General features: G+C 40.4%; 99 protein-coding genes, 2 tRNA genes and 1 other RNA gene (1 of these 102 only partly in view). 48 read left to right on the forward strand and 54 right to left on the reverse strand.

The window, feature by feature from the left end; all coding sequences use genetic code 11:
- Positions 1-135: 135 nt before the first annotated feature.
- From rho to ABXZ32_RS02280, 4 genes are all read left to right on the forward strand, one after another.
- Positions 136-1,815 carry a transcription termination factor Rho gene (gene rho / locus ABXZ32_RS02265; protein WP_354617061.1) on the forward strand — a complete coding sequence of 560 codons (1,680 nt, stop codon included), beginning with the start codon at positions 136-138 and terminating at the stop codon, positions 1,813-1,815.
- 413 nt (positions 1,816-2,228) lie between these two features.
- Complete coding sequence (proC, locus tag ABXZ32_RS02270) at positions 2,229-3,035, forward strand: pyrroline-5-carboxylate reductase (protein ID WP_354617062.1); 807 nt, start codon at positions 2,229-2,231, stop codon at positions 3,033-3,035.
- Between the two features lie 3 nt (positions 3,036-3,038).
- Positions 3,039-3,809 (forward strand): glutamate 5-kinase, encoded by a 771-nt coding sequence (proB, locus tag ABXZ32_RS02275; protein WP_354617063.1) that lies wholly within the window; start codon positions 3,039-3,041, stop codon positions 3,807-3,809.
- A 15-nt stretch (positions 3,810-3,824) separates the two neighbouring features.
- On the forward strand, positions 3,825-5,024 hold the full coding sequence (locus ABXZ32_RS02280; protein ID WP_354617064.1) for a glutamate-5-semialdehyde dehydrogenase: 1,200 nt from the start codon (positions 3,825-3,827) through the stop codon (positions 5,022-5,024).
- Between the two features lie 71 nt (positions 5,025-5,095).
- Here the strand turns inward: ABXZ32_RS02280 and rpsT are convergent, their stop codons facing one another.
- The 4 genes from rpsT to proS all read right to left on the reverse strand — a co-directional run bounded on the left by rpsT (position 5,096) and on the right by proS (position 7,168).
- Positions 5,096-5,347 carry a 30S ribosomal protein S20 gene (gene rpsT / locus ABXZ32_RS02285; protein ID WP_354617065.1) on the reverse strand — a complete coding sequence of 84 codons (252 nt, stop codon included), beginning with the start codon at positions 5,345-5,347 and terminating at the stop codon, positions 5,096-5,098.
- A 52-nt stretch (positions 5,348-5,399) separates the two neighbouring features.
- Positions 5,400-5,471: transfer RNA gene (locus ABXZ32_RS02290), tRNA-Glu, on the reverse strand.
- Between the two features lie 71 nt (positions 5,472-5,542).
- Positions 5,543-5,614, reverse strand: a tRNA-Glu gene (locus ABXZ32_RS02295).
- Positions 5,615-5,692: 78 nt separating this feature from the next.
- Positions 5,693-7,168 carry a proline--tRNA ligase gene (gene proS, locus ABXZ32_RS02300; RefSeq protein ID WP_354617066.1) on the reverse strand — a complete coding sequence of 492 codons (1,476 nt, stop codon included), beginning with the start codon at positions 7,166-7,168 and terminating at the stop codon, positions 5,693-5,695.
- Between the two features lie 100 nt (positions 7,169-7,268).
- Here proS and ABXZ32_RS02305 point away from each other — a divergent pair, with 100 nt between their 5' ends.
- Positions 7,269-8,606, forward strand: a complete 1,338-nt coding sequence (locus ABXZ32_RS02305; RefSeq protein ID WP_354617067.1) for a hypothetical protein — start codon at positions 7,269-7,271, stop codon at positions 8,604-8,606.
- Positions 8,607-8,640: 34 nt separating this feature from the next.
- Complete coding sequence (locus tag ABXZ32_RS02310; protein ID WP_354617068.1) at positions 8,641-10,149, forward strand: OmpP1/FadL family transporter; 1,509 nt, start codon at positions 8,641-8,643, stop codon at positions 10,147-10,149.
- A gap of 51 nt (positions 10,150-10,200) precedes the next feature.
- Here the strand turns inward: ABXZ32_RS02310 and ABXZ32_RS02315 are convergent, their stop codons facing one another.
- Together ABXZ32_RS02315 and ABXZ32_RS02320 are read right to left on the reverse strand one after the other, a co-directional pair.
- Entirely contained in the window at positions 10,201-11,544 is a 1,344-nt protein-coding gene (locus ABXZ32_RS02315) for a T9SS type B sorting domain-containing protein (RefSeq protein WP_354617069.1), read from the reverse strand.
- A 175-nt stretch (positions 11,545-11,719) separates the two neighbouring features.
- On the reverse strand, positions 11,720-13,522 hold the full coding sequence (locus tag ABXZ32_RS02320; protein ID WP_354617070.1) for a T9SS type B sorting domain-containing protein: 1,803 nt from the start codon (positions 13,520-13,522) through the stop codon (positions 11,720-11,722).
- 135 nt (positions 13,523-13,657) lie between these two features.
- On the opposite strand from ABXZ32_RS02320, the gene folE reads away from it, so the two are divergent.
- The 6 genes from folE (at position 13,658) to ABXZ32_RS02350 (ending at position 19,099) form a co-directional block, all read left to right on the forward strand.
- On the forward strand, positions 13,658-14,338 hold the full coding sequence (folE, locus tag ABXZ32_RS02325; protein ID WP_354617071.1) for a GTP cyclohydrolase I FolE: 681 nt from the start codon (positions 13,658-13,660) through the stop codon (positions 14,336-14,338).
- A 14-nt stretch (positions 14,339-14,352) separates the two neighbouring features.
- Complete coding sequence (gene cysS / locus ABXZ32_RS02330) at positions 14,353-15,834, forward strand: cysteine--tRNA ligase (RefSeq protein ID WP_354617072.1); 1,482 nt, start codon at positions 14,353-14,355, stop codon at positions 15,832-15,834.
- An 81-nt stretch (positions 15,835-15,915) separates the two neighbouring features.
- Positions 15,916-16,152, forward strand: coding sequence for a membrane protein insertion efficiency factor YidD (yidD, locus tag ABXZ32_RS02335; protein WP_354617073.1), 237 nt, complete (start codon positions 15,916-15,918; stop codon positions 16,150-16,152).
- A gap of 89 nt (positions 16,153-16,241) precedes the next feature.
- Positions 16,242-17,207, forward strand: a complete 966-nt coding sequence (lgt, locus tag ABXZ32_RS02340; RefSeq protein WP_354617074.1) for a prolipoprotein diacylglyceryl transferase — start codon at positions 16,242-16,244, stop codon at positions 17,205-17,207.
- Positions 17,208-17,224: 17 nt separating this feature from the next.
- Positions 17,225-17,719 carry a DUF192 domain-containing protein gene (locus ABXZ32_RS02345; RefSeq protein ID WP_354617075.1) on the forward strand — a complete coding sequence of 165 codons (495 nt, stop codon included), beginning with the start codon at positions 17,225-17,227 and terminating at the stop codon, positions 17,717-17,719.
- A gap of 132 nt (positions 17,720-17,851) precedes the next feature.
- Positions 17,852-19,099, forward strand: a complete 1,248-nt coding sequence (locus ABXZ32_RS02350) for an ATP-binding cassette domain-containing protein (RefSeq protein ID WP_354617076.1) — start codon at positions 17,852-17,854, stop codon at positions 19,097-19,099.
- 50 nt (positions 19,100-19,149) lie between these two features.
- Here ABXZ32_RS02350 and secDF read toward each other — a convergent pair whose 3' ends face one another.
- Both secDF and ABXZ32_RS02360 read right to left on the reverse strand, forming a co-directional pair.
- Positions 19,150-22,113, reverse strand: a complete 2,964-nt coding sequence (gene secDF / locus ABXZ32_RS02355; RefSeq protein ID WP_354617077.1) for a protein translocase subunit SecDF — start codon at positions 22,111-22,113, stop codon at positions 19,150-19,152.
- A gap of 147 nt (positions 22,114-22,260) precedes the next feature.
- Complete coding sequence (locus ABXZ32_RS02360) at positions 22,261-23,187, reverse strand: malate dehydrogenase (RefSeq protein WP_354617078.1); 927 nt, start codon at positions 23,185-23,187, stop codon at positions 22,261-22,263.
- Between the two features lie 250 nt (positions 23,188-23,437).
- On the opposite strand from ABXZ32_RS02360, the gene ABXZ32_RS02365 reads away from it, so the two are divergent.
- Positions 23,438-23,812 (forward strand): hypothetical protein, encoded by a 375-nt coding sequence (locus ABXZ32_RS02365; RefSeq protein WP_354617079.1) that lies wholly within the window; start codon positions 23,438-23,440, stop codon positions 23,810-23,812.
- A 407-nt stretch (positions 23,813-24,219) separates the two neighbouring features.
- Here ABXZ32_RS02365 and ABXZ32_RS02370 read toward each other — a convergent pair whose 3' ends face one another.
- The 3 genes from ABXZ32_RS02370 to asnB all read right to left on the reverse strand — a co-directional run bounded on the left by ABXZ32_RS02370 (position 24,220) and on the right by asnB (position 29,338).
- Positions 24,220-25,254: a DUF6588 family protein gene (locus tag ABXZ32_RS02370; protein ID WP_354617080.1), complete on the reverse strand. Its 1,035-nt coding sequence runs from the start codon at positions 25,252-25,254 to the stop codon at positions 24,220-24,222.
- A 144-nt stretch (positions 25,255-25,398) separates the two neighbouring features.
- Positions 25,399-27,354 (reverse strand): DNA topoisomerase (ATP-hydrolyzing) subunit B, encoded by a 1,956-nt coding sequence (gene gyrB / locus ABXZ32_RS02375; protein ID WP_354617081.1) that lies wholly within the window; start codon positions 27,352-27,354, stop codon positions 25,399-25,401.
- Positions 27,355-27,667: 313 nt separating this feature from the next.
- Positions 27,668-29,338 carry an asparagine synthase B gene (gene asnB, locus ABXZ32_RS02380; RefSeq protein ID WP_354617082.1) on the reverse strand — a complete coding sequence of 557 codons (1,671 nt, stop codon included), beginning with the start codon at positions 29,336-29,338 and terminating at the stop codon, positions 27,668-27,670.
- A gap of 240 nt (positions 29,339-29,578) precedes the next feature.
- On the opposite strand from asnB, the gene ABXZ32_RS02385 reads away from it, so the two are divergent.
- Positions 29,579-30,118: a DUF2911 domain-containing protein gene (locus tag ABXZ32_RS02385; RefSeq protein ID WP_354617083.1), complete on the forward strand. Its 540-nt coding sequence runs from the start codon at positions 29,579-29,581 to the stop codon at positions 30,116-30,118.
- 135 nt (positions 30,119-30,253) lie between these two features.
- On the forward strand, positions 30,254-32,500 hold the full coding sequence (locus tag ABXZ32_RS02390) for an FUSC family protein (protein WP_354617084.1): 2,247 nt from the start codon (positions 30,254-30,256) through the stop codon (positions 32,498-32,500).
- Between the two features lie 25 nt (positions 32,501-32,525).
- Here the strand turns inward: ABXZ32_RS02390 and ABXZ32_RS02395 are convergent, their stop codons facing one another.
- The 4 genes from ABXZ32_RS02395 to ABXZ32_RS02410 all read right to left on the reverse strand — a co-directional run bounded on the left by ABXZ32_RS02395 (position 32,526) and on the right by ABXZ32_RS02410 (position 36,156).
- Positions 32,526-34,145, reverse strand: coding sequence for an amidohydrolase (locus ABXZ32_RS02395; RefSeq protein ID WP_354617085.1), 1,620 nt, complete (start codon positions 34,143-34,145; stop codon positions 32,526-32,528).
- A 142-nt stretch (positions 34,146-34,287) separates the two neighbouring features.
- On the reverse strand, positions 34,288-34,503 hold the full coding sequence (locus ABXZ32_RS02400) for an LPXTG cell wall anchor domain-containing protein (protein WP_354617086.1): 216 nt from the start codon (positions 34,501-34,503) through the stop codon (positions 34,288-34,290).
- Positions 34,504-34,527: 24 nt separating this feature from the next.
- Complete coding sequence (locus ABXZ32_RS02405; protein WP_354617087.1) at positions 34,528-34,848, reverse strand: hypothetical protein; 321 nt, start codon at positions 34,846-34,848, stop codon at positions 34,528-34,530.
- A gap of 216 nt (positions 34,849-35,064) precedes the next feature.
- The gene (locus ABXZ32_RS02410) at positions 35,065-36,156 is read right to left on the reverse strand and encodes an OmpA family protein (protein ID WP_354617088.1); all 1,092 of its coding nucleotides are present in this window, start codon (positions 36,154-36,156) and stop codon (positions 35,065-35,067) included.
- 268 nt (positions 36,157-36,424) lie between these two features.
- Here ABXZ32_RS02410 and ABXZ32_RS02415 point away from each other — a divergent pair, with 268 nt between their 5' ends.
- Positions 36,425-37,216, forward strand: a complete 792-nt coding sequence (locus ABXZ32_RS02415) for an NIPSNAP family protein (RefSeq protein WP_354617089.1) — start codon at positions 36,425-36,427, stop codon at positions 37,214-37,216.
- Positions 37,217-37,311: 95 nt separating this feature from the next.
- On the opposite strand, the gene ABXZ32_RS02420 is transcribed toward ABXZ32_RS02415, so the two are convergent.
- A complete protein-coding gene (locus ABXZ32_RS02420; RefSeq protein WP_354617090.1) occupies positions 37,312-39,138 on the reverse strand; it encodes a DUF885 domain-containing protein in 1,827 nt (608 codons plus the stop codon).
- 137 nt (positions 39,139-39,275) lie between these two features.
- Between ABXZ32_RS02420 and ABXZ32_RS02425 the strand changes: the two genes are divergently transcribed.
- Positions 39,276-40,061: a hypothetical protein gene (locus ABXZ32_RS02425; protein ID WP_354617091.1), complete on the forward strand. Its 786-nt coding sequence runs from the start codon at positions 39,276-39,278 to the stop codon at positions 40,059-40,061.
- A gap of 121 nt (positions 40,062-40,182) precedes the next feature.
- Here ABXZ32_RS02425 and ABXZ32_RS02430 read toward each other — a convergent pair whose 3' ends face one another.
- The 3 genes from ABXZ32_RS02430 to ABXZ32_RS02440 all read right to left on the reverse strand — a co-directional run bounded on the left by ABXZ32_RS02430 (position 40,183) and on the right by ABXZ32_RS02440 (position 45,349).
- Positions 40,183-40,374, reverse strand: a complete 192-nt coding sequence (locus ABXZ32_RS02430) for a cold-shock protein (protein ID WP_062055462.1) — start codon at positions 40,372-40,374, stop codon at positions 40,183-40,185.
- 171 nt (positions 40,375-40,545) lie between these two features.
- On the reverse strand, positions 40,546-42,300 hold the full coding sequence (locus ABXZ32_RS02435) for a TonB-dependent receptor (protein WP_354617092.1): 1,755 nt from the start codon (positions 42,298-42,300) through the stop codon (positions 40,546-40,548).
- Positions 42,301-42,325: 25 nt separating this feature from the next.
- On the reverse strand, positions 42,326-45,349 hold the full coding sequence (locus ABXZ32_RS02440; RefSeq protein ID WP_354617093.1) for a tetratricopeptide repeat protein: 3,024 nt from the start codon (positions 45,347-45,349) through the stop codon (positions 42,326-42,328).
- Positions 45,350-45,587: 238 nt separating this feature from the next.
- Here ABXZ32_RS02440 and ABXZ32_RS02445 point away from each other — a divergent pair, with 238 nt between their 5' ends.
- The 3 genes from ABXZ32_RS02445 to ppgK all read left to right on the forward strand — a co-directional run bounded on the left by ABXZ32_RS02445 (position 45,588) and on the right by ppgK (position 47,921).
- Positions 45,588-46,271, forward strand: coding sequence for a cell division ATP-binding protein FtsE (locus ABXZ32_RS02445; RefSeq protein ID WP_354617094.1), 684 nt, complete (start codon positions 45,588-45,590; stop codon positions 46,269-46,271).
- A gap of 32 nt (positions 46,272-46,303) precedes the next feature.
- Entirely contained in the window at positions 46,304-47,122 is an 819-nt protein-coding gene (locus tag ABXZ32_RS02450; RefSeq protein ID WP_354617095.1) for an NUDIX hydrolase, read from the forward strand.
- Between the two features lie 61 nt (positions 47,123-47,183).
- On the forward strand, positions 47,184-47,921 hold the full coding sequence (ppgK, locus tag ABXZ32_RS02455; RefSeq protein ID WP_354617096.1) for a polyphosphate--glucose phosphotransferase: 738 nt from the start codon (positions 47,184-47,186) through the stop codon (positions 47,919-47,921).
- Between the two features lie 69 nt (positions 47,922-47,990).
- Here ppgK and typA read toward each other — a convergent pair whose 3' ends face one another.
- The 3 genes from typA to ABXZ32_RS02470 form a co-directional block, all read right to left on the reverse strand.
- A complete protein-coding gene (gene typA / locus ABXZ32_RS02460) occupies positions 47,991-49,790 on the reverse strand; it encodes a translational GTPase TypA (protein WP_354617097.1) in 1,800 nt (599 codons plus the stop codon).
- Positions 49,791-50,022: 232 nt separating this feature from the next.
- Positions 50,023-50,511 carry a DinB family protein gene (locus ABXZ32_RS02465; RefSeq protein ID WP_354617098.1) on the reverse strand — a complete coding sequence of 163 codons (489 nt, stop codon included), beginning with the start codon at positions 50,509-50,511 and terminating at the stop codon, positions 50,023-50,025.
- Between the two features lie 199 nt (positions 50,512-50,710).
- Positions 50,711-51,277, reverse strand: coding sequence for a hypothetical protein (locus ABXZ32_RS02470; RefSeq protein ID WP_354617099.1), 567 nt, complete (start codon positions 51,275-51,277; stop codon positions 50,711-50,713).
- 85 nt (positions 51,278-51,362) lie between these two features.
- Between ABXZ32_RS02470 and kdsA the strand changes: the two genes are divergently transcribed.
- Complete coding sequence (kdsA, locus tag ABXZ32_RS02475) at positions 51,363-52,181, forward strand: 3-deoxy-8-phosphooctulonate synthase (RefSeq protein WP_354617100.1); 819 nt, start codon at positions 51,363-51,365, stop codon at positions 52,179-52,181.
- Between the two features lie 47 nt (positions 52,182-52,228).
- The gene (locus tag ABXZ32_RS02480) at positions 52,229-54,187 is read left to right on the forward strand and encodes a DUF3857 domain-containing protein (RefSeq protein ID WP_354617101.1); all 1,959 of its coding nucleotides are present in this window, start codon (positions 52,229-52,231) and stop codon (positions 54,185-54,187) included.
- Between the two features lie 3 nt (positions 54,188-54,190).
- Here ABXZ32_RS02480 and ABXZ32_RS02485 read toward each other — a convergent pair whose 3' ends face one another.
- Positions 54,191-55,396 carry an NAD(P)-dependent oxidoreductase gene (locus ABXZ32_RS02485; RefSeq protein ID WP_354617102.1) on the reverse strand — a complete coding sequence of 402 codons (1,206 nt, stop codon included), beginning with the start codon at positions 55,394-55,396 and terminating at the stop codon, positions 54,191-54,193.
- 267 nt (positions 55,397-55,663) lie between these two features.
- Between ABXZ32_RS02485 and ssrA the strand changes: the two genes are divergently transcribed.
- From ssrA to ABXZ32_RS02510, 5 genes are all read left to right on the forward strand, one after another.
- Positions 55,664-56,062, forward strand: a transfer-messenger RNA (tmRNA) gene (gene ssrA / locus ABXZ32_RS02490).
- Between the two features lie 596 nt (positions 56,063-56,658).
- Positions 56,659-56,811 (forward strand): YqaE/Pmp3 family membrane protein, encoded by a 153-nt coding sequence (locus ABXZ32_RS02495; protein WP_354617103.1) that lies wholly within the window; start codon positions 56,659-56,661, stop codon positions 56,809-56,811.
- A 555-nt stretch (positions 56,812-57,366) separates the two neighbouring features.
- Positions 57,367-59,208 carry a tetratricopeptide repeat-containing sensor histidine kinase gene (locus ABXZ32_RS02500; RefSeq protein WP_354617104.1) on the forward strand — a complete coding sequence of 614 codons (1,842 nt, stop codon included), beginning with the start codon at positions 57,367-57,369 and terminating at the stop codon, positions 59,206-59,208.
- 10 nt (positions 59,209-59,218) lie between these two features.
- Positions 59,219-59,884 carry a DNA-binding response regulator gene (locus ABXZ32_RS02505; protein WP_354617105.1) on the forward strand — a complete coding sequence of 222 codons (666 nt, stop codon included), beginning with the start codon at positions 59,219-59,221 and terminating at the stop codon, positions 59,882-59,884.
- 190 nt (positions 59,885-60,074) lie between these two features.
- The gene (locus ABXZ32_RS02510; RefSeq protein WP_354617106.1) at positions 60,075-60,458 is read left to right on the forward strand and encodes a DUF6804 family protein; all 384 of its coding nucleotides are present in this window, start codon (positions 60,075-60,077) and stop codon (positions 60,456-60,458) included.
- Between the two features lie 44 nt (positions 60,459-60,502).
- Here ABXZ32_RS02510 and ABXZ32_RS02515 read toward each other — a convergent pair whose 3' ends face one another.
- From ABXZ32_RS02515 to ABXZ32_RS02525, 3 genes are all read right to left on the reverse strand, one after another.
- On the reverse strand, positions 60,503-62,317 hold the full coding sequence (locus ABXZ32_RS02515) for a sodium:solute symporter family protein (protein WP_354617107.1): 1,815 nt from the start codon (positions 62,315-62,317) through the stop codon (positions 60,503-60,505).
- 121 nt (positions 62,318-62,438) lie between these two features.
- Positions 62,439-64,838 carry a transglycosylase domain-containing protein gene (locus ABXZ32_RS02520; RefSeq protein WP_354617108.1) on the reverse strand — a complete coding sequence of 800 codons (2,400 nt, stop codon included), beginning with the start codon at positions 64,836-64,838 and terminating at the stop codon, positions 62,439-62,441.
- 401 nt (positions 64,839-65,239) lie between these two features.
- Entirely contained in the window at positions 65,240-65,851 is a 612-nt protein-coding gene (locus tag ABXZ32_RS02525) for a CDP-alcohol phosphatidyltransferase family protein (RefSeq protein ID WP_354617109.1), read from the reverse strand.
- Between the two features lie 303 nt (positions 65,852-66,154).
- Between ABXZ32_RS02525 and ABXZ32_RS02530 the strand changes: the two genes are divergently transcribed.
- Positions 66,155-67,000, forward strand: a complete 846-nt coding sequence (locus tag ABXZ32_RS02530) for a universal stress protein (RefSeq protein ID WP_354617110.1) — start codon at positions 66,155-66,157, stop codon at positions 66,998-67,000.
- Between the two features lie 38 nt (positions 67,001-67,038).
- Positions 67,039-68,367 (forward strand): dicarboxylate/amino acid:cation symporter, encoded by a 1,329-nt coding sequence (locus tag ABXZ32_RS02535; protein WP_354617111.1) that lies wholly within the window; start codon positions 67,039-67,041, stop codon positions 68,365-68,367.
- Between the two features lie 3 nt (positions 68,368-68,370).
- Here ABXZ32_RS02535 and ABXZ32_RS02540 read toward each other — a convergent pair whose 3' ends face one another.
- Positions 68,371-69,258 carry an SDR family oxidoreductase gene (locus tag ABXZ32_RS02540; protein WP_354617112.1) on the reverse strand — a complete coding sequence of 296 codons (888 nt, stop codon included), beginning with the start codon at positions 69,256-69,258 and terminating at the stop codon, positions 68,371-68,373.
- Positions 69,259-69,275: 17 nt separating this feature from the next.
- On the reverse strand, positions 69,276-70,295 hold the full coding sequence (locus tag ABXZ32_RS02545; protein ID WP_354617113.1) for a quinone oxidoreductase family protein: 1,020 nt from the start codon (positions 70,293-70,295) through the stop codon (positions 69,276-69,278).
- Between the two features lie 128 nt (positions 70,296-70,423).
- Between ABXZ32_RS02545 and ABXZ32_RS02550 the strand changes: the two genes are divergently transcribed.
- Genes ABXZ32_RS02550 through ABXZ32_RS02560 form a run of 3 tightly spaced genes read left to right on the forward strand, consistent with a single transcriptional unit; the run spans position 70,424 to position 72,937 of the window.
- Positions 70,424-71,599, forward strand: a complete 1,176-nt coding sequence (locus ABXZ32_RS02550) for a polymer-forming cytoskeletal protein (RefSeq protein ID WP_354617114.1) — start codon at positions 70,424-70,426, stop codon at positions 71,597-71,599.
- A gap of 11 nt (positions 71,600-71,610) precedes the next feature.
- On the forward strand, positions 71,611-72,264 hold the full coding sequence (locus tag ABXZ32_RS02555; protein ID WP_354617115.1) for a dienelactone hydrolase family protein: 654 nt from the start codon (positions 71,611-71,613) through the stop codon (positions 72,262-72,264).
- A 4-nt stretch (positions 72,265-72,268) separates the two neighbouring features.
- Positions 72,269-72,937 (forward strand): phosphoribosyltransferase, encoded by a 669-nt coding sequence (locus ABXZ32_RS02560; protein ID WP_354617116.1) that lies wholly within the window; start codon positions 72,269-72,271, stop codon positions 72,935-72,937.
- 19 nt (positions 72,938-72,956) lie between these two features.
- On the opposite strand, the gene ABXZ32_RS02565 is transcribed toward ABXZ32_RS02560, so the two are convergent.
- Positions 72,957-73,160: a dodecin family protein gene (locus ABXZ32_RS02565; protein WP_354617117.1), complete on the reverse strand. Its 204-nt coding sequence runs from the start codon at positions 73,158-73,160 to the stop codon at positions 72,957-72,959.
- Between the two features lie 222 nt (positions 73,161-73,382).
- On the opposite strand from ABXZ32_RS02565, the gene ppsA reads away from it, so the two are divergent.
- The 3 genes from ppsA (at position 73,383) to ABXZ32_RS02580 (ending at position 77,691) form a co-directional block, all read left to right on the forward strand.
- Complete coding sequence (gene ppsA / locus ABXZ32_RS02570) at positions 73,383-75,788, forward strand: phosphoenolpyruvate synthase (protein WP_354617118.1); 2,406 nt, start codon at positions 73,383-73,385, stop codon at positions 75,786-75,788.
- 63 nt (positions 75,789-75,851) lie between these two features.
- Positions 75,852-76,703 (forward strand): OmpA/MotB family protein, encoded by an 852-nt coding sequence (locus ABXZ32_RS02575; protein ID WP_354617119.1) that lies wholly within the window; start codon positions 75,852-75,854, stop codon positions 76,701-76,703.
- 22 nt (positions 76,704-76,725) lie between these two features.
- A complete protein-coding gene (locus tag ABXZ32_RS02580; protein WP_354617120.1) occupies positions 76,726-77,691 on the forward strand; it encodes a 1-phosphofructokinase family hexose kinase in 966 nt (321 codons plus the stop codon).
- A 749-nt stretch (positions 77,692-78,440) separates the two neighbouring features.
- Here the strand turns inward: ABXZ32_RS02580 and ABXZ32_RS02585 are convergent.
- Positions 78,441-78,914, reverse strand: coding sequence for a hypothetical protein (locus tag ABXZ32_RS02585; RefSeq protein WP_354617121.1), 474 nt, complete (start codon positions 78,912-78,914; stop codon positions 78,441-78,443).
- 41 nt (positions 78,915-78,955) lie between these two features.
- Complete coding sequence (locus tag ABXZ32_RS02590) at positions 78,956-79,336, reverse strand: hypothetical protein (RefSeq protein WP_354617122.1); 381 nt, start codon at positions 79,334-79,336, stop codon at positions 78,956-78,958.
- Between the two features lie 381 nt (positions 79,337-79,717).
- Here ABXZ32_RS02590 and ABXZ32_RS02595 point away from each other — a divergent pair, with 381 nt between their 5' ends.
- From ABXZ32_RS02595 to ABXZ32_RS02610, 4 genes are all read left to right on the forward strand, one after another.
- Positions 79,718-82,690, forward strand: a complete 2,973-nt coding sequence (locus ABXZ32_RS02595) for a CheR family methyltransferase (RefSeq protein WP_354617123.1) — start codon at positions 79,718-79,720, stop codon at positions 82,688-82,690.
- Positions 82,683-84,395 carry a sensor histidine kinase gene (locus ABXZ32_RS02600; protein ID WP_354617124.1) on the forward strand — a complete coding sequence of 571 codons (1,713 nt, stop codon included), beginning with the start codon at positions 82,683-82,685 and terminating at the stop codon, positions 84,393-84,395. Before ABXZ32_RS02595 ends, ABXZ32_RS02600 begins: the two co-directional genes overlap by 8 nt.
- Before the next feature lie 228 nt (positions 84,396-84,623).
- Positions 84,624-85,007 (forward strand): response regulator transcription factor, encoded by a 384-nt coding sequence (locus ABXZ32_RS02605; protein ID WP_354617125.1) that lies wholly within the window; start codon positions 84,624-84,626, stop codon positions 85,005-85,007.
- Positions 85,008-85,102: 95 nt separating this feature from the next.
- Positions 85,103-85,918, forward strand: a complete 816-nt coding sequence (locus tag ABXZ32_RS02610; RefSeq protein WP_354617126.1) for an exodeoxyribonuclease III — start codon at positions 85,103-85,105, stop codon at positions 85,916-85,918.
- A 23-nt stretch (positions 85,919-85,941) separates the two neighbouring features.
- On the opposite strand, the gene ABXZ32_RS02615 is transcribed toward ABXZ32_RS02610, so the two are convergent.
- Together ABXZ32_RS02615 and ABXZ32_RS02620 are read right to left on the reverse strand one after the other, a co-directional pair.
- Complete coding sequence (locus ABXZ32_RS02615; RefSeq protein WP_354617127.1) at positions 85,942-86,346, reverse strand: hypothetical protein; 405 nt, start codon at positions 86,344-86,346, stop codon at positions 85,942-85,944.
- 18 nt (positions 86,347-86,364) lie between these two features.
- Positions 86,365-87,141 carry a sigma-70 family RNA polymerase sigma factor gene (locus tag ABXZ32_RS02620; RefSeq protein WP_354617128.1) on the reverse strand — a complete coding sequence of 259 codons (777 nt, stop codon included), beginning with the start codon at positions 87,139-87,141 and terminating at the stop codon, positions 86,365-86,367.
- Between the two features lie 287 nt (positions 87,142-87,428).
- Between ABXZ32_RS02620 and ABXZ32_RS02625 the strand changes: the two genes are divergently transcribed.
- Complete coding sequence (locus ABXZ32_RS02625; protein ID WP_354617129.1) at positions 87,429-88,739, forward strand: erythromycin esterase family protein; 1,311 nt, start codon at positions 87,429-87,431, stop codon at positions 88,737-88,739.
- A 7-nt stretch (positions 88,740-88,746) separates the two neighbouring features.
- Here ABXZ32_RS02625 and ABXZ32_RS02630 read toward each other — a convergent pair whose 3' ends face one another.
- A complete protein-coding gene (locus ABXZ32_RS02630; protein ID WP_354617130.1) occupies positions 88,747-89,247 on the reverse strand; it encodes a hypothetical protein in 501 nt (166 codons plus the stop codon).
- Between the two features lie 190 nt (positions 89,248-89,437).
- On the opposite strand from ABXZ32_RS02630, the gene ABXZ32_RS02635 reads away from it, so the two are divergent.
- Positions 89,438-89,782 carry a YtxH domain-containing protein gene (locus tag ABXZ32_RS02635; protein WP_354617131.1) on the forward strand — a complete coding sequence of 115 codons (345 nt, stop codon included), beginning with the start codon at positions 89,438-89,440 and terminating at the stop codon, positions 89,780-89,782.
- 209 nt (positions 89,783-89,991) lie between these two features.
- On the opposite strand, the gene ABXZ32_RS02640 is transcribed toward ABXZ32_RS02635, so the two are convergent.
- From ABXZ32_RS02640 to ABXZ32_RS02650, 3 genes are all read right to left on the reverse strand, one after another.
- Complete coding sequence (locus ABXZ32_RS02640; protein WP_354617132.1) at positions 89,992-91,062, reverse strand: response regulator; 1,071 nt, start codon at positions 91,060-91,062, stop codon at positions 89,992-89,994.
- Positions 91,034-93,541, reverse strand: a complete 2,508-nt coding sequence (locus ABXZ32_RS02645) for a PAS domain-containing protein (protein ID WP_354617133.1) — start codon at positions 93,539-93,541, stop codon at positions 91,034-91,036. Before ABXZ32_RS02645 ends, ABXZ32_RS02640 begins: the two co-directional genes overlap by 29 nt.
- Before the next feature lie 378 nt (positions 93,542-93,919).
- Positions 93,920-94,387 carry an Hsp20/alpha crystallin family protein gene (locus ABXZ32_RS02650; protein WP_354617134.1) on the reverse strand — a complete coding sequence of 156 codons (468 nt, stop codon included), beginning with the start codon at positions 94,385-94,387 and terminating at the stop codon, positions 93,920-93,922.
- 233 nt (positions 94,388-94,620) lie between these two features.
- Between ABXZ32_RS02650 and ABXZ32_RS02655 the strand changes: the two genes are divergently transcribed.
- The 5 genes from ABXZ32_RS02655 to ABXZ32_RS02675 all read left to right on the forward strand — a co-directional run bounded on the left by ABXZ32_RS02655 (position 94,621) and on the right by ABXZ32_RS02675 (position 99,966).
- Positions 94,621-95,010, forward strand: a complete 390-nt coding sequence (locus ABXZ32_RS02655) for a DUF302 domain-containing protein (protein WP_354617306.1) — start codon at positions 94,621-94,623, stop codon at positions 95,008-95,010.
- A gap of 99 nt (positions 95,011-95,109) precedes the next feature.
- A complete protein-coding gene (locus ABXZ32_RS02660) occupies positions 95,110-95,721 on the forward strand; it encodes a flavin reductase (RefSeq protein ID WP_354617135.1) in 612 nt (203 codons plus the stop codon).
- Positions 95,718-96,878, forward strand: a complete 1,161-nt coding sequence (locus ABXZ32_RS02665; RefSeq protein WP_354617136.1) for a M20 family metallopeptidase — start codon at positions 95,718-95,720, stop codon at positions 96,876-96,878. The genes ABXZ32_RS02660 and ABXZ32_RS02665 overlap by 4 nt, the downstream gene beginning before the upstream one ends.
- Positions 96,879-96,888: 10 nt before the next feature.
- Positions 96,889-98,241, forward strand: a complete 1,353-nt coding sequence (locus ABXZ32_RS02670) for an HPF/RaiA family ribosome-associated protein (protein ID WP_354617137.1) — start codon at positions 96,889-96,891, stop codon at positions 98,239-98,241.
- Between the two features lie 30 nt (positions 98,242-98,271).
- Complete coding sequence (locus ABXZ32_RS02675) at positions 98,272-99,966, forward strand: adenosylcobalamin-dependent ribonucleoside-diphosphate reductase (RefSeq protein ID WP_354617138.1); 1,695 nt, start codon at positions 98,272-98,274, stop codon at positions 99,964-99,966.
- Between the two features lie 58 nt (positions 99,967-100,024).
- Here the strand turns inward: ABXZ32_RS02675 and ABXZ32_RS02680 are convergent, their stop codons facing one another.
- The 13 genes from ABXZ32_RS02680 to ABXZ32_RS02740 form a co-directional block, all read right to left on the reverse strand.
- Entirely contained in the window at positions 100,025-100,699 is a 675-nt protein-coding gene (locus ABXZ32_RS02680; RefSeq protein WP_354617139.1) for an FMN-binding protein, read from the reverse strand.
- Complete coding sequence (locus tag ABXZ32_RS02685) at positions 100,696-101,208, reverse strand: hypothetical protein (protein WP_354617140.1); 513 nt, start codon at positions 101,206-101,208, stop codon at positions 100,696-100,698. The genes ABXZ32_RS02680 and ABXZ32_RS02685 overlap by 4 nt, the downstream gene beginning before the upstream one ends.
- Positions 101,205-101,966 (reverse strand): SDR family NAD(P)-dependent oxidoreductase, encoded by a 762-nt coding sequence (locus ABXZ32_RS02690; protein ID WP_354617141.1) that lies wholly within the window; start codon positions 101,964-101,966, stop codon positions 101,205-101,207. Before ABXZ32_RS02690 ends, ABXZ32_RS02685 begins: the two co-directional genes overlap by 4 nt.
- Before the next feature lie 171 nt (positions 101,967-102,137).
- Positions 102,138-102,590 (reverse strand): DUF2267 domain-containing protein, encoded by a 453-nt coding sequence (locus ABXZ32_RS02695; RefSeq protein ID WP_354617142.1) that lies wholly within the window; start codon positions 102,588-102,590, stop codon positions 102,138-102,140.
- A gap of 235 nt (positions 102,591-102,825) precedes the next feature.
- Positions 102,826-103,554, reverse strand: coding sequence for a hypothetical protein (locus ABXZ32_RS02700; RefSeq protein ID WP_354617143.1), 729 nt, complete (start codon positions 103,552-103,554; stop codon positions 102,826-102,828).
- Positions 103,555-104,037: 483 nt separating this feature from the next.
- Complete coding sequence (locus ABXZ32_RS02705) at positions 104,038-105,048, reverse strand: 2-hydroxyacid dehydrogenase (RefSeq protein WP_354617144.1); 1,011 nt, start codon at positions 105,046-105,048, stop codon at positions 104,038-104,040.
- Positions 105,029-105,685 (reverse strand): hypothetical protein, encoded by a 657-nt coding sequence (locus tag ABXZ32_RS02710; protein WP_354617145.1) that lies wholly within the window; start codon positions 105,683-105,685, stop codon positions 105,029-105,031. The genes ABXZ32_RS02705 and ABXZ32_RS02710 overlap by 20 nt, the downstream gene beginning before the upstream one ends.
- Before the next feature lie 52 nt (positions 105,686-105,737).
- Positions 105,738-106,157, reverse strand: coding sequence for a hypothetical protein (locus tag ABXZ32_RS02715; protein WP_354617146.1), 420 nt, complete (start codon positions 106,155-106,157; stop codon positions 105,738-105,740).
- A 74-nt stretch (positions 106,158-106,231) separates the two neighbouring features.
- Entirely contained in the window at positions 106,232-107,602 is a 1,371-nt protein-coding gene (locus tag ABXZ32_RS02720) for an MBL fold metallo-hydrolase (RefSeq protein ID WP_354617147.1), read from the reverse strand.
- 9 nt (positions 107,603-107,611) lie between these two features.
- The gene (locus ABXZ32_RS02725) at positions 107,612-108,439 is read right to left on the reverse strand and encodes an ATP cone domain-containing protein (protein ID WP_354617148.1); all 828 of its coding nucleotides are present in this window, start codon (positions 108,437-108,439) and stop codon (positions 107,612-107,614) included.
- An 11-nt stretch (positions 108,440-108,450) separates the two neighbouring features.
- On the reverse strand, positions 108,451-109,362 hold the full coding sequence (locus ABXZ32_RS02730) for a mechanosensitive ion channel family protein (RefSeq protein WP_354617149.1): 912 nt from the start codon (positions 109,360-109,362) through the stop codon (positions 108,451-108,453).
- A 35-nt stretch (positions 109,363-109,397) separates the two neighbouring features.
- Entirely contained in the window at positions 109,398-109,805 is a 408-nt protein-coding gene (locus ABXZ32_RS02735) for a hypothetical protein (protein ID WP_354617150.1), read from the reverse strand.
- Positions 109,806-109,811: 6 nt separating this feature from the next.
- The gene (locus ABXZ32_RS02740) at positions 109,812-110,663 is read right to left on the reverse strand and encodes a universal stress protein (RefSeq protein WP_354617151.1); all 852 of its coding nucleotides are present in this window, start codon (positions 110,661-110,663) and stop codon (positions 109,812-109,814) included.
- 165 nt (positions 110,664-110,828) lie between these two features.
- Here ABXZ32_RS02740 and trxA point away from each other — a divergent pair, with 165 nt between their 5' ends.
- Complete coding sequence (gene trxA / locus ABXZ32_RS02745) at positions 110,829-111,131, forward strand: thioredoxin (protein ID WP_354617152.1); 303 nt, start codon at positions 110,829-110,831, stop codon at positions 111,129-111,131.
- A gap of 42 nt (positions 111,132-111,173) precedes the next feature.
- On the opposite strand, the gene ABXZ32_RS02750 is transcribed toward trxA, so the two are convergent.
- The 4 genes from ABXZ32_RS02750 to ABXZ32_RS02765 form a co-directional block, all read right to left on the reverse strand.
- Positions 111,174-112,022, reverse strand: coding sequence for a universal stress protein (locus ABXZ32_RS02750; protein WP_354617153.1), 849 nt, complete (start codon positions 112,020-112,022; stop codon positions 111,174-111,176).
- Between the two features lie 109 nt (positions 112,023-112,131).
- The gene (locus ABXZ32_RS02755; RefSeq protein WP_354617154.1) at positions 112,132-113,184 is read right to left on the reverse strand and encodes a response regulator; all 1,053 of its coding nucleotides are present in this window, start codon (positions 113,182-113,184) and stop codon (positions 112,132-112,134) included.
- Positions 113,185-113,186: 2 nt separating this feature from the next.
- On the reverse strand, positions 113,187-114,419 hold the full coding sequence (locus ABXZ32_RS02760; RefSeq protein WP_354617155.1) for a PAS domain-containing sensor histidine kinase: 1,233 nt from the start codon (positions 114,417-114,419) through the stop codon (positions 113,187-113,189).
- Between the two features lie 85 nt (positions 114,420-114,504).
- Entirely contained in the window at positions 114,505-114,894 is a 390-nt protein-coding gene (locus tag ABXZ32_RS02765; RefSeq protein WP_354617156.1) for a group III truncated hemoglobin, read from the reverse strand.
- A 149-nt stretch (positions 114,895-115,043) separates the two neighbouring features.
- Here ABXZ32_RS02765 and ABXZ32_RS02770 point away from each other — a divergent pair, with 149 nt between their 5' ends.
- A protein-coding gene (locus ABXZ32_RS02770) for an exonuclease domain-containing protein (RefSeq protein WP_354617157.1) crosses the window boundary here: on the forward strand, positions 115,044-115,343 show its 5' portion. It continues 1,089 nt past the right edge of the window; 300 of the gene's 1,389 nt are visible here — the first part of the coding sequence; its start codon is at positions 115,044-115,046; its stop codon lies beyond the right edge, outside the window.

Below are 115,343 nucleotides of genomic sequence, written 5' to 3' on the forward strand. Positions count from 1 at the left end.
ATATTGAAAATAATTTGTAATATTGCTTTGTTATTAGTTATCACACTTACCATCAAGGGGATATCATTATCTAGTAATACCCAAATAACAATACACTTCAAATTTTCAATTCAAGTATAATTTATTCAACACTTAATGTTTGAAATTTCAGATTTAAAATCAAAAAAGCTTCCTGAGCTTCAGGATATAGCTAAGGGTTTAAATGTTTCCAAGTACAAAACCCTAAAAAAACTGGACCTAGTTTATCAAATTCTAGATGTTCAGGCCTCCAATCCAAAGGCTACAGAGACCGTGCTAGCCTCCACTTCCAATAGTGAGGAGCAAATAGATTCCAAACCAAAAAGATCTAGGGTCTTAAAGGAAAAAAGCACAGCGGTAAAAGGAGAACGTAAACCTGATAGGCGCATAAGTACTCCAAAGGATTCCACTGAGACTCCAAAAGAAGATTCCAGCAACATTACAAAACCTGAGGAAACCAGCAAAAGGACCGAAAAAACTGATAGTACACCTACAGAAAGAAGGCCAAGGCCCCGTCCACAGCAAAGTTCCCCAAAAGAAGCGCACGTAAAAAAGGAACATCCTAAAAGTGCCGCGCCTCATAAGAACTTAAATAAAAAGCCTGTTCATCAAAAACAGGATAAGAGCAACAGTAACTTTGATAAGGACCTAAAAAATAGGTACAAAGAACCCGAATATGAATTTGATAGTATCATTGAAAGTGAAGGTGTTCTTGATATCATGCAGGATGGTTATGGCTTTTTGAGGTCTTCTGACTACAACTACCTATCATCACCTGATGACATCTATGTTTCCCAATCCCAAATTAAATTATTTGGATTGAAAACTGGAGATACAGTTCTTGGTAATGTACGTCCGCCTAAAGAGGGAGAAAAATATTTCCCACTGATCAAGGTGAACAAAATAAATGGCTTAGATCCACAAATTGTCAGGGACAGGGTCTCTTTTGAGCATTTGACCCCCTTGTTCCCACAAGAAAAATTTAATCTTGCTGAAAGACAAAGCACCATATCTACACGAATCATTGACTTGTTCTCCCCTATTGGAAAAGGACAAAGAGGAATGATTGTAGCACAGCCCAAAACAGGTAAAACGATGTTATTGAAAGACATCGCCAACGGAATTGCTGCCAACCACCCAGAAGTTTACCAAATCATTTTATTGATCGATGAACGTCCGGAGGAAGTAACCGATATGCAACGTAACGTACGTGGAGAAGTTATTGCTTCTACCTTTGACAAGGAGGCCACGGAACACGTAAGAGTTGCAAACATTGTTTTGGAAAAAGCAAAACGTTTGGTAGAATGTGGCCACGATGTGGTTATCCTATTAGACTCCATCACACGTTTGGCGAGAGCATACAACACAGTTCAGCCAGCCTCTGGTAAGGTATTGAGTGGTGGTGTAGATGCCAATGCCCTGCACAAACCAAAAAGATTCTTTGGAGCTGCCCGTAATATTGAAAATGGCGGATCTTTATCCATCATTGCAACAGCACTTACGGAAACAGGCTCTAAAATGGACGAGGTGATCTTTGAAGAATTCAAAGGAACAGGTAACATGGAACTTCAATTGGATCGAAAAATATCCAACAGAAGAATATTCCCAGCTATCGACCTTACATCATCAAGTACACGTAGAGATGATCTATTATTGGATGAGAACACCATCCAACGTATGTGGATCTTGCGCAAATACCTCGCGGATATGAATCCAGTAGAAGCAATGGAGTTTATTGAGCAACGCATCAAACAGACTAAAAACAATGAGGAATTTTTATTGACCATGAATCAATAATTCCCAACCTAAAATAATTCAAAACTCCAATAACAAATAGCTGTTATTGGAGTTTTTTTTTACACATAATCTCCAACCACTTGCCTCTATTACAAATCGAATTTCGACACTCAAATATTCCCTAACGCACGCAAACCATAGTTTTGTCATTTGTTTTTAAACTAATAATTTGCTATTTTAAGGTAATACTGACACAATTTCACCCTTATATTAGCTAAGAATAGTCATTTTCGAAGAATTTTTGAAATTTTTCTAAACCTATCATCGTACGAATAATGTACGCTAAGCGCTTTGTATAACTATTTCTTATAGTTATTGTATCTACTAAAGCTACACTCTATCATCAAAATGTCAGCCTCGCATGGTAATTGTTCCATTAAGGCTGTAATATTAATAATAACTAAAAAATCTAAATGAAAGTATTAGTCATAGGCGCAGGAAACATGGGTCTAACATACGCGGAAGCTATGTCAAAGTCGAAATTATTGAAAAAAAGAAATTTAATGATTTTGGACAGTTCCCCTGAAAAAATCCTATCCCTTAAGAAAATTTTACATTTCGACGTATTTGAAAATCTAGAAGATTGCCTGCCCAAGGCAGATTTAATCTTCATAGCGGTTAAACCTTATCACAGTGAGGAGTTATTCGCAAAAATAAAAGCATTGGCCAATCCGGGACAAATTGTTATTTCCATTATGGCCGGGGTAACCATTGGCACCATGCAAGAGTCCATGGGAATTCCTAAAGTTGTAAGGGCCATGCCAAATTTACCGGCACAAATAGGCAAAGGGGTTACCTCCTATACTGCTTCTAAGGAAGTCTCAAGAATAGAACTTTTAACCATAGAAAACCTTTTGGATACTACTGGTAAATCAATACATGTAAGTTCAGAAAAATTTATAGATGCCTCAACAGGCATTTCGGGAAGTGGTCCTGCATACGTATTTTACTTTATGCAAAGTATGATGGAGGCCGCATTAAAAATGGGCTTCTCGGCCAATGACAGTAAAGTCTTGGTGAGCAAAACTTTTGAAGGTGCAGTGGACTTGTTCAATCAATCGGATCTATCCCCAAATTCATGGATGGATAGGGTGGCTTCCAAAGGAGGTACCACAAGAGCCGCATTAGATTCTATGGACGACAATAATGTAAAGGAATTAATAAAAGAAGCCGCGTATTCAGCATTTAATAGAGCTGTTGAACTCGGCGAAGAAAAATAAATCATGTACAAACAAAGAGTAGTTATAAAAGTTGGTACAAACGTAATGACCAACAAAGACAACAGAATTGTAAAACCTGTATTGGACCATCTGGTGCAACAGATAGCAGAACTTTACGAGCAGGACATCATGTCCATTTTGGTCTCATCTGGATCTGTAATAGCCGGTATGGAAGTCATGGGAGATAGCAAAATAACGGATAAAGGCACTAGAAGGCAGGTATATTCCGCCATAGGACAACCTAGGATGATGCGTCATTACTATAACATCTTCCAGGACTATGGAATGAAATGTGCCCAAGTCTTGGCCACAAAGCGGGATTTCAACCCAGGGAACCACAGGGAAAATATGATCAACTGTTACGAGGGTCTGCTATCGGAAGGTGTTGTCCCAATTGCTAATGAGGATGATGCAGTGACCTTGACCGATTCGATGTTTTCAGACAATGACGAACTGGCAAGTCTGGTCGCCGAATTAACCAAGGCAGACAAACTGATCATATTGACAGATACAGACGGACTTTTCACGGGTCATCCGGATGATGAAGATACCGAGGTCATAGAAAATGTAACTGTAGACCAAAATGTTGAGAAATACATTAAAACCATCAAAAAAGGTGAAGCTGAAGGTCGAGGCGGAATGGGCTCTAAATTAAATATTGCCAAAATGACCGCCAATAAAAATATCCCAACCTACATTGCCAACGGAAAGAGAAAGAATGTTATTTTGGATATTATTGAAGGCAAGAATGTTGGTACGAAAATTACAGTCTAATTTTAAAAAAATTTAATGAAGCTATTACAAACAGATATAAAAAATAAAGTATTGCAATCCATGATGATCATCTTGGATAATAAAAGGGAGGCAATTATTGCTGCCAATAAAAAGGACCTTGATCTTTTTGACAAAAGTGATAGGGCCATGTACGACAGACTCATTGTTAACGACAAAAAAGTGGATGGGATGATCCAATCCATTAAGGAGGTCATGCAGCAAGAAGATCCTGTGGGAAAAATAAAATCTGAGAGGATCCTGGAGAATGATTTAAAGATTCAGAACAAGACAGCTCCTTTTGGCACCATCATGATCATTTATGAATCTAGGCCAGATGTAACCATAGAAGCAGCTGTATTGGCCTTTAAAGCCAATAATAAAATACTTCTAAAAGGAGGAAAAGAAGCCCTACATAGCAACCAAATACTGGAATCTTGCTGGCACGAGGCATTAAAAGAAAACAACCTGGATACAGATTGGATAAAATTGATGCACATGAACAGGGCGGAAACTCAGGAATTTCTGAAAAATCCATCTGAAAAATTAGATTTAATCGTCCCAAGAGGGGGAGAACGACTTATTGCCTTTGTAAAAGAGCATGCAAAATGTGCCGTACTGATCAGTGGCCGAGGTAATAACTTTTTATATGTAAGCAAGGATGCCAATTGGGATCAAAGCCTAAAGGTTATCCTCAATGCCAAAACTGATAAAATTTCCGCTTGCAACGCCTTGGATAAAATATTGGTGGACACCAATATAGATGGCTATGAAGACAAAGTAAAAGACCTTAAAAAGGTGCTCAATGACAATGGAGTGTCTATTTTGGTGGACGACAAAATTGGAAAGATATTGCCCAATGAGGAAGCCATAGAGGACGAAGCGATCTGGCATCAGGAATTTTTGGCCATGAAATGCTGTCTTGGCGCAGTAGATACTTTGGATGAAGCCATTCAAAAGATAAACAAGTATTCAGGAGGTCATTCCGCTACCATAATGACAACCCAGACCGATGCAGCAATGGAATTTATGGATCAGGTAGATAGTGCTGCCGTGTACCACAATGCTTCCACTAGATTTACAGATGGTGGTCAAATGGGTGTTGGTGCAGAATTGGCTATAAGTACGGACAAATTGCACCACAGAGGTCCGCTAGGATTGGAACAATTGGTCACCAATAAATATTATGTATTTGGTGACGGACAGATCAGAGTTTAAAACTCAATGAGCTCCATCAAAAAAAGCCTCGTAAAACGAGGCTTTTTTTTATATGATAAAACTACAGTAGATTATAAAGTAGCTACTTTCTTCATTAGGTTGCTCTTAAGGTTTGCAGCCTTATTAGCGTGAATAATTTTGCGTTTCGCCAATTTATCGATCATTCCAACAACAGTTGGCAACAATGTTTCAGCAGCTTTCTTATCTTCCTCGCTACGCAATTTTTTAATTGCATTACGGGTAGTTTTGTGCTGGTACCTGTTACGCAAACGCACTGCTTCGTTTCTTCTAATTCTCTTTAATGCTGACTTGTGATTTGCCATTTTATCTTATTGTTATGTTTTTAAAGGGACCTAAGGTCCTAAATCAAATGTGTAGTCCGTAGGGGAATCGAACCCCTGTTACCAGGATGAAAACCTGGCGTCCTAACCCCTAGACGAACGGACCATTATTTTTGGTATCATGAATTGCCTTTTTAACAAAAAACAACTCCCAAAAAATATTTCAAATTAAACTTGTAGTCCGTAGGGGAATCGAACCCCTGTTACCAGGATGAAAACCTGGCGTCCTAACCCCTAGACGAACGGACCATTACATTGCGTAATTGCGGATGCAAAAATACAATTATTTTTTACTATTGCAACACCTACAGAATATTTTTTTAAATTTTAATATGCCTTTGCAAACAATACCCTTTTTGTTGCAGGTTTTCCTGTAACCAGGCAACTTCCAACCTCGTCCTTAGCATCTATTGGAATACAACGTATTGTTGCTTTAGTCTCATCTTTTATTTTTTCTTCTGTTTCTAGGGTTCCGTCCCAAAAGGCAGAAACGAATCCTCCTTTATTTTCCAGCACTTCCTTGAACTCATCATAAGAGTTTACCTCTGTAATATGTGTTTTTCTATGGTCAAGCGCCTTTTGGAATATATTGCGTTGAATATCCTCCATTAAAAATTCAATTTTGGCGACCACGTCATCAGCGTTTACCGTTTCCTTTTCCAAGGTATCCCTTCTGGCCACTTCATAAGTACCATTATCCATATCGCGTTGACCAATAGCCAAACGAACTGGAACCCCCTTTAGTTCATATTCATTAAACTTGAAGCCCGGTTTGTGTGTATCCCTGTTATCAAATTTAACAGAAATACCTTTTGAGCGCAATTCCTTGACCAATGGCGCCACTCTATCAGAAATGGCATCCAATTGTTCCTCTCCTTTATATATAGGTACAATTACCACTTGGATAGGAGCTAATTTTGGAGGCAGCACCAACCCATTATCATCACTATGGGTCATCACCAAAGCACCCATCAAACGCGTAGAAGCTCCCCAGGAGGTTGCCCATACATATTCTTGGCTTCCTTCCTTGGTGGCAAATTTCACATCAAAGGCCTTGGCAAAATTCTGACCTAGAAAATGTGAGGTACCTGCTTGTAGCGCCTTTCCATCTTGCATCAATGCCTCTATACAGTAGGTTTCTACAGCTCCTGCAAAACGTTCACTTTCAGTTTTAATTCCTTTTATAACCGGCATTGCCATATGTTCCTCGGCAAATTCAGCATAAATATTCATCATTTGCTCCGCTTCGGCAATGGCCTCTTTCTCAGTGGCATGAGCAGTATGCCCTTCTTGCCATAAAAATTCAGCTGTCCTTAAGAACAAACGAGTCCTCATCTCCCAGCGTACCACATTGGCCCATTGATTGATCAATAGCGGTAAATCACGGTAAGACTGAATCCATCTTCTATACGTATCCCAAATAATAGTTTCTGAGGTAGGCCTAACAATAAGCTCTTCTTCCAATTTGGCATCCGGATCAACAATGATCCCACTACCATCCTCTGCATTCTTTAACCTATAATGGGTGACTACGGCACACTCCTTAGCAAAACCCGCAACATGGCTTGCCTCTTTACTCAAATAGGATTTTGGTATGAACAACGGGAAATAAGCATTTTCATGCCCTGTTTCCTTGAACATCTTATCTAACTGAGCTTGCATCTTTTCCCAAATGGCAAAACCATAGGGTTTTATAACCATACAACCCCTAACTCCCGAATTCTCAGCGAGATCCGCTTTTACAACAAGTTCATTATACCATTTGGAATAATCTTCTGCTCTTTTCGTTAAATTTTTACCCATATTAGTAAGTTTGGCACAAAACTTGCGACTTTATTCTTATAAAAAAATAGTTCGGCAAAACTAACTATTTTTACCATGTTCAACAATTAAATTAACAACGATGATACAAACTGCACCCCTTAAAAAAATTAGAACGGCATCCTTCCTTGCCCTGATAGGCATTTTAGGGGTCTCCTGTGGGTCTTACCAACAGGCATCGTATTACAACGATGGTATATATTCTGACAACGACAGACCTGTTGTTGAATCCAGATCACGCGTAGTTGTTCAAGAGCCACAACAAAATGAAACCAATACCTATGGTGACTATTTTGGACAAAAGGCCGATGAATACCAGGAAATTCTTGAAAGCGAAGTATTTACCGATGTAGATGGTTATTACAGCAATGTTGAACAGGATAGTTTAGATGTAAACCAAGATGACAATTACTATGGATATAACAACACCTACAATGGACAACCGGGCTGGGGAGATAATCCACAATCTGTAAATATCAATATTTATGACAACAACTGGGGCTGGGGCGGCTATGGATTAGGATGGGCCGGTTACTGGGGTTATGGAGATTGGTATTATGGTGGACTTTATAGACCTTGGGGTTGGAACCGTGGCATAGGATGGAACAACTGGGGCTGGGGCGGTGGCTTCGGCTGGGGTGGTTTTTATGGCTACAATGCTTGGGGCTATGGTTATGGTTGGAATAATTGGGGATATGGGTACGGCTATGGCTGGAACAGACCTTGGTATGGCAACTATTACAACAACTACAATAGGGCATACGGCTATAACAGCGGAAGAAGAGGCTATTACAATAGCAACAATTCTGTTCGCGATATAAATTCCACTGCGCTTAGAGGGAGATCCAATTTGTCTACCTCCAGCACTAGAGGCAATGATACCAGATATAGAAGCAGTACCAATAGATCCAACATCAACAATAGGAGCACTACTGGTAGAAATTCTAGCACGTACAGAAGTGGAACTACATCCAGAAGAACGGTTGGGGTAGATGCTGCACAACGAAATAGGTCTTACCGAACCAGTAGAAGTGTTAGAACAGCCCCGAGATATAATAACAGCGCTAGGAGTTCGCAAACCTATAGAGGTACCTCACCACAGAACAACTCTTACCAAAGATCAACCCCAAGGAGCAGCAATTATTCAAGATCCTCCTCCCCAAATACCAGGAGATCTAGCGGTGCTGTTAGAAGCAGTAGCAGAAGTAGCTCCAGAAGTTCTGGAAACGTACGAAGCTCAGGGGGAAGCAGCTCAAGAAGCTCAGGCAATGTTAGAAGTTCAGGTGGCAGTAGCTCCAGAAGTTCTGGAAGCGTAAGAAGTTCTAGTGGCGGAAGCTCTAGGAGTTCTGGAAGTGTAAGAAGTTCTGGTGGCGGAAGCTCTAGAAGCTCAGGTGGATCCTCATCTAGAGGAAGAGGATAATAAATCCGTTACGTTCAAACTTAAACTTTAAAAAATGAAAAGGAATTTCACTTTACTAATGGTCTTCGCATGCCTCATCTCAAATGCCCAGAACATTACAGATGTACTTAGATATAGCACGGAAAACATACAGGGAACAGGAAGATTTCAAGGACTTAGTGGGGCATTTGGTGCCTTAGGAGGAGATTTATCTGCCTTAAATGTGAACCCTGCGGGCTCAGCAGTTTTTAATAACGGACAGTTTTCCATTTCAGCTTCCAACTATTACAGGGACAATAGTGCCAAATATTTCAACAGCACTTCTTTATCCGATTTAAACTCATTGGACATCAATCAATTGGGTGTTGTATTTGTATTTAACAACACGGATATGAATTCGGACTGGAAAAAAGTTTCCTTGGCCTTGAATTACGATTTGGTTCAAAACTATGACGATGATGTTTTTATATCGGGAAATAGCAATCAGGGTATTGATAATTACTTTTTGAACTTCGCAGAAGGCGTTCCCTTTGGCCCCCTATTGATACAAAACGGGGAATTTATAGAAGAAGCCTATTTAGATATTGGATCTAGCCTAGGTTTTGTAGACCAACAAGCTTTTCTTGGATACTACGGTGGTGTTATAGATCCTGTGGATGAAAACGATGATAACAATACTGCCTATATCTCCAATGCCAAATACAGTACGGTGAATCAAAGATATTTTAAGAGCACTTCTGGATACAATGGCAAGTTTACCGTGAATCTAGCTACGCAATACCAAGACAACTTATATTTTGGTGCCTCTTTAAATTTTCACAGCGTTTCCTACAACCAATTGACAACCCTAAGGGAAAGTGGTTATGATAGTGACTCTGAAATTCAGTTCACCACCTTCGATAATCTATTGCGTACAGAAGGTGCAGGATTTAGTTTGAGTTTGGGAGGGATTGCAAAATTAAACGAAAATATTAGGATTGGCGGAAGCTACCAATCCCCTACTTGGTACCGATTGACAGATGATACTGCCCAAAGAATAAATTCCGATTTGGCGGATAGCGATATAGGATTTATCAATTTCAACATTGTAAACCTTTTTGAGCGCTACACCATAAAAACACCGGCAAAAGTAACGGGAAGTTTGGCTGTAATCTTTGGATCAGACGGATTATTGAGCTTCGATTATGGCTATCAGGATATGTCCCAAGCAGAATTGAGACCTACCAACGATCCTGCCTTCCAATCAGAAAATGCCTTTATCAGCAATGCACTAGGCGGTGTTTCTTCCTTTAGATTGGGTGGAGAATACCGAATTGATCAAGTGAGTTTAAGGGCTGGATATAGATACGAGCAAAGCCCGTACAAAAATGGGTTCACCATTGGCGACCTCAATGGCTATTCGGCTGGAATAGGATACAACTTTGGCGGAAGTAGATTGGATCTTGCCTACAATAAATCGGAGCAGGATATAGATCAACAATTGTACAGCACTGGATTGAATACTCCTGCCGCAATCAACACAAGGAACAGTAATATTACCTTGGGATACGCCTTAAATTTCTAAGAAAAAAATAGTATGACACAAAAAAACCAGCAATTGCTGGTTTTTTTGTTGTTATCGGACCAAGGAGAAATGGTTCTTTAGTGTTTTTGACACAATGATACCCTGCTCGTCCCTGGAATATTCCATCTTAAACCAATAATCAGAGGAAGGCATGGGCTTCCCAATATAAGTACCATCCCAGCCCAAGGTATTCTGTTCCATTTGTTTTAATAGCTTGCCATACCGATCAAAAATAAAAATGACCGGGCTTACCAAGGTTTCTATCCCTTTAATATTCCAGAAATCATTAACACCATCGCCATTAGGAGTGAAGAATTTAGGGTAACCTACCACTAAAAAAGGAATTGGGTCTGTGGTTCCGCATCCATTCTTATCATTTATGATGACCGTATTTACTCCAGGAGGTACATCAAGGAATATTGGGGAATCTTGAAATTCCCCCCCATTGATGGCATACTCATAAGCACCATCACCGTCTACCACAATTTCAATATTATTGCTGTCTGACATATCCGCAAGGATAATCACTTCGTCCAAAACGGGCATCCCGTAATAAGTGATCAAAATATCATCCGTAATTATGGTAGCCAAACTTGTTTCTATTTCCACATAATATCTCCCTGAGTTCGGACTGGTTACCGTTAATTGGGTCGCTCCTGGGCCAGAGTCTAGAACAGCATCAATGGTGCCATCATCTTCATAATCCACACTCCATGTGACATTAACGATATCGGGACCAGCAGGTGAGTTCAAGGCGCTTAAAACGATATCTGGATCATCTTCGCAAGCATAGATATCCAACCCTAAAAATTCATCCCTAAGCGTACAGTCCAAAGCAGAGTTTTGATCATCATCCACAGAACTTCCAGTAAAAGTCAAGGAAAATGGTTCAGGATCCCCATCAAAATTAGTATTGAAATTATTGATCAACAAGTAGTAGATTTCCCCAGCAGTAACATCCAACCATTCATCGTAGGTGTTTTGACTACCTGTTAAAAAAGGAGCCCCTTCCTGGCCAGTGGCCGGATTGACACCTATTCCAGTAAAATCGGTATTATTAACCTCGTAATTACACCTTATGGGCTGTGCGGTTCCACTACTAATGGCACCACAATCCACATCGGGACCATAAAGCGCAAAATCCCATTCGGCTGTGGAAGAAAGAGCTTCTATATCAAAGCCAATCTGTCCGTCCGTACCGGCTCTAAATACATACCAAGAGGTGTTGTTTTCTATATTTGCGGATGCCACACTTCCCTTTTCCAAACATCCAGATTGACGTATGGTATCGGGGTCAAAATCGTCCACATCCCCACTGCCATCAGTCTCCGACAAGATAGGAGCATCGGCACAAACAGGAATGGCACTACGACAATCAGGGGAATTCTGTGCCATGGCGCTCCAGGAAAACAGGAACCAAAAACACATTGAATAAAAAAGAATTCGCATAGATTATGGGGCTATCGTGATACAAATAATCAGTATTATAACTCACACTACCCTATTTTAGTATACTACATCCAAAAATTTATGCACTTTATCGTCAAAAGGAAACCCTGAGGAATTTTCTCTACCGTTTTAGAGAAAAGTGACTATCAATAAATTTAGCTGTGGTTCGTTGCCCTCTGGCATCTATATAGGTGAGTTTAAACCAATAATCGGATGAAGGTAAACTTTTACCATTGACATCTCCGTTCCATCCCATACTATCCTTGGTCATCTGCCTCAATAGTTTCCCATAACGATCATAGATAAAGATCACAGGATCTTGAAGGGCTTCAATGCCAACAATATGCCATTCATCATTGACCGTATCCCCATTGGGACTGAAAAATTTTGGAAATCCAACCACTACAATGGATTCCGAAACGGATCCGCAGCCTTTAAGATCATTAATAGTGACCATGTGGTCACCTGGTATTACATTGGTGAAAATATTCCCAACTTGAAACGGTCCATTGTCCAGTTGGTATTCAAACTGACCTTCAATATCTGTAATGACCGTAACAGTGTTATTATCCTGAACATCCTCTATGATTACATCCGTAATCGCTGGAGTTTTAGAAATAACAACAGCTATAGGCACTATTCGTTCACAAGGAAAACCATTCTCCTCATATGTCATCGTCAGAATATATGTCCCCCCTTCGTCAACTTCAATACTGGAGGTTGTGGCCCCTGAATCCCATGAATACCTATAATTCATATTGGCATTAAGCTCACCTATGACCACTGAAGTGCTATTCTCACATAAAAATATTTCCGTTGGAAAGGTAATTTCCGGAGTTTGCAACACCTGTAATTCAAATTGCTGTGTAACATCAAAACATTCGGGATTGGCCAAGGATGTTGTTCTAACATAGATTGTTTCCTGGCCTGCTCTGATGGGATATTCCTTTGGAAGTTGATTTAAGCCATCAACTGCATCCGGCAAAGAATTATGGTAGCTCACTATAAAATCTGTTGCAGATTGACTTCCCAAAGCTTCTATGTCTTTTTGGAACAGATCATAAAAACCTTGATCAGAACAGGTGATTTCATCGGCAACCGCAAAGGTTGTTGGCGCTGTTATAAACCCTATTTGCACATCACTAAATATCGTTTCTCCCGTAGTACTTACTTTCACCCTATAGAAGGCCGAGGTATTCACATTTATAGTAGGACCCGTTTCTCCAATCAGTAAGGCAAACCCACTTCCTGTATCCGAGAACCATTCATACTGTGTTGCATCCGTTGTTGTAGCATCTAAAACTATGTTTTCATTGTCACATGCTACCAGCGGTGGTCCCAATAAATTAGTAATGATGGAACAATCCAGGGCATCGTTGGGATTAGTTTCAAAAATACTACCGGAGAATTGGATGGAGAACCCAGAGTTGCTATTGCTATAATTGTTGATCAACAAATAATAATCCTCTCCTGCGGTAACCTCTAACCACTCATCATACAAAAGGGACTCAGTATTCCCTGTGGGGTCTTCCCCTACTCCCATATGGGTAAGATTATCGCGATTGTCAAAAAAATTACATCGCACAGGCTCTCCCAGACTACCACAATCACTGGCTTTGTATAGGGCAAAATCCCAATCTTCAGAAGCGTCAAAACCTATATTAAATCCTAGCTGACCCGCGGCTGAAGTTCTAAATCTGTACCATGCGGAATTGTCTTCTATAAAACCACTGAGAGAAGTCTCTAAGCAACCAGAAGTGGCTGCACCGTTAAAATCATCAATACCATAGTCGTTTGTTCCTCCATTGACCGGGGTATTGCTACAAATAGGAATAGCCTCACTACAATCTGGAGATATTTGCCCAAAGACAATTTGTATCCCAAATAATAATGGCAACCATAACAGTACAGTAAGCCTTTTCATAAATCAATTCCTATTTGCTGGTTTAAAAATAAACAGAGTCGCACCTTAACACTAATTTATGTTGTCAAACACCCCATACATGGCATAAAGTGGCATTTAATGTATATCTTTGCCTCCTTAAAAAGTTATAACTAAATGAAAGTGGATAGCGCATTAGAAGAGCATTTTGAAGAGATGGGAGACAACCATGCTTCTTCTGCAGAGGACACGCCTTTAAGAGAGGATGCCTTCGTTTTGAGTGATGAGGAAAAAATAAAAAGAATAAAGGGAAGCGTTAAGGAAATAATGTTGACTCTTGGACTGGATTTGGATGATGACAGTCTTAAGGGAACTCCTAATCGTGTAGCCAAAATGTTCGTAGATGAAATTTTTGGGGGACTGCACCCAAACAGAAGACCTAAAGCCTCCACCTTTGAAAACAAATATAAATATGGCGAGATGCTTGTGGAGAAAAATATCACCCTCTACTCCACTTGTGAGCACCATTTATTACCCATCGTAGGTAGGGCACATGTTGCCTATATTTCAAATGGTACCGTTGTTGGATTATCCAAGATGAACAGGATTGTGGATTATTTTGCCAAAAGACCACAAGTTCAAGAACGCTTGAATATTCAAATTGTACGCGAACTACAAAAAGTATTGGGCACCGAAGATGTTGCTTGTGTGATAGACGCCAAACACCTTTGTGTTAATTCACGAGGAATACGAGATATAGAAAGTAGTACCGTAACAGCAGAATACGGTGGTAAATTTAAAGATGACGCAGTGAGAAAGGAGTTCTTGAACTTCATTAATCTGGACACCAACTTTTAATTCTTCAATTGGCAATGCAGCTTTATAAATCCCAAACCCTAAAGATTTACAATTCCCTAACCGGCAAAAAAGAAATTTTTGAACCTATAAACGAAGGCCATATAGGCATGTATGTTTGTGGTCCGACCGTTTACAGCAATGTGCACTTGGGAAATTGCAGAACTTTTATGTCTTTTGATATGATTTTTAGATATCTAAAGCATTTGGGCTATAAGGTAAGGTATGTCCGAAATATTACGGATGCAGGGCATTTGGAGAACGATGCAGATGAGGGGGAGGACAAAATCGCAAAAAAGGCGAGGTTGGAGCAAATTGAGCCTATGGAAGTCGTTCAGCGATATACCGTTGATTTCCACAATACCCTTCAGAAATTTAATTTCTTATCGCCCAGCATTGAGCCAACGGCCACGGGGCACATTATAGAACAAATAGAGATCATCAAGGTTATTCTGGAAAAAGGACTTGCATACGAAGTAAACGGATCTGTTTATTTTGATGTGGTCAAGTTCAACAAATCTTATGAATATGGTAAGTTGAGCGGTAGAAAATTGGAGGATATGATCACCAATACCCGTGAGCTTGCCGCACAGGACGAGAAAAAAAGTCCTCAGGATTTTGCACTTTGGAAAAAAGCCGAACCACAGCATATCATGCGTTGGCCTTCCCCATGGGGAGATGGTTTTCCGGGCTGGCATCTGGAATGTACGGCCATGAGCACAAAATACCTTGGAGAAACATTTGACATCCATGGAGGTGGAATGGATTTAAAATTTCCCCATCACGAATGTGAAATAGCACAAGCCGAAGCCAGTAATGGCCACTCACCGGTAAACTATTGGATGCATGCCAACATGCTTACCCTAAACGGTAAAAAAATGGCAAAATCCACTGGAAACAACATTCTCCCGAATGAAATGTTTTCTGGGGAGAACGATATACTAAGCAAGCCTTTTACCCCAACAGTTGTCCGATTTTTTATGATGCAAGCGCATTATACCAGTATTCTCGATTTGAGTAATGAAGCCCTGTTGGCCTCAGAAAAGGGGTTCCAAAAATTGATGGATTCCCTGGACCTGCTGGACAAATTGGAAACGGCTGCCGATTCTGACTTTGACGTGGCATCATGGAAGCAGAAATGCTACGATGCCATGAACGATGATTTTAATACGCCTATCTTAATCGCAACCTTGTTTGAAGCTGTAAAGCATATCAACCTGATCAAAGAAGGGAAAGAAAACATTTCAGAAGCGGACAAGAATACGTTAAGGGAAACCATGCACAGTTTTATCTTTGATGTACTTGGTCTGGATCATAAAGTAGACGCACAAGGAGATTCGGATAAGCTACCTGGCGTTGTAGATTTATTGATTCAATTGCGAAATGAGGCACGTGCCAACAAAGATTTTGCAACATCCGATAAAATCAGGGACCAATTGGCTGCCTTGGGCATTCAGTTAAAAGACGGAAAAGAAGGCACTACTTTTAGTGTATCCTAAATAAGGCCTTTAAAGTATCAACATAAGATATTTTATTTATGGCACTCAAGAAATTTCACCTGGCTAATTAACTCCAAAAACATGGGCAAGCTTTCTTTAAAACAAATTGCAATAGCTCCCTTTGTACTCTTGGTGAAATTATACCAAAACCTTATTTCTCCCCTTACCCCAGCAAGTTGCCGCTATTCTCCTACCTGTTCCCAATACACCTTGGAAGCCTTAAAAAAACACGGTTTGTTCAAAGGGGGATGGCTATCCATAAAGCGAATTTTCAGTTGTCATCCATGGGGCGGCAAAGGCTATGACCCTGTGCCTTAAAAGGTTATCACACCCTTTTAAATTTATCTTTCCAACAAATTCCTTTTACCACTAATTGGTTATCTTAGCTTCTTAAAATTTAGATGCTAATGTATTTTTTAGGCTTCACCTGGAACCCCAACGAAACTCTGTTCAATTTAGGTTTCCTTCAAATAAAATATTACAATCTTCTTTGGATCACCGCTTTTGCACTTGGTTGGTTCATCATGAAAAAAATCTTTGATAGGGAAAATAAAACTGCCGAACAGTTGGATTCCCTTTTTATCCATACCGTGTTGGCTACAATGTTGGGAGCACGTTTGGGCCATGTCTTTTTTTACGACTGGCCATATTACAAGGACCATCTTTTGGAAATATTGCTGCCTATTAGGGAAAATGCTGGAAGCACCCTTTTTGGTTTTATCAACGGTTACGAATTTACCGGATTTGCCGGTTTGGCAAGTCACGGTGCGGCGATTGGTGTTATTATTGGAATGTACCTGTACACTAGGAAATATCCAGAATTTAAATTGCTGTGGATCTTGGACCGTGTTGTCATTCCTGTAGCTATTGGGGCCTTCTGTGTGCGCTTGGGTAACTTTTTCAATTCTGAGATCAACGGAAAGGTAGTAGACAAATCCTTTGCTTTCGCTACCAGGTTTATTAGAGATTCGGATGATCTGTCCGCTTCCAGGGCCTTGGCCATTACAAAAGAAAGAACGGTGAGCGGCGCTTATAAACTTATTGAAACGGATCCGAGGTTTTCCGAGGTTTTGGAGGCTATCCCCTACCGCCATCCGGCGCAGTTATACGAAGGAATATGTTATATTTTCGTGTTCCTAATTTTGTACTTCTTGTATTGGAAGACCGATAAAAAAGATAAGACCGGATACCTTTTTGGCCTATTCCTTGTTCTCCTCTGGACGGTTCGTTTCTTCGTAGAGTATGTTAAGAAAAGTCAAGGTGGATTTGAAGAATCTTTAGGTTTGTTATCAACTGGGCAATGGCTGAGCATTCCATTTATCATTATTGGGCTTTACTTTATGTTCCGCCCACAAAAATCCGGTGTCAAATAACATAAAACTATTTTTCCATGAGCTTTACCACTAAGATATTTAACTTCCTTTTTCTTGGAATGGTTCTTTTGCAGGCTTCCTGCAAGGAGGAACCTAAAAAGGCATTGGAAACAACCCCTATAACTTTTACAAAAGAAGGGGATCTCTCTATATTTAAAAAAGATGGAGATTCCCTGATCACTTCCCTGTCCATTGAAATTGCGGAAAGTGAATATGAAACCGCGACAGGTCTGATGTACCGTAAAAGCATGAAGGAAGAACAAGGGATGTTGTTTATCTTTCCTGATGTGGCCATGCATTCCTTTTACATGAAGAATACTGAAATCCCTTTGGACCTGATCTTCATAGATGAAAATTTAAAAATTGTGAGCTTTCAAAAAGAGGCAAAACCTTATGATGAAACAAGCCTCTCCTCCCAGGTTCCCATCAAATATGTTTTGGAAATCAATGCTGGTCTGGTAGATCGATGGGGTTTGGCAGTTGGAGATCGAATAACCTACGAGCGACTATAAATTAAGGTCATATTCACTACACATTTCTCTTATTCTTACCCCAATATAAAAAGTATATCCGTCCACGTTTTAGACTTTCTCCTTTAGAATTCCTAATTTCATGTCTGTTAGCATAAATAGCTCGGTAGCCGCATGAAGACCACAGGGAAAATTAGACATTGGGGCGTTTTAATGGACAATTCGACCCCCAAAGTCGATCTTGTCAATTCCATTTTGAAAGGCCTTCAAAACACCCCTTTTGAAGCATTAAGTGACTTGACAGGCGCGTTGTTCTCCCCTTTGGAACTCCAAAGGCTAATAGAGGAGGAAGAAAGGCATGATATTAAAGTTGTTACCCAAGAGACTACACAGAGCCTAAAATCCATGTCGAGCGGAGAACGCAAAAAAGCACTTCTGGCCCATATTTTAAAAACTGAGCCCGACTATATTATCCTCGACAACCCCTTTGACAACTTAGACACATCCTCACAAAAGGAATTGACTTTGAAGCTTGAACATATATCCAAGAAGGTTTCATTGGTGTTACTTATCACAAGGAAGGAAGATAGGCTATCATTTATAGAGCACTATTATAAGGTAAGGGAAAATGGTTTGGAACCCTTAAATGAACCGGATAAACCAAGCATGGGCCTAAATAGCACATCGCTTTCTATTCCTCAAGCCTTAAAACCATACACCTATGATAATCCGGTGATGGTTGATTTTAAAAATGTCACTGTTTCCTTTGATGACAGGCTTATCCTAAACAACATCAATTGGACTATACGTCCCGGTGAGTTTTGGCAATTAAAAGGCAAAAATGGAAGTGGCAAATCGACTTTATTGTCCATGATCACCGGGGAGAACAGTAAAGGGTACGGACAGCAGCTTTGGTTATTTGGCCAACAAAAGGGAAGCGGGGAGACCATCTGGGAAATCAAGGAAAAGCTGGGCTATTTTACGCCATCCATGATCGATTCATTTTCTGGGCACCATACAGTGGAGCATATGCTTATCTCTGGTCTGTATGACTCTATCGGTCTTTACATATACCCTACAGAGATCCAATTGCAGTTGGCAAAAGAGTGGCTAGGGGTTTTGGATTTGATGGAGCACAGGAAAACCTATTTCCACGATCTTTCCATGGGGCAGCAACGTTTGATCATGATCGCCAGGGCGATGATAAAGCACCCGCTTCTGCTATTATTGGATGAGCCAACATCTGGCTTGGATGACAAGAGCAGCGCCCTTCTCGTCGCTTTGGTCAATAAAATCGCTACGGAAAGCAATACTACCCTCATCTTTGTTTCCCATCGGGAAGAAGAAGGTCTGCAGCCACAGTATATCTATGAGCTCCAAATGACCGATCAGGGATCGGTTGGAAAAAAAATTACCCCATAAAAAAAGGGCTACTTTTCAGTAGCCCTTTTTTCTAATCTATATTGAATATACTATTCTTCTTTTCCTTGTTGAACTCCTTTTTTCAAGAAATCGAACATTACAGGTGTTGCGATGAACAAAGATGAGTAAGTACCTACTACGATACCAACAATCATTGCGAACATAAATCCTCTTAATGATTCACCTCCAAAAATGAAGATGGCCAATAAAACTACCAACGTAGTTAAAGAGGTGTTCAATGTTCTACTCAAGGTACTGTTCAAAGCTTGGTTTGTATTCTCACCAGCCTTCCAGCCTTTTTCAGCAATAATTTCCCTAATACGGTCAAATACAACCACCGTATCGTTCAAGGAGTAACCAATTACCGTTAAGATAGCCGCAATAAACGCTTGATCTATCTCCATGCTAAATGGCATAATCTTACCGAATACTGAAAATATACCCAATACGATCAACACATCATGGAATACGGCCACAACCGCACCCAAGGAGAACTGCCACTTACGGAAACGAACCAAGATATAAAGGAACACTACAAACAAAGATCCGATAATCGCAAGGAACGCATTGTTTTTAATGTCATCCGCAATGGTAGGTCCTACCTTAACAGATTGCATAATCCCTATAGCACTTTCACCACTACCTACTTTAAAGTCTTCGAAGCTAGTGCCATTTGGCAAATACTTCTGTAAGGTGGTGTATAGTTTATCCTGAATTTCATTATCTACTTCAATTCCCTCTACATCTACTTTGTAAGCTGTTGTAACTTTAATTTGGTTGGCCTCACCAAATGTTTTCACATTGGTTCCACTTCCAAATACAGTTGTAAGCTCAGAAGCAATTTCTGATGGGTTAACCACTTTTTCAAAACGTATTTGATAAGAACGTCCTCCTACGAAATCCACACCCTGCTGTAAGCCTTGGGTAAATAACGAAAACAGACCGATCAAAACCAATACAGATGAAAGGATATAAGAAATTTTCCTTTTGCTCAAGAAATTAATATTGGCATTCTTGAATAAGTTCTTGGTAATTGGAGTAGAGAAATCCAATGTTCTCCCCTTTCCAGAAATGTACCAGTCTACCAACAATCTTGTAATGAAAATTGCTGTGAACAATGAGGTTAAGATACCGATGATCAATGTAGTTGCAAAACCTTTAATAGGTCCTGTTCCGAAGATCAAGAGGATTAAAGCCGTAAGACCTGTAGTGATGTTGGCATCCAAAATGGAAGATAGCGCATTGCTAAATCCATCAGCTACAGCCTGACTCTTTCCTTTACCTTTTGCCAATTCTTCTTTGATACGCTCAAAGATAAGAACGTTCGCATCCACAGACATACCTATGGTCAATACAATACCGGCAATTCCAGGTAACGTTAATACCGCATTTAAACTTGCCAGGACACCAAAGATCAATACGATGTTAAGTATCAAAGCAATATTTGCAAACGCACCACCTTTACCGTAGTAGAAGATCATCCAAAGCAATACGAAGGCCATAGCTATCAAGAATGACATAAATCCACTGTCAATAGCTTCTTGTCCCAATGATGGTCCAACAATCTCTGATTGAATAATATCCGCTGAGGCAGGCAATTTACCAGCTCTTAGAACATTTGAAATATCTTTTGTCTCATTAACGGTGAAGTCCCCAGTAATTTCGGAACGACCACCAGAGATAGGTCCTGTTGAAACCCCAGGAGCAGTATATACTTTATTATCCAGTACAATGGCAATACCTGTTTGGTTGTTAAAAGCATCACCTGTAAGTTTTTCCCATTCTTTAGCACCGGTAGTGTTCATTGTCATGGACACGGCTGGTCTGTTGAACTGGTCAAAATCTGCCCTTGCATCGCTTACCACATCACCACTAATTCTTGGAGTTCCATCGCGGTTTGATTTTAAGGCATATAAATCCACAACTTCAGAACCTTCAGTTGGACGTTCCCATACAAATTTCACGAATTGGATGTCTGCAGGAATCAATCGACGGATTTCCTTCATTCTTAAATACTCCCCTACTTTGGCGGTATCCTTAATAGCTACGCTAACCAAGGCATTTCCCCCTGGATTGGAAGGTAATAATAGACTGAATAATGGATTAACATCTTGTGATAGATCCAATGAATCTTGAGCCACGTCAGATAACAAAGAATCTAATTCTGTTTCTGGTTTTGGAGCTTGTTCTACATTCTCTGCAACTACCAAAGTCTTAAGCTTCTCATTTGCGTTCTGCAAAAATGTACTTAAACTTGGATTGCTCTGCTTGTATGTTTCCCAGAACTCTAATTGTGCTGTACTTGAAAGTAGGTCCTGAGCTCTAGCAATATCTCTAGCTCCTGGCAATTCTACCAAGATACGTCCTGAATTACCTTCACGTTGTATGTTTGGTTGGGTAACCCCAAAACCATCAATACGCTCACGTAGTACTTCAAAGGCGGAAACTATGGATTCGTCAATTTTGGTTCTAATGATCGGTTTTACCTCAGCATCCGACATTTGGAAATTGATCACATCACTTAAGCCTTTATTTGCAAAAATATCGGGTGATGCCAATTTTGAATCCCCTTTATTGGCTTCAAAAGCCTCAAAAAACAATTCCAAATAGGTGTCATCACTATTTTTGGAAGCAGCATCTGCATCAGCAAGTGATTTATTGAAGGCAGGGTTTTTAGTATTGTTGGCAAGACCTTTCAAGATATCCTTCACAGATATTTGCAAGGTTACGTTAATACCTCCTTTAAGGTCCAATCCTTTGTTCAACTCCTTCTTTTTAGCCTCATCGTAGGTGGTATACCCAAGAATTGGATTCTCTCCAATTGAGTCTAAATACCTGGCTTCCAAGACATCTCTCTTAGCTGCGTACCCTTCTTCCGATTCGGGGATACTGTTAGCAGCAAAAACTTTTGCGTCCTTTTCAATTTTACTGGTAATAAAAGTGTAGGATAGTTGATAAATACTAACAATCCCAAACAAGAAAGCAAAAAGCTTTATAAGTCCTTTATTTTGCATTAGTTATTGTGTTAATTTTTGGTGTTTTTTAATAGCGAGCAAATATATCATTTCCCATAGGAACTAACAATATATTTATTTAGATTTATAAAATAAGGGCATCCACCATCGGTGAACGCCCTTTTTTAACAAATAATCAGAGATGCATTAAACGTCCAAAAGTCCGTTGGTAGCTCTTACCCCAACCGCACTTTCTTGCATTTTGGCTTTTTCGGCATCATCCAAATCAATAGCAACGATTTTTTCAATTCCGTTTCTGCCCAAAATTACAGGCACTCCTATACATATATCTTTTAGGCCGTATTCCCCATCTAGCATCACTGAACATGGGAACATTTTCTTTTGATCGCAAGCAATTGCCTGTACCAAAGATGAAACTGCAGCACCTGGGGCATACCAAGCACTTGTACCTAACAATTTGGTCAAGGTAGCACCACCTACTTTTGTGTCTTCAGCTACTTGTGACAATCTATCCTCAGATAAAAATTCAGAAACTTTTACACTGTTTCTGGTAGCATGTCTTGTTAAAGGAACCATTCCGGTATCGCTATGTCCACCTATCACCATTCCATCAACATCTGAAATAGGAGCTTCCAAAGCTTCGGCCAAACGATATTTGAACCTTGCACTATCTAAAGCACCACCCATTCCAATAATTCTATTTTTAGGCAATCCAGTGCTCTTATGCACCAAATAGGCCATAGTATCCATTGGGTTACTAACCACAATCAATATGACGTTGGGAGAATGTTTGATAAGGTTGGAAGAAACCGTTTTCACGATCCCAGCATTAATACCTATCAATTCTTCTCTGGTCATTCCCGGTTTTCTTGGAATTCCTGAAGTGATCACTGCTATATCGCTTCCGGCTGTTTTGGAATAATCATCCGTTACACCAACAATTTTGGTGTCAAAGCCATTTAAAGAAGCGGTTTGCATCAAGTCCATGGCCTTCCCTTCGGCAAATCCCTCCTTAATGTCCAATACTACTACTTCTGATGCGAAATTTTTAATAGCTATGTACTCTGCGCAACTTGCGCCTACAGCACCTGCCCCAACTACGGTTACTTTCATTATATCGATTTTTTAGTGTGATTCTTAGAGGTCCAAAAATACTGATTTAAAAAATAATAGCTCAGGGATAGCCCTATATATTTTAGAATAAATACGTCAAATGACCCATCTTCTCAGAATTTCTCAAAATTGTTAAAAAATTCTGCGGTTCATCGAGTATTCAGCGAATAAGGAGTCGTTCATCGAATTTTTACAATAGCCCCTTAAAAAAGTACGTTAAGCTAAGACCCGAATCCTACAAAACCTAATTATGAAAAAGTTCGCACTTTTCATGGCTATGGCAGTTTTGTTGACCATTTTTGCCTGCTCTAAAATAGCAGAAAACAATGATCCCGTAATTGGGATCTGGTCCGATGAAACCATATCTGCGAAAACAAGTACCAAAGGCCCAACAGGGCGACAAGAATGGATCTTTAATGACGCCTATCTAGGTAGGTACCACAATTATCAAGGACATGAAATCAAAGTCCAAACCGATTTTAAATGGAAAAAGACCGATGATGTTTATATCATCTCCTATCCAGGAACAGATTTCAAAGATGATATTGTGACCATGGAAGAATCCGAAGAAGGCATTATTTTATTGGCAATCGAAGAGGAAGAAATCCTTGCCGTGAGGGAATAAAAATAATTTGCAAATTATTAAAAGTGCTCCAGTTAACGTTCTGGGGCACTTTTTTTTTGGCACATACCAAGACTCCTATTGTGCATTGAATTAAATAAACTCTACATGCCCTCTAATCTTTTGTATATCGAAACAAATAGGCTGGAATAGCTATCTCTAGAGATCTGTATGATCTCCAAACAATAATCTTACACACTTACCAAGCTCTCCTTATTGCTTAATACAACACTGGAGTAATATTCAATTATATATGGAGTAGTTGAAAAATTATACAGAGCATCCCTGCAAACCTGTACAGCTTGCCTTTTTAATGTCAATGGAGACTTTTGATGGGTTGCTTGATGATTAAATACAAAAAGGGCGCGAAGATAACTTCGCGCCCTTTTTGTATGATTAAAATTCGTTCTTTATCTAAACCCGAAGTTGACACCAACCGCCAGATTGTTAAATTCAGCAATTGTATAATCTACGTTCAACCTAAAGAAGCCAAGTTTCAATTTGGTTCCAATATTAGCTGTAACACCACTTACTTCTGTTTTAAAGGAAAAAGGATCTGTATAGGTTTGGGATTGAAAAGGTCCTGACTGCACCCTATAGGTTCCCAAGATATCCGTATTGGATTTTCCTGTCATATACCCCAATCCACCATAAAAATTAATAATAGGTAGTTTAGTGGATACAACAGCTTGAAATGCCCAAGTGTCCATATTGGTATCTACTTTTTGATTCTCTCCCTGCACCACATTGGTATTGGTAAAATCATAGGTGCCACTCAAATGGGTATATCCCACCACTGCAGAAACGGCTATTGGCAATACTTTATCTGCAGGCAAGTGTTTTGTCAGTTCGTGTTGTATCCCCACACCATATAAGCCTACTGACACATCTTCGGTTTCTATTTTTGGTAAGAACCTTACCTTAACTTCAGTTCCTTTGATAAGGCCCATACTCACCTGTAAATAAGCGGAAGGGACAAAAGTAATTCCTTCAGCGGCCAATCCGGAAGGAAGATCAAATTCCTCTCTGGTTGTTACTCCTGGGGCAACCTCGCCCTCTACGAAGACTCTTATACCTTCTATTTCCCCTAAGGCCGTAGAAACAGGTTTTACCGTTGTTCGGTTACCTTGACCATCCGTCTCTACAAATTGTAGATTTTCATAATCGGCGGTGTCTAGAATAAATGACTGTTTATCTTCCTTATTCTTAAAGGAGGTCATGTTACCAATGATGGATATTTCAAATCCCAGCAATGGTTTGGCATCTGCAGTATTGTACCAGCCGTTGGAAATACTGTACAGCGCTCCTTCGGAGACTGGATTTAAATAATCATTCAGAAATTGTTCTGCATCATTTATTCCGGCAGCAAAAATATCGTTTGGATTGGACTGTGCAGAACTGACCATAACAGTGGTCAAACATAGTAGCAAAAGTATTTTTTTCATCTAATTGGGGTTTTTTTTACTTTACATATAACCCAAAAAGATGAAAATAATTGTGCTGAAAGTGTTGTTATCAAATAAATATGTGGCTTAAATCAAAAAACTCGCACGGAAGGTGCGAGTTTTTATTATAAACCTATTTTCTTGTTATGCGTCAATATTGGCATAAACAGCATTTTTCTCAATGAATTCCCTTCTTGGTGGAACCTCATCACCCATCAACATTGAGAAAACCCTATCGGTTTCCGTAGCATTGTCTATAGTGATCTGTCTAAGTGTTCTGAATTCAGGATTCATTGTAGTATCCCACAACTGTTCTGCGTTCATCTCTCCAAGACCTTTATAACGTTGGATTCCAACACTACCATTAAAACTCTCTGCTATTTCATCGCGCTCCTTATCGGACCACGCATAGCGTTTTTTAGTGCCTTTTTTCACCAAATATAGCGGTGGTGTTGCTATATAAACGTGACCTCCTTCGATCAGCTCCCTCATATAACGGAAGAAGAAAGTAAGGATCAACGTTTCAATATGGCTACCATCGACGTCGGCATCACACATGATGACTACCTTATGATATCTCAATTTATCCAAGTTCAAGGCCTTGCTATCATCCTCGGTCCCGATGGTTACCCCAAGGGCCGTATAGATGTTCTTGATCTCTTCGTTCTCAAAAACTCTGTGCTGCATGGCTTTTTCCACATTCAGAATCTTACCACGCAATGGAAGGATCGCTTGAAAATTACGGTCCCTACCTTGTTTGGCCGTACCCCCTGCCGAATCTCCCTCTACCAGAAAAACTTCACAAAGGGCAGGATCTTGTTCGGAACAATCCGATAGTTTCCCTGGAAGTCCACCTATACTCATTACCGTCTTACGCTGCACCATTTCGCGCGCTTTGGTAGCGGCATGTCTTGCTTGTGCTGCTAGGATAACTTTCTGAACGATGATTTTGGCATCTTCAGGGTTTTCTTCAAGATAATCCGTCAACATCTCAGATACTGCCTGACTTACAGCTGCAGATACTTCCCTGTTCCCTAATTTCGTTTTGGTCTGTCCTTCAAATTGTGGTTCTGCCACCTTTACAGAAACAATGGCCGTAAGACCTTCCCTAAAGTCGTCCCCCTGAACCTCAAACTTCAATTTTTCCAACATCCCTGAAGCATCGGCATACTTCTTTAGCGTAGTGGTCAGACCCCTTCTAAAACCAGAAAGGTGCGTACCTCCTTCATGGGTGTTGATATTGTTTACATAAGAGTGTAAGTTCTCAGTATATGATGTATTGTAGACCATGGCTACTTCTACGGGAATTTCGTTCTTTTCCCCTTCCATGGCGATAACCGTCTTTATTAAAGGCTCGCGATTTCCATCTAGAAACTTGATAAACTCTTTCAGTCCTTCTTCAGAATAGAAACGTTCACTAACATACTCTCCTTTATCATCTTTTTGACGTTTATCCGTCAAAGTAATAGATACCCCTTTGTTCAAAAAGGACAGCTCACGCATCCTATTTGCCAAGGTTTCATAACTAAATTCTATGGTTTGGGTAAAGATTGAATCATCAGGAGAAAATGTTACTACAGTACCCCTTTCATCAGTTTCACCAATACTTTTTACAGGATACAAGGCTTTACCTCTTTCATACTCCTGCTCCCAAATAACACCATCCCTATAGACCGTAGCCCTAAGGTGATTGGAAAGTGCATTTACTACGGATACCCCAACTCCGTGAAGTCCACCGGAAACCTTGTAGGAATCTTTATCAAATTTACCACCGGCTCCAATTTTGGTCATAACGACCTGAAGGGCAGATACACCTTCTTTTTTGTGAAGGTCTACGGGTATACCCCTACCGTTATCTTTTGTGGTTATAGAATTATCTTCGTTTATAATAACAGAAATGGTATCACAGTGACCCCCCATGGCCTCATCAATGGAGTTATCCACTACCTCATATACCAAATGGTGAAGTCCTCTTACACCTACATCCCCAATATACATGGAAGGACGCATACGCACATGCTCCATTCCCTCTAGGGCCTGAATACTATCTGCTGAATAATTGTTCTTTTTTTGCTCTCCTTTATTTGCTTCTTCGCTCATAAATTAATGGTTGTTTCATTATAATTTTAGCAATCCTACAAATATAAGCAATACCCCACAGATTACGGTTTTTATACCCCTTATAGCCCTTTAAGTTATCAACAAAAATTGTGGAAAATGTAGGTAACCCTCAAAAATTTGAGAATTACGCTTAAAATAGCTTAAAACAGGTCCAAATGGAGAAATTTATCCTGTTTCTTCAAATCATAAATGACATAAACAAAAGAAGCACCTTTAAAAGGCGCTTCTTAAGGACTAATTATAATTAAAAACTGACTAAAAAACAGCTTACTAATTCATACTACTAGAACAGTTACTTCTGATAGGCATCGGAATGTACTTTTGCCACTGCCCTTCCCGAAGGATCGTTCATGTTCTTAAAGGCCTCATCCCATTCCAAAGCCACAGGCGTACTGCATGCTACAGAAGGTACCGATGGCACACATAATGCGGCAGCATCAGAAGGGAAATGGGATTCGAAGATTGTTCTGTAATAGAACTCCTCCTTACTTGTTGGCGTCTGCAAAGGAAACCTGTATTTGGCATTTGCAAATTGCTCATCCGTTATTTCCCTGTTCACCACCTCTTTCAAGGTATCGATCCAGCTATATCCTACCCCATCCGAGAATTGTTCCTTTTGTCTCCAGGCTACACTTTCTGGTAGCATGTCCTCAAATGCTTTGCGGACCACCCATTTCTCCATGCGTTCCCCATTGATCATCTTATCTTTTGGGTTGATGCGCATGGCAACATCCATAAACTCTTTATCCAAAAATGGAACCCTGCCCTCAATTCCCCAAGCTGCCAATGATTTGTTGGCCCTTAAGCAATCGTACATATGCAACTTGTCTAATTTGCGGACTGTTTCCTCATGGAAATCCTTAGGACTGGGTGCCTTATGGAAATACAGGTACCCACCGAAAAGCTCATCTGCCCCTTCTCCTGATAGTACCATTTTAATCCCCATAGATTTTATTACCCTTGCCATTAAATACATAGGCGTAGAAGCTCTAATGGTAGTGATATCATAGGTTTCCAAGTTATAAACAACATCCTTGATGGCATCCAAACCTTCCTGAATGGTAAATTTAATTTCGTGATGTATGGTTCCAATATGCTTTGCCACTTTCTGTGCTGCTGCCAAATCCGGAGATCCTTCCAAACCTACAGAAAAGGAGTGCAATTGTGGCCACCAAGCTTCAGTGGTATCATCGGACTCAATTCTCTTTTGTGAATATCTCTTTGCAATGGCCGATGTAACTGAAGAATCCAACCCTCCAGAAAGCAACACTCCGTAAGGCACATCAGACATCAATTGCCTGTGAACTGCAGCCTCAAGGGCAACCTTAATTTCATCAATGCTGGTTTGGTTTTCCTTCACCGCCTCATAATCCATCCAATCCCTGGAATACCAACGTTTCAATTCCCCATCCTTACTGTGCAAGTAATGCCCTGGAGGAAAAAGTTCAATTTTCGTACAGGTACCTTCCAGTGCTTTTAATTCAGAAGCAACGTAGAACGTTCCGTTTTGGTCCCAGCCCATATACAATGGAATAATACCCATATGGTCCCTGGCCACAAAATACTCATCTTTCTCAGCATCGTAAATTGCGAAACCAAAAATCCCGTTCATCTCATCCAAAAATTCTACCCCCTTTTCCTTATAAAGCGCCAAAATAACCTCACAGTCAGATTCTGTCTGAAAATTATAGGTGCCTTCAAATTGCTTGCGCAGTTCCCTATGGTTGTAAATTTCACCATTGGCGGCAAGTATTAATTTTTTGTCTTCACTAACCAAGGGTTGTTTTCCGGAAGCCGGATCTACAATAGCCAAACGCTCATGGGCCAAAATAGCCTTATCGTCCGAATATATTCCGCTCCAATCCGGACCCCTGTGCCTCACTTTTTTGGACATTTCCAATAATTGAGGTCTTAACACTTCTGTGCTCTCCTTAACATCAAACGCACAAACTATTCCACACATAACAATGAATTTATATCAATTATAAAGCAAAGATGCACTTTATGTTTCAGTTGTAAAACACAAAATGTAATATAGATTACAATATGTAATAATATTCTATCATAAACAACCTATTTATAACCATCCATAGCTAAACTAGCTTTTAATAGGAACATTTTGTAAGTTGAAGAAACTTTTCCGACATTTATATCCACAAATAATGGATACTCCATTTACTTTATAACTAACATATTTTCAACAATGAAAAAATTAATCACACTAGCCGTTATCGCATTAGCTTTTACTTTCACTGCAGCTACTGCCCAAGAGTTCAGCGGCATGGACAAGAGTCCGGCTGACATCGCTACGTACCCGTCGAGTTACAAAATTGCAGATAAATATGCCAAAATTGTTTACAGCAGACCTCAGCTAAATGGTCGGTCTTTATCAGAATTGGCTCCAGCGGGCAAAGTATGGAGAACAGGCGCCAATGAATCAGCAGAACTTACATTGTACACAACAGTTAAAATTGGTGATAAAATGGTTTCTCCAGGTACTTATTCCTTGTTCACTATTCCAGGAGCAGAAGAATGGACAGTGATCATTAACAGTAAATTGAACCAATGGGGTGCTTATTCCTATGATGAAAGTGCAGATGTTGCCAGAGTTAAGGGCAAGGTCAGCAAAGGCATGGATTCTTTGGAGGCTTTTTCAATCACTTTTGATGAAGCCAATAACGGTAATTTGGTAATGGGCTGGGGCACCACTAGAGTAACGGTTCCTTTTAGCGTACCTATGTAATCATCACAAAATACAAATTTAAAAACCGGGGCATTTGCTTCGGTTTTTTTATTGATATCCATTCGCAACTAAAATACCTTTCAATATTACCTTCTAAATTAGAAGCGCCACACAATAAGTAATTAACTTTGCCCCATGCTAAAAGACTACCTAAAATGGACTTGGTTATTTCTTAAAAGCTCCAACTTTTACAGAGGGATTCTTTTAACAGTGGCTGTGCTCATCCCCTTGATCAGTTTTGATATAGCCGGACATTTGGCTTACGGCATATCCATTGCCATGGGAGTTTTTCTCAATGCCCCCAGCAATACCCCTGGAACTTTTAAAAGAAAGAATATCAGCACGCTTTTGAGTATTGGCCTCACCATGCTGGTCACATTGATCATTAATTACTCCAAGGTTCATTTTATAGTCCTAATTGCGGCCTTGCTTGTGGTTTCCTTTTTTGTTTCCTTGATCGCCGCCTACGGATTTAGGGGTTCACTAATTGCATTCGCAGGGCTACTGGCAATGACTTTAGCCCTTGCCAGGGACATTTCTGAATTTGGTATCTGGCTACATGTAGTACTTATTGGGGTCGGCGGACTTTGGTTTTTGGTCATGTCTTGGGCCTTCCAATGGCTATCCCCTAAAAAAGATGAAGATCAATTATTATCCGAGACCTTATATCTCACCGGAAGCTATCTACAGGTTAGGGGGAAATTATTGACCAAAAGAACCAAGAGGGAAAAATTACTGGGAGAGATACTTCACCTTCAGACCCAACTTACCGAAAAGCACGAAGCCCTGAGAGAACTGCTCCTGAGTGAGCGGAAAAAAATTGGTCGTTCTGGTTTTGATGAAAAAAGAGTACTTATCCTGATAACCTTGGTGGATATCCTGGAATTGGCACTGGCAAACACCTTGAACTACAACCAAATTGATGATCTTTTTGGAGACCAACACCATCTGCTTCCATTTCGGAATTTGAATTTAACCATGGGCAACCATTTACAGGTACTTTCGGAAATCCTAGTGCGCAATAAAAAGGTACAGAGCAAAGATGAGCTTTTGGAGGCTGTTGAAAAGGCCCAAAATGCCATACGGGATTACTTATCGGAAGTTCCTTTGCCCGAAGGTCGTGAAGGTGCCATTATCCTGAGAAATTTATTGGATTACCAAGAGCAGCAAATTGAAAAGGTTCGCTCTATCAGAAGAGTCATGGCGAACGTTGGCAAGGCCAATAAAATAGCCCTCAAAAAAAAGGATGCCCATCAGTTTATAACTACCCAGGAATACAGTCTGAACATCCTTTTACAGAATTTAAGTATAAATTCCCCTATATGCAGGCATGCCCTTAGACTGACGATCGCTGTTGGGGTTGGATTTTTATTGGGAACCTTACTGGGAATCAGAAATCCCTATTGGATCGTACTTACTTTGATCGTGCTAATGCGCCCAAGTTATGGCCTTACAAAGTCGCGCGCCAAAGAACGTATCATTGGCACCCTGATCGGAGCAGCGGTAGCAGTTTTGATCATCCTAGTGACCAATAACACCATCGTCTACCAAATATTGGCCGTGATCTCTTTAACCCTTGCCTTTTCGCTCATCGTACAAAGCTACCGTTCCGCAGCCGCATTTATAACCCTTTTTATCATCTTTGTCTACGCCCTCATCAATCCAAATAGTTTCCAAGTGGTCCAATATAGGATTTTGGATACGGCGATAGGAGCTGGCCTAGCTGTTATTGCCAATTACACGCTATGGCCTACATGGGAGTTTATGAACATCGATGGTTTTATAAAGGCGATGGTCAAAAAGAACAAAGCTTATTTGTTGGCCATCCAAAGGCTTTACCACTCCAAAGAAATTACGGCGTTGGAATATAAAATGCCCCGAAAGGAAGCATTTTTAGCGATAAGTAATTTAAATGCCGCCTTCCAACGTATGACACAGGACCCGAAATCGAAACAAAAAGAAATGGGACTCACCTATGAGATAGTGACGTTAAACAACACCTTTTTATCTGCTCTGGCCTCTTTGGGAAGTTTTATTCAAAATCACAAGACCACTGAGCCCAGCATCCATTTTGATGCCTTTATCGCCAACATCCATAATAATTTGGAAGAAACCGAAGCCTTATTGGATAAAGAAAAAAAACCGGAACTATTGGATCATGTTGACATGGAAACCGCCAAAAAAGAGCTCCAACATACTTATAATGCCCTAGTTAAAGAACGCAATGAGCAAGTACTGGCCGGCGTAACAGTTATTGATCAAGAAATGAAGGTATTGCTACAAGAGGCCCATTTAATTTCCAATCAATTGATATGGCTCAAAAGCCTCTCAGAAGATTTAAAAAAGAATACCGCTAAATACAAGACTGTATTTAACGGATGATCTTTTAGTATTGTTGGTTGACTTTTTAGTTAACTTTTATGCCGTCTATAAATACTTGCTCAGCAGTCAAATTAGGAATACTATTCTTGCGTACCGTCATGATATCGTCATTTAAAATGACGAAATCGGCCATTTTACCTACTTCAATACTTCCTTTTTCATTCTCCTCAAAATTTGAATAGGCCGCCCAAATGGTCATCCCTTTTAAGGCTTCCCTTCTGGACAAGGCATCTTCCATCTGAAAACCTCCTTCGGGATAGTTATCCGTATCCATTCTTGCCACAGCAGCATAAAAGGTAAGGAATGGGCTCACTTGCTCCACTGGAAAATCTGTTCCCAATGCCACCTTTCCGGCGCGCTTTAATAATTCTTTAAAAGCATAGGCGCCTTTTACACGTTCTTTTCCCAATCTATCAGCAGCCCAATACATATCACTTGTAGCATGGGTTGGCTGAATAGAAGGAATAATCCCCAATTCAAAATAATCAAAATCTTCTGGGGCGATCACTTGGGCATGCTCTATCTTCCATCGTCTGTCCCCTTTCCCTTTCAAGGCTTCGGCATATGCCTTTAACACCACAACATTTGCCGAATCCCCAATGGCATGGGTGTTCATTTGGTAGTCCGTAGCTACGATCCTATCCACTAAGTTCTGTATATCTGCCACTGAGGTAACCATGGCACCAAAATGTCCTGGCTTATCGGAATAGGGTTCCTTCAAAGCTGCCCCTCTGGAGCCTAAGGCCCCATCCCCATAAACTTTTATAGATCTCACATTGAGCTTATCGGTCTTGACAATGCCCTTATTTAAATAATAATCAAGATTCTCGGGGGTATTGCTCACCATTGCATAAACCCTAATGGAAAGGTCTCCCGCCTGCTGCAGACTATCTATCAGTTCAATAGTGCTTCGGTCCAGACCGGCATCATTGACTGTGGTAAGTCCATAGCTAATACTGATACGTTCAGCATCTTTAAGCGCCTGTATTTGGGTAGCCCTGTTCGGCTTAGGAACCACGGCATCTATCATTCCCATGGGATTATCTACCAATATCCCTGTGATCTGACCTTTCTCTTTTACAATCTCCCCGCCGCTAACATTTGTCTTGGAAGTGATCCCAGCCATATCCAAGGCTTTTTGATTTACCAAATATGCATGACCATCCACCCGTTCCAAGGCCACGGGTGTATTTGGAAATAGAGCGTCCAATCCTATTTTTGTTGGGAATTCCTTTACTTCCCAATCATTCTGGTCCCATCCCCTACCGCTTATAAAATCCACTGGATTGTTGGATTGAAACTCCTGAACCCTATCCAATACTTCCTGATAGCTTTTGGTCCCCACCAGATCTACAATCTGTTGGTTGAGCCCTAGTCCATAAAAATGACAATGGGCGTCAATTAAACCTGGGATTATGGTCTTACCCCCAGCTGTAATTGTTTTTAAGGACGTATATTTTTTATTGATTTCATCTGAAGTTCCTACGGCCACAAATTTTCCATCCTTGACAGCAAAGGCACTGGCTTTTGAAAAAGTATCATTGATAGTGTATATATGTGCATCCTGAACAATTAGGTCAACGGTTATTTTGTTTGGGGCACAGCTGGCCATAGAGATGGCCACAAGAAGTAGAAGTTTTTTCATGAAATTTAAATTGATTTTACCAAAAATAATGATTTACGACCAGCACACTATCAATTCAACATGTTTTAGCAAAAAAAATGTCCATCGCAATGATATTGCGATGGACACTTAATTCTACATTGAAACTATTTCAAATTACCAATTAATCCTTTTTTTTACTTAGCGTAAGAAATGTTCCCCCAATGAGTAAAGCTACACCTAGAATAGGTGACCACTGTACTGGATGGTTTGTTTTTTGGCTAATTTCTATAGGACCAAAATCTACTACTTTTTCTTTGGTCACAAAATTAAATCCGGTGTATGCCATCATCAAAATTCCTAGGACGATCAATACCAAACCGATGGTTTTTTTTTGCATGTTATAATTATTTGAACTTAAGACTTAAAGCAAAAGGATTAAAAGTAGGATAATGACAATAATGGCACCAACGGAAAGATAAACCCCGCCGTTCATGGATTTTAATTCTGCTTTTGTTTCACGCACTTCCACACGCAACGCCTTTTTTTCCAAACGAGATAAGTTTGACTTATCCATGGCTTTGATTTCATCCAATCTGGCCAAAAGCGTCTTAGCTAGTGCCGCATTATCTGGCGTCGAGTTCGACATTAATTCTGTAGCTGGTTCATTTGCAGCCATCGCATTTGAGGGGATTAATGATAACATAGTAAATGCCATCATCAAATAGATAGAATACTTTTTCATATGGATTGGTTTAAGCCTTTAGTTTTTTTAGGCGCCATTAAAAGTCGACTATTTTACTATATGATCCTCCGTGAATATCATAAATTACTATAATCCCATATTATATTTAAGCAACTATATATCAGTGTTTTAAAGCAAGAAATAGGATAATCATTCCCAAAATTTAAGGAAGAAATCCCATACCCTAACAAAAAGAGGATGAGACACTTATAAAAATCATTCAAAATCCTTCGAAATCACAAATTCTACCCTTCGGTTTCGCTGTCTTCCTTCGGCCGTGGTATTCTCCCGTATAGGTTTTGTGGCCCCATAGCCATTCCAGGTGATTCGATTTTTTTCAAGCCCTAATTTTAACAAGTACCTGGACACTGCCTCAGCTCTTTTGGTAGAAAGTTTTTTATTATACAAATCGGATCCAATCTTGTCGGTATGGCCTTTTATATTAACTTTTAAAGAGCTATTTGCTTGAAGATAGGCATATAGCGCTTCAATTCCTTTCTTTTCTGTATCAAGAAGATGGGATCTATCAAATTCAAATAATACATCCTTAAAAATATGTGTTATATCCAATTCATAATCTTCTTCCACAGCTGTAGTCACTGGATCAGTCCCGAATAGAGAAACCATATCTATGTAATAATAAGCCCCAATCTTAAGATCTTTTTTTGTGTCTATTCTTCTAGTGGATGCATTGTTATCAAAATTCCCCAGAATCATATAATTCTCTTTTCCCTCGGCAACAAACTCTGTACTGAGCTTCACCCATTTTTTATCGTTGGAAAGGAATTTTGAACCTTTAATTTCCTGAAAATTAAAAGAGTTGTCATCGATGGAATAAATCTGTGATTTGGACAGGTAATTTTTATTGTTGAGTGATATCTTTTTTTCAGCAAACAGCACCCCGAGATTTCGGATGGCATAATCTGATTTTTCTGCCAGACTTACATAAAAAGATACCCTATACTTTTTGCCCTTCTCTAGGGTTCTCGTAATTTCGGCCTGTATGTACTCTCTATAATCTTCTGGGGCAATCACATAAAAACCAGCATAGCCCTTGCCATGAAATGGCTCTTGTGTTCCTTTAAAATTTTCGTGAATCCCCATTAGCTCACTGCACGAATTGAAGTAATCTGTAGTTCCTCTTGTGGGGGTGCTCCAATGTGGCAAATCTATATTGAAATTCCCCATCCTTTTAGGGCACTCGGAATGCATTTCAAAACTTGGATTTTTAATAAGGTTCTGACCTATGCCCAAAGAGAAATTCACCAACAAAATTATAGTCAATAAAGGTCTTAATCTTTGGAACATTATATTTTTCACATTCTATTATTCTGAATTGCCGGCACCTTTTCACTTTTAAAAAAGCTACTCTACACTTGCTCTAATTTAGCAAATAAATAGATGGAATAAAATCTATATGTTAAACACCTCATTATTTATGGATTAACCTAGTTTGGCGAATGTGCTTATAAACCCAGTCCATTATGGGATTGTACCTTCAACGAAGTACTATCGAGCATTTTAGGTTTTCAATCGTAACTAGGTTACTTTTATGTTCAAATCAAAACGAAACGCTATGAAGTCTATTATCCGCAAGCATACTTTCAGATTATCCGCATTCCTATTTTTATTTTCCAGTGTATTACAGGCACAGGTAGAAAAACGGGAACTCTTTCAACTAAAGACCTATACTTTTGAAAATGAGGCCCAGGAACAATTGACCCATGATTATCTCCAAAAAGCCTTTATCCCTGCTTTAAAAAAATTACAAATAGAGCGCGTTGGCGTTTTCAAAACAAGACCAAATGAAAAGGATACCTTAAACCAACTAATAGTTTTAATCCCTTTTAAAGATTTTGCCCAATATGAAAGTTTGGACCAAAAACTGACACAAGATGCGGACTATCTTATGCGAGGAAAGGACTATCTTAAAGCCTCCTATGACAAAGCGCCATATATCAGGATTTCATCCACCCTTTTAAGGGCATTTAAGGACATGCCTATTCTAGAACCTTCCCCTCTTGATGGACCAAGAACGGAGAGGGTTTACGAATTACGTAGTTATCAATCCCCTACGGAAGAGCTTTATTGCAATAAAGTGAAAATGTTCAATGAAGGAGGAGAAGTAACGCTATTCGATGAACTGGGATTTAATGCGGTATTCTATGGGGAGGTTCTTTCCGGGAGCCAGATGCCCAACCTAATGTATATGACCACCTTTGCAAATCAAGAAAGTAGGGATGCCCATTGGAAATTGTTCGTAGACTCTTCAACTTGGAAGACCTTATCAGCAATGCCAGAATATCAAAATAATATCTCGCATATCGATATTCAATTCCTGTATCCCACAGAGTACTCAGACTATTAATGAAAAACCGTTAAAAAATCAACATTGGAATGAAAAGACAAAATCTTTAAGTCATCAATAAGGTAATGCGATGCCATTATTGAACAGGCAATCCCCTAACGGTTATATTTCTCGCGTTCAATCCACTTCTCAACTTTTTCTTCCAACAACACCAATGGCAAGCTACCGGAGCTCAAGATTTGGTTATGGAATTCTTTGATTGAAAAAGCATCGCCCAAGGCGGTTTCCGCCCTAGTCCGGAGTTCCCTGATCTTCAACTGTCCAATTTTATAGGAGAGGGCTTGTCCCGGGGCTACTATATAACGCTCAATCTCCGTAGTAATATCCGCTTCGGATTCCGCTTCGTTCTCCAATGAATATTGTATGGCCTCTTCCCTTGTCCATCCCTTGGCATGTAACCCAGTGTCCACTACCAATCTGATAGCCCTATGAATCTCCATGCTCAGCATTCCAAAATACTGGTACGGATCTGTATACAATCCCAATTCCTTGCCCAAGGATTCACAATAAAGGGCCCAACCTTCTACAAAAACGCCCATTCCTTCCCCATGTAAAAAGGAAGGTAAGTTCTTATTTTCCTGTTGCAATGACAATTGATAGTGATGTCCCGGAATAGCTTCATGTAGAAACAAGGCTTCATCCATAAATTTATTATATGTGGTCACATCTGGGATTGGCACATAAAAAGTACCTGGCCTAGACCCATCCTTGCTGCCTGCAAAATATTCCGCACTGGCAGATGCTTCTCTAAAAGCTTCTGTCCTACGAACCTCAAATTGACTCTTAGGTTTTAAATCAAACAATTTGGACAAATTAGGCTGTATCCGTTTTTGGATAGCCTTAAAGTTTTCTATGACCTCTTCGGGTTCATTAAAAGGCATTTGCTCTTTACTGTTTCGCACGAACTCAAAAAAACTATTTAAGTCGCCCTCAAAGCCAACGGAATCTTTTATCAACTCCATTTCACCCCTGATCCTGGCAACTTCCTCCAACCCCAATTCATGGATTTCCTCGGCAGACAAATTGGTGGTCGTATGGTATTTGATCAAATATTTATAAGCCTGTTTCCCATGGGGTAGTTCTGATAAGCCTACAGTCTCTGTTCCTGCTGGCAGATACTCCTCCAATAAAAAAAGTTTTAACTTTTCATGGGCAGGGGATAAATCATCCAGGATCATATTTCTATAAGCATCTTTTAAATTGATCTTATCCTCTTCAGAAAAATTTTCGGGGATATTTCTAATAGGGGCATAAAACAAATGGTCTTCTGCTTCCGCTGTTGCAAAACCCTCCAATTGCCCCAATACTTTTTGAATAATCACCCTGGGCAGAACCACATCCTTATCTATCCCACGCTGCATATTTAATATAGCCGTATCCAACCATTCCAAATAATCGTCTACCCTTTGCAACCAATTTTCATAATCTTCTACCGTATTAAAAGGTTGAGCTCCTGCTCCACTGGCCAACAGCGCTATTTCGAGTTGAAATGAAAATATTTGATTGAGGGGCATTAGCTCAAAGGTGGGCAGATCGAACATAGGAGAAGGGATGGTCACCAACTTATTGGTAAGGCCTTCCCGCTTTATTTCTGCATCCCAAACCAAAACCTTAAGACTTAAAGCCTGGGCTGGGGTCAATAGGGCTTCATCATATGCTTTGGCCATATTTAAAAAATAATCATAGTTCTCCTCCAGATCTTCTTGATACGGTTTTGAAATATAATCGGCCAGAACATCATTATATCCAGTTATTCCGGATTTTGTGACCCCTAAAGGGTTGATCCGCAACCTGAACTGATAATAGTCCTGAAAAAGGCTATCGATAGGTATGACCTCAACCACTACTACCTTCTCTTCTTTATTTTTACAAGCGGTACAAAAAAGTAACAATAACAAAAAGGCTGTTGGTATGTATTTCATATCGGTATCAGTTTGAGCCAAAAATAAGGATTAAAAAGCAATACCAATCACCCAAAAATATCCTGTTGCAATAATTTTTTACCAATCTCATTATCACTTAAAATTCAGGTCATGACTCTAAAAACTATTATAAAAATTTGAAAAGACGGTTTCGTACTCCCGCATTAAAAAATGTTCCCGAACTTTGCCGATACCAGTTGATTTATATGTGTGAAAAATATCCATCAAAATTAAATGAAACCTCGGAACAAGAGGCGCTGCAAGCACAACTTGAATCCTTAACCCAAGAATTGGAGGCCATTCTGTTAAAGACTGGCAACTTTGAAAATATACTCAGGACGCATCTGGAAAATGCCCTTATTGAAGAGCAGGAATTGACAGTGCTCTACAAGCAACAAAAAGCGGCAAAAAAGGAAAAAAGGCTGCACCAAAAGAAACGCGGCAAAAATTATAGGGAAATAGATGGACTACAAACCATTGCCATAAAAAAGACCCCACGAACTAACCCTGAGGAACAACAAGAAAAAAAACGACTTTACAGGGAGGCTATGCTGCATGTACATCCGGATAAATTTTCCATGCAGGCAGATAAATTGGACTTGGCAACGACCATAACTACTCAACTTATAGCTATTTATACCACTGGGGATCTGGATACCCTAAGGGCATTTCACGCCCATATTTTCCAGGGCAACGACCTGCTTACAGATCATATAATCCCACAGAAGGAGATTATGCAACCAAAGAACAACTATTTACATTTGGAAATCCGGAAAATGACCGAACGCCTAGAGGAAGCCAAAAACAAACACACCTACAAAGTCCTTATGGAATACGAGGATCCTATGACATTTTTAGAAGAGCTGAAAGCTTATTATGAAGACCGACTTTTTAAGCTGAGAAAACGGACCAGAAAAGGATAGCTTAAGTGTCAAGATACGTCTACCCAACTTTCCTTGTTAATACTGAAATGACAAAGTATTGTCCATAAAAAAAGCCCATCATTTCTGATAGGCTTTAGTTTAATGTAATAAAAAGTATATATTAAATAACTTTTACATTTACTGCGTTCAATCCTTTTCTACCTTCCTGAAGATCAAATTCAACTTCATCGCCTTCGCGAATTTCGTCTACTAATCCAGAAATGTGTACAAAATGTTCTTTACCAGAACCTTCTTCTGCGATAAAACCAAATCCTTTGGTATCATTGAAGAATTTTACTGTTCCTTTACTCATCGTTAAAATTTAAAATTAATACGTATTTGATACAAAGATGCTACCAATTATTCTAACTAGCACTATAAAGCACAATATTTATTTTCGATATCCCCAAAACACCCTTAATTCACTCACCTAGAAAGGATTGCAAGTAATTTTGGTTTCCCTTATTCCCAGGCTGGATGACCGTTAAAAATCGAACTTGTACTTAAATCCTGCCAAAGCTTGGAATCCTTGGACCGGGTAATTGGCCCATCTTTGGTAATCGTTGTTAGCGATGTTGCTCAATTTTAAAAACACAGAAAATTGATCGTTAAATCGGTATCCCATATGGGCATTGGCATCAAAATAGCCATCCAACGTAATTATGGTTGATGGATATTGCGATGGTTGCACGTTTTGAACCACTTGTGAACTTAGGTCTTCTCTTTCCCCAACATAGAAAATGTTGGCACCCATATACCAGTGCTCATCAATTTGATAATCCATAAAAAGAGAACCCGTCATATTGGGAAGGTTCCAAGCAGGGTTATCTGTTTCCGTATCATAATCGTATACTTCTGCATTAATACCCAAGGAAAAATTACGGTTGATATCCAGGTTCAATTCTCCAAAGATCCCCAATGTTTTTATATCATCGTAAAACACTTCAAAAGAATTCCCGTAGTAATACCCCTTTTCATCATTCCTAAAATCATTAGAGGGATTCAACTTGAACAAGGGTTTTCTGTTTTCTGCAGTATAGGATCCTTTAAAGTTGTAACTAAGACTAGGAAGAAGCATTCCTTTTAGTCCAACATAGGCATCGTATTGCTTATCGGTCGGGGTTATAGTCAAGGTTGGGGATACAAACGGATTATCTCCTACAAAATCATGAAAAGAGTTTTGCTTTAAATCGCCCTTTATTCCTCCATAGGCAATTACGTTTTCATCCAAGATCCTATAGGATGCCGTCACTGCTGGATAGATATAAAAATTGCTCTCACTATTTTCCGTATCCATACCATAAACTATGTTGGCCCCTAAATTTATCCTGACATCATCACTTACGATCAAAAGACTTGGGCTTACCCCTACTTGAAAATGACCGTAATTGATATCTCCCGTATTGTTGGAATTATTAACATCTGCATTTTTGAAAGCACCTCCTACATAGTCGAAATTTCCGGAAATAGTCAAAGCCTGATCTGTTAGCGGAAATTCAAAAACAGGCTGGAATTTAAATCTATTCTCACCGGAATCCGTTACATCCCAAAAACGTCTTAAGAGCAGGTCTGCACCTTTAAAAAGGGCATCATTTACTTTCACATTTGCACCCAATTCTGCATTGTAATAATTTTGTTTCGCATCAATACCGGCAATAACAGCATCGGGAAAGGCTCCTTCAGGAATCCCGTACCAATTATAGATCTGATGTTGTAACCCTATGTTTGTGCCCCAACTGACATCCCTATCCTTTTTGGAGTAGGAGGCATCCAACTTGGTATTGTAAAAATCATTGTCCAGGACCGTGCCATCTATATCCCCTCTGGAAGAAAAATGATTGAGCCCAATATCCACACGCTCATCACGATTAAAGGCCCTGCTCGTATAAAAATCGAGCATAGCGTTGTTATAGTTCCCAAGACCAAGGGCCAAAGAGGAATTATAAAGCTTTTCCGGCTTGGCTTTCTGTACTTCCGTTGCCTTGCCTTTCGCAGGGGTAAATGTGGAAGCTACGGGAACTGAAAAAATATTGTAATTGATCTTCTTCTTTTGTAGAACGATGGAATCGTTCAGATTAGGCATGGATTTAATTTTAAAGGCATCGGAGATTGTTGGGGTGTACGCCTTGGTCACCGTTACCGTTTCCGTACCGATATCATTTTTGTCCTTCTCCTGGGAAACCCCCAAGTGAAAAACGCCTATAATAGAAAGGATACTTATATATATTTGCTTATGCATAGTGTTCTCTTTTTGCAAGGTGTATTTAATTCTTGTCAGGATTGATAGATGAATTGCTCTCCGCCTCCTTGGTTTTTATTTTGATAAGCTCTTGTTTGGCCTCATTTACTATTGCGTTGTATTGTCCGAAATTGGTAATGACACTTTCTAGAATATAGGTTGCTTGAAAGGCATCGCCCAACGCATAGAAATTCTTGGCCATGATCACCAATCCTTTGCCACCCCATTCCTTATAGGCCGAGTAGTCCTTTGCTAATTTCGAAACCGATACATTGGATGCTTCATAGTTCTTCCCTTTGTTTTTAAAATAGGCATCATAGTAATAAGCTTCTGCAGCCAGTTCACCTGAAGCTATTTTTAAAACTTCACCATAGGCTTTTTGTGCCCTTGCCTCATTATTGGTGGCTATCGCCGATCTGGCAATCATGATTTGCGCATCGCTCTTGATGCGGTCATCTATTTTAGAAGTGGCCAAAACCTTCTCTGCATAGGCAATGGTCTTATCGTAGTTCTTTTGCTCGTAATATCCTTTCATAAGGTTAGATTGGGCAAAAGTGATATTCTGTTGGATATCGGCCGTATTCTCCAATTGTATCAAAAACGGAATAGCAGCGGTATAATTTTTATTCCCCACATAAATTTCACATACCCGGGTCAACGCTTGTTCTGAATACTCGCTTCCGCCTCTATTGGCCACAAAGGTGTAATGGGTAAGTGCCTTTTCTTTATCTCCTTTGGCGAAATACAATTGGGCCAGATTAAAATTGGCTTTTAGGGAATTTAAGCCTGATGGAAATTGTTGGATATAATTTTGATACCCTTTTATGGCAGCATCTGAACGCCCTTCTATATATTGTTTATCCGCAGATTCAAAAGTAGCATTGTCCAAATCGGCATCGGTCACTTCCACAAAATCCAGGTTTTTTACCCAGTCGGCATATTCGTTCACACGCCCAAGGTCCACATAGATCAATTTGGCCGTGGCCACCGCTTGTACCGCTTCTTGCGTTTTTGGAAAATCGCGTACCACAGTTTTGAACTTGCCCAATGCCTGATCGTTCTGACTGGCATTATAGTGCACCAAACCTTGGCGCATCAGAGCCTGTGGCACCAAAGAACTTCCTTTGTACTGGCTGATCAATTTGTCATAGGATCGCAATCCTAAATCTATCTTGTTCTCTTTAATGTACGAGTTCCCCAACTCAAAAAGGGCGTCGTCCATTAAGGTAGAAGTAGGATACTTTGTTGTAAAACTGTTCAATTCTTCGATCTTGGTAGTAGTTCTATCTACAAATCCATACGAAAGGGCTTTTTGAAATGCCGCATAATCCTTTTCTGGACCACTCAAGGCCAATGCCTGATTATATGCTTCCATGGCAGGCCAGTATTTACTACTTACAAAATGGCTATCTCCCAAACGCAGATAGGCATCGTGTAATTTATTGGTATCCGAAGGTTTTGCAGCGGAATATTTTGAAAAATAGGAAGCTGCATTGGTATAGTCCTTTAGTTTAAAATAGGTGTATCCCAAATTATATGGCAGATCCTTGTACTCAGGGATGTTGCGTGCATTAGGGTTGGCTTGGAACTGGATGAAATCTACCAAGGCATCATTATAGTTGTTCAAAAGATATTGGGCTTCTGCTTTCCAATATTGTGCTCTGGCCTTAAAAGTGCCATCTTCCGCACTTGCCAAAGATTTTTTGAAATTCTCTACAGCACCTTGATAATCCGCATCTATAAAAAGTTCAATCCCTCTATAGTAGGCTACCTTTTGGTAAGTGGCCTTGCTGGCATAATTTTTATTTTCTTCCAAGAGGGTCATTGCCCCTTTAAAATTCTTTGAGGTGATATAGGAATCCACTAAAAGTTCTTGGATTTCTTTGGTCTCCGCACTCCCTGGATATTTATCCATATAGGTTGTCAATACCTTGGGAACACTCTCGTAGGCATTTCCAATTTCGTAACTCAAGCGAGCATAATTCAGATAGGCATCTTTCTGAATTTCCGGTACAAAATCCATTTGTGAGGCATTTCTAAAAGCGTTCAACGCTTCCTGCTTTTTGTCCAACTTCAAATAACATTCCGCCAAATGGTAATAGGCATTTTGGGCAACGCTGTTGTCACCTCCTATTATTTTATTGAACTGTTGAATGGCATTGGCAAAATCTCCCTGTTTGTAATAGGAATAGCCCAAGAAATAATAATCCGTATTGCTCAATTTCCCTTTTTTGCCCTTGTACTCCTCCAAATAGGGAATGGCGTTGTTGTATTGTTTAAGGTTGAAGTAACTCTCCCCGATAATTTTATTAAGTTCAGAAATCTCCAATCTATCTGCCTTTGGCAATTGTTTTTTAGCCAATTCGATAGCCTTTTCAAAATTACCGAGCTTAAAGTTCATATCAGCCTGGTAATAAGATAGGTTTTCATCCAATAGCCTTTGATCGGTAATCTGATCAAAGCGCGCACTTGCACCTGCATAATCGTCATTCTGATACGCAATGAATCCCAGGTAGTATTTGGCCTGTGATCCATATTTAGGGGAATTGGTTACTTTATTAAGATATTGTTCCGCTTCTTTGGATCTATTGGAAGAAAATAGGGAGTATCCGTTATTAAAATTAAACCGGTCCCTATCCGCTCTGGAGATAGAGCCTTGGTCTACCTTCCCATACCATTTTAGGGCATACGGATATTTCCCTGTTTCAAAATAATAATCGGCCACATCAAAGAAGGCCGAATTTCTTTTGGTGGAAGTGGGATACTGTTCCACAAAATCCTCCATAAGGCGATCTGCCCCAATCTGGTTTAGCCGAATGGCAGCATTGGCCGCATAGTAAGCACTATTGGCTCGGACCTCCAAATCATCGGTGTTGGATTTCACCTTGTCAAAAATAGTCTGGGATGCTTGATACTGTTTGTTATTGTAAAGCGTGAGTGCTTCCTGATAATCCTTTTCATTATGGGTGTAGATCTTGGATTCTTGACCATAGCCAATCCATACCATCCCCGTAAGACACAGTATTAAAGCGGTTTTTTTATTTCGCATAATGTTCTCTAGCTGTTTAAAATTAACCGTATATGAATTTATATAACGTTAAAAATTGTGCTTAAGTATTCTTGTAAAGGTACATTTTACATGCCTTTTTTTTGAACGCCCAAGAACATTTGAACTTAACAAAATCCATGCCTTGTTTAACTTAATTTAAGGCGAAAGATATATATTTTTAAAAGACCTTGATTTCTTTTAACAAGAACTTATTACCTTTATCTCAATATTCAGAAACATGAGCGAAAGCATATTGCATTTAGAGAACGTATCCGTTTTCCAGAAGGAAAATTTAGTGCTCAACGAAATCAATTTAGAAGTAAAAAAAGGTGAATTTGTATACCTCATCGGGAAGACGGGGAGCGGCAAAAGCAGCTTTATGAAATTGCTCTACGGAGACCTGCCACTCTTAGAAGGATCGGGCCATATCGTAGATTTTGACCTCAAGACCCTGAAAGAAAAAGATATTCCCTATCTACGAAGGAAATTGGGTATCGTTTTCCAAGATTTTAAATTATTGCCCGATAGGAGCATCAATAAAAACCTCCGCTTTGTTCTAAAAGCCACAGGATGGACAGATGATAGTTTAATGGATGCCAAGATCGAAGAGGTCTTGGGAAAAGTAGGCATGAAGACCAAAGGCTTTAAATTCCCTCATGAACTTTCAGGAGGCGAACAACAACGAATTGCCATTGCCCGTGCCCTATTGAACGATCCTGAACTGATCTTGGCAGATGAGCCAACTGGTAACTTGGACCCACAGACCAGCGTGGAGGTCATGAAAGTATTGCAAGAGATCAATGCAACGGGGCGTACCATATTAATGGCTACCCATGATTATGCCCTGATCTTGAAGTACCCATCAAAAACCTTGAAATGCGATGGCAACAAAGTGTTCGAAGTGGTTCAGAAGGCCGTTTAACACCTATTATTTACCCACGAGGCTAAGCGTCCATGATCATAAAAAAACAAGTATATAGAGCTGACAAAAAGGTGAATCCCCTTATTGGTATTCTCCTCTTCTTCATTTCTATACTTCTATTTGTCTTTACGGTTCCTTTTGGCTTTGTCTATGCGCTTTTTTACAAGCTTTTTAAAAGAGGACTCACAGGCATTGGGGAGTACGCCCTTAAAATAGCCATCTCGGTAGACCAATTGGGCAATGTTACCATGCAGCACCTTTTAAATGCTCTATGGATCAAGGACGGCGGATACTATTTTGGAAATAGGGACGAGACCATTTCCAGTGCCATTGGCCGGAACAAAAAACTGGGCACCCTCACCATTTTTGGTCGCGCTATAGACAAACTGTTGGATATCATAGACCCCAACCATTCCCTCAACTCCATAGATTATTATATAGAACCTACAGAAAGAATTATCGACAAGCTCGCATGGATCCATTTGGTGGAAGGGAAAATATTGAGCACCCGTAGCAATGGCAAGACCAAATATTACATTCCTGGAGGAAAAAGGGAATTAGGGGAATCGGATTCATTAACCTTGGTCAGGGAAATCAAAGAAGAACTCAGTGTGGACATTAAGGTACCCTCATTGGAATTTATTGGTATTTTTGAAGCCCAGGCGGACGGACACAAACCTGGTATTTTGGTGCGTATGACCTGTTATGCCGCGCAATACCATGGTCAGCTGGCACCCGATTCCGAAATTGAGGAAATGGTATGGCTTACTTATAATGACAGGGATATGGTCTCTGCTGTGGATCAATTGATTTTCGATTTCCTATATCATAAAGGTGATCTTATAAATTAGCGTTTTTCCAATTGCCGAAACTTTTTTGTTTCTTTGCCGCGATCACATACTAAAAAACTACATGGAAATACTTGGGATAGATATAGGTGGCTCTGGAATAAAAGGGGCATTGGTAAATATTGAAACAGGAGAAATGCTTACTGAGCGCTACCGAATACCTACCCCAAAATCCAAAAAGCCTGCTGATATAGCAGATGTAGTTTCACAAATTGTTACCCACTTTAATTATACTGGGCCTGTAGGCTGTGGCTTTCCTTCCATTATCAGACACGGAATTTGCAAGTCACAAGGCAACCTACATAAATCTTGGGTCGGTGTTAAGGTAGATGATCTTTTTACCGAGGCCACAGGACAACCTTTCCATGTAATCAATGACGCCGATGCAGCCGGTTGTGCCTGTATGAATTACGGTATTGGCAAGGGCGAAAAGGGATTGGTGATCATGATCACCATTGGTACCGGTCTGGGTAGTGGTGCATTTTTTAATGGTGAGTTGATCCCGAATTTTGAACTGGGACAAATTCCATATAAGAAATACGATAAGATTGAATCATGGGCAGCAGGATCCGTGAAGGAGAAAAAGAACATGAGTTACAAAAAGTGGGGCAAGCGATTTAATAAATTCTTGAATTATGTGGATTTGATCGTTGCTCCCGATTTGATCATCCTAGGTGGTGGTGCCTCAAAGGACTGGGATGAATTTAAGGACCAAATAGAGGTGGACACTAGGGTTATTCCTGCATTATTGGAGAACACGGCTGGAATTATAGGTGCTGCTTCCGCTTGCGGAAAGCATTAAACAATATTTTAAAAAGAAAAAGCCCCGAACCAATGGTTCGGGGCTTTTTTTATGACCTTAAAAATAAACTTAAGCGATTTTGAAACGCTTACGATCATTTTCAGTTAAATGTATTTTCCTTAAACGGATATGTTTTGGAGTTACCTCAACATATTCATCTTTCTGAATGTATTCCAAAGCTTCCTCCAATGAAAATTTAATGGCAGGAACAATTTTAGCCTTGTCGTCTGCTCCAGAAGAACGAACATTTGACAACTTCTTAGTTTTGGTGATATTGATTGTCATATCATCTCCTCTAGAGTTCTCTCCAATCACCTGACCTTCGTAGATATCTTCTCCCGGATCTACAAAAAACTTACCTCTATCCTGTAATTTATCAATAGAATAAGGAATAGATTTTCCTAATTCCATGGAAACCAAAGAACCATTTTGACGTTGTGGAATATCACCTTTCATCGGTTGGTATTCCAAGAATCTATGAGACATGATGGCTTCACCAGCAGTAGCGGTCAATAATTGGTTTCTCAAACCAATAATACCTCTAGATGGAATTAAAAATTCGCAAACCATACGGCTTCCTTTAGCTTCCATACTTGTCATTTCACCTTTACGAATAGAAACCATTTCTACGGCCCTACCAGAAACTTCTTCTGGTAAATCGATAGTTAACTGCTCTATTGGCTCACATTTAACACCATCAATTTCTTTGATGATAACCTGTGGCTGCCCAATTTGCATTTCGTAACCTTCACGACGCATAGTTTCGATCAAAACAGATAAGTGCAATACACCTCTACCAAAAACCAAGAATTTATCAGCACTATCAGTAGCATTAACACGTAGTGCTAAGTTTTTCTCAAGCTCACGCTCTAAACGATCCTTAATATGACGAGATGTTACAAATTTACCATCCTTACCAAAAAACGGACTATCGTTAATGGTGAACAACATACTCATTGTTGGTTCATCTATAGCAATTGTTTTTAAGCCTTCTGGATTTTCGATATCGGCAACTGTATCACCAATTTCAAATCCTTCTAAACCAACAATTGCACAGATATCACCTGTTATAACTTCTTGTACCTTTAATCTACCAAGACCTTCAAACGTATAAAGTTCTTTAATTTTTGTCTTTACAATTTTACCGTCACGTTTCACCAAAGAAACTTGTTGTCCTTCTTTTAGGCTTCCTCTTAATAATCTACCAATTGCAATACGACCGGTAAAAGAAGAGAAATCCAAGGAAGTGATCAACATTTGAGTGTTTCCTTCTTTAGCTTCGAAAGTTGGAACATGCTCAATCACCATATCCAATAATGGCTCTATATTGTCTGTTTGGTTTTTCCAATCTTCGCTCATCCAGTTGTTCTTTGCAGAACCGTAAACGGTTGGAAAATCTAGCTGCCATTCTTCGGCACCCAATTCAAACATCAAATCAAATACTTTTTCGTGTACTTCTTCCGGAGTACAGTTTTCTTTGTCAACTTTATTTATTACAACACATGGCTTCAAACCAAGATCTATTGCTTTTTGCAATACAAAACGTGTTTGTGGCATAGGACCTTCAAAGGCATCTACCAATAACAATACCCCGTCGGCCATGTTCAAAACACGCTCAACCTCACCACCGAAATCGGCGTGACCAGGAGTATCAATAATATTAATTTTTGTTCCCTTATATACTACGGAAACGTTCTTAGAAGTAATAGTGATACCTCTTTCACGTTCCAAATCGTTGTTGTCCAAAATTAAATCACCAGTGTTCTGGTTCTCCCTGAACAATTGGCAGTGGTACATAATTTTATCCACTAACGTAGTCTTACCGTGGTCTACGTGGGCAATGATTGCAATGTTTTTTGTTGCTGACATAACTATAATTTAAAAGCATTCTATGTTCCTGAATGCGCGCGCAAAGATACTCCTTTTTTTTAACCTTTCGACAAAAGGATGATATTTCTTAATATATTGATTTTGAAGCAGTTTCACAAAGGACCTGCACCATTTATTTTTTGAATGAAGTAGAGTTTTAAACGCATAAACCAAGGCCTATATAATGTATAAAGGCCTTGGTTTTAATTACTCACGAATTTAGATTCGCAACCTATTGTTGCTCATCTGCCGATGGACCATACGTAGCGGGTACCGACTGATCCAATAATCGGAGGCATACCCCTAACTGTGCCCTATGATGCGGCAATTGATTGAGCACCATACCCCTCAACACCTGATATTTTGGCATTTCCATCACCGTTTTACCCCCTTGGATCATTTTCCAATGCTTATCAAATTCACTATTGGGAACTTTCAGAGATTTTTTGGCCTCCTCGGCCGAGGATTTCAGATTCTTTACCATTTCCTCCACACTTTCGTTAATGGGCGGCTTGTAATCATCCATGGACATTTCATCCTGTACCATGGTTCCTGTAACCCAACTGGGTATCTCAGCCAGGTGGCTTCCCAACTGTTTTAGCGACATTGATTTTGGATGGGGCCTCCATTCCAATTTATCTTTTGGGATACGCTTTAAGAATTTTTCCGTCAGCGCCACTTCATGTTCCAACTCTGCAATTAACATATCTTGTAATTCCATGATGATTTAGTTAATGGTTAATCCTTTAAGGTACGGAATATTAATATGCGCAAAAAAGACCTAGGTCAGGTTACCATATGATTTAAGGGATTTTTATGAATTTAAAGGATTTGCTATTATTGTTATTTGATGAAGAAAAAGACTTGAGATTTGTGCTATGGGCTTTGAACCCCACATTATTTGCCCAATATAAACTTCATTACCTCCCAACACACCATCGCTTTTCATTGATAATCCAGCCAATGCTCAGGTTCGCTACAGGAAGTATAGCCCCCTGAAATTGACCTGCATAAAAGGCTGCACCCACATCAATCGAAAAGTTGAATCCAGAATTGTAGCTACGTTGCAGTCCGGTGACCATGCCGGCATAACCAAAGGCACCTTGCACCAACTCACTGCTAATAGTTCGTGTGCCCGGGAAGAAAACAGCAACCGCAGGAGCTATATAATTGGCCGAGTTGCCATAAATTTGTCTCCTATTGCGTTGACGATTTTCAAAATTGTAATAATACCGGTATTGGCCTGCGATTGCAGGAAAAAAACCAACCTCCTCATATACCTCAGGAAGTGCAGGATCCAAGGCAAACTGCATCCCTAGTTTAAAATCCAAAGTAGTGTTTGTTCCAAGCGCCATTTCATATTCCAACCCTGGATTTACAATATTGATCTTTAGCTGTCTCAATTCACAATTTCTACCGAATTGGGCATTGGCTTGGCATACTAACATCAATACTAAAAACAAAGTCAACTTCCTTTTCCTGCTCATTTATTACAAAAGTTTTGGACAATCGCACCCCCTATACAACAGCAAGTTGCTTAAAATATTATCTTTGTCTTAAAAATATCAGTGCATGAATCTTTCCCTAATACCTCAAATAAAACATACAGACAGTAATAACTTTTTTCTTCTTTGTGGCCCTTGTGCCATTGAAGGGGAGGAAATGGCAATGCGGATTGCAGAAAAGGTAGTCTCCATTACCGATAAATTACAAATTCCATATGTGTTTAAAGGCAGTTTTAAGAAGGCCAACCGTAGTAGGGTTGATAGTTTTACCGGTATAGGCGATGAAAAGGCATTAAAAATTCTTCGCAAAGTATCGGAAACCTTTCACGTGCCCACGGTGACAGATATCCATGAAATATCTGATGCCGCTATGGCAGCCGAGTATGTGGACGTACTGCAGATACCTGCTTTTTTGGTAAGGCAAACCGATTTGGTGGTTGCCGCTGCCGAGACAGGGAGGGTGGTGAACCTGAAAAAAGGGCAGTTTATGAGTCCGGAAAGCATGAAGCACGCGGTGATGAAAGTAGAGGAGTCCGGCAATGGGCAGGTTATGGTCACAGACCGGGGCACAATGTTCGGATACCAGGATATGATCGTGGATTTTAGGGGCATCCCAACCATGAAGCAATATGCCCCAGTGGTCTTGGACGTTACCCATTCTTTACAGCAGCCCAACCAATCTTCGGGTGTTACAGGAGGGAGACCAGATATGATAGAAACCATTGCCAGGGCAGGGATCGTTACCGGGGCCGATGGTATTTTTATGGAAACCCATTTTGACCCGGCAAATGCCAAAAGTGATGGGGCGAATATGTTGCATTTGGACCATTTAGAGAAATTATTGACGAATTTAGTCGCTATTCGAAAAACTATTAATAATTTGTAGGCCAATACTCACGGCTCATTTTATAAGCCATTGGACCAAATTATTACATGACAAACAAGACCTTAGCTATTTGGGCTGCCCTTTTATTTTTTGGCTGCCTACATTCCCAATACAATGAATCCTTTGGTAATCTGTCAGAAGAAGAGGAATCTTTTACCGGCTTCACACAAGACAGTACCGCCAATGCAGTTGTGCTTTATGAAAAAGGGGGGAACTATTTTGAGACAATAGAACAAAGAATACAACTAGTCAAAAAATATCATGTTAAAATTAAGATCTTAAAGGAGCAAGGGTTCTCTGAATCAAATATTTCTATCCCTCTTTACCATGGAGGGACTTTATCAGAAAATATTAAGTCCTTAAGAGCAATTACCCATAACAACAAAATTAAGACGGGACTTTCCCAAACCAAAATCTACACTATTGACCATAATGAAAGTTGGTCTGAAAAAAAATTCACCTTCCCGAATGTTCAGATTGGAAGTATATTGGAATACGAATACACCATTGTTTCACCCTACATTTTCAACCTGAATGGGTGGACATTCCAGTCACATTTACCCAAAGTTTACAGTGAGTTTAATGCTAAAATACCTGGAAACTCTATTTATAATAGGACCTTGAAAGGCAATTTGGCATTAGAAACCAACAGTGCTTCCATTATAAAGAATTGTTTTTATGTAGAAGGTTATAACTCAAGCGCAGATTGTGAGGTTATAAAGTATGCCATGAAGGATATTCCCGCTTTCAAAGCTGATGAAGAATATATGCTTTCCAGTTCCAATTATATTTCCCGGATCAATTTTGAACTTTCGGAAATGTATAAAATGGACGGTACGCACGTTAAATATACCAAGACTTGGGATGATGTGGACCGTGAATTTAAAAAAGATAAGGACATAGGAAGACAGCTTACAAAACAAGGATTTTTGGAAAAAAGAGTACCTGAGAACCTCCTGAAAGAAGGTGATGATCTTACTAAAGCTACCAATATATATAATTATATAAAAGATCATTACACTTGGAACGGCAGGTATGGTATTTACAATAACGTTAGAATAAGGGAGGCTTTTGAAGAGCGCAAGGGAAATGTAGGTGAAATTAATATTTCCCTGATCAACTTACTTAACGCCGCAAATATAGAATCGAACCTGATGTTGCTTTCCACTAGAGAAAATGGCCTCCCTACAAAAAGTCATCCCGTAATTACCGATTTCAATTACGTAGTAGCCAAAGTGCGTATTGGAGGGGAAGATTATCTACTTGATGCCACGGATAAATTAAATCCATTTGGAATGTTGCCCTTTAGATGTCTTAATTATTATGGAAGGGTCATGGACTTTAACAACCAAAGTTATTGGTATGATATTAAGGAGGAAGAAAACAATAGTCATATTGTAAGGGTTCAACTAAACTTAGATTTTGACAATAACAAGGCTATAGGTGTTTTTGATGAAATAAATTTGGGTTATGAGGCAGTACGAAAAAGAAAAATACTGTCGGAAGTAAAGGAAGATGAATATTTGAATCAATTATCCAGCCCTAATTTTTCCATAATCTCGTATGATCAACAAAAGGAAAGAAGTGATGACAAAAAGACTACGGAACGATTCACTTTTGAACTGGAAAACCTTCTTGGTCCCGATGTTATTTCGCTCAACCCATTTTTAATCAAATTTTTTAGTAAAAATCCCTTTTTAATGGAGGAACGGAAATATCCTATAGATTTTGGATATAAAAGAAGCTATAGCTACTTTATAAATATTAGTATCCCTGAGGAATATACAGTTTTAGAACTTCCTGAAAAAAAATTAATTGCCTTGACTTCGAACAATGGCACATTAAAATTTGATAGCACAAGATCACAAAATGGTATCAGTCTTTATTTTAATTTATCTCTGGAAAAGGCCAATTATGAATCTAACGTTTATCCTGATTTAAAAGAATTGTTTAAGATCGTTACCACCATCCAGAACAACTCCCTAATTGTCCTAAAAAAAGTATAGATCCTATTCCTTCCCATCCACGAAATCCTGCAAATAGGAATAACGTTCCGTCAGTTTTCCATTTTGGGTCATTCTAGCACGCAACAGGACCCCGTCGGCATCATCATTGAAAAAGGCTGGAATCACATTTTTTAAGAAAGCTTCCCCAAAACCAACGCTCGCATCCCTTGGCAATTCACAGGGAAGGTTATCCACGGCCATGACAGCTATGGCCTTCTCTTTTTTATAATCTACCTCTGTTTCCGACATCGGGTCATATCCATAGATAGGATCTGCAATGGTAGATGGTTTTATGGTAGTGGCAACGGGTCCGTCTATATCGCAACTGACATCGGCAACCACTTTAATTTTAAAGCTTGGGTCTTTCGCATCTTCGCGAGTGTATAGATAAGGTGCCCCATCCCCGTAAAAGTGTCCGGCTATATAAAAATCTGTCACCTTGGCAAAACGCATAAAATTACTCTTGTATGCTTCTGGATGGGCAAAAAAATCGGCTTTGTTTCCCCTTACCCCGTCCTTGCGTTTGTTGTATTCGGAGGCATCGATCTGGCAGTAGACCGGTTCTTCGAACTCCTCTTCCAAATAGTCTTCAACGGTTACCTTTTTAAGACCCATGGCGTCCAACATTTCTTTGGCTCCATTGCCTACCCTTCCCCTACCGGTAAGCAATATTTTAATATTGGGAAGGCTGATATTTTGCAATTCTACAATCAGTGCTTTCTGGTCCTCCAGATCTTCTGCCTTTGGCAGGTTGAAAAGGTCAAATTTTAGGCCATAGGCCCTAATCCCATTATAGGCTCCCACTATTCCGGCATAGCGCCCGAAAGCTACCAGGCGTTGGCCTTTGGCATTGGTGATGACCTCGTGATCGAAAAGCTCAATGTTTTTATCTAATACAGTCTGTAACAAATCCCTGTTATAGGGTTGCTTTTTAATGGTGTGGGAGAAGAAAAAATACTTCTTATTGGAAATCAGGTCTTCCATAGGAACCTCTTTCACCCCTAGGAGCACATCGCATTCCTCCATTTTTGAAGCTACCTCGAACCCTTTGGTCGCGTACTCCTCATCCTTGAAGATCCTAATAGGCGATGGTTCAACAATAATAGTCGACTTGGGATAAATACTTCTTAATTTTACGCATGATTCTGGTGAAAGTACCACTCTCCTATCGGGAGGATTTTTGCGTTCCCTGATGATTCCAAATTTCATAGAAAAATACTATTTATAACTTTAGGAAGATGTTCGGTTGTAAATGTAACATATGACATGTTGACAAGCAAAACTTTTTTTGGAATACTTTTTGAAGTACCTTTGGCGACCGCGTTAGGGATAGAAGCGGTATCTTTTTTGATTTACTCTCGACAGCGATCGAGATGACATCAAAAAAATATAGCGGATAGCCCGACCCTTTTATGGGGAACGCCATAAAGAAGTTCATTGATACATATAATACTGGGACACAGTTCCAACTATTATGGGGCCGACTGGTTTTGACAGCGAGACCAATTGGAATGTAAGCATGCCGAGCGCTGGGCTACAGCTCGTAAAACTCATTTTCCACACTTTTTAATTGGCGAAAATAATTACGCTCTTGCCGCTTAATCCGAATCATAGTAGGATTTAGCCTCGTCCCTACAAGGTAGGGAAGCGAGATGTTTCTGGGAAGCCCTTGTTGACGGCGTCCCTTTCAGAAGCACCATCAAAGTCAACACAAGGGTAGTGAAGCTTCGGCACTGCCACCAAAACTTAAGAAGATAAGTGTGTATTAGGCTGTTTTTGGTCAGGTGCACATCGAAAATCAATCAAAAACTACGCATGTAGAAAGCATTGTAATTGCTTGTTTGGACGAGGGTTCGAATCCCTCCGGCTCCACTTCAAAAAACCACCTACGGGTGGTTTTTTTCGTTGCGCCTCCGGGATTCGAAGGCCAGCGCTACAGCTCGCTCCTTAGCTAAAATGGTCCACTGGACCATTTCTTAACGCACGGCCGTCTCCGGCTCCACGATACTCAATATTTAAAATACGTTTTCGGGTGGTTTTTTTCGTTTAGTTCATGGCTTGTTATTGCTTTTTAAAGGTATTCATGAACCTCCTTCTGTCGGTTGCGCCTCCGGGATTCGAAGGCCAGCGCTACAGCTCGCTATGGAACCTGTCCTGAGCGCAGTCGAATGGGCTAAAATGATCTACTGGACCATTTCTTAACGCACGGCCGTCTCCGGCTCCACAATACTCAATATTTAAAATACGTTTTCGGGTGGTTTTTTTCGTTGCGCCTCCGGGATTCGAAGGCCAGCGCTACAGCTCGCTCCTTAGCTAAAATGGTCCACTGGACCATTTCTTAACGCACGGCCGTCTCTCGTGCAATCTTTTATCATAAGAACTAGTATTTAATTTGATTGCGTTCCTCCTTATCCTGCTCTTTTTGGAACTTGCACGCCATTAAACATTCTAATTCTTTAAAACTCTCGATTATGTCCATACTCACTATTTTATTAAACATCTTTTTACCACCATTAGCCGTGTTTTTAAAACATGGGGTAGGTACAACCTTACTTATTAGCATTATTTTGACCATAATTGGATGGTTGCCAGGCGTCATACATGCCTTTATCGTAAACCAATAAAAAATAAACCGCTATACAGTGGAACCATCTAGAACATTCCCCTTTACATTATGTAGAAGGGGAATTTCACGCAACAATCCATAGTGGCTACTTTTTTCCACTCTTCATTTACCTAGTAGTACCTTGGTGCACAATCCTCTTCTAATTCAGCAATAGTCGCGTAAGCATGCTTTGGCAGGACCTTGGCCATAGTACGATTTCAATAGACAAGACAAAAGAATCAACTGCCATTTTTGGGTATTTAAATCCTAGTTTTCAATAGTAGCATCATATTGCAACTATTTATTTTCAGCCGTATAACCCTTATTTTCGTGAAAGGTTTCAACAATTTCTTACAGATTACGGATAACCGTAATGAAGTAAGTTGTAGAACCTATATTTTTACAGTCCAATACTTCGGTATTGGTCGAATATATAACAAACCAAAGTGAATTTTATTTATCTATTGGATAAGAATTAGTTTTGGTACATAGGAGTGCCTTCTGGGGGGAAGGCACTTCTTTTTTTTATAAGATTATCCTCTTTTGTTCTACGCCTTTTTTCTACATTTGAATAATGATGAAATCTCTTTTCTTCCCCCTATTCTTGCTATTATGTATCGTTGCCATAACAGTATCCCCTACACAAAACTTGTCCCATTCCCAATTTAATGACAGCAGTGATAGTGACTCCTTAAGGCTTGCCGTTTTAAAAAGCACGATTAAAAATCATGTCAAAAAAGCTGAATATGACAGTGTGGTCCTTTACAGTAAAAAAATGCTGCGGTTATCCCAAAAGATGTCGGACAGCAGCCTTATGGCCGAATCAAATTTCTATTTAGGGTACTATCTCCAGGTTCAATATAAGTCGGACGAAGCATACGAGTTTTACAACGAAGCTTTTAAAATTGATGTCCGCTTGGGGGATTACGAGGCTGCAGCGGACATGCTCAATGCCATGGCAAATATCCAAAAAAGTTTAGGGGATTATATAGGGGGTCAGATTACTGCCGTTGAAGGTCTTGACTATCTGGAAAAAACAACAAACTACCGAGTGACTGCTGCCCTCCAACATGTCATATCGGTCTGCGCCAAAGAAATGGGTGATTATGCGGACGCCCTGCTTTGGAATAAAAAAGCGATCCAATTGGCGAAGAACCATCCCGATCAAATTTCCAGTGCATCTTTGGTGGTGTATGAAAATACGCGGGCCAATATCCTGGTAAAGTATAAAAAATACGCAGAGGCCATAGCCTTATATTCTTCCCTATTGGAAGCAGCGGACCCCAACAATGCAAGGGAAGGTGCACGGATAAAGGATAATCTGGCGTTCACCTCCTGGCTTTCTGGCCAAGAAAATGCAGATACCGAACAAAAACTGCTGGATGCCCTAAAAATAAGATTGGACCTCAATGACCTGAGCGGCCTCGTATCCAGTTACATTCACCTCACACAATTTTATTTGGAATCCAATAAGGCCAAGGCCCTGTATTATTCCGAAAGTGCCTATGCAATAGCCCAGAAGAAAAACAACCCTATAGCAGCTATGGAAGCTTTGGATTACATCATTAGCCTGAAACACGATCTGGGTAAAAATGCAACTTCTGAGGCCCTTGCCTATTCAGAAATCAGGAATGGACTGGAAAAATCCAAACAAAAGATCAGACGTATTTATGCCTCCACAAAATACGATAATGACCAGCTGAATAAGGATGTGCTTTTGCTTAAGACAAAAACGGCAGAGAAAGAGAAACAAAATATCATCTACCTGTCCAGTTTTATTCTCGTTCTGATGGGCTCCTCCTTTGTGTTCATACTCCTCAGAAGGAACCATAGGATAGAAAAAATCCAAGAAAGCTATAAAACGGAAACACGGATCTCCAAGAAAGTCCATGACGAACTTGCCAATGATGTGTACCGTGTAATGACCCAATTACAATTGGGGAAGAACGACAGCAAAGTATTGGACGACATGGAATATATCTACAACCGAACCCGGAATATATCCAAAGAGAACCACAGTATTTTTACGGACAAAAGGTTTCCTACGGACTTAAAGGGCATGTTGGGGAGTTATATCCCGGAAGGTACCAACCTCTATGTTCAGGGTATGGAAGATATATCTTGGGGGCAGGTTTCCGAAGAAAAGAAAGTGACACTGTACCGCGTGCTCCAGGAGCTCATGACCAATATGAAAAAGCACAGCGGGGCATCCTTGGTCGCCCTTACCTTTAAAAAGGAAGGGAAATACATATGGATCGGGTATAACGATAATGGCCTGGGGACCACTTTGGATGATAAAAAGAATGGCAGTGGCCTCTCAAATGTGGAAAACCGTATTTCTTCCGTCCATGGAAGCTTTACCTTTACCTCAGAACCAGGAAAAGGATTTAGGGCAGAACTAAAGATTCCCGGTTAAAAAAGACCTTATGTATACAAAAGTTTTGGTAGCCGAAGATATTGATAGCATTAGTATGGGTGTGGATATGATCCTGCAACAATTGGAGATAGTAGAGATACAACACACCTCCTATTGTGACGATGCCTATTTAAAGGCAAAGAAGGCGCAGTTAGATGGAGCACCATTTCAACTCTTGATAACCGACCTTTCTTTTAAGCCAGATTACATGGAGGCAAATCTAGCGTCCGGACAAGAACTCATTGCTGCCCTTAAAAAGGCCCAACCCAATTTAAAAATCATCGTATATTCTATAGAAGACCACCCACAGGCAGTAAGATCCTTATGGGAAAGTGGTCTAATCGATGCGTTTGTATCAAAAGATCGGAAGGGGCTTTTGGCACTAAAAGACGCTATTACCTCGGTCCACAAAAACAAAAGTTACCTATCGCCCCACTTGGAGGGGATAATGGCCCAGAAAAACATTTTGTCCCTGGGTGATTTTGAAATTGAGTTAATGAAAAAATTGGCCGGCGGACATACACATGACGAGATTGCCACTGATTTTAAGGCAAACGGAATTTCACCGAGCAGCAAGAGCTCCATCGAAAAGCGCATTAAGGAACTAAAGGAAGATTTTCAGGCAAACACTACCGCCCATTTGGTTTCTATTCTTAAGGACTTAAGACTGATCTAAAGCACCAAACGGAATACCGCGTCAATGCCATTGGAACTAAAGGATAAACATCAAAATAATTGACATCATCCAAATTTTAACATTACAAACACCTTGTGAAGTAGATTTTTTTCTATATTTGTAAACCCAAAAAGAAGTCAGCCCCCCAAACTTACTATTGGAATTGTCATAAACCCATTATACCAAGCTTATGCCACCTACTACAATCAAGAGCAAAATATTCAATATTTTATCTATTGTGTGCGCCTGTCATTTATTTTTTGCAGGCTTAAATTTACCAGAAATATTTTATGCCTATCTAAGGGTTATCGTTACCTGTGTTGCGTTGTTGACCATGGTGAACAATATAGGCAAAAACAGAATTTTTGTTATCGCCTTTGGCCTGGTAGCGGTAGTTTTTAATCCTATTTTTCCGGTGTATCTATACGATAAGGCTGTTTGGGTGCTATTGGATATCGTAACCGCTCTTTTATTCCTCTATGAAGCCTATGAGATCCCTGAGGTTTCCTCCACTGAAGTAAAAACCAGAAAGAGGAGAAGAATAAGGTTATTTCGATTCAAACTAAGATTTTAAAAATCTGTTTCATTATTAACACATTAGTTTAAGGCACTTTTTATCTACAAAATATTTGATTTGATCTTGCTCCACATCTTGGTCATCAAAAATCCAGACACAACGGCAATTCCCGTTAACACCCCTGCATAAATATAATCGCCATAAATCCAATAGCCGGTTGCGAACATACAGCTATAGATCAGGACACAGCCCAATAGCATGGCCACAATGCCTGAAGGAACACTCCACCCTTCTTTCGCATGGACAATTTCCTTGCCTTCGGCCTTGGCCTCCCTAACCACTTTTGACCAGCCCGGGCCTCCTGGTTGGATCTTTTTATAGAACGACTGCAATACTTCTTTGCTTTCAGGTTGGGTAATAAAGGTAGCCCCTACCCAGATGATGGTGGTGACCAAGACCACAAAGGGATATTCATAATAGTTTTCAAAAACGCCAGATTCAGCATCAAACAGAAAGGCTCCCAAGGGGGTCAATTTTAATAAAATGGATACGATCCCCGAGGCGAACATGGCCGTGATCTCGCTCCAGGCGTTGATACGCCACCAAAACCAACGCAGAATAAAGATGAGGCCGGTCCCGGCACCAAATACCAGGAGTACCTCAAACAATTGCAGGGCATTTTGAAGTACCAGGGCCAAAAGGGCACTGAATACCATAAGGACCACGGTGGAAACTCGACCTACCAGCACCAATTTCTTTTCAGACGCCTTAGGATTGATCATCTGCTTGTAAAAATCATAGACCACATAGGAAGACCCCCAATTCAATTGGGTAGAAATGGTACTCATATAGGCTGCTACCAAGGAGGCCAATACCAGTCCTAACAACCCACTGGGCAATTTGGTCAGCATGGCGGAATACGCCAGATCATGCCCCAATTTATCATCTGTAATATTCGGAAATGCCTCCTGTATGCTTGCCAAATCCGGATATACCACCAAAGAGGCCAGGGCGACCAGGATCCATGGCCACGGCCTTAGCGCATAATGCATGATATTGAAAAAGAAGGTAGCACCAATGGCATGGTTCTCATCCTTGGCGGCCAACATCCTTTGGGCGATATACCCTCCCCCTCCAGGTTCTGCTCCCGGATACCAAGAGCTCCACCATTGCACGGCCAAGGGAATAATAAATAAGGTGATCAAGGCTTGTTTATCGCTAAAATCGGGTAAAATGGATAGCTTTCCGGCTACCGCTTCATTCGCTATTAGGGCAGACACCCCGCCCACTTCAGGTAAGTTCACCAGATAATAAGCCGCCCCTATAGCGCCGCCCATGGCCACAAAAAAGAGGACAAAATCGGTATAGACCACCCCTTTAAATCCACCCGCGGCGCTAAATATTACGGTGATGACACCTCCAAAGACCACGGTCTGCCATGGCTCAAGCCCCAGCATGATACCGCCGATCTTAATGGCCGCCAAGGTGACGGCCGACATGGTAATGACGTTAAAAATGACCCCTAAATAGATGGCCCTGAATTTTCGTAAAAACCTGGCAGGGGCACCGCCGTATCGAAATTCGTAAAATTCAATATCGGTGTTCACGTTCGATTTTCGCCAGAGTTTGGCATAAACAAAAACGGTCAAAAGGCCCGTTAGCAAAAAGGCCCACCATACCCAGTTTCCGGAAACCCCATTGGTCCGTACAATATCGGTTACCAAATTGGGCGTATCTGTGGAAAAGGTAGTGGCTACCATGGAGACTCCCAACAACCACCATGGCATGGTACGGCCGGAAAGAAAAAACTCATTGGAATCGGTGCCTGATTTTTTGGAAACATATAGCCCTATGGACAGGGTGATGGTAAAAAAAACGATGATGATCAAATAATCCCAGAAATTCAATGATACCATGTATGATGTGGTTTGGTTGGTGTTATGTTGGAGTAATATCTGCAGTACTCCTCGGTTTTTTAAATCTTTTTCAACGACTATTGAGCACTAAATGAATATGCCCAACAATCCATAGCTACCTCTATTTTCTAGAAATAGGTAGTGGCATTTTCAATTGTTTGGCTGTACTGTCTATAGAAATTGAATCGAGCTTCTGCTCTAATGGGGCCAAGGAATCATTTTCAATTTCCATAATTGGCACTATTGCTCCCCTAATGGAATCACGAATTTTTAAATATTGTCGGTATGTAGTGTCGGACAATGCCAAAGGAGCAGCTTCTGCTGCCGATAACATGCTGTAGGGCCAACAAGGAAAATGATTTATTTCGTATTCAAAATTCGTCAGGATGGGACGTCTCCAATAACTAAGATCCCTGAAAACCGAGGCTACCATCGGCAAGGCCGTATTGGCTCCAGAGCCCATAGTTGTGGAACTGAACTGTACGCGTTTGTCAAACGTACCCACCCAGGCACCAACAACCAGTTCAGGAGAAGCTCCAATAAACCAGCCATCCCCATTGTTTTGGGTGGTCCCAGTTTTTCCAATGATGTTAAATGGAATATTATATGCTGCCAAACGGGAACCAGTGCCCCCTTGTGTCACGCCCTCCATCATTTTTTGTATGGCTTTTACATTCTTATAACTGGCTACCCTCCCCTCATAGGCAGGTTTTGCTTCATAGATCACCTCCCCTTGTTCGTTCTCGATCCGCTCAATGGCGAAGGGCTTTACTTTATTACCCCCATTGGAAATACTGGCATAGGCCCTTACCATTTCCAATAGAGTGATATCTGCAGTTCCCAGAACTATGGAAGGTACGTTTGGCAACTCAGTTTCAATCCCCATTTTCTTCGCCTGTTCCAATACCCTTTCTGTTCCCGTACGCATTTGTATGGACACGGATACCGTATTGATAGATCCTGCCAATGCCCCGTGCATACTATAGCTGCCCCCGTAGGAATGGTCCGCATTTCGCGGTCTCCAATCTTCGTATTTGGAATACGTAAGCAATTGATTATCATAGAAAGTACAAGGCTCCTGCCCGGTTTGTAAGGCTGCCAGATAGGTGATGGGTTTAAAGGTGGACCCAACCTGTCTTGGGGTGATGATGTTATCTGTCTGGCTAAAACCATAATCGATACCCCCAACATAACCCATGATCCTACCAGAGGTACTGCTCATCACCAGTACTCCGGCATGCAGTCTGTTGATACTTTTGGTTATGGAATCTTCCAAGGACATCAGCTGGTCCTCATAGCCTTTCCCTACGACCCAATATTTACGTTCCTTTTTCTCTTGTATATATTTATTGATCTCTGCTTCGGTCTTTCCGGCCTTCCGCATGTTTTGGATGCCCCCCATGCTTTCCTCTATTTTCTTCAAGAGGGCCTCTTTGCCTCCTTCTGTGGTTGATGCCGACCAATGGCGGTCCATCAACGATTGAAGCTGGTCTATTTGGCGTTGGATGGCCAGTTCCGCATAGTGCTGAATATCTACGTTTAGGGTGGTGTACAAGCTTAGACCATCGGCCTCCAGATCATAGGTATGTCCGTCTGGAGCCGGATTTTCTTCTGCCCATTTCTGAAACTCAGCGGCTACAAATTCCTTGTAATAATTGGAAAAGGAGGATGATTTTTTAGGCGTCTGATAGTCCAGCTTTAAAGGAGCTTTGGCGGCTGCAAATTCCTCGGCGGTCAAATACCCATATTTTTCCATTTGGGACAAAACCACATTACGTCTCTGTTCCGCACGGTCGGGAAATGATCTCGGATTGTAATAGGTAGGAGCTTTTAGCAGCCCTACCAAGGTGGCACTTTCCGGAAGGGTTAGTTCCTCCGGGGGTTTATTAAAAAAGCGGTTTGCGGCCTTTTCTATCCCGTAGGTATTTTCCCCAAAGGAGACGGTATTGAAATACAGCAATAAAATATCTTCCTTATCGTAGATGTTTTCCAAGCGCTTGGCAATAAAAACCTCGCGGATCTTATTGATGGGGGTGGAAAGAAAAAATTGTTTTTCCCTCCCGAACAGGTTTTTGGCGACCTGTTGGGTGATGGTACTCCCCCCTCCTGCGTTTTGCCCCAGGATGATGGATTTCACAAAAACCCTAGCATAACTTTTATAATCCACGCCTCCATGGTCATAAAAACGGGTATCCTCGGTAGCTACCAGGGCATTTTTTAGATTGGAGGTGATCTGTGAGCTATCCACATTGGAGCGGTTCTGTAAGAAATAATACCCAATAGGCTCCTTATTGGAAGCATAAATGGTAGAGGTCACTGGGTTTTTCAGGCCTTTTAAATAGTCCGCCGTAGGGAGTTTTCCGAACGCCCCATAATAGATCATGGACATGAGGATGGCCACGGCGGTAATGCCAAGGAGTAGTAGAAAAAAGAAAGTCTTGAAGGGGTGCTTCCGTATGTAGCGAAACAATTGTTTGCTCTTAGCACCTACTTTACCTATACTATTTTGAACCACTCCCATTTAAAAAACACCAATTAAACTTGTTATACGAACGAGCTTCGTATTCAGATTTAAAAATAGCCTAATTTTTTTAGGCTTGGTTGTTTTTGGATAAAAAATTCAGAATGCACCAAGATAGGCATAGCTATCGCTCTTGGTGAATACCCATATAAAACCCTTACACGAACTCCCATAAAATGGATTTTCCCTGCAAGGGTCTTAAAATACTTACTATGTTGTGCACTAGCTTACAATCCCCAAACCAACCAAGCCTTGATCACTGCTCATTTCTCACATCTCACATCTCATTGCTTATTGATCATTGTTCATTCCTCTTGTTTATTGTTCACTGCTCATTCCTCATTCCTCATTCCTCATTTCTCACATCTCACATCTCATTTCTCATAGCTCTTTAATCATTGTCAAACCCCATTCTCCTTTGCCGTTTTACTTCTGGCTGTTCTTCGATCGTCTTTGAAGGCCCAAAAAATCCCTTTTACATCTTTAACCCAATGTGGGTACATATATATGAGGGAGATCTCCTCTATGGTTTCCAGCACCCCTATGATGATCATGGTATAGAACAACCAGTAGACCGGACCAAAAAACAGGAGCCACAAAATAAATACCCCCTGCAACACGGCAGACGTCTTTGCCAGATAGGTATGGAAAGCCGTGGCCTTCCCGTATTTTATAAACGCAATGATCATTTGCAGGACATAGGGAATAAAAGCCAAAAGGATAAGACCGTAATTGGCCTTCATGAAGTCGGTCTCAAAAACAATCAGGCCAATAAGCCCCATGATCAGCGTAATCTGGTCGCCAACCGAATCCAATTGGGAACCCCTGGCACTCACAATATTTAACTTCCGCGCCAGAAAGCCATCAATGGCGTCCGTACTATAGCTGATCAGTAAAAACCAGGTAAACAGTTGTCGCTCCCCAAACCAGACCAGGCCCAAAAGCAAAGGCACTGCAAATATTCTGTAAAAGGAAAACCAATCCGCAATATTGTATTTGTCAAATCTGAACATTAATTGACTTTTAAAATCTTATAAACGCAAAAATCCCATTCATGGTTTTCAAACCTAAAACATGATCCATTTTTCAGTACTTGCTGTTCTCAAAATAAGTCACATTCCCCCTCATGGATTCCTTGCATAAGCATATCCCATTCCATTGGACAGGCTATTGCCTCAACTCTTTTCAAAGCTACCCTTCCCCTATTTCAAATAAAATGATGGATATCATGTGACTTATTTTCGATAAAGATTGACTTTTATCATTTTTTGCCCTCTTTTTATGCCATAGCTTCATACGCAACTAATCTTGAGCTCATGCAAACTATACTTTATGCCACCGATTATTCTGAGAACTCCGTTGCAGCACTTTTATATGCCAACAATCTTTGTATTAAATTAAAGGCCAAGCTGCTCGTCCTCCATGTGTTTGACCATCCCATGTCCCTGGCCACCAAAGTATCTTTGGCCTATCTAAAAAAAGAACAGGAACTGTTCGAAGTACATAAAATGAAATTGGAGGCCTTTTGTTATGAGCATCTAAAAGACAAGCCCATTGTAACCAACAGACAGGTGATCGCCATAGAGAATAGATCCAGTACGGACGGCATCCTTGAAGCCATTGTAACCCTTGACCCGGATATGGTAGTTGTGGGCACAAAAGGCGGTAGCGCCCTAAAGGAATTTTTATTGGGCAGTACAGCTGTTGGCTTGATAAAAAAAGCACCTTGTACTGTGCTAACGGTACCCGAAAATACAACCCCTGCCCCATTGCACACCCTGGTCTATGCCACAGATTTTGAAGACGCCGATATTTATGCCATCCAGCAACTGGTAAAAATTGCCGAACCCTTTAAGGCGGCCATAAAAATTGTGCATATTACCACCAAAGAAGAATATGAAGAGGATAGGCAGGTGGTATGGTTACAAAAAATGCTGGAGCAAAAGGTGAACTATAAACCCATGGGCTTTGAGCGTATACTTTCCGAGAATATCCTGGAGGAACTCCATACCTATATTGAACGTTCTGATGTATCCATCTTAGGGATGCTGGAACGTGATGATGGCAGCCTCATGCGAAAATTGATGCACAAAGATCTGGTCATAGCCATGGAATCTTACTTGACCATTCCTCTCATGTGCTTTAAGGTGGGTGGACTTTAAAAACTATTATCCACTAGTTGGCAAACCTTTAGAACACTATGATAGAATTTAGACCGCTTAATACCTTATCAGTTCATTTAGACCGGCTTATCCATGGCCAATTATGGATTAAGGTCATTATTGGAATCATTTTAGGGGCGGGATTGGGCATGCTACTAAATCCGTCTTCAGGGCTTCTTTCTGAAAATATTAGTTTACGACTAGCCGATTGGCTAGACCTGCCCGGACAAATATTTATGAGGCTGGTCCAAATGGTCATGATCCCGTTGATCATTACATCAATCATTACAGGAATTGTAAGCAATACCTCAGAGAATCTTAAATCTTTTGGACTTCGGCTATTGCTGTATTTTATTTTTACTACCGCCATTGCCATCATGATAGGTCTGGCCGTGACACTTATTTTGAAACCTGGCCAGTATATTTCTTCGCTTGGTGGCTTTCCAAATAGTGGTGAAAATCAAATAGCAGCTAATGAGCAAACTGACCTTCTTGAGAACATCCCAGTTGCAATTTCAAATCTTATCCCCAATAATCCGTTGGAGTCAATTTTGCTCGGAGAAATGTTGGGTGTTGTTATTTTTACCATCATCATAGGGGTGGCTATAACCCAAATCCGCCAAGATACGGTACGACCTATTATCCATTTTTCTGAAGCCATTCAGAAAATTTGTATGATTATAGTATCCTGGGCCATGCTGTTGGTGCCCTATGCCGTATTCGGCTTAATTGCGGCTTTGTTATCCAGAACGAGCTTTGAAATATTCCTGGGTTTAGGGTATTATATGGTTGTAGTTATATTGGGCCTGGTCCTATTAATGATATTCTATTTAATACTGGTTTTGGTCATCACCAGAAAAAATCCATTCACCTTCTTAAAAGCAATCAGGGAACCACAACTACTGGCATTTTCTACCGCCAGTTCCGCTGCCGTTATGCCCCTATCCATGAAAACAGCAGACGACAAATTGGGCGTATCTTCCAATATCAGTGATTTTGTGATCCCAGTTGGGGCCACAATTAATATGGATGGAACAGCATTGTTTCAATGCGTAACCACCTTATTTATGGCACAAGCCTATGGCATAGAATTGACCATAGTCAACCTCCTGATCATCACCTTCACCGTGGTGGCTGCATCCATAGGTACTCCAGCCATTCCAGGTGGTGGGGTTATTATTCTAACATCGGTACTTCTGAGTGCGGGAATTCCTATTGATGGTCTGATCATTATTATTGGCATAGACCGTATTTTGGGAATGTTTAGAACTGCAGTGAATGTAACCGGAGATCTTACTGCATCCATTATTTTCAACAAATATTACGGGGCTGTGACAAACACTAAAGCAGTTACTGATAAAACCTAATGGTTAAATCAGTTCCTCTACATCCCTATGTGGCACCTTGGACCTTTGTACTTCTGCCCTTGCCCCGCCTATCATGGTATACTCATTTTTGATCTTTGCCCTGTTCCACCAAAGTACCCAATGTCCTAAAAGGGGAAAATAACGGGTGATCACCCTCGCCAGATGTCCAAGTCCCGTTAATGTAATGGAGTCCTTGCGCATGGCGATCTGTACGCAGACACTTTTGGCCACGTGCTCACGGGTATCGAGTTTTTCATTTGTCCGTTTGGGAAGGTAGATCCAAGATCCATCCATATCCAAAATGGTCTTTTTGGGATCGTTCTCGGTAAAACCAACATAAGTAATCCCCACGTGCACCCCATTATCGGACAACTCTATCCGTAGGGCCTCAGCCAGTCCGGCCTGTGCCATTTTTGAGGTGCTATAGGCTGCATTGTAGGGCATGCCCCTAAAACTGGCAACGCTATTGATAAAGATGATGTGTCCTTTTGATATTTTTAGATGGGGAATGGCATATTTGCTTAAATGTGCGGCCCCGTTAAAATTGGTCTCGGCAATTATTTTGTAATTGGAATCGGCCATATCCTCAACACTCCCCCTGCTGCTTATCCCGGCATTGTTCACCAAAATATCCAATCCTCCATAGGTGGCTACCGCACTATCAATCAACTTTTTGCATTGGGCGGGAAAACGGATATCTGCAACCACGGGCATGGTTTCATATCCCAGTTCCTTTAATTCCATTGCCGCACGCTCCAACCGCTGCCTGTCCCTTCCATTTAAAACTACCTTGGCGCCCAGATTCAATAATTCATGGGCTATGGCTTTTCCTATGCCCATACTGGAACCACTGACAATGGCCACCTTATTTTTAAAAAATCCGTTTCCCATCACATTTCATTTATTGTTTACCATTTCACCACAATTTTTCCCATGGATTTCCTCGATTCCAAAAATTGGTGTGCCTCCGCCAACAGTTCTATGTTATATTCCGCTCCCACAAAAGGGTTTAAATCACCTTTCTCGGTCATTTGAATTACGGCCTTCATGGCATTGGCCACCTTATCCGGTCTTTCCTCCCCAACCTTTAGCATGTTCACCCCGATCATTCCCTTGGATCCCCCCAAAAACTGAATGGGATGATAGATCCCAAATTGGAACAGCACTTTTAATTTTCCGAAAAAGGAGGTGTTCTTATTCATGGAGGACACCCCAAAGGTCAGTATCCTTCCTCCTGCTCCCAAAAGTCGGAATCCCTTTCGCACGGAAGTCCCTCCTACAGGATCAAAAATCACATCTAACCCAACATCCTTATTGAGCAAGCGAATCTCCTTTTCAAAATCGTTCTTCTTATAATTAATGGGGTGGTGCACCCCAAGCTTCTTTAAATATTCCATTTTTTCCACGGAACTGCAGGTACCAAAGACCATGCATTTTTTCAACAATGCCATTTGTACCAAGGCCGTTCCCACGCCCCCTGCCGCAGCATGGACCAGCACCCTATCACCTTCCTGCAGATTCGCCATGGTATGTGATAAGAAATAGGCCGTACTATATTGAGTGGCCAGGGCTACGGCAATTCCGGCAGAAAAAGTTTCCGGGATCTTGTGTGCCATCGCTTCCTCGGCCACGGCATACTCTGCATATCCCCCGAAACGTGTCAATGCCACTACCCTATCCCCAACTTTTAGCCCTGAAATATTGGAACCACATTCTTCAATGTGACCCACAACATCATAACCTAAAATGGCCGGTAAGGGTGGTGCTGCCTTATATAGCCCCAACCGGGCCATAACATCAGCGAAATTGAGACCAAATGCAGCTACTTTTATCATTACCTGATCTGGTGAAAGACTGGGTTTTTCTGTTTCCCGCACCTCAAAAGCGGTTTGGGATGCTCCGTATTTTACCAAAAAGGCAGCTCTCATATATTTCTTGGATTAATTACCCTAAAGAAAGGTAACCAACCTAGTGCGACTTTCACCTGACCAAGGTCATTTGATTATCAAATGATTCGCCTTTTATTTGAATACAGGTCCCCCATAAATTCCGTAAAATGAAAAGATATATATGGATGTGGGCTTTCTTTTTCGCTTTTGTCTCCCATGCGCAATTCAAATCGGGTGAAAATGTAACCATAACACAAACTCAAGATGATGATATTTACCTGGCAGGTGAAGCCGTTAATATCAACAATAAGGTCCGAGGTGATGTTGTCGCTAGTGGAGGCTCCATTTTTGTTTTAGATTCCATAAGTCAAGACCTAATTGCTGCCGGGGGTGAACTCACCTTCAAGGGATATGTTGCCGATGATGTGCGTGCCGCAGGGGGAAAATTGCTGATTGATGCAGAAATTGGGGATGACGTTGTTGTAGCAGGAGGCAAAATACATATTGGCAACAATAGTATCATCCACGGTAATCTTATATCCTTCTCTGGGGAGCTTCAAGTAAATGGAGATGTAATGGGGACGATGAAAGCCTCTGCCGGAAAGGCCTCTATTTATGGGACCATAGGAAAAGATGCCAAAATAAGCGGAGGGGAAATTTACCTGGACGGGGATTTTATGGGGAATACCCAAATTACCGCGGAACACCTCACCATTGGAAACAATGCCAAATTCCACGGAGAGGTTACCTATTGGACCAAAGAAGGGGAAGTGGATTTTAAAAATAGCCTTGTGGGCACATCTGCAACCTTTACGGAAGAACTTCGCATGGAGGAAGAGGAACTTTCATTATACAAATTTGGAGCATTTTCCTTTGGGCTGGCCCTTTTTTACATCCTGTCCATATTTTTGGTTATCATTTTGTTCCATGCCTTGTTCAAAAACCAATTCCCCACCATAACGACAGATGTGGAAGACAATACCTGGAATGTTTTGGGCAATGGTCTGATCTATATATTTGGAGTACCATTGCTTATTATAATTACTTTCATCACTCTTATCGGTATTCCCATAGGGCTCTTTATTTTGGTCACCTACCTCTTTAGCCTACTTTTTGGACATATTCTCGCCGCATTGTTGTTTACCTATTATTTGAACCAACGCAAAGAAAAGCAATGGGGATTTTGGGCAATGGTGTTTTTAACGCTGGGGTTTGCCCTCCTCCTGCGGTTGGTAACCCTTGTTCCGATTTTAGGATGGATCATCTCAGTTGTGGCATTGAGCTTTACCTATGGGCTCTTAATCAAGAAGGTGATAAGTAAAAAGAAAAAAGTGGTAGTATAAAACATGGAGTTATGTCAGTTGCACTCACAAACAATACCCTGGATATAAGGTTAAAGAAAGTCACCTTAAAAGGCATGTTGTTTCTACCGGAAAACGCCTTAGGGCTCGTCATTTTTTCACATGGCAGCGGTAGTAGTCGGTTAAGCCCCAGAAACAACTACGTTGCCGAAATACTTCAAAAAAAGGTCCTGGGCACCTTTCTGTTCGATCTACTTACCGAAAAGGAAGATAGGATCTACGAGACAAGGTTCAATATAGATCTATTGACCGAACGCCTTATTGAAGTAACTGAATGGTTGCAACAGTACGGCCCTACCAAAAACCTGCCTATGGGATACTTTGGCGCCAGTACAGGTGCAGCCTCTGCCCTTAGGGCCGCCGCCTTCTATGGGGATGCCGTTGGAGCGGTAGTATCCAGAGGGGGAAGACCAGATTTGGCCATGGAGGATTTAGCCAAGGTCAAGGCCCCAACACTGTTATTGGTAGGGGGATGGGACCATATGGTCATTGAATTAAATGAGAGTGCGTACGATAAATTAAGATGTAAGCGTAAGCTAGAGATCATTCCCGAGGCCTCCCACCTCTTTGAGGAGCCCGGAAAATTGAAAGATGTGGCCGAAAGATCGGCCAAATGGTTTTTTACTTGGTTAACCTTAAAAAAATGAAATTATGTTTAAAGATCGTATAGATGCCGGACTTCAGTTAGCGGCAAAGTTAAAGGACTACAAAGACAAAGACGTTGTTGTTCTTGCCATTCCTAGGGGTGGACTCCCATTGGGCTCAATAGTCGCAAAATCATTAAATGCTCCGTTGGATGTTGCCCTTTCAAAAAAAATAGGCCATCCCTATAATAAGGAATATGCTATTGGGGCAGTAAGCATGGAACATATTATACTTAGTGATGCTGCAGAAATTGAAAAGGGGTATATCGATAAACAAACGGCAAAGATTAGGGCCAAATTAAAACATCGTTACCAACAATACTATAAAGAAAGGAAACCCGAATCCCTGCAGAATAAAGTGGTCATTATAGTGGATGATGGGATAGCCACGGGAAATACCATCCTTGTGACGGCAGAGCTGGTACATGCACAAAAGCCGAAGAAAACCATAGTCGCCATTCCGGTAGCACCAAGATCCGCCATTCCCAGACTAGAAGCATCCCCCTACATAGACCAGGTGATTTGCCTGTTGGCACCGCATAACTTTCATGCCGTGGGGCAATTTTATAAAAATTTCCAACAGGTATCAGATGCCGAGGCCATATCAATTTTTGGAAGAATCCATACATCAAACAGAAGAAAGCGCACTAAAAGAGAACGTTTTAGTGCGCCTTAAACCAAATATCGCAAGATGACTAATTCTTGATACCGAAAGTTACTTTGGTGTTTACACGATATTCGGCAATTTTGTTGTCCTTAACAGAAACCTGCATTTCCTGGACATAAACAGATTTAATATCCTTTACCGATTTGGAAGCCTCAGTAATGACATTCTGAACGGCATCTTCAAAACTCGTTTTGGAATTGCCCAAGATTTCGATCACTTTTAATACGGACATAATACGTTGATTTAAAAAGTAAGGTTAGTGTTTCGTATTTTTTATCTCTATGAAGATATTGCTCTTACAGATAGCAAACTATGACCTACATCATGTGGACCTTTTCTTGCTAAAAAAAATCAATTTTGCCATTTGTCTTGTCCTCCCTGCACTCTAATGATGAAAGTCATATGGTAGGAACAATACATCTCCTAGCTTTGGTTATACTATAAATTACCAAAGATGAATATTAAGGAATTCAGTACCATAGGCATCGAGGATATTGCCCTTGTAGGGGGTAAAAATGCCTCTTTGGGAGAAATGTACAATCAATTGACGTCTAAAGGGGTTCGTGTGCCCAATGGCTTTGCCACTACTTCAATGGCCTTTTGGCGATTTCTGGACGAAAACAAGATCAGGCAAGCCTTGGAAAACCTGATGGCACAGTTGGACAGGACCAAATTCTCCAACTTGGACCTCATAGGAAAAAAAGCCAGGGGCCTTATTTTAGAAGGGACAATATCCAACGAATTATATAAGGACATCGCCAGTGCCTATGAAAAGCTGAGCGGGGATTCCCCTAGGGCGGTTGCCGTACGAAGCAGCGCTACCGCCGAAGATCTTCCCGATGCCAGTTTTGCCGGACAGCATGAGTCTTTTTTGAATGTAAAAGGCGAGAAAAAGGTGGTAGAAGCGGTAAAGAGATGTTTTGCCTCCCTCTATACCGATCGCGCCATAAAATATAGGGAAGACCAAGGGTTCAACCATCACGACATCGCGCTGTCTGTAGGGGTTCAGCTCATGGTGCGCTCCGATGTTGGATGCTCGGGCGTGGGGTTCACTATTGAACCGGAATCTGGTTTTGAAAACGCCATGTTGCTCTCAGGAGTTTGGGGCTTGGGAGAAAATATTGTCCAGGGCGTAATCAACCCCGATGAATTTTATGTCTTCAAGCCTTCCTTGCGCCAAGGCAAATACCCCATCATCCAAAAAAAAATGGGCGATAAAAAACTGACCATGACCTATGCCACCACAATTGACCCGGCAACCACTGTCAATCGGCATACCTCTTATGACAAAAGATCGCAATTTGTATTGACCGATACCGAGATCATTGCACTGGCCAAATGGTCCTTATTGATAGAGGAGCACTATAACAAACCTATGGATATTGAATGGGCCAAGGACGGACAGACCGAAGAACTTTTTATACTACAGGCGCGCCCAGAAACCGTGCACCATACAAAAGACAAAAACATCCATATTTCGTACCAGCTGTTAGCAACAGGCAAATTATTGACCCAAGGAAATGCCGTGGGTTCCATGATCAAAACGGGCACCACCGTCCTTTTAAAATCTCCGAGAAACACGGGACTTTTAGACAAAGACACCATTATTGTGACCGATACCATAACCCCAGATTGGGATCCCTTACTAAAGCAAGTTGGGGGCATCATAACCAATAAAGGGGGCAGAACCAGTCATGCGGCAATTGTAGCCCGAGAACTGGGAGTGCCGGCCATCGTGGGTTGTGGGAACGCCACTACCGCCATCTCCAATAACAGCCATATCACCTTGACCTGTGCCCAGGGCAAGACCGGATATATTTATGAAGGGAAGCTACCTTACAAAGAAACAGAAATCGACTTTTCAAAAATAAAACTTCCCAAAACCGAGGCCAAATTGATCTTGGCAGATCCCGAACTCGCCTTTCCCCTATCCTTTTATCCCAATAATGGGGTTGGCTTATTGCGGATGGAATTTATCATTACCCATATGGTGAAAATCCACCCAATGGCCTTGGTACGATTTGAAGAATTAAAGAAGGGGGCCACCAAAAAAAATATTGAGACGATTACTAAAGGCTACCTCGATAAATCAGAATATTTCATAGATAGTTTGGCACAAGGGATCGGTACAATTGCCGCGGCCTTCTACCCAAAAGAAGTGATTGTAAGGTTGAGCGATTTTAAGACCAATGAATATGCGAATCTTTTGGGCGGGAAAGAATTTGAACCCCAGGAAGAGAATCCCATGTTGGGCTTTAGGGGAGCCTCCAGGTATTATAGCTCTATGTACAAAGAAGGGTTTGCCCTGGAATGTGCCGCCATTAAAAAAGTGCGCGAAACCATGGGTCTGAATAACCTAAAAGTTATGGTCCCTTTTTGCAGAACCCTGGAAGAAGGAAAAAAGGTAATTGCGCTTATGGAAGATAACGGATTGAAAAGAGGGCATTTGGGGCTCGAAATTTACACCATGGTAGAAATTCCCAGCAATGTGATCCTCGCCGAAGAATTTGCAGCCATTTTCGATGGGTTTTCCATAGGATCCAATGACCTTACCCAATTGACCTTGGGCATAGATAGGGACTCCGATTTATTGGCGCACCTTTTTGATGAAGACAACCCTGCCGTAAAAAAGATGATAGCCATGGCCATTGCCGCGGCACGGAAAACAGGTACAAAGATTGGACTATGTGGCCAGGCGCCAAGCGATTTTCCGGAGTTTGCTGCTTTTTTGGTACAGGAAGGGATCGACAGTATTTCCTTTAATCCGGACGCACTCATACAAGGAATTGAGAACATGAACAAGGCAGAAAAAAGTCAAATGGTAGCTGATTTGATGGACAAGACTCCTTTAACACGTTAAAAGGGGAAGAAAAATTATATAATCCTAGATGTATTTATACATCAACCCTAAAAACAACCTAAAATGAAAAATCCAATTTTTATCGTAATAATCCTTGCGCTATTAACCTCCTGTGTGAGCCAAAAGAATTACACCCAGGCGCTTAACAGGGCCGAAGCATGTGAAAATGATCTAAAAACCAGTGAGAACGCACGTATGTTGTTAGAGACTAATCTGGCCAATGAGATAAATAAGACCAAGGGCATGGAGCAAGAAATAGCTTATTTCAAAAGCACCAATACCAATTTATTGGAAAGACTGTCCGACCTATCTGTAGTGAGCAAGTCTGGTGCCGAAAGCATTAAAAAATCTCTGGAAGCTCTTAATGAGCAAAACAAATATATCAAAGACCTTACCTCGTCCATGCAACGTAAAGATTCCATTAACCTGGTTCTTGTAATGAACCTCAAAAGGTCCCTGGATAATTTTGACGATGAGGATATCAGCATTGAAGTAAAAAAAGGCGTTGTTTATATATCTATTTCAGACAAGATGCTATTTCGTTCTGGCAGCTATCAAATAAGCAATAGGGCCGAAGAAGTCATCGGTAAGATCGCCAAGATCATCAACGATCATAATGAATTGGATATCCTGGTAGAAGGACATACGGACAATGTGCCCATAGCCACTGAGTGTATGGTGGACAATTGGGATTTAAGTGTAAAAAGGGCAACCTCCATTGTTAGGTTGATGCAATCTAAGTTTGGCGTAAAGCCACAGCGAATGACCGCGGGGGGGCGATCCGAATTCATCCCTAAGGATACTAACGAATCCGTTAAGGGAAGGGCCTTGAACCGCAGGACAGAAATCATCATTTTACCTAAACTAGACCAATTTTTTGAATTGTTGGAGCCGCCTGTAGCTGCGGGAAATTAGTAGTAAGCAGAACAATTAGCCCATGAATAAAATCATCACTCTTACGGTAAACCCTGTGATAGATAAAACTACCACAGTGGATGGGATGGAACCAAATCGCAAATTGCGCTGTTCCGCCCCCACCTATTTTCCAGGGGGTGGCGGCATCAATGTCTCAAGGGCCCTACAAAATCTTGGAGGCAGGAGCACTGCCATTTATCTTGCTGGCGGGGCTTCAGGGGTGCATATGCAAAGGTTAATGGAGGTAAGGGGGATTGAACAAAAAGTAGTATCCCAAGAAGGCAGAACACGTGAAAATTTATCGGTATCGGATACGAAGCACAAACTACAATACCGCTTTGGCGTACCGGGAGCTTTTGTGAAGGAAAGGGAATGGAAGGAAAGTTTAAGGCTTCTTGAAACACAATTAAATGATGGTGATTATATAGTGGCCAGTGGTAAATTACCCCCTGGGGTTCCCACCACTTATTTTGCCCAGGTGGCAGCCATTGCAAATAAAAAAAATGCCCTGCTAATTTTGGACACCAAAGGAGATGAACTAAAAGAGGCCGTAAAAGCTCCCATCTTTCTTCTTAAGCCCAATTTGGGTGAATTTAGTTCCCTTCTGGACAAATCCTATATCGACTTTTCCGAATTGGAAAATTTGGCCATCCGTTTTATGGCCACACATTCCTGTCATATCATGGTGGTTTCCATGGGTGCCAAAGGCGCCTTAATGGTTTTTATGGACCAATGTATTTTTATTCCGGCTCCAATGGTACTTCAGAAAAATAAAATTGGGGCAGGTGATAGCATGGTCGCCGGGATGACCCTTGGCCTTGAAGAGGGTCGGTCATTTTTAGAAATGGCACAATATGGGGTAGCCTGTGGCACTGCGGCCACTATGACATCAGATGGGGAGCTGTGCAAAAAAGCAGATGTTGATGCACTCTACTCCTGGGTTAAAAAACACACGAAACTGGGCAAAAAAACAAAGGAAAAAAGTTAAAATATTTTCAAACTGATATAAATCATTTTATCTCATGACTCTATCAAATACTTTAGCACTGTTCTTAAAAATATTGTTTTGAAGGTATTGGCAAAGGTTTTGGGGGAACCCTTTGTCAGTATAACGGAGGATAAAGATATGCTTCACATCTAGTTTATGGTGTTGGCCCACTCTTAATGGGCGTATGCTTTAAATAGTATTTCCAGCATATCTTTTCCTCCTAAAGATCCGGGATATAAAAATCCCGGTTTCTTTTAATAATTGTTAAATTTTCGGAAACTGATCTAGGTCATTTCAAATGCCAGTTTTGGTGCTTATTTTAGCACTTTAATTACAATATAAAATAACACGTTCTTTGATGATATAAAGGTAAAGGCGCATTGGTGTAGCAATATACCAAAGCACTTAGGAAGTATGTTACGTCAGTATACCTTGTGGACCACAATTTTACCCAGCGATGGGTAGTTGAAGGGTTTTACTATAAGTGGTCATTGTTCATACATATCTTCTGGAAACCAGAACATGCAAATGTTCTGGTTTTTTTATAAGACATTGGTCAGGATTTCTGTAAAGAAAAATGGACCATAGTGAAGCAATAGAAATTGTTGGTTACAACGTATACCTCTGATCCATTTTAGCAATAATTTGGTTTAAAGGATAGATTGGACACCTACTGATTGATATTCTTCATAGGAAAAAGGAGGCTCTGCCTCCTTTTTCTGTTTTAAACTGTTACATTGACCAAGATGTCAGTTTTTGGAATCAAGGAGGCCCGGGTGGTACTCCCTAAGAAAGTGATTGCGGATCGAGTCCATTCTCTTCATAAATTGTTGCATTTCCGGATGGTGCCTTTCCCAATTTCTAAAAAAATAATCCTCCGAGAAGAAGTCCTTCATCATAAGCGAGTCTGCCTTTGGGAAATACGAAAAATCCCTTCTCAAGGAAGGTGCCTCCATTTCTCCAAAATACCGCTTAAAATTATCCATAATACTGTCCAGATTCACCCTTAGCGAATCCCCTGCCCTATTGGAATAGTGCCAGGAGTAGACAGAATCATATTTGATAAGGTTACCCAATTCATCGTATTCTCGGGTGACATTCCATTGTCCTTTGGGCTTTACAATGGAATCGTTTATTGTCTCTTTTTCGGGATTCTGGTCTTTTTCCTGCCCCTTACAAGAGCCCAAGGACAGTAAAACCAATAAAACTGCTAACTTTTTCATTCCACAAAAATTTAAATTACACTTTTAATAAATGATCTAAATCAATTTCCCCTTGTACTCCTCCTACCAATATTGCTCCTTCCCCTATAAGGATTATCATTATGGTACCTTTGAATATTGTCTCCCCTGAAATTATTGATCCTTTTATATCTGGTACGACTAAGGTTGATGTTCCTATAACGGAGCGGCAAAACGGAAGCCCTGAGCCAGACCCCAGTATCCCAATAGATATAAGTTCTATCGTGGAAATCATAGTATATACTGTACTCCGGAAAATAAACATAACGTACCAATTCTACCCTGTTTGGATAAAACCAGGGCGGGGGTGGATGGTTGGGCCTAGAGGAGATGACCACAGGGCCACAACTTCCCAAAAACATCACTATTACCAAAAGAAATACCCCAGTTTTTGAAATTTTCATACCACTTTATTTAGGCAACAAAGTAAGCGTTTCATAGAAAATTGTAAATGACTTGGGTCATTCATGGCCCTTGAATGGGAAAACGTTAAATTGCCCTGGGATGCCCCTACCATCTGTACGCATTGTAGGTGGCACTGCTGATAAATGTCATTTTAGAACCATCTCTGGTTTTGTAAATTTAGATTGCAAAGTCTTTTAAACAATGTGCTTCACCAAGGATCTGACCAAATGGATACATCTTGAAGCAAACCAATTAAAAATCAATATTTGCGCATTAGAGACAACAGAGCGAATCCCAAAAGAAGTGCCCCTTTACTGCAAATAATTTCAGGGGTTTAATTAACTTTGGAATACGATTTCATTCGATAACCTTTAAAAAACATGGCCAAAAACAAGACCACATCCTCCCAAAAAAAAGGGACCTCCCAGAATAAACCCTCAAAGAGTGGCAAAAAAGAAGAATTTCTTATTGTGGGGATGGGAGCTTCTGCCGGTGGCCTGGAAACGTTAGAGCAGTTTTTTAAAGCAACCCCCGCCAAACCTGGAATGGCCTTTGTAATTGTACAGCATTTGGATCCTACACACAAGAGCCTAATGGTACACTTACTCAAAAACCATACAGAAATGGAGGTTTCTGAAGTTAAGGACAACACCCTTGTAGTTCCCAACAACGTCTATGTAATACCTCCCAACAAGGATATGGCCATTTTTAATGGTATTCTTCACTTAATGGAACCCGCAGCGGCCAGAGGTTTTAGAAAGCCCATAGATTTTTTCCTTCGCTCATTGGCAGAGGACCAAGGCGAAAAGGCTGTCGGCATCATCTTATCCGGTACAGGAACGGAAGGGACCTTAAGCCTTAAGAATATTAAGGGACAAGGAGGACTTTCCATAGTCCAAGATCCAGAAACGGCCAAGTATGATGGGATGCCTAGAAGTGCCATTGCGGCTGGAGTGCAGGATTTTATCCTGCCCGTAGCTGAAATTCCGACACTGCTTTTAAAATATGCCAAAAACAGGAAATTTAAACCTGAAGAACTTCCCGATAAGATCTCTACCGCCAAAGAGCTTTTGGAAAAAGTGTTTATTTTATTACGCAATGAGACGGGTTGTAATTTTAGTGATTATAAAAGTACAACGGTCATACGAAGGATAGAAAAGCGGATGGCCCTGAACCAGATAGATAAATTGGAGCTTTACATTAAATACCTTCAGAGCAATCGTGAGGAAATTTTAAAATTATTCAATGAACTTCTTATAGGGGTAACCAATTTTTTCAGGGATAAGGAAGCTTTTGATTCTGCAAAAAATATAGTAATTCCACAAATAATCAAGAGTAAAGAAGATGGGGAAACAATTCGGATATGGGTCCCAGGATGTTCCACAGGTGAAGAGGCCTATTCCTTGGCCATCATATTTGATGAAGCCATTAAAAAGCAATCAAAAAAAATAAAGGTTCAAATTTTCGCATCGGATTTAGATGAAAATGCCATTAACCTCGCACGTCAAGGCGTCTACCCTCATAGTATTTCAGTGGATGTAAGCCCTGAATATTTATCCAAGTATTTTTATAGCGATGCCACGACCTACAGGATCAAAAAAGAAATCAGGGACCAGATTGTATTCGCGGAACACAACCTCATCAAGGACCCGCCTTTCTCTAAGCTGGACATGATCAGCTGTAGAAATCTTTTAATCTATTTGAACGTAGAGGCTCAAAAAAAGGTGTTCGCTATTTTTCATTATGCCCTTAACCCAGAAGGGATTCTCTTTTTGGGCAGTTCAGAATCCCTTGGTGAATACGACTCCCTATTTGAGGTGGTGGATAGGAAACAAAAAATATTCAAACATAAGGATGTGAAGCTTGAAAAAATACCGGATATCGGCCATCTTTTTCAAGAAACCCCACCCACAAAGATCATGGCTAAACCAGTTCTGAAAAGAAACCATCAGGAGAACCTGGCTAGTCTTACCAAGAATATATTGTTAGCGAATTACACCCCCGCATGCGCCATTATTAATGAAAAAGGAGATGCCCTGTATTTTTCAGGAAATACTGGGAAGTATCTGCAACCTTCGCCCGGAGAGGCAAAATTAAATATTATTGATATGGCCAGGGAAGGATTAAAGGCCGATCTCCAAGTCTTGATCTCCAAAGTTCGGAAAACCAATAAAACAGAAACACGTTATAATATAGATGTCAAGTCCAATGATTCTTTCCAATTAATAGACCTCAGCATTAAGCCTATGCAACTGGAAGTTACAGGGGAAGCACTTATGATGGTCATATTTGAAGACCGCAAAAAACTACTAAATTCAAATAAGGAAACTAAGATTGTTAAGCCAGAAGACACCTCTGAACTCCTGGCAATGGAACAGGAACTGGCAGCCACCAAGGAATACCTGCGTTCAACCATAGAACAATTGGAAATTTCCAATGAGGAGCTCAAATCTTCCAATGAGGAACTGCAATCCAGTAACGAAGAATTGCAAAGTACCAATGAGGAACTGGAAACCTCTAAAGAGGAACTACAAAGTGTCAATGAAGAAATAGTTACGGTAAATACGGAACTACAAGGAAAGATAGACGAACTGGCCCAGGCCTATGACGATATGAACAATTTGTTGGCCAGCACCGAAATTGGGACCATTTTCCTGGATTCCAATTTACATATAAAACGCTTCACCCCCTCCATGTCCAAGATCATCAATCTTATACAGAGCGATGTGGGACGCCCTATAGAACATTTGTCCAGCAACCTGATCTATGACGGGATCGTCGAAGATGTAAAAAAAGTACTTGATAAGCTTTCTCCCATATCAAAATCCGTAAAGAGTGTTGATGGCGTTTGGTATTTGATGCAGATTATGCCCTACCGCACTTCTGAAAACGTAATTGAAGGGGTAGTGATCACCTTTGTGGATATCTCGGAGGAAAAACGGCTGGCGGAAGAATTAAAGGAAACAAAGGAAAACTTTGACCATTTGTTGGAAATGACCAAGATAGTGGTCTATACACAAAACAAAGATCTTGAGTATACCAGCGTGGCCCATGTACATCCAGATTTTGAATTTAGGAGCATGGTAGGAAAGAAGGATGAAGATTTTTTTAATAAGGAAGATGCCCTTTTGCTAACCAAGACAAAAAGAGAAGTTCTGACTTCCGGGAAACCCAATAGGGAGGTCATTGCTTTAAAAATTGGAGGAGGTATCAGGTATTTTGATCTTATGGTCCGACCTGTAATGGCAAATGGGGAAATTTCAGGTATCGCATGTACTTCAATGGACATAACAGATTTAAAAGTTGCAGAAAATCAACTTCTAAATCCTAATGATATGAAGAAAAATGGATAATAAAGACCATCCAAAAACTGATGAATTACGCGGCAAAGCAGAGGCGAAGTTGCGGCAATCCAGCACCTTGCCCAAGGACCTAACATTGGACAAGGCCAAGGTTATAATGCATGAGCTGGAAGTTCACCAATTGGAACTGGAAATGCAAAACCAAGAGTTGCGGGAGACCCAGCACCGATTGGAAGAGTTGCGCGACCTATATACAGACCTATTTGATTTTGCCCCGGTCGGTTATTTGGTCGTGGACAAAAAAGGAGTCATAAAAAACATCAACCTTACCGCTTGTATGCTTCTCGGTCTGGAACGTTCCTTATTAATAGGCAAGCCTTTATCTGCCTACATGAGCAGTGGGCAATCCATTAAGTTGTTTCTCAATTTAAATGAGGCCTTCAAAAATGGAAACCTGCCTTCCTTTGAGCTTATAATGAAAGACAGGAAAAACCGTACGTTCACAGCCTTACTTCAGGGGATGATTCCCAATTATTCTAAAAGTAGCGATACTTGTAGAATTTCCTTACAGGACATTACAGAACTTAAGGCAGCTGCCGCCTTAAAAAAAGAACACGACGAACTACAATTGGAAAAAGAAAAAATTCAGCGGTATTTGGATTTGGCCCCTGTAGTTTTCCTACTGATAGATTCAGATCATAAAGTACAGATGATCAACCAAAAAGGATGTGAGCTATTGGGCTATAAAAGGGTGGAAATTCTAGGCGAGAATTGGTTCAAAAAATTTGTGATAGGTCATGATAACACTAAAGTTGACCCTGCCAATGAAAGTTTCCAAAACAATAAATTGTTGCTAAAACCCTATGTTGAAAATTTTGTAAAATGTAAGAATGGTGAAAAGCGTCTAATGGGCTGGACAAACATAGCACTATTGGATAACAGCGGTAATCAGATAGGCACTTTATCTTCTGGGGAGGATATTACCCAACGAAAAAAAGAAGAGGCTACCAAACAGCGTTATATGGAAGAACTGGAGACGATGGTAGGAGAACGCACCAAAGAACTTAGTGATGCCCTGGAAAATGAAAAACAGATCAGTGAAATGAAGAGTTCCTTTGTTTCCATAGCCTCCCACGAGCTTCGCACCCCTATCACCATTGTTTTGTCTTCCATCATCCTCATTGAGAAATACGGCGCCCTGGGTCAATTTGAAAAACAGAAAAAACACTTCAACCGCATTAAGTCTTCCATAACACATTTTATCAGTATTTTGGATGATTTCCTTTCCCTGGATAAATTGGAAAAAGGAGTTGTCAGGGTAAATAAAGAAACCTTTGATCTGCCCAATTTTATAAACTTTACCATTGGGGAAATGGAAGTCATGTTAAAGGAAGATCAAAAAATTTCATATACGCATAGCGGCCAAAGAAACACGACCCAGGATAAGAAAATTTTTCGAAATATACTCCTCAATCTATTATCCAACGCCATAAAATATTCTGAAAAGGATATAGAATTGACCACAGTTGAGAATAATGGCACTTTGACATTAAAAATCAAGGACCAGGGTATTGGTATCCCAGAGGAGGACTCACAATTCTTGTTCAAACGCTTCTTTAGAGCCAAAAATGCCGAGGACATCCCCGGTACCGGATTGGGACTCAGTATTGTTGAACGCTATTTGGACCTACTAAAGGGATCTATTGAGTTTACCAGTCAAGAAAATATAGGCAGCACCTTTACAGTGCAACTTTAACAACATTTCAAGGTACCCTTTTTATCTGTAAATAAAATATTTAGCCTTGTTCTTGAGGCCACATGTTTTAAAAAATCGAAAGACCATTATTTATAAATTCCACCCCATAATGGTAGACCTCAGGTTAACAAATATTGGGTTTAACCTTAGTATTTGCGAGAAATTTATTACTTTTAAGTTACTTCCCCTATAAAAGTATCCAGGCAAATACTATAACAACCCTTTACCATGGTTACCATTTTAATCATAGATGATTGTAACGCCATTCGTGAAAACACAGCTGAATTACTGGAGTTGGAGGGCTTTCATGTTATAACTGCATCCAATGGAAAGGAAGGTTATGAAAAGGTGGTTCAACATGTACCAGACCTCATTGTATGTGACATTCTGATGCCAGAAATGGACGGATTTGAAGTATTGAAAAAGTTGGGTGCCCATCCCACGTTCAAAACCATACCCCTTATTTTTTTCAGTGCCAAAAGCGAGAAGAAGGAAATTGTCAAGGGATTGGAACTCGGAGCCTATGACTATATTGTAAAGCCTTCCGAGCTTAATGATCTTATTTCTTCCATAAAAAGATTTATCGCAGATAGGAATCTATCCATTTCTTAATAAACCACTTCATTTTCAACAAACTGCATATCCCAAGGCTTGGGATCAGTGCTAATTGATACCCTTGACCACTACAGGCCTTTAGGTTCATTTTAATGAAAAATATAGAACAAAAGCCTATCTTTAATGGTCCTAAAGTATCGTATATGAAGCTCATTTCCTGGAATGTCAATGGTATAAGGGCCATTGCAAAAAAAGATTTTTTTAAATCGGTCAATAGCCTAGATCCCGATATTCTTTGTCTTCAAGAGACCAAGGCCCAAGATTTGGAAGTGGAAAAAACCATTTCCGAATTATCCCAATATCATAGTTATACCAATTCTGCAGACCAAAAAGGATACTCGGGAACTGCCATATTGAGCAAAGAAAAACCTTTGGCCGTTACCACGGATATGGGAGTTGAGGAACACGATAAAGAAGGCAGAGTGCTCTGCGCAGAATATGACAATTTCTATTTGGTGAACGTGTATGTGCCAAATTCGGGTCAAAAACTGGAACGATTAAACTATCGGCAACAGTGGGATGCCGCATTTTTAAAATACCTGATAGCCCTGGAAAAGAAAAAACCGGTGGTTGTTTGTGGCGATTTTAATGTAGCTCATAGGCCAATAGACCTAAAAAATGATAAGGCCAATTACAATAAAACGGCGGGATATACCCAAATAGAAATAGATGGTATGGACAATGTTAGTGCCGCTGGATTTGTGGATACGTTTCGAAAACTTCATCCAAATGAAGTTGCCTACACCTATTGGAGCTATCGGTTCAAGGCCAGGGAACGCAATGTGGGATGGAGGATCGATTACATCTTGGTAAGCGGGTCATTCATGGAAAAGGTCCTAAGCTCCGAAATACTTCCGGATTACCTTGGCTCCGACCATTGTCCTATTCAGCTGTCCCTGAACCTATAAATTGGTGCAGGAAAATATTGGCCTTAGAATTTTTTGGCATAACCAAACACCATTTTCTTGAATTCCTTGAAGTCCTTTGCAAAGAGGTCCATTTTACCCTTCAATTCTTTGTGTCCATTTCTGTAATCGGCATCGGCGATTCCTTTCTCCCCTTTTACCAATCGGGCTAAAAGCTTTTCATGGGCATAGATATCCTTTATCAAATATGTAAAAAGGTGATGGTGTACTTTCCCCATGTTCCCCAGGAGATCGGTAAACATTTGATCCGTACTATCGTTTATCTTTTTGCGTAATATGCCATCCAAAAAATGTAATTCATCCTTCCAAAACTCAACGGAATCTATCCATTCTTGGCTTTCTCTGTGAAGTTGGTCCAAGCCAATTCCCAATAAAGGTCCAGAGGTTCGGTTTTTTGTTAATTCATCCATGATGTCCCTGTTTCATTATTAAACCTTAGTGTTGGTATATCTTTGATAAAGACTCTTGCCCATGACATCTTGTGCCTTATTCAGCAATTGTTCCACCTTTTCTATACTGTAATTTCTGATTCTCGCTATTTCCTCCAAACTAAAATGATGGAAAACCAAGAGATCAAATACAACCTGCATCTCCAAGGGCATATGGTACAACACAATATCTAAATGTCGATCTATTTGATCCTTTCCCCATTCCTCATCCAATCTGCGAATCAGAAGCTGTTGGTTCTCTCCAAAAAAATAAGAGGTCATTGAACGCTCATAATTTCGATAGGAAATATCATCGAGTTCCTCAAGAAACACCAAGTCCCCATCGGCTTCCCTACTAAATTTTTCCTGTAGCCCATCCCATTCCAGCTTGGAATAGTTTTCCAGATTATCCAAAATACTGGCATCGTACACCTCTTTTTCTATGGTGGCCTCCAATAGCAGGTCTGCCTTTTGGAACAACCATGGGTAAAAATCGATGGGACCTTTGATACTTTCAAAATCATCATTGATATGAATGATCAGTTCGTCCAGGTAATATTCTGCCTGGTACTTCCCTTGGGGCAATAACTTTTTTGTAAGGGCCGTCCTTAAACGCCGTTCTATATAAAGGTGTAATGGCGGAATGATTTTTAACAATTGCTTATTAAATTCAGCACTGTTCCCCTCCTTTTTCAACTTGGACAGGACAGGAAACAATTCCACTGCCAATTCCTGATACTGATCCCGCCTTTCGTGCTCCTTAATCGTCTTATCCATCTCTTTTTTTTATCCTCGGTTCTCCTTCCAAAATTGCAAAATTGCCTGCCAAAATAAAATGATTCAGATCAGCTACCTCCCACATTGGAAGATGGGATGTTGAACTCCTATTCAAAATAAGTTACAACTGACCAGCATCATTTAGAATAATGGTCCATTGTGCTAATTTTAAATATCCCTAAATGGAAGCTATGGTTCTTACACCTAATTAATATCTTGGAGTTAGTAGAGTAATCCGTAGTAGGATACTTTATCATTTAGTAAAAAACCTAATAAATTTCTCTTACATGGACGCTTTAGAACAAAAGATAACCACGTTAAAAGAGGTCAGCCATAAGGTTGTACATATACAGGACTTGGCCCCCTTATTCGATCAATTATCCGATTCCAAACTGGTGCTATTGGGGGAAGCCTCCCATGGCACACACGATTATTATACCTGGCGAACCGAAATCAGCAAACACCTCATTGAGAACCACGGTTTTAATTTTATCGCTATGGAAGGGGATTGGCCAGATTTTTATAGGGTCAACAGATACATAAAAAATTATGACAACAGTGATAGCAGTGCGCTAAATGTTCTAAAACAATTTAATAGGTGGCCAACCTGGATGTGGGCCAACTGGGAAACGGAAAGTCTGGTTCGTTGGTTACATGGCCACAATGAAAAGTTACCGATGGCCCAACGGGTGGGTATTTACGGATTGGATGTCTACAGCCTTTGGGAATCCATGGAGGCCATTATAGATTATTTATCGGAACATAAACCTTCATTGTTGCCCACTGCGAAACGGGCCATGGGTTGTTTTGAGCCATTTGCAGATGAAATTGGACTGGCCTATGCCAGATCTTTAAAGCGATACATGCCAAAAACATGTGAAAATGAGGTAGTATCACTCTTACAGGAAATTATAGACCATGCCCAAAATTTCAATAAGGACCAAGAAGCTTCATTAAATATGCGGCAAAATGCCTATGTAGCAAAAAATGCTGAAAATTACTACCGTGCCATGGTCAGTATCAATTCCAGTTCTTGGAATCTACGGGATCAGCATATGACTGATAGCCTAAAACGATTATTCGATTTTTACGGTCCAGAAGCGAAAGGAATCGTTTGGGAACACAATACACATGTAGGTGATGCCAGAGCTACGGATATGGTCCTTGAAAACAGTGTAAATGTAGGACAACTGGTCAGGGAACAATTATCAGAACTACATCCTAAGATTGTTGGTTTCGGTTCTTACGCCGGCAGTGTAATTGCTGGTTCCGAATGGGGATCCCCCATGAGAAGGATGAATTTACCAGAAGCCATTGGGGGTTCTTGGGAATATTTAATGCATAGGACGGGCAAGGGCAATCAATTGGTACTAATGGACGAATTAAGGGAGTATGCAGAATTTAAGGCGCCACTTCAACATAGGGCCATTGGGGTGGTCTATCATCCTAAATATGAGTCTATTGGAAATTATGTCCCTTCTGTTATGCCAGAAAGATATGATGCTTTCCTGCATATAGATATTACGGAAGCACTACACCCTATCCATATATTCACAGATAAGACCCAATTGCCGGAGACCTATCCCTGGGCATATTAAATGCCTATTATGCCGTTTTGCCCAATTGCCTTATCAGGACTTCCAGCTGCTTTATTTGCTTTGCGGCCCCTTTAAAAATTAGAAGGCATGACCCCTTGTCCAAAGAATCAAGGAAATTCATGGTGTCCTTGGGACCAATACCAAAGCCTCTTAATATCCCATAAGTACCACCGGAAAGAGCCCCTAATTTTTTACCGCTGATATCATATAAAAACATGGGCGCAAGAGGACCTATGATATATACATTGCCAATTTCTTGATGGAAAAAAAAGCCAATGTCAGTGTCCTTGCCAAAAAGGGAGCGCCAATAGGATCGAAGTGCCCTTCTCTTTTTTACCAGCTGTTTTTTATTGTTAAACTCCTCGGCATCCATTTTACCCAATACAGATATTTCTATGGCATTGGAGATACTGCCCTTTACCGTACGGATTACCAATTCCGCTTGGTTCAAATCGTCCAAAGCCTTGATATAAAAAATACTTTCTGTTTTTTTAATAAAAGATTTCATGATGCATATTGTAGTAAACACGTAAAGCATCTTGCATTACCCTATTAAAATTACATAAGAGCTGGCAGGTTTTGAATGATGTAAATCAGACGATGTTAAATTTTAAGTTCCTGACAAATATCATTCCATATGACACCCTAACCCCTTAGATTTAAGTAGTAAATTATTTAACCTTTAAAAACTCAATATCATGTCCAAATCAAATGAAAACATATTATTGGCCCTATTGACAGGGGCAGCTATCGGGGCTGGCATCGGAATCCTGTACGCACCGGACAAGGGAACAGAAATCAGAAAAAAAATAAAGAAGAAAGCCCAGGATACCACCCATGACATCACGGACCGACTAAAGCACGCCAAAGATGAGCTTACCAAAACAGCAGATGCAAAAAAAGTGGCCTTTGAAGAAAAATTGGAAGACGTTATTTCAAATATGAGCTATAAGGCAGATGAAATTATTGCAGGTCTGGAACGAAAATTAGAGGAGCTCAAAAACAAGAACGCCCAATTTCAGAAAAAAGGTACTACGGTATAGCGCATAGTTTGGCATTATGTGATGGCAATTTTTAACCCAATGATCTCCTATCAATCATTTTGGGTTAAACGTCGCATCCTATTATTTCCAACCTGTGGCCTTTTACTAAATGAAAACTGTTAGCCTAATTGGATATCCCGTTAGGCTATTTTTTTATATTATCCCCAGCCTATTTCTGCCGCCAAACAACAAAATAGGTAGAAAGGGGGTTAACTGAATTCAGCCACATGTTGCAACTCCTCTTTGTTCAATAAAATGATCCTTCGTCCATGATCTGTGGTGATCAAACCTTCATCCTTAAAATCGGAAAGGGTACGGATTGCCGTTTCGGTGGCGGTTCCGATCATACCGGCAAAATCCTCCCGGGCTATCCCCACTCCACTATTGGCCTTGTCCTTAATAATTCCCTTATCGTATAACTCCAATAACGCCTTTGCCGCCCTTTGCCTTACCGAGGCGAAAGCCATATTCACCAATTGCTGTTGTACATTGATTAAATTGTTGGAAATCATGTCAATGAATTTTTGAGAGACCACATTGTTCCCATACAGCAGTTTTGTGAAATCTTCCTTAGGAATACCAAAGATTTCGGCATCATCCAAAACCATGGCCGTTTCAATATAAGTCCCTGAGTTGTTCAGAAGGGACAATTGCCCCAAAAAATCACCTGCACTATATACCCCCGTCACAAAATCTTTCCCCAATTCCGTGCTTTTAAAAGTTTTTACCGTTCCACTTTGGATAAAATATAGCGTGTTTGCAGTATCCCCTTCCATATAAAGCACTTCCTTTTTTGAATACTTCTGTGGTCTTTGTTCCCTTGTAAGACTTTCAAGGTCCACGTACTCTTTTGCCTCCTCCAAAAAGGCATGGATGCCTTCTATGTTTCTTGTGATTTCCTTTTTTAAAAAATTATGTTTTTTAATACGACATTCTATAGCATTAAAAAGTTCTTTTTCTTCAAAAGGCTTGGTTAAATAATCATCCGCACCCATATTCATGCCCAATCTAATATCCGATCTCTCCGACTTTGCCGTTAAAAAAATAAATGGGATGCCGGCGGTAGCGTTATCCTCGCTTAAGTTCTGTAATACCTCATATCCACTTATTCCCGGCATCATAATATCACATATAATAAGGTCGGGCTTCACTGTTTTGGCCTTTTCAATTCCAATGGTGCCATTTTCTGCCATGGCCACGGTGTAATTTTCAAGTTCCAAAATATCCGCTATGTTTTCCCTAACATCAGCGTTATCCTCTATAACTAAGATTGTTTTCATTTTTAACCAATTTTTTTGGCAATTTCACCGTAAAGGTGGTCCCTTTGCCCAGTTCACTTTTATAATTAACTGTACCCTCCATAAGCGTTACATATTGCTTTACAATATGCAGTCCCAATCCCGTTCCTTGTATATTCAAAGCGTTTTCGGCTCTAAAGAAACGCTCAAATAAATGTTGCCGTTCTTTTTCCGGGATACCTATTCCGTTATCCGTTATCGTAAGGACCACTTGGTTTCCGTTGTTTTGTACATCTAAGATGACCTCTTGCTTTTCCTCTGAATATTTGATAGCATTGGTCATTAAATTGATCAGGATATGGCTCAATAATTTTGGGTCGATATATACAAGAATATCCTCATCATTGTGGGTAAATTTGAGGGTTTGTCCCTCCTTTGTATTGGTCTTCATTTCCTCTATCAATGTTTTTGAAAACTGAACGAGATCAAAAAGTTGGGGATTGGGCTGTAATTTTCCTTCATCCAATTTATCCAGGGATAGAAAATCATTTAAGATGACCACTAAATTTCTGACATTGGATTTGATACGCTCTACATACCTTTCAATTTTATCCTCATTACCCAGGTCGTTCTGCTTGGCTATTAAAATTGCCGATGATAGTATGGCACTTAGGGGCGTTCTAAATTCATGCGAGGCCATGGAGACAAAACGTGATTTTAGATCATTGAGCTCCTGTTCTTTTTTAAGGGCAAAACGTATCTCACGTTCCACTCTTTTTTGCTGCGTGATATTATTATAGACAAATAGGGCCAACACATGGCCTTGATTGGCATCGTATAATGGCCTGGAATTTACAGCGTAGATTTTCTTTTCAAAGCCCAATTCAAAGGATAGTCGTTTTCCTTTTAAGGTTTCCTGTATATCTTCTTTTATTTTTGATATGTGATGTTTATTAAAAAATGGAATATCATCTACAGACCGGCCCTCTGCCTCCTCTTTTATCATGTCTATATGCTTCATCTCCTCCCCTTCCACATAGACAATTTCATAATTACTGTTAAAAACAATAATAGCGCCTTTTGGAAAGTTTTGCGCTATGGCAGCGAGCATAACCTGACTTTGGTTTGCCTTGTTTTCTGCATCCTTGGTTTCTTTGATCTGTCGTTCTAAATGTAGGTTAACCTCAACTAATTTTTGGACCGTATTAGTCACTTCCTTGGTGCGTTCTTTAACCCGTTCTTCCAATTTCTTGGCCTGTTCCATCAACTGCTTTTTCCCGATTTGAAGGTCATGCGTTTTCTTGTGGTGCTCCGAGGCAATACTTGCCAAATTGGTCATATCCTCCAAAAGTTCCATTTCAAACCCAACTGGTCTTCCTAAATCACTATTGAGCAGTACCAAATGTCCAATGACATCATTCTCAGAAGATATTATGGGAAAACAACAATATCCCAAGATTTGGTGCTTCAATGCCAATTCCCGGAAACCTTGATCTACTTTTTCTTTGGAGATATCACCTACACATACTTCCTGGGCAAGCACTTTGTCTTTGTTTTTGGTCTTGGAGTTTTCACTGAACAATAAACTGGCCATTTTTTCCAATTCCTGTTTTGAAAGACTTCCATCATCCACTTGAATCCAGACATGTTGCCCCTGATCCAAGTAACCGATGACAGGATTGACACCTTCCAATTGCTCCTTCAAAACCCCAATAATCTCTTTGCTGATTTCTCCTAAAGGATGAAGTTTGGCAATCATCTCCATGATGCCCCTGATACGTTCTTTGATGAGGGCTTCTTTCATCGCTATCGTAACATCATTTTGCATTCCAATAAAATAGCATAATCTATTGGCCTCATCATGAACGGGAGTTATATGTAGTTCATTCCAAAACAGAGACCCATCCTTTCTATAATTGCGTAGAACATCATGGAACGGCTTGCCTTGTTCAAGGGCCAATCTGATATCCTCAACTTGCTTTTGACCATTATCATCTGCCTGTAAAAACCGACAATTTTTGTTAAGTATTTCTTGTTTGGAATAACCTGTCATTTTAACAAAACCGTTATTGCAATAAATTATAGGCAGATCTGGGAGTCGTGCGTCGGCTATTATAATTCCATTATCAACCTCTTCCAAGGCAATATTTCTTAGTTGCAACATCTTCCTCTTTGATGTGTTGAGGAAAACATCCCTAAGCAGTAAAACACGTATATCTTTTTCTTTGTAGGCGAGTTTTAATTCTACATCCAAAAGGCCCATTTTGGTTTGCAAGTGTTGAGTTTTATTCTTGCCTCCATCTTTATTTAACAATTTAAGCAACTTGGTTTTGCTCCGTGGTTCCAGAATTTCCCCTAGATTTCTGTTTACCAATTCCCCTACCCTTTCACCTAAAATCAGGGCGGCAGATTTATTGGCCCGCGATATCATGCCTTGGGAATCTGTAATCAAGATTCCTTCAGAAGTACTTTCAAAAATACTTTGCAACAATGTGATATCTAAAAACTGGTTTTCCATCATAAAATCTGTACTCTAAACAATCCTTCGAATTGTAACAGACCTAAAGAAGCGTTCCTATTTAATTATAAGCGACAATCCACTTGTCCTAAACACATGGCCACATCCAATAAAAAATCCGCTGTAAAGGATCACTTAAGACAACCAAATATAGGTTTCAAGACAATCCATTAATATGATAATTATCATTAGTCCACTAATCCCATGCCATGGGAAATGACTTTAAATTTTTAAAAATGAATTTCAAGGCATATTTTTAAAACTAATACCCCTTGGTAAAAAACCTTTACAGAAGGAAGCAATTTCTGTAACGAATTCACCAAGGGGTATATATAGGAATTACCTATACCAATGTTTTAACTGCATTATTTTACCAGTATGTTAGGCGATTTGGATAATCTTGGGTGGCCTTTTTTTCGCCTCTTCTTTTTTGGCCAGGTTAAAGCTTAAAATTCCATCTTTATACTGGGCTTTTATAGCTTCTTCCTTAACACTTTCGGGCAACTGCAACGATCTTTCAAAGGAGTTGTAACTAAATTCCCTTCGGGTATAATCCTCCTCTTTTTCCTCTTTGGAAACGGATTTCTCAGCTTCGATATTCAAACAACCATCTTCAATGGTCACATTAAAATCTTTTTTTGCAAATCCCGGTGCTGCCAGTTCAATTTCAAAATGGTCATCGGTCTCTTTAATATTTAATGCAGGCTCCCCTCTTTTACCATTCCAAAACCTGTCGCCCACAACATTCCTGCTCATAAGTCGGTTATCAAATAAATCATCCATATCAAAGAAATCCGATGCAATAAGACTTCCAAATGGCCTTCTGTTTCTAAATTTTACTAGTGACATAATATCTATTTTTTAAGGTTAAATTTTTTTACTGTTCAAAAATACAGTTAAGTAACAGCTATTGAAATGACCTAGATCAGCAACCCAAAATATATTAGGTTTTTATGAAAACCCCCATTGTCAAGGGTTATGAAAATCACCTACTTTATATCCCAATATATATAACTGCGACTGATATTTATCATTGGCAAAACATTCCCATGAACCTACATTTAGGATCAAACAAGAAGGATATGGAGTATTATTTTAAAAAGTCGTTTAACAATGTAGATTTTGACGATATGGTAAAGAGAACTACCACTGCTTTGAAAAGCGAAGGGTTTGGCGTTTTAACAGAAATTGACATGAAAGCCACTTTAAAACAAAAATTAGATGTTGATTTTCACAACTATAAAATATTAGGCGCCTGTAATCCACCCTTTGCCTACAAAGCCCTCCTAGCTGAAGACAAGATTGGCACCATGCTTCCCTGCAATATCATTATACAGGAAAAAGAGAAAGGCAATATTGAGGTGGCCGCCGTAGATCCCAATGCATCCATGATGGCCGTTGGCAATAAAGATCTTACTGAGATCGCGACAGAAGTAACCCAAAAATTAAAGAATGTTATTGCCCTTTTATAAATAGGCCTATTTTTCTTTAAAGCTTTTCATCCTGACCATTGTCATCTTTCCCGCCATTCAGGTTTTGTAAATTGAGGAATAAGATTAGAAGTTTTTCACATGGAAAAAACAGTGGCAGATCATTATATTTCACTAAATACGGATACTCCTATTTGGAACCAATTCTTTACGGTAGGACCCCTGATTGTAGTTGGCACCAAAGAAGGTGATCACTATGACCTTGCGCCAAAACATATGGCGACCCCCATTGGATTATCCAACTATTTTGGCTTTGTCTGTACCCCCAACCACGCTACATACCACAACGTAAAAGCAACCAGAGAGTTTGCCATAAGCTTTCCTTTGCCCGACCAAATAGTCTTGTCCTCATTAAGTGCTTCCCCTAGATGTGGAGAACGTAGCGATGAGAAACAGATCATTAGTTCCTTGCCTACGGTAAAAGCCACTTCTGTAGATGCCCTATTTTTGGAGGATTCCTATTTATATCTTGAATGCAACCTTTTTAAAATAATTGACGGTTTTGATAACGATAGCATCATTACAGGAAAGGTAATTACTGCCTTTGTAAAAAGCAATTATCACAGGGACCCAGAAGGAGATGATCAGGATATGATAAATAACAATCCCCTACTGGCCTATATTGCCAACGGCCGCTTCGCCTCCATTTCAGAAACTTTCAATTTCCCATTCCCAAAAGGTTTTGAAAGATGAGCACCAACACGGACATAGCAACTAGCATTAAACAGTATTTGACCCTCCACCGGGAAGAAATGATCCTTTTCCTCAAGGACCTTGTAACCCTTGAGACACCCTCAAAAGTAATGGCTTCACAACAAGGCATCTTTGATGTGCTGCTGACCAAATTGGAGGCCATGGATTATAAAACCATATATATTCCAGGAAAGGTCACCGGCGGCTATCTTTTTGCACGTCCCAAAAAGAGGAATAAAAAGTTACCCTTACAGTTATTGATAGGACATTGCGATACGGTATGGCCTTTGGAAACCCTGAAAGATATGCCGTTTCTGGAGGAGAATGGCAAGATAAAAGGACCCGGCGTCTATGATATGAAAGCTGGACTAACACAGATCATCTTTGCGCTTCAGGCCATACAGTCATTGCAACTGCCCCTTAACATTACCCCTATTATCTTGATCAACTCGGACGAAGAAATAGGCAGTAGGGAATCTACAACAATCATAACAAGACTGGCAAAAATATCGAAAAGGGCCTTTGTTCTGGAACCGCCCTTGGGCTTGGGTGGCAAATTAAAAACGGCTAGGAAAGGTTTGGGACGTTTTACCATCAGGGCCAAAGGGAAGGCAGCGCATGCCGGATTGGATCCCACCAAAGGGATCAACGCCATTGTAGAGCTCTCCCATCAAATTCAAAAACTATATGCCATGAACGATTTTGATAAGGGCATAACCGTCAACATCGGGATGATAGAAGGAGGTGTTTCTGCCAATGTGGTGGCACCTGAAAGTACGGCAGTGATAGATGTAAGGGTATTTAAGGATGCTGACGGAGATTATATCACCAAAAAGATAAAAGCTCTGAAACCTTACCTCAAGGATATTGAACTACAGGTAGAAGGTGGTATGGGAAGACCTCCAATGGAAAAAACGCCCCGCAACCAACAATTATGGGAAGTGGCAAAACGCCAAGGCGATGCTTTGGGGCTGCAATTAGAGGATGCAACGGCAGGGGGAGGCTCAGACGGCAACACCACCAGTCAGTACACAGCTACCTTGGATGGACTGGGCACACCTGGGGATGGAGCCCATGCTCCCCATGAGTATATTAAGGAAAACCAGCTGGTGGAAAGAACAGCTTTATTGACACTTTTATTGATCACGGACTCTTAAAATTAATACTATGAACCATCAATATATATTTACATCACTTACACGGATTTCGGATTTGGCAGAAACTGATTTTGTCGTCAATAAACTCCCAAGGGAGCAATGGCAGAACGGAGATTATGTCGTTTGTAAAATCACGGACCCCGGCAGCAGCATATTGAAATTAGAGCTTTCAAATGGACGAATGAGGGGCATTATAGGCGGAGAATTATTAGTTGGCGCCTTAGGAGAACGTTTCGCAACCCTAGAGGCCACAGGTACTTGGAGAAAAGTAGGGGAAGACTTAAAAATGACGGTCTTAACCGGTGCGGGTCTCTTAGGGAAACTTACCTCCAAATCTGTCTTTATGCCCAATTTAATTGAATTGGTCTACACAGGGCACACCTTTAGATATGGTGAAAAGCTCACGATGGACAGTTTTATAAGGCCCGAATCCTATGTACCCTATACCACCCCGGTGATCCTCTTTGTAGGTACCTCCATGTCTGCGGGCAAGACTACCTCCGCAAGGATTGTTACCAATCTATTTAAACATGCCGGACATAAGGTAGTTGGCGCCAAGCTTACAGGTGCAGGTAGATATAAGGATATCCTGGCCATAAAGGATGTTGGGGCCGATCAGGTGATGGATTTTGTGGATGTGGGCCTGCCCTCAACCATTTGTCCCAGGGAAGAGTACCAGGAAAAATTGGCCCAATTGCTGAGCAAAATTGAAAAAGTAAAAGCTGATGTTGCCATTATTGAAATAGGCGCTTCTCCTCTGGAGCCTTACAATGGGGATATTGCTATCAATGCCATAAGGGATCAAATAAAATGTGTCATTCTCAGTGCTTCCGATCCCTATGCCGTTCATGGGCTGATGGAAGTGTTTGACATTGTCCCGGATATTGTAACCGGGGTTGCCACAAATACCTTGGCCGGATGTAGAATGGTGGAGACACTATGTAAGGTGAAAGCCCTAAATTTAATAGATGCCACCACTACCCCAGCGTTGAAAAAGATCCTGTCATCGGCCACAGGGTTATCCTTGGAAAAACAATCAACGGAAATTGAACCCATAAGATTCCATACACATATAGATTTTGTACATACTACCAAGGAGGAAAAATTGGAACAACTTATTTTGGATAAGATGGACCATTTGTTTGAGAAGTACAATGATTTGATCAAAGCCCATGTAATCATAGAAGAAGAAAAGGTGTCCTCTTCCAAAGGAAAGATCTGCAAAATAGAACTGAGCTCCCCTGGACCAAGAATCTTCGCCTCCTCCAATGAACCTACCTTCGAGGGTTCTGTTGGTGAGACAATTCGCGATTTGGATAGGCAATTACTGAAACGCAAGCAGAAAATGAACCCTCATCTTTAATTGATGCCACCCAAAATAGCGCATAACGCAATGTTATTACTTGAAGAACGGTATCTTCAAAAAAACGGCCAAGGCGCTAGCATTGAGACACCAGATCAGCTTTTTAGGAGGGTTGCACGGCATATTTCCAGCGTGGAAAACAAGAAGAAGGACCACTGGGAAAACTGTTTTTATAACCTTATGGCCAAGATGGAGTTTTTACCAAATTCACCAACCTTAATGAATGCAGGCTTACCGAAGGGACAATTGAGTGCTTGTTTTGTGCTGCCCATAAATGACAGTTTGGACGATATTTTTACTACGCTTAAAAATGCTGCTTTGGTGCATCAGAGCGGAGGAGGCACGGGTTATAATTTTTCCAGAATACGACCAAAAAACGATACTATTTCCACTTCAGGCGGAAAATCATCCGGTCCTATTGCTTTTATGAAAGTATATGATGCCGCTACAGAACATGTGAAGCAAGGTGGAAAACGCAGAGGTGCCAATATGGGGATTTTAAATGTGGACCATCCAGACATAGCACAGTTTGTGATTGCCAAATTAGATGGTAACAGTTTACAAAATTTCAATATTTCTGTAGGCATTACGGATCATTTCATGAAGGCAATGATCAATACTGAAAAATGGGAACTAATAAATCCAAGGACAGGCCAATCTGAACGAACCATTGAAGCCAAGGAACTTTGGGATTCTTTAATTCATGCCGCTTGGAAAACTGGTGATCCAGGACTTATTTTTTTGGATACCATCAACGCACATAATCCTCTTTTCCGGCAAGGTCGTATCCAAAGTACCAATCCTTGTGGGGAGGTTCCCTTGTTCGATTATGAGAGCTGCAATTTAGGGTCCATAAATCTCGCCAAGATCGTGGGACTGGGTTCCAAACCATCAAATATTAATTGGGACAAGCTGAAGTTATTGGTCCAAATGGGCATCCGGTTTTTGGACAATGTCATCCAATGCAATCACTATTTATTGCCAGAGGTAGCCGAAATGGCACTAAAAAACAGGAAAATAGGCCTGGGGGTGATGGGCTGGGCAGAATTATTGATCCAACTCGAGATTCCCTACGCCTCAAAAGAGGCAGTTCAACTGGCAGAAAAGTTAATGCGCTTTATACAAGAGACCAGTTTTAATGCCTCATGCAATATTGCCAAGGAAAAAGGATGCTATCCGGCTTGGGAGGAAAGCATACATTATCCAAACCTCCACTTACGGAATGCCACCTGTAACAGTATAGCCCCAACGGGAAGTATTTCAATAATCGCCAATACTTCTTACTCCATTGAACCCCTATATGCCCTTGCCTTCAAACGAACAGGAGTATTGGGTACTAAAACCCAGCAGGTATTACATCCTATTGTCAAGGACAAATTGACACAACTTGGACACTGGAACAATGCCATCCAGGACCAAATTCTAGAAACAGGCAGTATTAGGGAAGTTGAGTCCATCCCAGATCACATCAAAAAACTATTTGAAACCAGTTTGGAAATCCCATGGAAATATCACTTGGAACACCAGAGGGCCTTTCAAAAATATACGGACAATGCGGTTTCCAAAACGATTAACCTTCCCAGTTCCACATCTGCATCGGATATTTCAGAAATTTATAGAACGGCATGGGAATTCGGGCTTAAAGGCATCACCATTTACCGCGATGGCAGTAAGGCAAATCAAGTACTTCAAAAGTGCGGGGCTATAGATTCTTTTGGTTGTTGATATTGTTTTTTCGTTAGACCGTAACACCAAAGATTTTGACCGGCAGGGACCCCATTTATTATCGTTCCTGAAAATACCGAGCGTATCCCAATAATCCTTCATTCAACATATGTACGACATTTTCACTTGTCACCGTTGCTCCAGAAATCCCATCAATGGGTTGTTCCCCTTTTATCCATTCTTTTCCATTTTGTACCAATGCAATAGAATTATTGGAAATTTTTATGGTCTTCCCTATAAATTGATTTTGGAAAGAAGAACGGGTTATTCCGGCTCCATACCCTTCCGTTTCTGCCTTGTGTTCAAATTTTACTTTTAGGATCTCATGCGTAGTGGCGTTCATTAATAATTTTGCCCAAATTGGTCCTCCAAAGCCCTTCCCTTTGACCATCAATAGAACCTTGTTGGAATCTTTAATTTCCATGATCGGCCGATTTTGTTTGCTTTCAGTGCTTGGGAACGACTTAAAAAGGGCCGTTCCATTTTCCAGATCCAAAGAAGTTATATCTCCATTGATATCCATCATCTTAAACCCTACCATCTCCGCCACGTCCGTGACATTGGTTTCAGAAATATCAACAAATCTTAGGAGCTCTTGTAATGTTGAATTTGTTTTTTGAGCATTACTGCTGGTAGCGACAACGGGTTCTTCGAGATTTGGCTGTACGTTGGACTTATCCTTACAATTCACAAACAGGATAAGTATTGTTGAATAGATGGTGATTTTTTTCATGATGAAGTCAATTTTCGGATTCTTGAAATAAGGGATGGGATATTTTCCTTTTTAAGGTTTTCTATCAATTCTTGCAATTCCTCATCCCTTTCGTGATACTGTTCATTGATATCATAAAGTGCCTGAAGCGCATTCACCCTGACAATCTTACTTTCCGAGCTATCGGTAACCCAACTGGTCAGGACATCAGATGCTTCTTGTCTTTGGACTGGGGTAAGCTGCAATCTCCCAACCATTTGAGCCAGGTGCCATTTAAATTCCTTGTGTTTTGCCGTCTTTAAAAATTGAAGGATATCTCTTTGGTGGGGCCATAAATAATTGGGATTGGCTCTAGAGATCTCTTCCAAGACATCGGCCGCACGCATAATCAATAAGCGATCCTTGGAATACAAAAAGTGGAACAAGGCATCAAAATCTTTTTGGGTCTTAATAAGCGACTCCAATTCTTTTGCTTTGGCATTGGACCTAAGATCTCCTCCCTTCAAGTATTTGATAAGATCTATGGTCATGACCCTAACATTCCGCCATCCACGACGTGCATGGAACCTGTAATGTAGGAACTTTCATCTGAAGCCAAGAACAAGGCCAGTTTAGCTATTTCTTGGGAGTCGGCATAGCGCTTTAACGGAATAGTATTCTCAAAGCCTTTGATCACTTCCTCAGGATTGTCCGGAGAGATTTCCTTTTCAATACGGCGCATCATATTATTGTCCACTGGTCCTGGGTGAATGCTGTTGACCCTAATCTTTCTTTCGGCACTTTCCAGGGCAGCTACACGCATAATCCCGATAACCCCATGTTTACTGGCAACGTAGGCTCCCAACCCTTGAAATCCTTTTAATCCGGCCACGGACGAAGTGATCATCACACTTCCCCCCTCCTCCATTTTGGGCAGTACATGCTGACAGCCCAACCAGACCCCTTTTAGATTTACGGCAATTACCTTATCGAATATGTTTTCAGGATAGTCTACCAAAGGCTTGGAACAGCCTTCAATACCCGCATTATTATAGAAAATATCAATTTTACCGAAAACCTTCAAAGTTTCCTTGACATAGGATTCAGTATCCTTTGCTTTGGAAACATCTGCAATACAGAAAGCTAAATTTGGAGTATTTAAGTCTTTTACCGCCCGGTCTATTCCTTTTTGATCCACATCAACCATCATTACTTTGGCACCTTCGTCCAAGAATAATTTAACGGTTGCGAGCCCTATGCCATTTGCTCCCCCGGTAATGATGGCTACTTTGTCTTTTAATCTGTCCATAATAGAACTTTTTTAGTAAGACCAAGGTATCCATCTTATGACATTCATATAATGATAAATGTCACTGGAATCAAAAAAAGTGCGGCTTAAGAATATTTCTTTAGAAAGAAGGCAATACAGAATAGTAGTGCATAAAACGAAATAGCTATCAATGTGGTCATAATATTGTTTTTAAAATATAATATGAGAAGAAATCATTGTTTTTAGATCCTTGGGAAGTCCATCCCGTATATCGTCCATCTCACCTGTAGAAACATATTTCCTGAGGTAAGTAAAGGTGGTATCCACATATTGCTGGGCCACTTCATCGCTGTATTCAAAATCATTTACTGCAGCTGGACCATCATGGGTCCTCACTAGATCCAAAAACTCAGCCATTTTCTTAATTTTTGGTTTCTTCTGCTTAATATTCCAACCATTCACATAAACTGCTTTTAAAAACATGGGCAGTTGCGCTATAAACTGTAATGATTCCTCCGTGGGAATAATATCGCGTAGCGCATGCAACGTTGACGTTAGAATTCTTCCTGCCTTATCACGGTCATTTCCAAGACCCAATTGCACGGTATAATCTTTTAAAAAAGTATTTCCTTCCGTTGCGTATTGATTAAAATTAAGTGCCATGACCATAGTTTTATAAGGTGGACAGTAAAGGTGGCAAATAGTTCCCGAGTACAAAATGACCTCAATCATTTTGCATAATTATCTGTAATAATCAAGATTTAGGAGTTCAAATATTAATATACCCTAAGTCAACCTTATGGGATAGAAGATAAGATTATAAGGTTATGGACCAAGTCTTCCTCCATGAACCCTACGATAAAGTCGTTGTGACGTTCAAATTAGGAAGTTAAAGGAACTATTCTTTAGGCAACTCTTTGTAGATATCGGTGGCCTCTATATAATTTTCTATGATCTGTGGGTTCATTGAAGGCTCATAGTCAGAAGGTTCTATTTGTGTAAAGAAAAGGTCTGTAGAGCCCCTTCTTTCCGGTAGATCCAATGCGCCTTGTACGTAGGTGCTCCAATCGAACAATTGGTATCCAAGGCCATGGTCAATGCAAATAAGATCCTTATTGAATTTTACCTCTTCTGCGTAGTTGGTATTGAGCATCTTAAAAATATTCCCTAATAACTGGGAGGTATTTTTTGCCGCATAGGTAGTAATATGCCCCAATTCTCTGCCCATCACCCCAATTTGAGCATTATAGGGCAGGTTTAAAAATAAGATAGGCTTGTTATTGGATTCTGCTTCCGTGCTAATGGTCACCACGTAGCTTCTGTTCTCCTTCTTTTTGAACATACTAAAAAAGGTAGGCTTGGAAGAAAAAGGGGTTTTGCTCTTGCGAAAGCGAAATTGGACTTTAACATCCTTCAATTCCGGGTAATACGATAGGGCCGTTGCCACCTGCTCCGTAATTTCAGATGGTATATCTTTATTTACCAAGTATGTGGCATACATGGTGGAATCCATGGTGTTTTCTTTGAACTCTTTTGTAGGCACTTGTGCCATTGCCAAGGTGGTACATGACAAGACCAAAAGGGTTGACACCCATTTCCTCCAAGATATATTTATTCCTAAATTCATTTCACTCTATTTTTTAAAGGCAAGTATTAAAAAATTGTTCTTATTGGAATTAGCATATTTTCTTTTTCTCAATAATGACCTAATCAGTAATCTTCCTTTACGATTTTACTCGCCAAATTAAAATACCTGACCCATCATATATAAGGCTGGACAACAGTATCACAAGAAGGCTGCATTTAAAATATAACGTTCCAAAGCATGGATTGGTATACTATATATGGTTTAATTTCTCCGATAGACCAAGTATGGCAGCCCGTCAAACTCCTACAAGTGTGATGATTAAAAACTTTAAATGAATAAAATAGATGGATGACCAAGTGAAAGTCCATGTAGATCATTTTTAAGAACATGGACCGTAAAATATAAGAATGCGAAAACTGAACGGGCTGTTTATCCGCTTCTATGATACAGGCGTACATGGGTCTTTATAGACCCCAAATTGCTGTTATATTAGAATTGATCTTTGAAAAAAGTAGCCTACTTCTAAGAGATCATCGTTTCATAACCAAGTTCGTTTTTTGACTCTTTTCCTTTTTCCCAACAATCGATATTATAAAAAGTGATGTCCGCAATATTCGCCAGCGCCTCTTTGGTGACAAAGGCCTGGTGAGGGGTAAGCAACACATTGGGCAAGGAAAGCAGTTGTTTCAATAGATCGTCCTTAATATCACCGGATGTGGAATGATCCTTGAAGAATACGCCTATTTCCTTTTCATACACATCTGTGGCATACCCGGCAATCTTCTTTTTCTCCAAGACCTTGATCAAAGCTGTGGTATTTACTACCGCACCACGGGCCGTGTTTATTAAAAGGGCCCTTTTTTTCATAGCTTTAAACTGAGCCTCATCTATTAAATAGTGGGTGTCATGGGTCAATGGAACATGTAAACTGACGATGTCGGATTTTTTCAACAATTCCTCCATTTCCACATATTGGATACCATAATCTTTTATCAAGGTGGCATCTTGAACAAGATCGTTGGCCAAAATAGTGCATCCAAAACCGTGCATAATTTTTACCATCACTGCTCCAATTTTGCCAACTCCGACAATACCTACAGTTTTTTTGTTCAGATCGAAACCAAGAAGATCATCCTGTAAAAAGTTATATTGGTGTACTTGTGAATGGGCCAAAATAATTTTTCTGTTGAGGGCCAACAATAATGCCACGGCATGTTCTGCGATGGAATGGGGCGAATAATCAGGGGCATTGGCAACCTTAAACCCAAAACGTTTGGCACATTTAATATGGATATTGTTGTAACCAGCAGAACGCAGGCTGATATATTTGACCCCAAAGTCCCTTAATTTTTCCAAAACGGTTAGGGAGGCATCGTCCCCAGAAAATATAGAAATGGCATCGAAACCTACCGCTTGGTGCGCCGTTTCTGAGTCGAGGGCCCTATGGGTAAACACCACATGATGGTTGTTTTTATTGGCTCTTTCTAAATAAGGCACCTCAAATTTCTTAGCACTATAAACCAGTAATTTCATTTTTTCTGTCTTTTCTAAATATGATATCTTGTTCTTCCAAAGCCAAAACAATCAGTTTTATATAATCGTCAATGGTCTTATTAATATCCTGTGGATCCGTAATGTCTATGGTGCCCCTCCAAATAAGTTGTCGCTCTTTACCAACACAGATACAGTACAAAGAAGTCTCCGCATGGTAGACCATAAATTCATCATAGTAATCATCCCTGTAATAAATATCCTGGTGTTCCAAATAATCGTCCCGAAACCTTCCGTAAATTCCGTCCACCTCAGACATTCTTTTCTTAAAGGTTTTTTTACTCTCGTAACCGGTGACCTTGGTAAACAAAATGGCGTCAAAATCTCGCTCTATCAACAAATCCTCAACCGCATCTATTTCCTGTTCCGACTTTTCCGAGGAGGTAAATTCCACATCAAAGAGGTCCAAACTTCGCATAGCCTCTATATCCCTTTTTGTAAACTCCTTGGTCATCTTCGTCTCAAAATTCTCTCTGGCCTCCGTATTCTGGGTCATTCCTACAACAAGTACCTTGTAGGCATCAAAAATCACTATGTCTGGACTTTTCCAATTTTCCACCAATTGAATGGAGGAACAACTAGAAAGTACTAAGACCATTAATATGGCTAACTTTTTCATCTTTATTATTTTTATGATAATAGGCGATAACAGCAATGAATACGTGTTTTTCTTAAGGTTTTCTCTTTTTCAGAATTCCCCCGGCGTAGTTGAAAATTTCTGATTTAAGCAATTGGAAGTTCTCCAAAAATCCTACTACCTCGGCCTTTATGGCTTCATGTTTTTGATAATACCCAAGATCACAGGCGTAATCGGTACATTCCAACATGCCCCCCAAATCTTTTTGGTGCTTGTCTATGGAATCTAACACCACAATTTTACGTTCCTTATTTTTCTTGATCTGAGCCTGATACTTTTGTAATCGTTCAAATAGGTTTGGGGTATTTGGTTCAAAAACATATGAATTCAATAAGTTATCGATAAAGGTCACCTCATCGCTTACCAGATACAGGGAAGACTTCCAGTTATGGGATTCTGCGTACAGTAGCTCTACCTTTTTTTCTTGTTCCGGTTTTATTTTACTTTTTTCCATGGTGCAATTAATATCTGGGGACAAGATATTGCCAACACGGCATTATTAAAATGACAAAAGTCATGACCAAAAACTTAGATCACAATTTCCACTACTTCATACAGTTTGGGTATATGCACATTCCAACGGTAACTGTCCCTGATTTTGGTCCTAAAAGCATCCAGGGCAGTAGGTTCCCCATGTATCAGGAAGACCCTTTCCGGGATGTTTTTTATCTCCTTCAGCCAATCTAACAGTTCCTGTTGATCAGCATGGGCGGAGAGACTTTCCAAATGGGCCACTTGGGCTTTTACGGGATGGTATTTTCCAAAAAATTTAAGCTCATGGGCCCCTTCCAACAACTGCCTGCCCCTTGTACCCTCTGCCATATACCCCACTAGAAGGACAGTGGTGGCCGGTTCATCTATCAATTGATTTAAATAGGTCAGAACACGACCTCCAGTGATCATCCCACTACCTGCAATTACAATTTTTGGTCTGGGATCATCAATGGTTTTCCAGGTATCCGCATAAGAGGTGATGATGTTTACATGATTGCACATGGCCTTATATTCACTCATGGATAGTTTGTGCCACTGTGGGTAATTCTCAAAAACGGAGAGTACATTGTTGCCCATAGGGCTGTCCACATAAATGGGGATGTTGGGAATGCGATTTTTCTTGTATAGGTTCCAGAATAGATAGATCAATGATTGCAATCGTTCCACGGCAAAGGAAGGGATAATAAGCTGTCCCTTTTCGTGAATGGTTCGTTCCACAAGGCCAATGACAATCTCCTCCACATTTTCCTGAGGGTGCAATCTGTTGCCATAGGTACTCTCCAAGAAAAGAAAGTCGGCCCACTGAGGCCTTTCCGGTGCATCCATAAGAGCATCTACTTTCCTACCAATATCTCCGGAGAAAACAAATAGTTTACCCAAAATTTCCAATTCTATAAAGGTGGCCCCAATGATGTGGCCATTGAACCTAAACCTATATTTAATAGTATCAGATAGGGATACCCATTGATCTTTTTCTTCAGCTTGGAACAGATCAATGGCCCTTTCGGCCTCTCTTAAGGTATAGAACGGTAATGCAGGATCGTGGGAACTATATCCCATTTTATTGGCCTGTTCTGCCTCTTCCTCATGGATTTTGGCGCTGTCCCTCAAAATAATTGCAGTTATGGACAGGGTGGGCGCCGTACCAATTATTTGACCTTTAAATCCTTCCTTGACCAATCTCGGCAGGTATCCCGTATGATCCAAATGGCCATGAGTGAGCAGGACAATTCCAATTTTGTCTGCCTGTATTGGCAAAGGCTGCCAGTTCTGAGATCGTAGCTCCTTGAGCCCCTGGAACATCCCGCAGTCTATCATGATATTCATCACAGGGGTCTCCAAATAGTACTTGGAACCTGTTACCGTACCAGCGGCACCCAGAAAATGTATTTTTATATTGGCCATATACCCCTCTTAACAATTGCACAACAGTTCTATCTCTTTCATGATTCTTTTCTTTCGCGAATCGGAAATACCGAGATGGTCCAGAAAAAATTTGTCATGAAGCAACTGTTGGCATAGAACCACATCCCTGCTCAACAAAAATTGTTTTTCACGTGCGCTCAACAATGTAGATACGGTGATGGGATACAGTCCCAATCTGTCTATGCGGTCTTTTAGTCCATTATCCTTGGGATAATCCCAGCTCAACAAATACAACCCGGCACATTTCCCATAGAGCATGGCATCTTCGGTAAAGCGGGTATTCGTAGCTACCCAACCAACACCAAAATGCAGGTCCAAATACTCTTTGGCGTCCCAATGTTTTTTCACATCCAGATATCTGGAATGAATGTACAAGGGAACCTTAACATTGCAGTTTCTCCCTTCCTCACTGTGGAATTTACATTCAATAATTGTGGCTTCCCCATTCTTTTGGGCAAAAACATCTATTTCATGTTTTACACAAAATCCGGGCATTACCTTACCTACTTGGGTTGTATATCCAGAGTATTCCAGAATGGCACTTATAAATTTTTCGAAAGGATATCCCGTTGGACCAAATTCATAAATCGCTTTCTTCAACTTGTATTTAGAAGCAGAGATGGACTGCTTCTTTTTTAATATGGCAAAAGCCCTGTTGTAGATTTCTTTGGTGCTGATCCCCTGATAAAGCTCATCTTGTACGCGATCTACAATAAGATTGACCAAATCATCATCTGCCCCACTGCGCTTTAAGGAATTCCGCAATTTGGACATTGAAAACTTCACCCTTTCCCCAGAAGATTTTACTATTTCCATACGTTATGGCTTTACCCGTTATGTTTTATCCTTACATCTACCTCAGGAATTTTCAATAATTGCAAGGTGGCAGAGGCCAGGATTACTTTTCCATCTGTTCGCAATGCCTCTTTTTGAATACTGTCAAAAAGTTTATGCCTGGTACCTCTTCTTAACTTATAATCTGTAATGTACCTCACGTTCACCTCTATCCAATTATCGGTCAGCTTTATGGCGATAGTAGGTTCCAAGGTGGCATTCTCAATATAATACCGCTCTACCATCTCCCCCCATTTTGCCTTGCTACCCTCCACATAATCCGAGAGAAGCTCCATAGAGCTGTCCAAAACAATTTTCTTTGCCAATTCCACATCTGACTCATAGGTAACCAGAATATTGAGTTCGTCCCATACAAAAGGAAAATCCATGGAGTAATTTTTTATGGGGCCCTTAAAAACAAAGGCGTTACTGATCTTGACAATCCTCCCGGAATAATTATCACTACTTACCCACTCCCCCATTTCCATAATGGTGGTATAAATACTATCAATATCTATAACATCGCCCTTAATACCGTTTATTTCTATTCGGTCACCAGGGGTATAGACCCTCACCGCAAAAATGTAAAAGGAGCCTGCAATGCTTAATATCAACTCTTGTAAAGTAAACGTGATACCAGCCGTAAAAAGGCCTATAACAAGGGAGTAGTCCTTAATGTTGCCCGCAGTAAAAAACACCAAAAAGAGGATGGCAATCAACACATAACCAAAAACCTCTATCCCCTTTTGTGTCTTGTATCTAAAGCTTACATTATCTATCCTATTTCGGGCAATCTTTCTCAACAATCGAATCCCTACTATAATGAACAACACCCAAAACAGCAATCGCAATATGCTAACTAAAAAAGGTTGTTGTTCCAGAAAATCGTAAAGCTGTTGCATCATTTACAGATTATATTTTAGTAAGGCACAGCCTAAGTTTAGCCCTTGTAAAAATCCTTTATCAAGGCTTTAATTTGATTGTCGGTCATACTGTCCTTTTTGGCAATCACTTTTATTTTAGAAGCTAGGGCCGGGTATTTATCTATGAGTTGTTTCCCAAACATTTCTCTGGTTATGGCCGGACCAAAAACGGCTATGGCCTCCGCATCCCCAATGATATCGACCAAATTTTTAAAATAGCTTTTCAATTGTTGCTTTTCTCGCTCCATATAGGAACTTTCCCGAACTACATCTTGGGTACCTCCCCATTTAAAGGGTGCCCTCCCACCCCCTGAAGGATGAAAAAACTCCACTTCCGATTTCAGGGTTAGAAATTCTTCCTTACCGTTGGACAACTTTAAAATTTTAGCTTGTTTCTTATCTAACCATATCCCTACTCTTTCCATGTCTTCTTATTTTGAATAATCATTAAGCACTAAAATTGGAATTTTGGCGTGATAACCGATTTCCTTTACCAAAGGTTTGGTAAACATGATGCCAAAAAAACTATGTTGTTTATTTAAAAATGCAATCATATCGCTACCTCTACTTTCTATAAAAAAGCCTATTCCTTTATGGACCTTTGTATCCGATAGGGTATGAGTACTGAATTCGACATCTGACAAAATAGATTCCAATAGCTCTTTGTTCGCCTCCTGCGTTTTAGATAATTTAGGCTCCTCTACGATATGAAGTACGCGAACCGGGGTCTTGTGCATCTTGGAAATATCCAGCACATATTTGAGTTCCCTTCTTTTAAAATTTGTCTTGTAATCCGTAGGAAATACAATTTCTACAGGGGGTGAAAATCTAAAATTCTCAGGGACGGACAGGACTGGACAATCTGTCACTGCCTCCATTGTCGCTACGGTATTGGTTCCAAAAATAACGCCCTTGGACCCTGTAGATCCCTTTGTGCCCATAACCACTATATCTATATCCTTTTTTGAAATAGTATCATTGATAGCATCAATTAGTGAATTGTAACAGGAGATGGTATGATAGGTGTGTTTTGGGTTGGTATTGTGCAGTTCCAATATATCCAACAACTTCCGGAAGTTCTCCTCGGAAGCCTTTTTAGCGTCATCATAGGCCTTATTGCCAGGTTCTGGCACCATCATATTATCTAAAGAATATCCATCTACGCGAAATACATTCATCATGTAAAACTCACATTGCTGTTCCTTGTACATATCCAAGGCATACCTTATGGCATTTAGTGCATTTTTAGAAAAATCTGTTGGTAATAAAACTCTTTGATCCATAACGTTGGCTACTATTTTAGGTATATCTTAAAAGTAGAAGCAATGCGAAAAATAATCTATGATAAATATCAGTCTTACCAAAAAAGAGAGGAAATCATGTGGATGATAAAGGTCAGTTATCCTTTTTTTGTATTTTAATATCTTACTAAAAAACAGACGACTAAAATGAAGAGTAGTTTTAACGACATTATTAACTCAGAAACACCTGTTTTGGTTGATTTTTACGCCGATTGGTGCGGACCATGCAAGATGTTGGCGCCCATCTTAAAACAAGTGAAGGATGAATTGGGAGATGCCATTAAGGTCATTAAAATAGATGTGGACAAGAACCAGGCGTTGGCAGGAAAATTTCAGGTCCGTGGGGTACCAACCATGATCCTGTTCAAAAATGGGAATCAGCTTTGGCGGCAATCCGGGGTACTACAAAAAAATGAATTGGTGGCCACCATCAAGTCGCACAGCAACTAGTTACTCCATTTAGTACCTTTAGAAATTAAATAGGTTTTACCATTAATCGTGTATTACCAAAAAAGGGATTTTAGTGTGGAAACTTATTTTTTCCACTTTGGAACTAAACACAATTTGCTGTAGAAAATTTAAATTTTTGGCAACCATTACCAGCAGGTCTATATTTCTACTTTCAACAAAACATTGTACGGCAGCCGTAACATTTTTATTGGTTATGGAATGAAAACTGTTCTTCTTTTCAAAGGTCTCGTTGAGATAATCTTCCAGGTATTCCTTATTCTTAATCTGGGATTCTGTTAACAGTTGCCCTGATTTAGAAGCATGCATTACCCTCAAATAGGACTTATTTGTTTCCAGAAGATCAGAAATGGCAGAAAGTATCTTCGCCGAATAAAAAATATTATAATCAGTGGGGAATGCAATTTCTTCCAGCTGCCCAAACGAGGCCATTACAGGAACCGCCAAGGTATTGCACTTCACCTTGGTAATTACATCTCCTGTATTGCTACCTATAACTTCCCCTAAAGCTCCCGAAGTTCCTTTGGTTCCCATTACAATCAGATCAATTTTGCGCTCCTCTACATTTCTTCTGATACACTCTATAAAAAAACCCTGATCGTATAATGGATAGAAATGATGCTCCTTCATTTTTGCCATGCTTCCCACCTTTTTGAGAAAAACATGAAGTTTCTTTTTGGCCGTGGCTATAACATCTTCTACCAATACTTCTGGAGAGGCGGCATAACTCAATCCCTGATAAGCATACCCGCTCAAATCATTTACATGGAGTAAATAGAAATTACAAGGGCTTTTTTTCAGTAACTCCAACGCATAGGATACCGCATTTAAGGAATCTTCCGAGAAATCTGTGGGAACTAAAATATTCTTCATTATACTCAATGCTTAAAGCAAAAGTATTGGTGCAATGTGGCCTAGAATATGACAATAATCAGTTTTGAATGACAAGGAGCAAAAAAAAGTTAACCTGACACAAGTCCTATCAGTTCATTTGCTTTAAAAGGTTGAGATCCAGAATTTTTATGTTCCTACCCTCTATATCTATAATTCCTTCTTTTTTGAAACTAGAAAGTGTTCTAATGAGGCTCTCTGTAGCAATCCCGGCTACACTGGCCAGATCGCTTCTAGAGACTTTAATGGGCTTATCCCCTGATTTGTTCAACAGATCTGCGAATTGCATAAGTGTTTGGGCCGTTTTTTTTCTAACGGAACTATAGGCCATTTGCAACAATTGCTGTTTGATCTCTGACAGGTTTTTGGAAAGCAGTCCCAAAAGCTCTATGGATACCTGATTGTTCTTTTGAAGGATGGATTTTAAAAGATCCTTGGATACTCCTACCAGTTCCACATCCTCTACAGCAACGGCAGATTCTTCATATGGGATGTTGTCCATAAAAGAAGTAAAGCCCAAAAAATCATCAGATGGATGTAGTGAAGTAACCAATTCCTTCCCATCACTGTCCATTTTATAACATTTTACCGCACCCTTTAAACTTAAATATATTTTATTGGAATGGTCTCCTTCCTGATAAATGGTCTCCCCATTTTTGAAGGAATATATTTGCCCATGGTCATCAAAAAAGTTTTTCAGCTCATTTAAATTGCGCAGTTCTTGCTGATCTTCAGAAAGGTTCTTTTGCCCATTATTCTTTATTTGGGCTAGAATCTCTGCTTTGGCCAACCTACTTTCTATGGCACTGAACAGGTCTTCCTCTTCAAAAGGTTTGGTCAAATAATCATCGGCACCCAAATCCATCCCTTTCCTTATTTCCTTGTGCTCTGTCTTGGCGGATAGGAAAATAAAAGGAATATGATTGGTCTTTGCATTGGAGGTCAAAGCTTGCAATACCCCATACCCATCAATTTCGGGCATCATGATATCACATACCACGATATCAGGTATAGTGTCCAAAGCGTATTGAATCCCCAATTTTCCGTTTGGAGCAGTTATAACCTTGTAATTGGCAAGTTCCAATAGTTCTTGGGTGTTTTCCCGCAAAGCCAAATCATCTTCAATTAAAAGTACCGTTTTCATTCTTAATTTAAATTATGTAATAAAGGTAGCTGAATATTAAAGGTTGAACCCTTATTTTCTTCGCTCGTAAACTCTATTGATCCTCCAAGATTTTCCAAGTGGCCTTTAACTATATTCAAACCTATCCCCGTACCTTGGGTCAATAGGGCATTTTCTGCCCTGAAATACCGATTGAATATATATTTTTGTTCCTCTTTTGGAATACCCATACCCTGATCTATGACCTTTAAAGTAACCATTTTTTTGTTATGTTCCACTTGTATATCTATGGGAGAGTATTCCGGGGAATATTTAATGGCATTATGTATGAGGTTGGATAAAATCAATTCCAGGATTTTCTCATCAAAATCTATGATCACATCATCTATATTATCCGGGTAACGTATGTTCTGCCCTGTTTTCAACAGCATATTCGCATCATAGATGACTTCGTTTACCAATTTGCTCAATGGGAACGTAGTAAACTTATAATTTACTTTCCCAGATTCCAATCGTTCCACTGATAGAAAATCGGTGAGGATGGTATCCAAGTATTTTACCTTGTTCTTAATAGTGTCCAGATGTTTGTCCCTTTTAGGCTGTTGATCACTTAACTGGTATTTCGATATCAGGGTGGCAGAGGTTAGGATGCTACTCAATGGTGTCTTAAATTCATGGGATACCAAAGAGAGAAACTTTGTCTTAAGCTCATTGAGTTCCCGTTCTTTCTTGAGGGCCATTTTGGCCTTGCTTTCTGCCTCTTTTCTTAGGTTGACCTCTCCCCTAAGCTCTAAAACGATATCATTTAATTCTTTGGTACGCAATTCTATTTTAGCCTCCAATTGGGAATTGAGATCACTGATCTGTCGCTCTTGATGTTTTCTTTGTGTAATATCTATGACCAGGGCCATTACATATGTGACCCCATCTACTTCAAAAGGATTGAGCCCAGCCTCGACGGGAAATTCTTCGCCGTTTTTTCGCATTCCGAACAAATCACGACCTTGACCCATTTGGCGTTTATTGCTCTTCTGCATAAAGCCCGCAAAATGACCGCCATGATTGTGATGAAATTTTTGGGGTATCAAGGTATTCAAGGGTTTCCCAATTAAGGCGCCATTGCTGTACCCGAACATTTCATTGGCAGAGTTGTTAGTGGCTACGATGAATTGTTCCCTGTTCACCACAATGATTCCTTCGGAAATAGCACTGGAGAGCAAATTAAAAATATTGCTGTTCTCTTTAAAAAATTTCATATCCCAAAGTTAACCTATTACATTTTGCTCTTGTAATATATTGAATAAAAACCGTTAGTGGAATTAGTTCCGCCCTCATTAAATATCAATTTAGATAATTTGCTCCCTTTTCCCTTAAAAATTGGATTTTATAATGGAACATTTCTGCCATTTTTTGAGCCCTCCATTTTGCCTCTTCCGCCTTTTCACCTTCAAAATGTTCGTCCAGGGTACTATTGAACAACTGCAGCCAACGATCAAAATGTTCTTGGTGCAACGGTAATTTGGCATGTGGGGCAAAGGGGCTTCCATAATAAGTATGATTCCCCAATAAGAGGGTCTGCCAAAATCCATACATTTTCTCCAAGTGGACTGCCCACTTATCACCAATTACCTTGTTGAATATAACACCTATCAGCTCATCTTGTCGGACTTTAGTATAAAAGGTATCCACCAAAAATTTTATATCCTCCAATGTCGCAATTTCCCGTTTCATTTTCTAAAATTACACCATAAAAAACATTAAAGGAAATACTCCCCCAATTCATTTTTAACTTACAAAATATTTAACCCTCCAGGCACCCTAGTCCTGCCTATTTTCCATTAAATTTATAGGCTCAAAACAACGCAGGGGAATTATTGGGAATGTTATATACGGTTATTGATATAGAAACCACAGGGAACGGGGTAAAAGGGAACAGGATCACCGAAATTGCCATTTTCAAGTATGATGGGGATACCATAATTGATGAATTTACATCATTGGTCAACCCAGAATGCGACATCCCCTATTTTATAACCGGCTTAACGGGTATCGACAACGATATGGTTCGCAATGCTCCAAAGCTAGAGGAGATTACCGATAGGATATTGGACATTACCAAGGACACCGTTTTTGTGGCCCACAATGTCAATTTTGACTATAATATTATAAAAAATCAACTC

It is taken from the genome of Sediminicola luteus, from assembly GCF_040566555.1.
Lineage (GTDB): Bacteria > Bacteroidota > Bacteroidia > Flavobacteriales > Flavobacteriaceae > Sediminicola.

Coding starts and splice junctions, on each gene's coding strand:
- rho (WP_354617061.1), top strand. CDS start 136: ATGTTTGAAATTTCAGATTTAAAATCAAAAAAGCTTCCTGAGCTTCAG.
- proC (WP_354617062.1), top strand. CDS start 2,229: ATGAAAGTATTAGTCATAGGCGCAGGAAACATGGGTCTAACATACGCG.
- proB (WP_354617063.1), top strand. CDS start 3,039: ATGTACAAACAAAGAGTAGTTATAAAAGTTGGTACAAACGTAATGACC.
- ABXZ32_RS02280 (WP_354617064.1), top strand. CDS start 3,825: ATGAAGCTATTACAAACAGATATAAAAAATAAAGTATTGCAATCCATG.
- rpsT (WP_354617065.1), bottom strand. CDS start 5,347: ATGGCAAATCACAAGTCAGCATTAAAGAGAATTAGAAGAAACGAAGCA.
- proS (WP_354617066.1), bottom strand. CDS start 7,168: ATGGGTAAAAATTTAACGAAAAGAGCAGAAGATTATTCCAAATGGTAT.
- ABXZ32_RS02305 (WP_354617067.1), top strand. CDS start 7,269: ATGATACAAACTGCACCCCTTAAAAAAATTAGAACGGCATCCTTCCTT.
- ABXZ32_RS02310 (WP_354617068.1), top strand. CDS start 8,641: ATGAAAAGGAATTTCACTTTACTAATGGTCTTCGCATGCCTCATCTCA.
- ABXZ32_RS02315 (WP_354617069.1), bottom strand. CDS start 11,544: ATGGCACAGAATTCCCCTGATTGTCGTAGTGCCATTCCTGTTTGTGCC.
- ABXZ32_RS02320 (WP_354617070.1), bottom strand. CDS start 13,522: ATGAAAAGGCTTACTGTACTGTTATGGTTGCCATTATTATTTGGGATA.
- folE (WP_354617071.1), top strand. CDS start 13,658: ATGAAAGTGGATAGCGCATTAGAAGAGCATTTTGAAGAGATGGGAGAC.
- cysS (WP_354617072.1), top strand. CDS start 14,353: ATGCAGCTTTATAAATCCCAAACCCTAAAGATTTACAATTCCCTAACC.
- yidD (WP_354617073.1), top strand. CDS start 15,916: ATGGGCAAGCTTTCTTTAAAACAAATTGCAATAGCTCCCTTTGTACTC.
- lgt (WP_354617074.1), top strand. CDS start 16,242: ATGTATTTTTTAGGCTTCACCTGGAACCCCAACGAAACTCTGTTCAAT.
- ABXZ32_RS02345 (WP_354617075.1), top strand. CDS start 17,225: ATGAGCTTTACCACTAAGATATTTAACTTCCTTTTTCTTGGAATGGTT.
- ABXZ32_RS02350 (WP_354617076.1), top strand. CDS start 17,852: ATGAAGACCACAGGGAAAATTAGACATTGGGGCGTTTTAATGGACAAT.
- secDF (WP_354617077.1), bottom strand. CDS start 22,113: ATGCAAAATAAAGGACTTATAAAGCTTTTTGCTTTCTTGTTTGGGATT.
- ABXZ32_RS02360 (WP_354617078.1), bottom strand. CDS start 23,187: ATGAAAGTAACCGTAGTTGGGGCAGGTGCTGTAGGCGCAAGTTGCGCA.
- ABXZ32_RS02365 (WP_354617079.1), top strand. CDS start 23,438: ATGAAAAAGTTCGCACTTTTCATGGCTATGGCAGTTTTGTTGACCATT.
- ABXZ32_RS02370 (WP_354617080.1), bottom strand. CDS start 25,254: ATGAAAAAAATACTTTTGCTACTATGTTTGACCACTGTTATGGTCAGT.
- gyrB (WP_354617081.1), bottom strand. CDS start 27,354: ATGAGCGAAGAAGCAAATAAAGGAGAGCAAAAAAAGAACAATTATTCA.
- asnB (WP_354617082.1), bottom strand. CDS start 29,338: ATGTGTGGAATAGTTTGTGCGTTTGATGTTAAGGAGAGCACAGAAGTG.
- ABXZ32_RS02385 (WP_354617083.1), top strand. CDS start 29,579: ATGAAAAAATTAATCACACTAGCCGTTATCGCATTAGCTTTTACTTTC.
- ABXZ32_RS02390 (WP_354617084.1), top strand. CDS start 30,254: ATGCTAAAAGACTACCTAAAATGGACTTGGTTATTTCTTAAAAGCTCC.
- ABXZ32_RS02395 (WP_354617085.1), bottom strand. CDS start 34,145: ATGAAAAAACTTCTACTTCTTGTGGCCATCTCTATGGCCAGCTGTGCC.
- ABXZ32_RS02400 (WP_354617086.1), bottom strand. CDS start 34,503: ATGCAAAAAAAAACCATCGGTTTGGTATTGATCGTCCTAGGAATTTTG.
- ABXZ32_RS02405 (WP_354617087.1), bottom strand. CDS start 34,848: ATGAAAAAGTATTCTATCTATTTGATGATGGCATTTACTATGTTATCA.
- ABXZ32_RS02410 (WP_354617088.1), bottom strand. CDS start 36,156: ATGTTCCAAAGATTAAGACCTTTATTGACTATAATTTTGTTGGTGAAT.
- ABXZ32_RS02415 (WP_354617089.1), top strand. CDS start 36,425: ATGAAGTCTATTATCCGCAAGCATACTTTCAGATTATCCGCATTCCTA.
- ABXZ32_RS02420 (WP_354617090.1), bottom strand. CDS start 39,138: ATGAAATACATACCAACAGCCTTTTTGTTATTGTTACTTTTTTGTACC.
- ABXZ32_RS02430 (WP_062055462.1), bottom strand. CDS start 40,374: ATGAGTAAAGGAACAGTAAAATTCTTCAATGATACCAAAGGATTTGGT.
- ABXZ32_RS02435 (WP_354617092.1), bottom strand. CDS start 42,300: ATGCATAAGCAAATATATATAAGTATCCTTTCTATTATAGGCGTTTTT.
- ABXZ32_RS02440 (WP_354617093.1), bottom strand. CDS start 45,349: ATGCGAAATAAAAAAACCGCTTTAATACTGTGTCTTACGGGGATGGTA.
- ABXZ32_RS02445 (WP_354617094.1), top strand. CDS start 45,588: ATGAGCGAAAGCATATTGCATTTAGAGAACGTATCCGTTTTCCAGAAG.
- ABXZ32_RS02450 (WP_354617095.1), top strand. CDS start 46,304: ATGATCATAAAAAAACAAGTATATAGAGCTGACAAAAAGGTGAATCCC.
- ppgK (WP_354617096.1), top strand. CDS start 47,184: ATGGAAATACTTGGGATAGATATAGGTGGCTCTGGAATAAAAGGGGCA.
- typA (WP_354617097.1), bottom strand. CDS start 49,790: ATGTCAGCAACAAAAAACATTGCAATCATTGCCCACGTAGACCACGGT.
- ABXZ32_RS02465 (WP_354617098.1), bottom strand. CDS start 50,511: ATGGAATTACAAGATATGTTAATTGCAGAGTTGGAACATGAAGTGGCG.
- ABXZ32_RS02470 (WP_354617099.1), bottom strand. CDS start 51,277: ATGAGCAGGAAAAGGAAGTTGACTTTGTTTTTAGTATTGATGTTAGTA.
- kdsA (WP_354617100.1), top strand. CDS start 51,363: ATGAATCTTTCCCTAATACCTCAAATAAAACATACAGACAGTAATAAC.
- ABXZ32_RS02480 (WP_354617101.1), top strand. CDS start 52,229: ATGACAAACAAGACCTTAGCTATTTGGGCTGCCCTTTTATTTTTTGGC.
- ABXZ32_RS02485 (WP_354617102.1), bottom strand. CDS start 55,396: ATGAAATTTGGAATCATCAGGGAACGCAAAAATCCTCCCGATAGGAGA.
- ABXZ32_RS02495 (WP_354617103.1), top strand. CDS start 56,659: ATGTCCATACTCACTATTTTATTAAACATCTTTTTACCACCATTAGCC.
- ABXZ32_RS02500 (WP_354617104.1), top strand. CDS start 57,367: ATGATGAAATCTCTTTTCTTCCCCCTATTCTTGCTATTATGTATCGTT.
- ABXZ32_RS02505 (WP_354617105.1), top strand. CDS start 59,219: ATGTATACAAAAGTTTTGGTAGCCGAAGATATTGATAGCATTAGTATG.
- ABXZ32_RS02510 (WP_354617106.1), top strand. CDS start 60,075: ATGCCACCTACTACAATCAAGAGCAAAATATTCAATATTTTATCTATT.
- ABXZ32_RS02515 (WP_354617107.1), bottom strand. CDS start 62,317: ATGGTATCATTGAATTTCTGGGATTATTTGATCATCATCGTTTTTTTT.
- ABXZ32_RS02520 (WP_354617108.1), bottom strand. CDS start 64,838: ATGGGAGTGGTTCAAAATAGTATAGGTAAAGTAGGTGCTAAGAGCAAA.
- ABXZ32_RS02525 (WP_354617109.1), bottom strand. CDS start 65,851: ATGTTCAGATTTGACAAATACAATATTGCGGATTGGTTTTCCTTTTAC.
- ABXZ32_RS02530 (WP_354617110.1), top strand. CDS start 66,155: ATGCAAACTATACTTTATGCCACCGATTATTCTGAGAACTCCGTTGCA.
- ABXZ32_RS02535 (WP_354617111.1), top strand. CDS start 67,039: ATGATAGAATTTAGACCGCTTAATACCTTATCAGTTCATTTAGACCGG.
- ABXZ32_RS02540 (WP_354617112.1), bottom strand. CDS start 69,258: ATGGGAAACGGATTTTTTAAAAATAAGGTGGCCATTGTCAGTGGTTCC.
- ABXZ32_RS02545 (WP_354617113.1), bottom strand. CDS start 70,295: ATGAGAGCTGCCTTTTTGGTAAAATACGGAGCATCCCAAACCGCTTTT.
- ABXZ32_RS02550 (WP_354617114.1), top strand. CDS start 70,424: ATGAAAAGATATATATGGATGTGGGCTTTCTTTTTCGCTTTTGTCTCC.
- ABXZ32_RS02555 (WP_354617115.1), top strand. CDS start 71,611: ATGTCAGTTGCACTCACAAACAATACCCTGGATATAAGGTTAAAGAAA.
- ABXZ32_RS02560 (WP_354617116.1), top strand. CDS start 72,269: ATGTTTAAAGATCGTATAGATGCCGGACTTCAGTTAGCGGCAAAGTTA.
- ABXZ32_RS02565 (WP_354617117.1), bottom strand. CDS start 73,160: ATGTCCGTATTAAAAGTGATCGAAATCTTGGGCAATTCCAAAACGAGT.
- ppsA (WP_354617118.1), top strand. CDS start 73,383: ATGAATATTAAGGAATTCAGTACCATAGGCATCGAGGATATTGCCCTT.
- ABXZ32_RS02575 (WP_354617119.1), top strand. CDS start 75,852: ATGAAAAATCCAATTTTTATCGTAATAATCCTTGCGCTATTAACCTCC.
- ABXZ32_RS02580 (WP_354617120.1), top strand. CDS start 76,726: ATGAATAAAATCATCACTCTTACGGTAAACCCTGTGATAGATAAAACT.
- ABXZ32_RS02585 (WP_354617121.1), bottom strand. CDS start 78,914: ATGAAAAAGTTAGCAGTTTTATTGGTTTTACTGTCCTTGGGCTCTTGT.
- ABXZ32_RS02590 (WP_354617122.1), bottom strand. CDS start 79,336: ATGAAAATTTCAAAAACTGGGGTATTTCTTTTGGTAATAGTGATGTTT.
- ABXZ32_RS02595 (WP_354617123.1), top strand. CDS start 79,718: ATGGCCAAAAACAAGACCACATCCTCCCAAAAAAAAGGGACCTCCCAG.
- ABXZ32_RS02600 (WP_354617124.1), top strand. CDS start 82,683: ATGGATAATAAAGACCATCCAAAAACTGATGAATTACGCGGCAAAGCA.
- ABXZ32_RS02605 (WP_354617125.1), top strand. CDS start 84,624: ATGGTTACCATTTTAATCATAGATGATTGTAACGCCATTCGTGAAAAC.
- ABXZ32_RS02610 (WP_354617126.1), top strand. CDS start 85,103: ATGAAAAATATAGAACAAAAGCCTATCTTTAATGGTCCTAAAGTATCG.
- ABXZ32_RS02615 (WP_354617127.1), bottom strand. CDS start 86,346: ATGGATGAATTAACAAAAAACCGAACCTCTGGACCTTTATTGGGAATT.
- ABXZ32_RS02620 (WP_354617128.1), bottom strand. CDS start 87,141: ATGGATAAGACGATTAAGGAGCACGAAAGGCGGGATCAGTATCAGGAA.
- ABXZ32_RS02625 (WP_354617129.1), top strand. CDS start 87,429: ATGGACGCTTTAGAACAAAAGATAACCACGTTAAAAGAGGTCAGCCAT.
- ABXZ32_RS02630 (WP_354617130.1), bottom strand. CDS start 89,247: ATGAAATCTTTTATTAAAAAAACAGAAAGTATTTTTTATATCAAGGCT.
- ABXZ32_RS02635 (WP_354617131.1), top strand. CDS start 89,438: ATGTCCAAATCAAATGAAAACATATTATTGGCCCTATTGACAGGGGCA.
- ABXZ32_RS02640 (WP_354617132.1), bottom strand. CDS start 91,062: ATGAAAACAATCTTAGTTATAGAGGATAACGCTGATGTTAGGGAAAAC.
- ABXZ32_RS02645 (WP_354617133.1), bottom strand. CDS start 93,541: ATGATGGAAAACCAGTTTTTAGATATCACATTGTTGCAAAGTATTTTT.
- ABXZ32_RS02650 (WP_354617134.1), bottom strand. CDS start 94,387: ATGTCACTAGTAAAATTTAGAAACAGAAGGCCATTTGGAAGTCTTATT.
- ABXZ32_RS02655 (WP_354617306.1), top strand. CDS start 94,621: ATGGAGTATTATTTTAAAAAGTCGTTTAACAATGTAGATTTTGACGAT.
- ABXZ32_RS02660 (WP_354617135.1), top strand. CDS start 95,110: ATGGAAAAAACAGTGGCAGATCATTATATTTCACTAAATACGGATACT.
- ABXZ32_RS02665 (WP_354617136.1), top strand. CDS start 95,718: ATGAGCACCAACACGGACATAGCAACTAGCATTAAACAGTATTTGACC.
- ABXZ32_RS02670 (WP_354617137.1), top strand. CDS start 96,889: ATGAACCATCAATATATATTTACATCACTTACACGGATTTCGGATTTG.
- ABXZ32_RS02675 (WP_354617138.1), top strand. CDS start 98,272: ATGTTATTACTTGAAGAACGGTATCTTCAAAAAAACGGCCAAGGCGCT.
- ABXZ32_RS02680 (WP_354617139.1), bottom strand. CDS start 100,699: ATGAAAAAAATCACCATCTATTCAACAATACTTATCCTGTTTGTGAAT.
- ABXZ32_RS02685 (WP_354617140.1), bottom strand. CDS start 101,208: ATGACCATAGATCTTATCAAATACTTGAAGGGAGGAGATCTTAGGTCC.
- ABXZ32_RS02690 (WP_354617141.1), bottom strand. CDS start 101,966: ATGGACAGATTAAAAGACAAAGTAGCCATCATTACCGGGGGAGCAAAT.
- ABXZ32_RS02695 (WP_354617142.1), bottom strand. CDS start 102,590: ATGGCACTTAATTTTAATCAATACGCAACGGAAGGAAATACTTTTTTA.
- ABXZ32_RS02700 (WP_354617143.1), bottom strand. CDS start 103,554: ATGAATTTAGGAATAAATATATCTTGGAGGAAATGGGTGTCAACCCTT.
- ABXZ32_RS02705 (WP_354617144.1), bottom strand. CDS start 105,048: ATGAAATTACTGGTTTATAGTGCTAAGAAATTTGAGGTGCCTTATTTA.
- ABXZ32_RS02710 (WP_354617145.1), bottom strand. CDS start 105,685: ATGAAAAAGTTAGCCATATTAATGGTCTTAGTACTTTCTAGTTGTTCC.
- ABXZ32_RS02715 (WP_354617146.1), bottom strand. CDS start 106,157: ATGGAAAAAAGTAAAATAAAACCGGAACAAGAAAAAAAGGTAGAGCTA.
- ABXZ32_RS02720 (WP_354617147.1), bottom strand. CDS start 107,602: ATGGCCAATATAAAAATACATTTTCTGGGTGCCGCTGGTACGGTAACA.
- ABXZ32_RS02725 (WP_354617148.1), bottom strand. CDS start 108,439: ATGGAAATAGTAAAATCTTCTGGGGAAAGGGTGAAGTTTTCAATGTCC.
- ABXZ32_RS02730 (WP_354617149.1), bottom strand. CDS start 109,362: ATGATGCAACAGCTTTACGATTTTCTGGAACAACAACCTTTTTTAGTT.
- ABXZ32_RS02735 (WP_354617150.1), bottom strand. CDS start 109,805: ATGGAAAGAGTAGGGATATGGTTAGATAAGAAACAAGCTAAAATTTTA.
- ABXZ32_RS02740 (WP_354617151.1), bottom strand. CDS start 110,663: ATGGATCAAAGAGTTTTATTACCAACAGATTTTTCTAAAAATGCACTA.
- trxA (WP_354617152.1), top strand. CDS start 110,829: ATGAAGAGTAGTTTTAACGACATTATTAACTCAGAAACACCTGTTTTG.
- ABXZ32_RS02750 (WP_354617153.1), bottom strand. CDS start 112,022: ATGAAGAATATTTTAGTTCCCACAGATTTCTCGGAAGATTCCTTAAAT.
- ABXZ32_RS02755 (WP_354617154.1), bottom strand. CDS start 113,184: ATGAAAACGGTACTTTTAATTGAAGATGATTTGGCTTTGCGGGAAAAC.
- ABXZ32_RS02760 (WP_354617155.1), bottom strand. CDS start 114,419: ATGAAATTTTTTAAAGAGAACAGCAATATTTTTAATTTGCTCTCCAGT.
- ABXZ32_RS02765 (WP_354617156.1), bottom strand. CDS start 114,894: ATGAAACGGGAAATTGCGACATTGGAGGATATAAAATTTTTGGTGGAT.